Below are 106,407 nucleotides of genomic sequence, written 5' to 3'. Positions count from 1 at the left end.
TGCGCCACGCAGAAAAGGGAAAAAGTGGACGACTTTTACGCCGCCCGCAGCCGGACAATCCCGCCGCTACCGTGGTCTAGTTTTCCACCGCCGTTCTCAAACGGCATGACGGAACGTGGTTCATTTCTGGCTCATGGACGGTCACCGATGGGCGATGCGCTGGGCAGCCGGATCGCCACTTCAAAACCATCGACACGGCCGGTGGCCGGCGATCTGAATTCAATTGTTCCATCCATTGTTTTGACAAATGAAATCGCAATGGCGAGCCCAAGACCGGACCCAGCCGCGCCGGTGCGACCGCGCCTGAAGCGCTTTACGAGGTCGGTCAATTGCTCCGCCGGAATAACCTGACCGCCATTTGCGACAGTTATGACGCCGGCTTCCGATAGAGCGACTGTTACCGGCGTTTCCTCGGCCCCATGGAACAGTGCATTTTCAATGAGATTGCGCAAGACAATTCCAAAAGCATCTACATCGATCCGCCGCATCATGGACAAGCCCTTCGGCGCGTCGAATTGAAGACGCCCCACATAAGCCCGCATGCGCTGAAACTCCTCGACGACCAGCTTGATGATCGGCACGAGATCCGCCTCCACATCGGACATGCCGATCCCGGAATCAGCGCGCGCCATCTGCAGCAGTTTTTCCGTCAGTCGGCTGAGATTGGCGAGCGAAGCCTCAACCTCTCTAGCCCGTGTCTTGACGGGTCCTTCAGACAGTTCGCGAACAAGCCGCTGTGTCTGCGCAAGCGCACCGGCGATCGGCGTGCGCAGTTCGTGGGCGCTGTTGGCGGCAAATTCACGCTCGCTTTCAAGCGCCGCGCGCAGTCGGTCGAGCAGGCGATCGACCGAGCTTTCCATGTCCCGAAGTTCGGCCGGAAGGCCGGCAAGCGCGATCGGTGCGAGATTGCCTCCATCTCGCGTACTGATCTCCTCCCGAAACCGATCGAGTGGCGCGAGCGTACGGCGTACTATCCACCAGATCGCCAGCACACTCAAAGGGACGAGAGGCACCAGTGGCAGGAATAGCGCCCCTGCAGTCTCGGCCATGGCTTCGCGGCGATGGAAGAGCGGATCGGCAACTTGAAGAAAGAGCGAGCCGCTGATAGCTTCGGTTGTCAGAACGCGATGATTGGGAGTGGTAAAATAGCCCGCTTGCAGCGGCACATCGAATGGCTCGGCTGGCGCGTCGTGGGAATGAACGAGCACGCGGCCGCTTTGATCACGAAGCTGATAGGTTAGGTAGCTTTCGCTGCCCGCACTGCTTGCCAATGTTTGGCGTGGCCCGCCGTCTGATGTCTGGGACATCAGATCCTCGACCAGAAGCGGCATCAATCGATCCGATGTTTGCTGCAGAGCGCTGTCGAAAACTTCGTCAAACTCGCCGCGCATGACAAGCGCACCGGCGGCGACGGCAGCGATCCAGAACAACATTGTCGCGACTGTCAGCCCGACAATGAGGCGGCGGGTCATGCTGGAAGGCTTTGCTCTCATGTTGCCAGCCTGTATCCGAGCCCACGCAATGTCGCGATTGCTTCCGGCCCGAGCTTCTTGCGCAGCCGGCTGACATAGACCTCAACCGCATTGCTCTCGATCTCGGCGCCGAACTCGTAAAGGGCGTCTTCGATCGTGGATTTCGAAACGATCGCCCCGGGGCGGCTTGTCAGGGCATCGAGCACGGCCCATTCCCTTGCCGTCAGTTCGACGGTGGCTCCGTTCAGCTTTGCGATCCGCTCGGCGGCAAGGAGCTCGACCGGGCCAATTTTCACTGCAAGGTCGGGACCGATAGCCCCTGCACGCCGTCCGACGGCATGGATGCGCGCCGACAGTTCGCCGAGATCGAAAGGCTTGACGAGATAGTCGTCGGCGCCGGCATTGAGACCGGCGATACGGTCGGTAATCTGGTCGCGTGCGGTTAAGATGATGACTGGAGTTCGATCGGCGCGCGCCCGCATATCACGAAGATGGCCGACGCCTTGGCCGTCAGGCAACTGCAGGTCGAGAAGCACCAGACCGTAGCTGGCGACTTTGGCGAAAGCTCGTGCCTGTTCCAGCGTCTCGGCCCAATCGACGGCATGGCCGTCCGCGGCAATATGATCGCGAACCGCGCCGCCTATCCTTCGATCATCTTCCACCAGCAATATTCGCATGTACGTCCTGTTCGGAGGCGAAATGATCCCAGGCGACGATCCTGACAGCGCGCTGATTATCAAGCTGCTTTCAGCTTGGTGTCAGGTTGATCCGCCAACAAGGCGAAGTCATCCACTGTTTTTGGAGATCGCATGAAAACCGCCGCAGCCGCCACATTGGTCGCCGGCATGACCTTGCCAGCATTCGCGGACGCCGCGTGCGACGTCCCCGTCGCTGAATCGCTACCGCGCGAAGCGAGACCTACCTCGATGAAAATGAACCTGAGCTGGCTCCATACTTGCCTGCTGCTGGCCCCTCTCGTCGGTGCCGTCTGCCTGATGGCGATCGCGTCCGGCTCGGTCGTGGCGCACGCACCCAGAGCGTTGTCCAGCCACGCATCAGCGGGCCAGCATCGTTTTGCCGCTGAACACATCGGCCGGCAGCGTCACCTTTGACGATCTCGAACAGCGCCGGCACATGACCATGACGCATTCACCACCGCTTGACCGAGGCTTTGCAGAGCGGCTTCTGCCGCTCCGGTCGCTGTTGCTCACCTATCCAACCATACTGGCCGCTTGCGCGCTGGCGATCTTCGTCGCGACCCGGCTTGGGCTCTCGATTTATAGCAGTCGCGAAATCGGCCTGTCGGACATGCCTTTCGTGCTTGTCCGTGGTCTCTGGTTCGATCTCGTTACACTGGGGGCTCTGCTGTCGCCGTTCCTTCTAGTGAACGCCGTTCTCCCGGATCGGCTTCGTCGCAGTCGGATATTTGCCTGGCTCAGCAGGGTAACTGTATGGCTCGTGGTCGCTCTTCTGCTATTTTCGGCGGTTGGAGAGTTCCTGTTCTGGGAAGAGTTCTCGGTCAGGTACAATTTTATCGCGGTCGACTACCTCGTCTATACGCAGGAAGTCATTGCCAACATTTTCGAGTCCTATCCCGTGACGCCCCTGCTTATTTCGATAGCCGGGACGGCGGCTGTGATCGTTTGGTGCCTTCGTCACTGGTTCCGCGCCGCCGAGACGATGCCCTACAGCGCGCGTACACGTCTCACGCTGCTAGCGCTCGCTGTTGTCGGGCCGATGCTGTCGCTTGTAGCCGGTATCGACCAGATGCGGGGATCGGGCAACGCCTATGCGGACGAACTCTCCGGCAACGGCTTGTTCAGCCTCGTGTCAGCATTCTTCCTGAATGAGCTGGACTACGACCGGTTCTACGCGACGCTACCGGACGAACAGGCTACCGAGATTCTTGCTGGCCTCGGCATGCCGCGCGCCACCCCAAAACCGGCCGATTCTGATGGCCAGCACGAGGCCGAATTTCCCGCATATCTGACACGCAGGCCTAAGAATGTGGTCTTGATCACGGTAGAGAGCCTTTCGGCCGAATTTCTCGGCAGTTACGGCAATGCGAAGGGACTGACCCCCAACCTCGACCGCATCGCCTCACAGGGGCTGGTGTTCGACCGCCTCTTTGCTACCGGCACGCGCACGGTGCGCGGTCTCGAAGCAACATCGCTCGGGACACCACCGGTGCCAGGTCAGGCGATCGTGCGGCGACCCAAGAGCGACCACCTGACGACGCTCGGCGAAATCCTCCATCATGCGGGGTTCGCGACAACATTCGTCTACGGCGGCAACGCCTACTTCGACAACATGGCGGCCTATTTTGGTGGCAACGACTACACGGTTCTGGACCGCGGCGATTTTCCGGTCGAAACGGTCGCTTTCGAGAACGCGTGGGGAGCGGCCGACGAAAGCCTGTTCGACAATGCGGCGAAACGGCTCGACGATCACACAGCGGATGGCACGCCATTCTTCATGCATATCATGACGTCGTCGAACCATCGCCCGTACACCTATCCCGACGGACGCATCGATATTGCCTCGCCGGGAGGGCGCGATGGAGCGGTCAAATACACCGACTACGCGATCGGCCACTTTCTTGAGACGGCATCGACTAGGCCGTGGTTCGCCGACACGCTTTTTATGATCACGGCCGACCACTGCGCATCGGTGGCGGGCAAGACCGAGCTCCCCATCGGCAGCTACCTGATCCCGATGATCTTCTACGCACCGGGTATCGTAAAACCGGGACGCATCACGGCGATAACGAGCCAGATCGACATCCCGCCGACACTCCTTCGCGTACTTGATGCGCCGGGAGAGGAGATGTTTTTCGGTCGCGCCATCACCGGCGGGACGCCGATCGACGAACGAGCCTTCGTCAGCAATTATCAGTCACTTGGTTATCTGAAGAACGGCCTGTTGACCGTGCTGCGCCCGAAGGGCCTGGTGGAAAGCTTCGCAATTGATCCCGCCACTTTGGCTTCACGGCCGGCGCCCATCGATAAGCGTCTGCGCGACGAAGCCATCGCCTACTACCAGACGGCGTCACGCAGTTTCAAAACGGGAGCCTTGCGTGCGGCGTGGCCAGAAGGAGACGTCCGCGCCAAAACGGAGATCGAGCAGTGAACGAGGTAGCACCAGCCGGACTCGGCGGCCGAAAGTCCGTGGCGATGGTTTCAAGCCACCCCTACCAGACGACCCGCAATCCGCTCCATTTTCGGCGGCACCGGCTTCTTCGAACTCATAGACAAGGCCAGAAATCTGGCACGATCCCGGTACTATTTCGTGCGTTCTCAACGGATATCTCAAACGTCGCCCTGTAAGATCGAGGATTCCAATTATGCAAAGACATCAACGTGGCTATTCCGGTTTGCAGATATCGCTGCACTGGATCTTGGCAGCGCTCGTGCTGTTCCAGTTAATCTTCGGCGAGAGCATGACAGCGGTCGTCGACGCCGCGGAGGACGGTCTGCAAGCGAGCAGGGCCGACCTCGCACTCGGCTCGGCGCATTACTGGATCGGAATCGCAATCCTCGTGTTAGTCGGCTTACGCATCATACTTCGATTGACGAGCGGCGTGCCCCGGCCAGCCGACAGTGGGCCGGCATGGATGAGCGCGGCTGCTCGTGCTTCGCATATTCTGTTCTATATTCTTCTGGCGGCGACACCGATTCTGGGACTTCTGGCGTACTATGTTGGCGACCCCTTCGGCGAAATCCACTCGCTCGCCAAGCCTGTGTTCACCTTGCTCATCGTGCTCCACGCAGCGGCTGCCCTGCTCCATCACTTCTGGCTTAAGGACGATACGTTGAAGCGGATTTTCATACCCGGTGTCTAGCGGCGGACGATAAACCGCCTACGCCAGATCTCTTCGAATGCGGCGGGACACCGAACCTGCACATTCAGGGATCTCGTTATCTGCGTTGATCGCCCCGGCATGCGATTGAGTGGATCGGCCCGCCGACACATCCCCCTCGGTTTGCGCCACAGTTTTGGCATCATCTCATCTCTCCCAATCAGCTTGTCCGCGCGCCGCAATGATCCAGGGCGGATGATCCGGTTGCTATCGTACTCGGCCTATTTGCGATCCGGTTCGACAAAAAACTCCAGGCCGACCAGCCGCTCGAGGAGAATGACCAGCAGCAGCGTCATCACGACGAGCACCGTCGAAATCGCGGCAACCACCGGCGTCCCGCTCTCCTGGATAAAGGAGTAGGTCTCGACAGGCAGGGTTGTTATGAACGGGCCGACGAGAAACATGGTCACCGTCACCTCATCGAAGGACAGGATGAAGCTGAACAGCAGCGCGGTGATGATCCCCGGGCGCACCAGCGGCAGGGTCACGTGCCGGAACGTATACCAGTTCCGTGCTCCCATGCTCATGGACGCCTCTTCCATTTCCCTGTCCAGCTTGCGCAGGCTCACGGAAATGGGCCGGTAGGCATACGGCAAGGTGATGATGCAGTGGACGAGAAGCAGCCCGGCAAAAGTGCCGTAGCCGCCGATCATCATCAAGAGCGACAGCATGGCGACGCCCAGTGCTGCGTGCGGAAAAAGAAGCGGCGTCATCACCGCGACTTCGAAGTAGCGCGTGAAGGCAGTCTGACGACGCGAGACGGCCAGCACAGCGAGGAAGGCCACCGTGGTACTCAATAAGGCGCCGGCGATCGCCAACCCCAGGCTCACCACCAGAGCGCGCAGCCAGCGTGCATCCGTCAGGAACTCCTGGTACCAGCGTAGCGACAGTTCACCTGGCGGGAATTGGATGTAGCCGTCATGGCTGAAGGACGCCGCAGCGACGATAATAATCGGCGCGGGCATGAACAGCAGGACCGCCCAGATGCCGATCGTATCCCATCTCTGCTTCAGCATCGCCTAGCTCCCCTTCTGATCCATGAAGCGCGACAGCTTGCGTTCGAGTGCCTGCAACGGGAGCACAACGGCCAGTCCGGCGAGCAGGAGAAGGAAGGCAAGCATGGAGGCTTTCGGGAAATTGAAGGTCTGGATGACCTCCTGATACATTTGTGTTCCCATCATCCTGTCGCGTACGCCGCCAAGCAGAATCGGCGTCACGATGGCACCGGTCGACATGAGATAGACGAGCATCGTTCCCGTGATGATCCCCGGAACGGTCAAAGGCAGGGTGACACGAAAGAAAGTCTGGTAGCTGCGCGCGCCCAGACTGGCGCTCGCTTCCTCCAGACGGCGGTCGAGATGCAGCATGACCGACAGGATGGAGATGATCATGAACGGGATCAGAATGTGGACCAGTCCGATGACGACACCCGTGGTGTTGAACATCATCCGTACCGGCCGTTCGATAAGCCCGGCCCAGGCAAGAAACTCGTTGATCAGGCCTTTGGGACCGAGGATGACCATCCAGCCGTAAGTGCGAACAACAATCGATACCAACCACGGCAGGATGATGAGTATCATCAGGTGGCTGCGGTTGCCCTTGTAGCGCCACATCGCGTAGGCGATCGGATATCCAATCACGACGCACAGCGCGGCTACCAGCAGCGACACGCGAATTGTCCTGAACAGGATGTCCCGGTAGTCGGCACGGGAAAAGAAGTCGGTATAGAGCGCCAGGCTCAGCCGGCCCTCATCGACGAAAGACGAGGCGATGAGCTGCACCACGCTCACGCCAAACAGGCCAAGCAACAAAACAGCGGGCGCTAGCAGCAACAACCTGCCCCACGCCTCGCGTCCGGGGCCGCGCATCTTCTGCCTGAACGCCAAATCCGTTGAAGACATCCGCCCTCCTCCCGAGCCGACCGGCCCAATCCATTTCAAAGACGCAGGAAACGCTTTGCGTTCTCGTACAGCCATTTGCGCTTTACCGTTTCGTCCAGCGGCAGGGCGTTGATTTCGTCCACGCACCATTCGACCGGCATAAGCGGAAACGAGGAGCCGAAAATGATGCGGTCCTGCAGTATGGATTTGCCGTAGGCCAAGAGCCCCTCATAGCCCGAACCCGGCGTGTTGAGATATTTGGGTCGTACCGCAACCAGGCCGATATGGACGTTGGCATGGCGCCAGGCGACACCGATCAGCTCATGGACCCACGGGAAGCCGGGCGGCCCGGCGCAGACGCGAAGCTCGGGAAAATGCACCATGACCTCGTCCAGCAGCGCCGGCCGGCCATACTCCATGAGTGTGGAGGTGGCGAAGTTGATCGACGTGTGGAGATTGACCGGAATGTCGAGCTCGATGCACTTGGCATAGAGCGGATACATACGCGGATCGTTGATCGCCAGCTTGTGCTCGAAACACTGTAGATTAAGGCCCTTGAGCCCGAGATCGCGCACGGCATGCTCAAGCTCCCGGACCGCGGCTATCCCCTTGTGCGGATCGACACCCGCAAAGCCGATGAAACGCTCTCCCTGCTTGCGGCAGAAGGCAGCGACGTCCTCGTTGGAAATCTTCCAGCCGAAGGTCGATTCGAGATCGCGCGCTTTGACCACGACATGCTGCGCGCCCGCGGCGTCATAGGCCGACAGATAATCTTCGAGCGTCGCCGGACGGGACTGTGCCGCCTTCTCACTGGCGCCATACACCGTTCTGTACCGTTGCAGATGACCTGTCGCGGTTTGCGTGAATTCGGGAACCGGCGGCCGGCTTGCGTAGTCGATGATCATTGCGGGTTTCCTTCAACGGCAAGAGCCGGCCAGCGGTCCGCCCAGGGCGAAAGCGCCTCGATCGCAGCAGCGATCGACAAAAGAAGCGGTTCGGAATGCCACGGTCCGACGATCTGCAGTCCGACGGGCAGGCCCGCGCCGGAAAAACCGCATGGCACCGAGATGGCGGGGTTGCCGGACGGATTGAACGGGATTGTGTAGCAATACCAGGTTTCACGAAGTGGACCGAGCGTATTGCCGTCGAGCACCAGCGGCTCGTTGGAGCGTTGCTCGATGTCGAGCGAAGGTACGGAGACCGTCGGCGTGACAAGGACATCGGCATCCGCGAAAAGCGATTGCATGCTGCGGTAGTGCCGCGTGCGATCGGCGATGGCATGGGCGACTTCCTCACCGCTGAATGCGCGCCCCTGCTCCAGCCCTTCGACAAGGGCCGGATCCATGCTGTCGCGCCATCGATCAAGCAGATGGCCGAACCGGGCGGCCTGATAGGCGCGCATCAGCTTCAAGGCGGCAGCAAGGTTCCAGTCCCCGATGGGATCGTCGCCCCTAACCTCGGCACCTTCGCCCGCAAGGCGCGCCACCATACTGGCGCACAGCCGTTCGACCTCCGGGTCGAGATAGCTGTTTTGCGTCCTTGGAAGATAGCGGATGCGAAGTCCCTTCAGGACATTGATCGGATCGGACGGCAGATTTACGGGCCCGGCATTGCCCGCCAGAGACCAGGGGTCACGCGGGTCGGGCCCGTGCATGACGGAGTACAACAGGGCCGTCTCCGACACCGAGCGCGCCATCGCGCCAATGCAGGTCAGCGAGCCGAAGAGATCGGAATTGGTCTCGTGCGGCACCGCGCCGATAGTTGGCTTCAATCCGACGATGCCACAGCAAGATGCCGGGATGCGGCCAGAGCCTGCACCGTCCGTTGAGACAGCAAGCGGCGAAAAGCCCATAGCCGCGCTGACAGCCGCGCCGCCGCTGGAACCGCCGGGGCTCTTCGACACATCCCAGGGATTGCGCGTGTAGCCGTAGGCGGGGCTGTCCGTCAAAACCTTGTGCCCGAGCTCCGGCGTCGTCGTCTTGCCAATAATGATGGCTCCCGCCGCCCGCAGTCGCGCCACCGCTTCCGCATCCTCGGCGGGAACATTGTCGGCAAATGCGTGCGAGCCGAAGGCCGTGACCATGCCTCTCGTCGCCACGAGGTCCTTTACCGATACGGGAACCCCGTGCAGCGATCCCACTGCGGCTCCCGACGCGAGCGCATTGTCCGCCGCATCGGCAGCCTTCAACGCCCCTTCTGCATCCAGCAGTGCGAACGCATTGACCTGGCCATCCAGTGCCTGGATGCGCGTCAAGAAGGCCTCGACGACATCACGGGAGGACACTTCCCGGGCGCGAATTCGCGATGCAAGTTCACCCGCCGGAAGGCGCCATATGCTGGTCATTGCGGTCTCTCCTTCAGCGCCACACCTTGTCGACGCGATCGAACGAACCCGTTCGAAGATCTTCCCTGGCCTTGATGAGTTCTCCCTTGGCAATTTTCTCCGATGGCGTTCGGGGAAGACTCTCGACGATCTCGTAATAACGCGGCACCTTGAACGCGGCGAGGTTGGCGGCACAATGCGCGATCGCGGCCTCCACAACCGCGTCGGCCTTGTCCTGGGGAACGGCCGGGACGATGTAGGCTTTCACCTCCTGACCGCGAAGATCGTCCGGAACGCCCACCACGGCGGCATCGAGAACGCCCGGCCCGTCGCGCAAAACCGCCTCGACCTCTCTCGCGGCAACGTTTTCGCCCGCACGCCGCACCATGTCCTTCTTGCGGCCGACGATGTAGAAAAAGCCCTTTTCATCCTGCCGGAAAAGATCGCCGGTGCGGAACCACTCGCCGAAGAAGCTCTCCTTGTTGGCCTCGGGCTTCTTGTAATAGCCCTGCATGATGCCGAGGCCCCGGACCACCAGTTCGCCCTCTTCCCCTCGCGCGACGTCGATACCCTCATCATCGACGATCCGGCACTCGCGAAACGGCGCGGGAAGGCCACATGAGCCAGAGCCGACCATCTCCGTGTGTTCAAGCGGCATATAAAGCGTCGGTCCGACTTCGGTCATGCCGAAGGCCTCCATAGCAGGCAGATTGAACCGGCGACGGAGATCGGCATGAATCTGCTTTCGCACCCCATAGATGTTGGCGCGACGCACGACCAGTTCGCCGTCCTGCGGTGATGGCGGCTGCTTGTAGGCGATCTCGGGAAACAGGCAAAAATGGATCCTGTGCTCGCGAAGCCAGCCCGCGAAGCGGCTGGAGCTTTGCCTGTTCGCCACGAACAGCGTCGCGCGCTGGTGAAAGGCCAGCAGCATCAGCCATTGAGGATCGAGATAGAAGAAGGGGGTTGACGCGAACACGCGCTCATAGCGGCGGCCGTCACGCAAACCGTTGACGAAACTTGCCATCACCCAATAGCGGTGCGTGAGCATGCAGCCCTTGGGAAAGCCGGTGGTGCCGGATGTGTACTGGATATTCATCAGGTCGTCCGGATCGACCTCGTAGTCGAGCGAGACGGCGATAGACTGGCCAGCCCCCAAATCGCTCCAGGAGCGATATGTTTCGGCCGCGCCGACGACGGCAATCCTGTCGGCCGTGACCTTGATCTCGCCAAATGAGGAAAGGTGCCCGGCCAGAGCAGCGTGGTCGGCGTGAACGATCAGGAATTCGGCTTCGGAGTCCGTGACCACGTAATGAAGCTCGCGCGCCGTATAGCGCGTGTTGACCGGCGCCATCACCGCCCCGATCCGGGCAAGCGCCAGCCATATGATCGGCATCTCAGGGATATTGGGAAGCATGACGGCTACATGCGTTCCGCGCGTCACACCCCAGCTCAGCAAGGTATTGACCGCCTGCCCGACCTTTTCGACCAGTTCGGAATAGGTCAGCGTTTCTCCCAACTCGAAGAAATTCAGCGCGTCACGCCCGCCCGCCTCCGCCGCCGCCTGATCGAGAAGAGCGCCGATGTTTCTTGGGAGCTGCGCCCCCTCAAGCGCGTCCCGCCGACCTTGCGGGTTCATTCGGGAAAGCGCGTCGATAAATGTTTCAACAGGCAAAGGGGCATCAATAACAGGGGACATCGTCGCGCTGTTCCTCAATCTGGGTAGGGTTCTGGTCTTGATAGACGGCCGCGCCACGTCGCCATGGCGCGGCAAGCCGTTATTCGACAGCGCCGATGAGCTGTTCGAGCATGTTGATGCGATCGCGTTCCTGTTCGGCGATGTACTGCCAGTCGGGCTGATAAACGCGTTCCATCAGCTCCTTGAACGTCATGCCCATCTGTTCTTCAGCCTCTGGAGGGAGGACCGCGTTGGAGTTGAGCGGAAGGTAGCCACCCAGGATCGAGCCGCGAAGCTGGGGTTCGGCCCTAGACACGAAGTCCAGAAACTTCTTCGTGTCCTCCAGCCGCTTCGCCCCTTTCGGAACGACCAGCATGTACGGGATCATCAAAACGCCTTCCTTCGGCGCGACCATGGTGACGTTTTCAGCGCCTTGCTGGCGCAGGTGCCAGACCCGGCCGGAATAATATGGCCCGGCGGCTATTTCGCCGCGCGTCAGAAGATTGTTCATATGCGCGATCGAGCTGTAGGTCGTCAGCGTGTTGGCGGCCACCTTCTTCAGCAGTTCGAGGCCCGGCTCCGGGTTGCGCTCGTCGCCACCCATCGCCTTGGCCATGATCGGCAGATCATAGGATGACAGATAGATCGGGCGCGTGATCGCCAGAAGATCACGCCATTTCTCGTCGCCGAGATTGCTCCACGAACTGAACTCTTCCGGCTTGGCGAGGTCGGTGTTGACCGCGATTCCGTAATACATGAAATACGGGCTGACGCCTGCCAGCTTCCCGTCTTCGCTGCGCATCAGATAGTCGGGATTGGTTTCTGCGGCAGTGGGAATATCGGCGGGATCGAACAACTCGATCATGCCGTCCTTCAGCAGGTTGGCACCCTGCGGATAGGTCACCATGACCGCATGATATTGCGGGTCGCCTGCCTGTGTGCGCAATTGTGCTTCCGGCGTGGGCACCGGCACGATACGCACGTCGAGACCCGTTTCCTCCTTGAAGGGTTTTGCGAAGGCTTCCTCCCACACGGCTTCAACACCGCCACCCCATGTTGCGATGAGCAACTCTTCCGACGCAGCGGGGCCGATACCTGTAGCCAGCGCGAGAAACGAAACCCCGGCAATGCATTTTGCTTTCAGTAATTTCGGCATATCTTCCTCTCCCATTGTTAAGCATCGTTGCGATGTAGCGGCTGCATCTGCGGCCTGCTCGCAGAGATTCAGGCAAGCGGGACCAGCGCCATGCTGTCGTCGCTCCAGCCGACATAGACGTCCTGGCCGGTTTCGAATTGCTGCGTTCCAACCTGGGTGTTGGGCGTCAGGACGATGAGTTCGCCAATCGTCGGCGCCTCTTTCAGTGTGACCACGTAACGCGTGTTGGCGCCGACGTAGGAACACTCCGTAACCAGGCCTGGAAGCGCAGTTGCACCCGCGGTTTCGTGCGCAATGGAAACGTGTTCGGGGCGCACCGAAATGCCGACCCGCTCGCCCGCGCTCAGGGAATAAGGGGTTCGCAACCGCGCCTCCCGGCAAAGTTCCGGGATCGAAACCTGCAAACCGCCATCGAACGCCGAAGCCACACTTCCCTCGAAAAAATTCGTATCGCCCACGAACCGGGCGACAAAAGGCGTCATCGGGCTTGCGTAGATCGCCTGTGGCTCCCCCAGTTGCTCGACCTTCCCGTTATTCATCACGGCGATGCGGTCCGACATCGCCAGCGCTTCCTCCTGATCGTGCGTGACAAAAATGAAGGTCGTGCCGATGCGTCTCTGGATCTGCTTGAGTTCCTGCTGCATTTGCCGTCTCAGCTTGAGATCCAGGGCACTCAGAGGCTCATCCAGAAGCAGGACCTCCGGCCGGATTACAATCGCCCGCGCAAGCGCGACGCGCTGCTTCTGGCCTCCGCTGAGTTCATGAATCTTGCGGCTTTCGAACCCCTGGAGTCCGACGAGTTGCAGTGCCTCGTCCACACGCCTGACGATTTCCGCTTTGTCGACAGATCGAACCCGCAGCCCGTAGGCGACGTTTTCACCGACCGAGATGTGGGGAAACAGGGCGAGGTTCTGGAACACCATCCCTATGGGGCGGGCATAAGGAGGCCGCTCGTTGACACGAGAGCCAGCAATGCGGATTTCGCCAGATGTCGGCCTCTCGAAGCCGGCAATCATGCGCAGCAGTGTTGTCTTGCCGCATCCGCTGGGACCGAGAAGCGAGAGAAACTCCCCGCGCCGGACCGTGAACGAGACGCCGTCCACAGCCCGAAATCCTCCGAATGTTTTGTGAACATTCTCGATTTCAAGCGCAAAGCTTATATCTCCGCCCGACGATCTCAACAGCACTCCTCCCGCTGCATGGCCCTGAATTCGGTTCATAATCTGCCCTCAAAGCCACTTTCATCCAACAGAACACGCCGCAAGGGTGCCTGCAAATTTCAAGTGAGCGTATCTTCATAATCAAAAGTAATGTTAGATGCGACCTGACACTCGGGGACCCAGTCATGCCGATCACCCATCGTCAACTCGAAGCGTTTCGCATGTTCATGGAAACGGGCAGCGTTACCGCCGCGGCTGAAAGAATGCGGGTCACACAACCTGCGGTCAGCAAGATTCTCGCCGGCCTGGAGATGGACCTGAAACTGCAGCTTTTCATCCGCGAGAAGAAGCGGCTGGTACCAACCGACGAGGCCGAGCTTCTTCACCAGGAGGTTCTGCGCATTATGTCGTCGCTGGCCGAGGTCGAGAATTTCGCCGACGATCTGCGCAACCTGCGCGCCGGCGAGCTACGCATCGCGACGGCCGCCTCGGTCGGGCAAACGCTGATCGCCGATACGATCGCGCATTTCTCCGCTCAGCACCCCAAGACCCGAATGCTCTTCTACATCACCAGCGGCGTTGGCCATTCGGTGATGACCCAACAGGTGGATATCGGCTTTTCGTTCCTGAGGTTCCAGCACCCCCTCCTCCACACGCAGCCACTCTTCTATTCCCGCGCGGTGTGCATCGTTCCCGCCGGTCACCGTCTTGCGGAGAAGGAAGTGGTGAGCCCGGAAGACCTGAGGGATGAGCAGTTCATCTCCTTCATGCGTGACAGCCGGATGCGGCACATCATCGACGCGCTGTTTGAAAGCAGGGGCGTGGCACGCCAGACGCAATACGATGTCTATTCCTCCGGAGAGGCCTGCGCTCTCGTCGAGCGGGGCGTGGGCGTGAGCATCGTCGAGCCGCTCGGGGTTGCCTACCGGCAGCCACCCGGCATTGCCGTTTGCAGACTGGAGCCGGCCATCCACTTCACGTTCAACATGCTGCTGCCGCGGTTCAAAAAGGCATCGCAGCTCACAAACCAGTTTGTCGCTGACCTGAAGGGACGCATCGTGCAGTTCGGTGCCCTTGAGGATCCAAGAGGACTGCGCGAAATCAAACTCGCGGAAGACACCGAAAAGTAGCGCTTACGATTGACGGGGACCACAAGCGGCCGAAAAGCCAACTCATCGCTGGGTACGCTCGCCCTTGCGCGGACCGCCGCAGGCTGCCAGATCGAGTATCTTCACCAACCCCTGGCCTTTCACCAACGGCGGATCAACGACCGCAGCTGGGTTCCGGCAATTCTTCTTTTAGGAGCACCTGCTCAGACCGAATGACTTGCACGGTGCCGACTGGAGAACCGTCAATACGGACTGTGCGGGAAGTTTGTCTTCGCCTCCGCCCGCCGCACTGGACGCATGAAAATGCGAACGCAATCCAAGGCGGTCGGGCAACGCTCCCATGTGCGCCTCAAGTCCCTCACAAAACGGGGATCACAATGATCACGGGCTTCAGCCGCCATCTTGAGCCCGGTGGCGGCACCCCGCATCAATCGGTTTGTTGACCGTCAAATCCTCTTTTGCTCATGGACCCAAAGTCGCTGGTTCCGCGTTTTAGAAACTCGGATCTGGGCGCATGAGGAAATGATGGCCGGACTTCTTGCGAGCTACGAGGCTCCATTTGCCCTCGGGCTTGTTTTTTTGCTCTTTGTCATGTTCGTCTGGGAGAAGTATCCGGCCAACGTCACCGCATCCGCCGGCGCTGCCCTTTTCCTCGTCCTCGGCTTTGTGCCAACTGATAAGGCAATGGCGGTATTCTCCAATTCCGCACCTTTGACAATTGGTGCCATGTTCGTTCTCACCGGTGCCCTGGTGCGCACAGGCGTGCTGGAGAACGTCGCCGGAATGGTGCTCGACCGCTCCAAGAAGTACCCCAGGCTGGCGCTGGGTGTATTTTTGCTGGCCGCGCTCGCGGCCTCGGCCTTCATGAACAATACGCCCGTCGTTCTGGTGTTGATCCCGATCGTCATCCGTCTGGCCGCTGCGCTCGACATTGCATCAACACGGCTTCTGATACCCATATCATATGCGGCCATTCTCGGCGGAACGCTGACTTTGATCGGCACGTCGACCAATCTTCTGGTCGATGGCGTTGCCCGCGAACAGGGACTGGCGTCTTTCTCGATCTTTGAGATCACACCCGTCGGACTTGTCGCCGCCGCGACGGGCATTGTTACCATGCTTGTGCTCGGCAAATTCCTGTTGCCGGACCGACGAGAAGAAAATGGGGACCTGTTCGCCGATGGCGACGGCGAATTTCTCTCGGAGGTTACGATCCTGGCTGACGGCGACTACACCCAAAAGCGGATGGAGGAGATTGCCGACTTCAACCAGCCGGGTGTCCGCATTACGGGTGTCCGCACCGACGGCAACGTGGTGCGGAAGAATTTGCAAGACATTGTCCTTAAAAAGGGCGATTCCCTCATAGTCGTCGCCAAGTCGCAAGAGCTGTTGACGCTAAACGAGCGCGAAGGCCTACGGGTAGGGCAACGTCGCGGCGCGGCGGGCGACGGCGAGCGGATTGCTGTGGAGGCTGTGGTCGCACCCGGCCGGATGAGCCAAGGCACGCCCCTTTCAAGCCTGACGCTGGGTCGTCGCTTCGGCGTGCGGGTTCTGGGCGTCCACCGTCATAAGCATGTCGCCGGTCCCGATCTTGGCACTACGCGACTGCGGCCCGCGGACAAGCTGTTGCTCGAAGGCACGCCTGAAGCACTCGACGAGCTTTCAGACCAGAGCGAGCTCGTCTCCGTCACCCGCTCGACGGCACGCGCGTTCCGACGCACCAAGGCTCCTTTGGCGCTGCTGGCACTCGGTCTGGTCGTCGTCCTGGCAGCGTTCAATGTAATGGATATCGGGATTCTTGCGATGATCGCAGTAGCCGCTATTCTCGTGCTGCGCTGCATCGATGAAGACGAGGCATGGGGCTCGATCGACGGCGGGATCCTTATCCTCATTTTCGCAATGCTGATCGTCGGCCAAGGCCTGCAGGAGACCGGTGCCGTGATGCTTGTCGTCGAGACGGTCACGCCCCTCATGTCGATGGTCTCACCTTTCGTCGCCCTGCTCATTGTCTATGCGCTCGCCTCAACGTTGACCGAATGTGTGACGAACAACGCAGTCGCGGTCATCTTTACGCCGATCGTAATTGGGCTTGGCCAACAAACGGGGATCGAGCCAAGGGCGCTCGTAGTAGCCGTCATGTTTGGCGCAAGCGCGAGCTTTGCGACGCCCATTGGCTATCAGACCAACACGCTTGTCTACGGCGCGGGCAATTACAGGTTCAGCGACTTCGTGAAGATCGGACTACCAATGAACATCGTCGTTGGACTGGCGTCATGTTACGCGATCTATCTTTACTATGGTATGTAAGGCCGCACGCCGCCCGGATAAGTCCATCGCGCCCGGCTTCGACCAAGCTTCCTGATATACCCGGCGTGGCTTCGGCTTTCGATGAGAAGCTGAAATGTCCTCAGCCGAAGGACAGCTTGGTCAGTCCTCAAGTCGGAAGCGGGTGGGCCGCTTCCGGTTCCTGCCCCGGGCCTGCATTAAATGCGCGCGAGCCAGCTTGCGACCACCAACGCCGTGACCGTTGCATCCTCAATATGCGGGCAGTGGCCCGAGCCGGATATTTCCACATAGTCGGAACGTCCAGGCAGCTTCGATAAGGCTTGCATCTCCGAGGCCGTGCGCGTCCTGTCGCGCGAACCTCTCAGCAGCAGAAGCGGGATTGCAGGAAAACGCGAAACCTCTCCCGACAGATCATGTTTGCGGATTGCCGCCAGCATGCCGGCGAAAGTCTCTGCGTTCACACGACCGGCATCGCGGATCAGAGGCTCCAGGTCGATATGTTGGGGTTCCGAAAACCAGCTTTCGACGATCGTGCGTACAGTTTGACCAGCGGGTGGTGCACTTAGGTCACCCACGATTGAACCTATCGAAATTTCACCCTGTGACTGGCCGAGACCGCTGTCCATGACAACCATCCCGTTGAGCACTTCCCCGTGGTCGCGAAGCATGGTGAGTGCGATGCCGCCTCCCATCGAGTGGCCAACGACAACCAGCTTCCCCGAAGCTGTGCGAAGCTGAGAGACGAGAGTCGCCAGCCGCTCCGCCATCTCCCCGTAGTCGTCCCATGGCTCGTCCGGCGCAAGCCCGAAACCGGGCAGGTCGACGGCTACACTCGTCCACGATGGGGCATGGACACCCAATGCCTTCTGGAACGGTTCCCAGGAGGCCGCCGACAACATCGCGCCATGCACCAGCAAGGCGACATGCCGACCCTGACCGTAACGGCGCACGCGAAAGCCGGCGAGTATTTGCTCAACGGCCGCCGGAGACATCGAGCAATGCGCCAGTGACGTAGGACGCCGCATCACTCGCCAGCCAGAGGATCGAGGCTGCGACCTCTTGCGGATCCCCGGCGCGTTTCATGGGAATGTTCGGCGCCACCCTTTCCAGCCTGTCCACTAGGCCGGCGCGGGCATGGATCTCAGTATCGATGAGGCCGGGCCGCACCGCGTTGACGCGGATGCCCTCGTGGGCAACCTCACGAGCGAGACCGATAGCAAGCGTGTCGGTCGCACCTTTGCTGGCAGCGTAATGCACCCACTCGCCTGCCCCGCCGAGGGCTGCCGCGCGTGAGGAGACGATGACGATCGCACCTCCCGGCCCGCCTCGCTCCGTGGACATGGCCCGTACCCCTGCCCGTGCGACCAGGAAAGCGCCGAGAATGTTGGTGTCGAACACATTTCTCAGGTCTGCCACAGTCGCATCGGCCAGCCGACCCACCCTCCCGCTTATGCCCGCGTTGACCACGACCGCACTCGGGGCGCCAAACATCGCGTCGGCTGCGGCGAAAAGTTCTGCCACCCCGCTCTCGTCCGTCATGTCCGCCTTTACGGCGGTAGCCCGCCCGCCCGCCGCTTCGATTGCAGCCGCGACACGATCGGCAGCGTCTTGGTCCGAAGCGAAGGAAAAACACACATCATAGCCTGCCGCAGCGCCTGCTATGGCGGTAGCCGCCCCTATGCCACGGCTGCCGCCACTGATCACCAGTCCCTTGCGCGCCTCAGTCATCAATGCGTTCTCCCCTTTCGTCACCAAATACCGCCGTCTGGTCAGCCCCGAGCGCCGCGTGGCGGAAAGATCGTTTCGTCCCGCTGTCGTCCAGCTGGCGCAGCACATGCCCCGGAACGGCGATCTGCCGGCCCGACGGCAAGGTGACTGGCTGCACGTCACCACGGGCGCGAAAATAGGGATCGCGCGAAATGCTCAGTCCGTCGTGAACAGGTGCAACTTCCAAGCCCGACGCCCGTAGCGCCTCGCCAGCTTCATGGGCGCTTCTGGCCGCGCCCCACGCACGCAGGGCGGAGAGCGGGTCGCCCTCCTCGCCCACAAGCTTGCCCAAGCGCTGACGCGCTTCATCATCGACTATAACGGAAAGTTCCGTCCCGTCCGCGCAAGATACGCCAACCAGATGTGTCCCATCATCCGCTGCCCCCCATCCGTAAGGGTTGTTGGTCCCGTTGCGAAGCGGCACCCTGCCTTCCTCTGCCAGCATCGCCGACTGGAGTTCGACCATTCGGTGCAACGGTTCGTAGAGCGCGATATCGATCTGCGCACCCTCTGCGCCGTTGCAATCGCGCGCCCACAATGCCGTTGCCGCCCCCAGCAGGCCGAAGAGGCTGGCGGACGCGTCGGCAAGGCTGAAGCCCACATGCAGCGGAATGTCGTCGGGGTCACCCGTCAGCGGCACGATCCCACTGAAGGCTTCGGCGATCTTCCCGAACCCGGGAACGGCCGCCATCGGTCCAGTCTGGCCGAACCCTGAGATGCTGACCATCACCAGCTCCGGATTGACCTGACGCAGGTCCCGCCAGCCGATCCCCAGCCGATCGAGCGCGCCGGGGCGGTTGTTCTCGATCAGTACGTCGGCATCACGGAGGAGTGTCAGCAGCCGCTCCCTATCATCCGCGTCCTTCAGATCGAGGGTCACGCATTGCTTGTCGCGTACGCCGACGCCCCACCACACAGACAGCCCATCGACCTCAAGTCCGAGTTGGCGTCCCGCATCGCCGCCGTCCGGCCGCTCGATCTTCACGATGTCAGCGCCGAAATCGGCCAGAAGGCTGCCGCAGAGGGGTCCGGCGATGACGTTGCCGAGTTCGACGACCCGCAAGCCTTCGAACGGAAGGCCGTATCCGGTAGGTTGGTCTGCGCTCATTGCGTGGTGACGCCGTTGCGGCGGCCCTCTTCCACCACCTCCCGCGCGAGCGGAAGCATGGCGTAGTCCACCATCGAGCCCCGATAGCTGACGGCTGCATCGCCACGCGCGAATGCGTCTTCCATTGCCGCAATCATTCCTGCGAAGTAGCGAATCTCGTCTTCCGTGGGCCGGAAAACCTTTTGCGCGATCGCGACATGACTCGGATGGATCAGCACCGCACCAGTAAAGCCCAGGCTCTTGGCCCGCTTTACGAGCATTTCGACCGCCGCATGGTCGTCGAGCTTCGTTCCGATGATGCTGGCCATTGGATACACCGCACCGCCGGCCCGGCTGTCCAGCACCATCTTGGAGGCGAGATAAAGCTGTTCAGTCCCCTCCAGCGACGGGCTGAACCCTACAGCACGCGCAACGTCGCCTGAGATCGGACCGCCGGTGACGCCGATTATACCGCGACAGCGGTTGCTCGCCGCAGCGAGATCGCGCGCGGCCCACAGCCCTTCAGCCGTTTCCGGTAGTGGCATGATCGCGACCTGCCCGTGCGGCAGCCCCGCGCGTCCTTCCTCGTAGCCGAGAAGCCGGTCAAGCGCCCTGATTTCCTCGACCGTGCGTGACTTCGGCGGCATGATGCCAGCAAGGCCATCGCACACGATCGCCGAAACATCTTCAGCACCGGTTTCCGACATGGCATTGATGCGTACGAAGGCGGGAATGCCTTTCTCCTTCATAAGGCCGATCATGTCGCGAGCCATTGCCCGTCCCTCGACCTTCAGCTCCAGCGGAAGCGCGTCCTCCAGGTCGATCACCACCGAATCTGGTGCGAAGCGATCGACCCGTTCTGCCCAGTCGCGCTTGTGCGCCGGGATGAAGAGCATGGTACGAAGTGGCCACATGGTTCAGCTTTCCTCTCGCGTCTTGGATTGTGAAGATCGTTCGCTCTCGCGCGCGGCGGCCACGAACTCCCAGCAGAGCAGCGCGGTAATCGCTGCTGCCGCGACGGCCACATACCCGAGAAAGTGCAGGGGCCGGATGAAGTGGAGGTTGGTACGGGCGGCCGTCCAGTAGAGGATGACGCACACGGCCACCGTTCCCACCCAGACGATCATATTGCGGGTTGAGCGCTTCATTGCGAACTCTCCGAAGATGCAGGTTGGGTACCACCCAAATCTCGCACGGCCTCGCTCGCGCCAGAGGTTTTTGCCCGCCGCCAAAGAACCGCAACTATTGCAACGGCGATTGCCAGCCCCGCCAGTTCGGTGACCCGGCTGCTCCAGATCATCATCAACGCCGCCACTGCCAAAAGTGCCCTCTCGTAATGTCGGGCGGTCACGAGGAACCAGCCTTCTATGGCGATCGCCAGCAGGAAGACTCCGCAAGCGGCGGTCGCCGTCGCGATCAGGATCTGCGGCCATGCGCCGTCAAGCAGGAGCGACGTGTCGTAGATGAAGCAGAACGGAACGATGAACCCGGCCATCGCCAGTTTGAAGGCTTGATAGCCGGTCCGGTTGAGATCCGCCTTCGCGATGCTTGCTGCCGCGTAGGCAGCTAAAGCTACCGGCGGTGTCACGTTGGCGAGGATACCAAAGTAGAATGCGAAGAGATGGCTGGCGAGTTCCGGGGCCCCCATCTGCACAAGGCCCGGCACGACCAGCACCGCGACCGTCAGGTAGACCGCCGGCGTCGGCAGACCCATGCCTAGAACCAGGGCAATGATGGCCGTCAGCACCAGTGCGACGGGAAGAACTCCGTTTGACGTCTGAACCACAAAATCCGCAAGCAGATTACCCGCCCCAGACACCCACACCGTCCCCATCAGGATGCCTGCACCGGCGACCGCCACCGCAACTGCGAGGTTGTTCGCGATGCCGTCCACGACCGACTCGACATATGAAACCATTGTCACGCGGGTACTGGCGCGCAGGAGTGAAAGCACAAGCAACGCACCCAGCCCGATCAGGGCCGATCGCTGCGGCGACATGCCGAAGAAGAACGGCGCAACAAGCGCGGCGATCGCAAGCAGGAAATGACCACCGCTGAGCAGAACCGGCCACAGGCGCGGCAGAGCACCCTCAACCTGGCTTAGTTTGTTGCGATGCGCGCGTAATCCGATCTGCGCGAAGATGGCGAAGAAGTAGAGCCCGGCAGGGATGATCGCCGCGATGACGATGTCCCAGTAATTTCGGCCGAGAAATCCCGCCATTAGGAATGCGGCCGAGCCGAGGATTGGCGGCATGATCTGGGCCCCGGAGGAGGCGACGGCCTCCACCGCACCGGCATATTCCGGACGGAAACCGGAGCGCTTCATCAGCGGGATGGTAAAGCTGCCAGTGCCCGCCACGTTGCCGACTACCGAGCCCGAGGCAGTGCCCAGCATGGCGCTCGACGCCACCGCAACATGGGCCGGTCCGCCGGGCCTTCGCCCCATGATGGCCAGCGAAAGATCCTGGAAGAACAAGACCGCGTTGGTGCGGACCAACATGGCTCCGAAGATCAGAAAGATCATAAGATAGGTGGCGGCCACCGCGGTGGTGGGGCCGAATATACCCTGGTCCTGCATGAACAGGATTTCCACCAATGTACGCCAGTTGACGTTCGGCGCGCTGAAGGCGCCGGGGAAATACTCTCCGAACAGGGCCTGTACGATGAAGAGCACAATGATCGCGATCATCGGCCAGCCGAGATAGCGCCGCGTGGCTTCCAGCACCGCCACGAGGTAAGTGACGCCGAAAAACATATCCGCGCCGTTGGGGAATCCGATCCTGCGCGCAAAGCTGGTATAGTCGCCGAAGACATAGATCATTCCGGCAAACATCAGCCCCATCAGGACCACATCCGGCAGAAGGCCTGCGATACCGCGTGCCTGCCAGTGCCGGCCGGTTGCCGACTTCGCAAGCAAGGCGAGCGAAATGGAAGCAAACACGAAGGCTATTCTCTGCAGATAGCCAGTGATGGTGCCGAAGGCCGCGGTGTAGATCAGCAGGATGGCAATCGACAGGCTGAAGAACATGATCGTCACGGCCAGCGCCCGCTGAAGCGGTGTTCCCGCGACAATCACAGTTCGCAGTGGCGCCGTGACCGCGTCGTCGCTCGCAAGCGCGGCCACCTTGTCCGGCACTTCATCCGTGGTAGACGAAGACATGCGCAGTCCTCCCTTTCGTGAAGGCGCGGCGGACACCAGCCCGCCACGCCGTCACGTTTACGTCAGGGTGTGTCGTTGCCTGCGGCGATGTAGTTGATATCGATCCCAGCCTCCTCAAAGCAGCGCTTCGCACCGGGATGGAGTGGGATGAACACCGTTGCAGCCGCGCGCGGCGCCATCGTCTCGGCGCCGGCCCAGCCTGGCACCACATCGCCCCAAACCTTGGCGCCGTCGCCTACATAGAGCTGCTTGCACAGCTCGTAGACCGTCTCTTCCGGCACATCCTTATGCACGATGTAACCGATCGAAAGCTGGATGCCGCTGACCTCTTCCTTCTGCCAGTCATAGGTTTGGGCGGGCATGTCGTTGCGCGAGAAAGTCGGATAGTTCTCCATCAAGGCGTTGAGCACCGGTTCGTCCATCGTGACGAGCCGTGGCGAGTTGTTGGCTGCGAACTGAGTGATGATCGGCGCCGGATGGTCGCCAGTGAAGAAGACCGCGTCCAGCTGGCCATCGCCCATCATTTCGAACTGCTGGTTCCAGTCGCCGGTCATCACCAGCCCGCCGTTCGCGGCGATCTTATCGTAGGAAAGATCAACGCCGCCGAGCGCCACCTCCACCATCGTCGCGGTCAAGCTGTCGGCGGGACCGACGCCGATGCGCTTGTTGGCGAGATCCGCCCAGCTCTTGATGTCGCTGTCTTCGGTGGTGACGAAAGTCGGGCTCGCCGAGGGCCGCTTGAGGAAGCCAAGATAGCCGCCAAGATAGCGCATGTCGCGCATCTTATCCCGGCCCTCGAAAGTCCGCGTTCCGGTCCACGCATCAAGAACGTTTTCACCGACGCCGTGGCCGAACTGAGCCTCGCCGGTCTGAACACGCGGCGGCGCGGCGGCTGCCGTGCCCGGCAGCCTACGGATCTGAACCGTATCTTCCGGGAAAGTCCGCTTCAGCGCTTCCTCCAGCACCGTGAAGGCCAGGTCGCTCGTCGATCCGGCCGACCCTCGACCAATGATGACGAACGATTTCGTTTCGGCATGCACCGGTGCCAGTGTCACAAAGCTCGCCGCGGCGACGACCGCGGACATGACCAGTGTTCTTATCCTCATTGCACTTTCCTCCCTAGTTGATCCTGTGTGTCAGCCCTGTTTGACGGCTCCCGTCTCCAGCAGCGCCTGTGCTTCCTCCGGCTCGAAACCGATCGCCTCCAACACGGCATTGCTATGCTCACCGATACGCGGCGCATTACGCGGCACCGATTGGTCGCGACTTACGTGACGTGGCGTGATCGCCGGCATGCGTCGCCCATCCACCGCAACGACATTGGCGCGGGCGACAACCTGCGGATGTTCCTCAATGTCTCCGGCGTCGTGGACGGGGCCGACAACCACGTCACACTCCCTCGCCATGCGGAGCACGTCCGCAGCAGGGCGTGCGCCAATCCAGGTTGCAATCTCCGCGTCCAGAGCGTCCATATTCTCGCGCCTTGCAGCGGGGGTGGAGAAACGGGGGTCCTGCGCGAGTGCCGGCCCTCCGATCATTGCCAGGAAGCGCGCCGCAACCGGCTGCGTCGCAGCCGAGACCGTGATCAGGCGTCCGTCGCTGGTCTTGAAAATGTTTCCGATGTTGGAGTTCATCGGAAAGCGGTTGCCATTGCGGCGTTCGGCCCGGTCGAGGCCCGAGGCGATGGCAACCTGCCACTCGTTCATTCGCATCAACGCCTCATGCAACCCAAAGCGTAGTGGGCGTGGGGTACGATCCGCCAGTTTGGCAGCGCGCAGCTCGGCGAGAGCTGCCGAGAGCGCAAGCGTGCCGGCACAGTAGTCTGCGAGCGGCAGTTCGGGCGCGACGCCGAAACCGTCTGCGGCGCCCGTCAGCGCCATGACGCCCGACGCGGCCGCGGCGAATTCGCTGCGCGTGCTCCAGGGCCACAAATCGCGACGGTCCGCGCCCGTTGCATGCAGGCAAACGTCGAGCAGCTGCGGCCCCGTTCGGTCTGACAGACAATGGGCGAATGCCCACTCGTCGCGAAACAGGATGCCACTCCGCCCTTCCAGTCGGCTGAGGATGGCGGCGAATTCAGGCTTATGCTCATCGAGGCAAAGCGACAGCTTTCCGCGGCCCAGCGCGGCCCACCAGTGTGCCTGCACAGATTCCGGACCCAACCGGCGCAGCGGCGATCCTTCGGCGGGCTCGCATACGATGACCGTCGCGCCGTGGTCTGCAGCCAGCGCCGCCGCAAAAGCGGCCGCGGGCGTAGCGGTGATCTCGACAACGATAAGGCCGGCCAGTGGACGCGCAACATCGGCGCGGACAGCTTCTTGAGGCACCGTATGCACTTCCTCCCGATCGCATAAAGTGTGTGTGGCAACACTCTGGCGATAGGAAAGACTTGTCAAACGAGGACATCTCATCAATAGATTGGGATAAATGATCAATGTGACGCTTAGTCAGCTGGAAACGTTTATCGCCGTGGCCGAGCGGCAAGGGTTTCACGCTGCCGCTCGGCACCTCCACCTTTCTCAATCCGCGGTGAGTCTACGCGTGAGCCTTCTGGAGCAGAGGCTCGGGTTGCGCCTTTTCGAGCGCACCACGCGAAGCGTATCGCTCACGCCGGAAGGGGAACGCCTGCTCAACACCGCACGCCACACGCTGCACGATATCGAGCAGCTCATTTTTCAGCTTTCTGATGAAGGTGCCCTCAACAGGGGGCGCTTCCGCATGGCTGCACTTCCGTCCACCGCGGCGACGATCGTGCCGGTCGCTCTTGCCGGGTTCCACGAACGCCATCCAAATATTCAGATCCATGTGATCGATACGGTTGCGGATAGGGCGGTCTCGGCCGTTCTTACAGGTGATGTCGAGTTTGCATTGACGACCGGGGTGCAGCAGCCGCCCGGCCTCGTCTTCGAGCAACTGTTTACCGACGAATGCCTCGTCGTTGTCCCTCACGACCATCCATTCGCGAAGGATAGCTCGGTCGACATTACGCGGCTGGCCGATGTGCCGTTGCTGTTGCCGGTTGTCGGCTCGGCGTTCCGCGCGGAGATCGATATTGCTTTCGCGACAGCCGGCCTGAAGCCGGTGGCCGAACGCGAGGCGATCAACCTCGCGACCTTGATGGCCTATGCCGAGGTCGGGATGGGTATCACCTTCGTTCCCTCGATGATGAGCCATCGGCTCGATCTGTCGCGCTGCCGCGCACTGCGCCTTGCGCCGGCCCCGCTGATGCGCGACTTCGGGATTCTGAAGAGGGAGGGACGCCCGCTTGCGCCAGCGGCATCCGCCTTCGCGACGTTTCTGAAAACGATGATGAACTCGTCCTGATCGCACGATCGGAGCGCGTCGCCTGAAGTGCGCTGCCTCGGGAGTTAGCCTGGTGCACCGCTGGACGAAGTGGCATCCATCTATGACAACGAGGGGGCGTCAATGAGAAGGGGGATAGAGGCAACCCAGAGTTGGACAGCCCGACCTGATGTCTTGGCACCGGCCGCACACTTGCTGAACCAGATCGGAGATGTATCGGCTTCGGCTCGGCTCGCACCTACCTTTCGCGCATCTTCAGCAAGACGGGCACCAATCAACACAGCCAGCTTGTTGCCTTGCTCAAGTCGACGCAGCCGATGCTTTCGTAGGCACATCGGACGGCACAAAACGCGAAGACATGCAGTGCACATTGTCCTGCAGAACGAAAATCAGAATGCCTTGTGTCAAACGGTTATGGCTCTTCGTCCAGGAATTCATTTCCGATCAAAGCTGCTATGAAGGGCGCTGATTGATTCCCGACACTGAAGACGATGCCCGCCGACGCCCTCGAAATCCTCAAGACTGTTTACGGTTACGATGCTTTCAGGGGGCTGCAGGCGCGTATTGTCGAGCATGTCATAGACGGCGGGAACGCCTTCGTGCTGATGCCGACGGGCGGGGGAAAGTCGCTCTGCTACCAGATCCCCGCGATCGTCCGGCCCGGCATGGGCCTCGTCGTCTCGCCGCTGCTGGCGTTGATGGCCGATCAGGTCGCGGCCTTGCGGCAGGCGGGCGTGAGGGCCGCGGCACTCAATTCGGACCTGCCCGCCGACGAACGCAGCGCATTGTGGCGCGACATCCACGATGGCGCCCTGGACCTGCTTTACGTGGCACCCGAAACGCTGCTGCGCACGGACGTACTGAGGCGGCTCGAACAGGTACACCTGTCGCTGATCGCCATCGACGAGGCGCATTGCCTGTCGCAATGGGGACACGACTTCCGCCCCTCCTACCGCCAGCTCGACGCGCTTGTCCGGCAGTTCCCCGACACGACGCGCATGGCGCTGACGGCGACGGCCGACGAACCGACGCGCGCCGAAATCCTCTCTCATCTGGACATCGCGGAAGCCGACGCCTTCATCGCCGGCTTCGACCGTCCCAACATCCGCTACGCTATCGAAGAGAAGGACAGTCCCCGCGCGCAGCTGAAGGACTTCCTCAAACGCCATGAAGGCGAGAGCGGCATCGTCTACTGCCTGTCAAAGCGCAAGACCGATGAAACCGCAATCTGGCTGCGCGATCAGGGTTACGACGCCCTCTCCTATCACGCAGGCATGGACAAGGCGGCGCGCGAGGCCAACCAGACGCGGTTCCAGCATGGCGATGCGGTGATCATGGTCGCCACCATCGCCTTCGGCATGGGCATCGACAAGCCGGACGTGCGTTTTGTCGCCCATCTCGATCTGCCGGGCAGCATCGAGGCCTATTACCAGGAGACGGGCCGCGCCGGGCGCGACGGCCTGCCGGCCGATGCTCTCATGCTTTATGGCTATGAGGACATCGCGCTGCGCAGCCGGTTCATCGAGGAATCGGACGCGCCCGATCCGCGAAAGCGCATGGAGCGTCAGAAGCTGGATGCGCTGCTCGGGCTGGCAGAGACTGCCGGCTGCCGCCGGCAGGCGCTTCTGTCCTATTTCGGCGACACGGGCGAGCCGTGCGGCAATTGCGACACCTGCGCCGATCCACCAAAGCTTTTCGACGGCACCGTCGCCGCGCAGAAGGCGCTATCCTGCATCTACCGCACCGGCGAACGTTTCGGTCAGGCCTATATCGTCGACGTGCTGCTTGGGGTGGATAACGATCGCATCACTCAGTTCGGACACGACCGGATTTCCACATTCGGCATCGGCACGGAGCACGATAACCGCACCTGGCGGGCGATCGTGCGCCAGTTGATCGCTCTGCGCCTGGTTGACGTCGATCTCGCCGGCCATGGTGGGCTATCGATTGCGCAGGCAGGCCGCGACTTCCTGCGGGAGAAATCAGCCCTCATGCTGCGTGTGCCCGCGCCGCCGCGCGCCCGACGCGGCAAGGTATCGCGCATGACGGCGCAGGCGGCCGTATCCGAGGGCGATCGCGACCTGTTCGAGGCGCTCCGACAGAAGCGTACGGAAATGGCCCGCGCGCAGAACGTACCGCCCTACGTGATCTTCCATGACAAGACCCTGATCGAAATCGCGGCTGCGAAGCCTTCGTCCCGCGCCGAAATGGCGAACGTGCCGGGCGTCGGCGAGGCCAAGCTCGATCGCTACGGTCCGGCTTTCCTGACCGTAATTGCCCAGCACGCGTGAAGGAGCTTCGGCGCTCTTCCACATGAAACTCCCAACACCAGACTGCCTCCGCGCGGATATAGTCCGCACGGAGGCAACAGCGTGCCTTCAAGCAGCTATTCGCCGCTGCAGGCTCCGGGGAAACGCACGCAATAGGTCTCGCCCAGTTCCGGATCGGCATTGAGCACCGCATGGGTGATCGCACGCGCATAGACATCGGCCGCTACTGAAAGGATGTCGCGGAACTGCGATGCCTCGACGAAATTCGACTGCGCGACCGTCGACGGATCGTCGCCGAGCGTCACGGCAAACACGGTGTCGCCGTCGCTGGTCGAGTGCGCCGGACGAATGGCCCGGGCCATTCCGTCATTGGCGACGATGGCAAGCCGCTCGGTCTGGCCAGCCGTGAGCGGCGCGCTCGTGGCAACCACGCCGATCGTCGTGTTCTCGCCGGGGCGGATCAGTTCCATGTCCTTCGGCGACGTCGAACAGCCCTGCGGCGGCACCTTGATGTCACCAAACTCGTCGTCGAGCTCGAGCCACAGCGTGTAGAGTTCGCAATTGGCATTGACGTTGTAGACGCGCCCGGCCGGGTTGACGACGACCAGTGCGCCGACGACGGTGCCGTCTGCCATCACGGCGCTGGCAGTGCCGAGGCCGCTTTTCATGCCGGCTGCGCGCGCGCCCGTGCCCGCCCCGACGCTGCCCTGCTCAACAGGGCCGTCCTTGGCGTTGCTGGCGGCAACGTAGCCGTCCTCGCATGGCTTGTCGCCGCGTCCGGGAGGGGCATCGACATCGCTGCGTCCGAGATCGAAGATGATCGCCCCGGGCACATGCGCCCGCCCGCCATAGGTCCATCCCTTTTCGTCGAGGAACTTGACCACGCCGCAGGCCGTGTCGAGGCCGTAGATGCTGCCCCCGCTCAACGTGAGGCCGTGCATGACGACACGTTGAGCGTCCTGATGCTGAGCGGTCAGAAGCGCGGCCAGGCGCGTGCCCGGAGCACCGCCGCTTGGCGACATGCCCATCAGTGCGCCTTCCGGAAAGAGCAGCGCCGTGGTGCCAGTCTGCGCATCCTTGCGGGTGCTGTGCCCGACGAGAATGCCCGGCACGTCCGTGATGGCGTTATTGGGGCCTGTCTTCAGGTCCACAACCGGAATGGGTGCCTGTGCGTGGGCAAGGCCGGCCGCTAGCATCCCGCCCGCGACGAGCGCCGATTTGAGGGTGATTTTAAACGACATTCTTGTCCTCCTTTGTCGTTGAAACCCGCCGGCGAAGCCTCGCCGAACCTACGTGAAGAGCGCTTCGGCCTCCGTCGCCACCTGCAACAAGGCAACGTCGCGATACCAGGGCGCGCAGATATGCAGCCCGAGCGGCAGGCCGGAAGCCGTCTTGCCGCAGGGAATGGTGATGGCCGGATGGCCGGAGAGGTTTTGCGGAAATGTGAATGGATACCACGCGCCGCGTATCGTCCCGCAATCGACGCCGTCGATCTCGATGTCGCCGCTCGGGTCGACGTCGATCGGCAGGGGCGGCGCGGTCAACGTCGGCGACACCAGTATGTCGAAGCGCTCGAACAGCGCCTGAAGCTCGCGAAACAGCCGCGTGCGCGCAGAGTTGGCATTGGAGAGCTCCACGGCGGAATAGCCCTCGCCGAGCGTGATCGTATCGATCAGGGTTTGACTAACCAGTTCGTCTCGGCCCTGGAGCAGTGGACCGGTGCGTGCCGCAAGGCCAACGCGCAGGATGGTGAGGAACACAGGCTCATACGACTTGAAGTCGATGACGGCTTCATCCACCAGCGCGCCGGCGTCTTCCAGCTTCTTTACCGCCGCAGCGGTGATTGCCGCGGTCTCGCGCGCGACCCGCGCGCCGCCCTCCGCGATGTAGCCGATGCGCAGGCCGGAAAGCGACGCGCCGCCCTTATGCAGCAGCTTTTCCGCCTGCCCGTAGGTGTCGTGAAAATCCGGCCCGCAAATCGCGCTGAACATCAACGCAACATCGTCAACCGTGCGCGCCATCGGCCCGACATAGGAGTTGGCGCCGAACAGGTCCGGCAGTTGCAGGTGGGGGATCGTGCCAAGCGACGGCTTGAAGCCGACGACGCCGCAGCAGGCCGCCGGAATGCGGCTTGATCCCCCGCCGTCGGTGCCAAGCGACAGCGGCCCCATGCCCGTGGCGACCGCGACGGCCGACCCGGAACTCGACGCGCCGGGCGTCACTTTCGGGTCGATCGGATTGAGCGTGCGGCCGAACAGCGGAGAGGTCGCCGCCTGCAGATGGCCGAATTCCGGCGTGGTCGTCTTGCCGACGAGAATCGCGCCCGCAGCCTTCGAGCGCGCGACGGAAACGGCATCGGCGGTTGGTACGTTGTCTTCGAACAGCCGCGAGCCCATCGTCGTGCGCACGCCGGCGGTGTTGAGCAGGTCCTTGACCGAATAGGGCACACCGTGCAGCGGCGGCAGCTCGCCACCCGTCATGACCTTGTCCTCCGCCAACCGGGCCTGCGCCCGCGCTTCCTCATGCGTCACCGTGATGAACGCATTCAGATCCCTGCGGTCGTCGATGCGCTGGAGCACGGCGTCGACCAGCTCCACCGGCGAAACCTCCTTTGCCCGCACGGCGGACGCCATCTGCGTTGCGGTGAGGTCGGCGAGGTGAGACATAGGCGTTCTCCGATAATCGATCGTTTCGGGTGTGGTGCGTCCTTCGAGGCTCGCTGCGCTCCCACCTCAGGATGAGGGAGGTTGGCGCTCTCTTCCCTCATCCTGAGGTGCGACCCTGAGCTTGTCGAAGGGGAGCCTCGAAAGACACACAATCTCTCCTGCCATCAGATCATCCAGCGCCCGCCATCAATCAGCAGGCTCTGACCCGTGATGAACCGGGCTTCGTCGCTGGCGAGAAACGCAACAGCGGCGGCAACATCCTCCGGCTCGCCGACGATGCCGGCGGGCGTATCGGCCTTGATGCGGTCGATGACATCTTTCGGCATGGTGTCGTGCGCGCGGGTGCGGATCGCGCCGGGCGCAACCGCGTTGACCGTAACGCCGAACGGCGCCAGCTCGCGTGCCAGCGAGCGGGTGAAACCGATCAGCCCCATCTTGGCCGACGCGTAGTCGACCAGCCCGGCATCGCCCACAAAGGCTGCGTCGCTCGACATGTTGACGATGCGCCCGCCGCGTTCGCGCATGGCCGGCGCGACGAGGCGCGACATGCGCATGGCGCTGAACAGCGAGATTTCGAGCACGAAGCGCCAAACCTCTTCGCGGGATTCGTGAAAGTGCGCGCTGCGCGCCCGCCCGCTCTGGCCGACATTGTTGACGAGCACGTCTATCGGACCGAGCTCGCCGGTCACCTGCGCGTGAAACGCTTCAAGCGTCCCGAGATCGGTGCAGTCACCCTCGATTGCAAACAGCCGCGCGGCCATGTCGTCGGCAAGCTGCGCCTTGAGTGGACCGGCATCGAGATCGAGCACGGCGACCTTCGCGCCTTCGGCAAGCAGCCGCTCGGCAATCCCCGCGCCGATGCCACCGCCACCGCCGGTCACGATGGCGACCTTGTCGGTGAAGCGGGTGGACATCTGCATGTCGGCTCGTCCTCAGTGAAATGTTCGGCCGCCGTCGACCGCGAGCGCTACGCCGGTGACGTAGGAAGCTTCGGCACTCGACAGGAAGGCTATGCCAGCGGCGATTTCGTCTGGATCGGCGATGCGGGCCAGTGCATATCGGGCGCGCACGGCATCGAGCTGCGCGTCTCCCGTCTCGCCTTCCGCGATGGAAGAGCGGAACAGCGGCGTCTCGACAGCACCCGGGCACACGGCGTTGACACGGATACCGGCCTCGGCCAGCTCCATTGCCAGCGACTTGGAAAACATCTGCAATCCCGCCTTGGAGGCCGAATAGGCGCTGCGGAACTTCAACGGTTGCAGCCCGGCGCCGGAGGAGACGTTGACGATCGTGCCGCCGCCGGCCACTCTGAGGAAGGGCACTGCCGCCCTGCACACTTTCATCGGCCCGGTGAGGTTCACGGCGATCAGCCGCTCCCATGCCGCGTCGGTCATGTCTTCGAGGCTGGACTGGAGGTCGACGCCGGCGGAATTCACGACGCCGTCGAGCCCGCCCATTCTTGCCGCGGCCTCGGCTATTGCCGTCTCGACCGAAGCCGTATCGGTCACATCGGCGTTGAGCGCCACAAATCCGGGCTCCAGTTCCGCGAGCGCGGCTTCGTCCATGTCCAGACACGCGACCTGCGCGCCGCCTGCCAGGAAACGTGAGGCAGCGGCCTTGCCGATGCCTTTGGCCCCGCCGGTGACGAGCATGCGGCGTCCAGTGAAGTCGGCTGTCATGCTGCCGCTCCGGTGAGACGTGGCCGCATGTCCTCGACCATCTCGTCGCAGCGCCCCATCCAGACGTCGCCATGCTCGAGCGCGTGCTTGATGAGTCCCTCGAGAACGCCGATGCGCGACGGCTGGCCGATCATCTCGGGATGCATGCCGACCATCATCATGCGCTTCTCGGCGTAGAGCACGTCGAACTCGGCCTTCCACGCTTCCAGAACCGCCGACGGCGCCTGCATCGTGCGGCCCGGCAGAACGATCGAATACTGGAAGAAGGGCGCGTCATCGAGCACCCACCGGAAAGGCAGCTCGACGAGCTTCGTCTGCTTGCCATCGACCGAATGGATGTAGGGTGAGTCGTCGTCGAAGAAGTTGGACGAATAATCAAAGCCGTAGTCCAGCATGAGCTGCATGGAGATGTCGCTGAGTTCGGCAGCGGGCGACCGCCACCCGCGCGGGGCGCGGCCCGAAACGCGCTTGATCGTCTCGAAGCCCTTCTCCATCTCCTCGCGCTCCTGTTCGTGCGTGAGGTTGAGGATCCATGAATGGGTGTAGCTGTGATGCGCCAGTTCGTGCCCGGCTTCGAGAATGCGCTCGATGAGTTCGGGGCGCTGATCGATGATGATCCCGGGAATAAAGAAGGTCGTCTTGAGGCCGTAGCGGGCCAGAAGATTGAGCACGCGATCGGTGCCGACCTTCCAGCCATAGGCGCCTTGCGACATCAGGATGGGACGCTTGGCGTAGTCGGGGTCGCGCGCCGTCCACATCGTCTCGGCATCGAGGTCGAAGGTCAGGAAGAGGGGAAAGCCGTTGCTGGTAAGATGCATGTAGGTGTCCGTCAGACGAAGCGGTGGAAGCCGGTCCAGCGCTCGGCGGCAAGCAGCACGATCGCCGTTGCGATGATGAGGAGCGTGGACACTGCGGCCACGCTCGGGTTCACGCCCATCTCCACCGAGGTGAAGATGAGGATGGGTAATGTGGTGTCGCGCGGACCGGCCAGGAAGATCGTCACCGGGACGTTCTCCATCGACGTGACGAAGGAGAACAGCGCGCCGGCGACCAGGCCGGGTTTGATCAGCGGCAGCGTCACCAGCCGGAATGTCGTGAAACCGTTGGCGCCCAGCACGCGCGCCGCCTCCTCCACCGCAAGGTCGATGCCCGACAGACTCGCAAGCGCCGACCGCACGATATAAGGCACGGTGATGACGACATGCGCGATCAGCAGCACCCAGAAGCTGCCACGCATGCCGACAAGCGTGAAATATTGCAGAAGCGCGACGCCGATCACCACCGACGGGATGATGAGCGGCGCCATCAGCAGCGAGGTCAGGGCTTCCGAGCCCGGCACCAGCTTGCGGAAGATTGCGTAGGACGCAGCCACTCCGAGGACCAGCGAGATGGTCGTGGAGCCTACCGCCAGAATCAGGCTGTTCTTGATGGCGTCGATATAGGTGCGATCGGTCAGCACCGCCTCGAACCATTTCAGCGTCCAGCCCTGCGGCGGGATCGTCAGATAGGACGTCTCGCTGAAAGAGGCGAGCATCACAACAATGACCGGGATCTGCAGGAACAGGACGACCAGCAGCGCCACGCTCGATATGGTCAGTCCGGGCCGTTGCTCGTTCATGCCAGCCCCGCCCAGCGTTTGGTCATCCGGCTGGAAATCCAGATGATGAATATGGTGGCGATCGCCAGCGCGAAGGACAGCGCCGAACCGCTCGGCCAGTCGAGCAGCAGCATGAACTCGTCATAGATCAGCGTCGCCATGACCTGGTAGGTCGGCCCGCCAAGCATACGCGGTGTGACCAGCGCGCTGATGGTCAGCACGAAGACGAGGATCGAGCCCGAGATGATGCCCGGGGCAGTCAGCGGCAACGTCACCGCACGGAAGATGTGGAACCGGCTGGAACCCAGCGTCGCGGCCGCGGATTCGACGTCTCGTGGCACGTTCTGCAAGGCGGCGACGAGCATCAGCACCATGAACGGCAGGTAGATGTGCGTAAGTCCGATCATCAGCCCGGTCATGTTGAACATCAGCCGCAGCGGACGCTCGATCAGCCCGATGTCGATCAGCAGGTTGTTGACGACACCGCGATTGGTCAGCAGCACGATCCAGCCGAACGAACGCACGACGAGATTGAGCATCAGCGGAAAGATCACCAGCAGCGTCAGCGGCAATCGCCAGCGTGGATTGCCGCGCACGATCAGGTAGGCGACCGGATAGCCAAGCAGGAGACAGGACAGCGTGACCGCGATCCCGAGGCCGATCGTGCGCAGCACGACCTCGCGATAGAACTCGTCGGCGCCGATGCGCACGAAGTTCTGCAGCGTCCAAACGTCGGTCGCGATGCCCTCGCCGGGCCGGTATTCCTGAAAGCTGGTCGGCACCAGCAGCAGCAATGGCACGACGAAAGCCGCCAGCAGCACGAACAGCAGCGGTGACAGCAGCAGCGCCCCGGTTCGCAGTGACTTCATGCGCCGGTCCCGCTGCGAAGAATGATCGTGTCCTGCGGCCGGATAGTCAGAAAGACTTCCCTGCCCTGCTCGAGATTGGCACCCTCGCCGGACGAAGCCACTTCGACCACGACTTCAAAGCGATTGCCGAGCCGGACGACGTATTGCACCTGCGCGCCGGAAAAGGAACGCAGGACGATGGTGCCGGGGAGGCCTGTTCCCTTTCCATCCGGGGAAGCAGAAAGCGTCACCGCTTCCTGCCGGATGAAGACGTCGACCGGCGTCCCGTCGTCAAGCGAGGCGGCGCCGCTCGATTGCAGCACAAGCCCGTCGCCGAGATCGACCGCGCCGTCCTTCACCGTGCCGGCAAGGCGGTTCGGCTTCCCGATGAAGCTCGCCACGAAGGCGGTCGCCGGACGGTGGTAGATTTCTTCCGGCGTATCGAACTGCTGGATGACCCCGTCGTTCATGACGCAGACACGGTCCGACAGCGACAGCGCCTCGGCCTGATCGTGCGTAACGAACAGCGTGGTGATGTTTAGGTCGCGCTGGAGCCGCTTCAACTCGATCTGCATCTCGTCACGCAGCTTGGCGTCGAGATTGGAGAGCGGTTCGTCGAAAAGCAGAACGCTCGGTCGCGGTGCGATGGCCCGCGCCATGGCAACACGCTGCTGCTGGCCGCCGGACAACTGGCGAGGATAGCGATCGCCATAGCCTTCGAGGCGCACGAGCGCGAGCGCTTCCCGCACCCTTTCATCGAGTGCGGCCCCGCTCTCGCCCTTGCGGCGCAGGCCGAACGCCACGTTCTCGAACACGGTCATGTGCGGGAAAAGCGCATAGGACTGGAACACAAGCCCCACATTGCGCTTGTTGGGAGGCAGGCGCGTGATGTCACGCCCGCCGACGGTTATCGCGCCATCGCTCGGCTCGATGAGGCCGGCAACCATGCGAAGGATGGTCGTCTTTCCGCAGCCGGACGGCCCCAGTAGCGAGACGAACTCACCTTCCGCGATTTCCAGCGACACGTCCTTGACCACGGCAACCTTGCCGTAGCGCTTAGCCAGATGCCGCAGGGAAACGTTGCTCATTTGACCTCACAGATAGCCCGGACGGACGCCGACCGTAAAAGCCTGGCGCCATCAGGCGATGCAATGCCCCGTCGGCCGGCGGCGCGATGCCGCCGGCTGGGAGTTGGTTCGGACGGTACGCCTAGCGCAGAACCTCGCGCTGCCAGCGACGGGTCCACTCAGGCAAACGCTTGGCCATGTCGTTGGGATCGAGGAACAGCATCTTGTCCAGCGCCTCGCCCGTCGGAACGATCGCCGACACCTCGTCCGACAAGGTCACGTTCTTGTTGACCGAACCGATGAATTGGACCTCCGAAAAGCACTTCTGGTTGTCCGCATCGAGAACGGTGTCGATGAATTTGTGCGCGAGATCCTCCTGGGCGGTACCCTTGGGGATCGAAATGGTCGGGCGGATGCCGACGGCGCCCTCGGCGGGATAGGCCGCGGCAAGCGGCAGGCCATTCTTTGCTGCGACACCGGCGCGGTCGGGATACCAGACGGCAATGTCGATCTCGCCGCGCTCGAACAGAGCGACGACCTGATCGGCCTGCGAGTACAGCAGCACGGAAGATTTCGCCAGCGGCTTCACCTTCTCGATGCCGGGCGTGATGTCGTCGAGCGTGCCGCCTTCCATCTGATTTAGTGCGGCGAGGAACTGCCAGCCAGTCGTGCCGGAAATGTCGCCGATGGTAACGCGCCCCTCGTATTTGGGGTCGAACAGGTCGTTCCATGAGGTCGGCGGCGTAGTCACCGTATCCTTGTTGTAGATGATGGTGGTCGCGCCGAGCATGGCGGCAACATAGGCATCGTCGGCGCCCCAGGCACCGTCGATGATTTCCGGCGCATTGCTCAGCTTCGAGCGGTCGAGCTGCACCAGAAGGCCTTCATTGGCCATCTGCACCGCAAAGGCGTCGTCGGCGAAGACGACATCCATGTCGGACTGTCCCGCTGTGGCACGCACGGCTGCCGCGTGCTGTGAAGAGCTGCCGAGCTTGAGGATCACGTCCGCCCCGGTGGCGGCCTTGAAGGGCTCGATGTAGCAGGCCGTGACGTTGTCGGCGAACGAGCCGCCGAACGAGCCGAGCACGAGTTCGTCGGCCGCGGCAACGCCGGGCGCGGACGCAAGGGCGAGACTGGCCGTTGCGGCTGCAAGCAAGGATTTCTTGATCATGTGATGGCTCCCATTGTGACGCGGTTTAGGCCTCTTCCCTTTCCGCATCGTTCGAGAAGCGTAACATCGCAGATATTATCTTTCAAGAAAGATATATTGAAGGTAAATTATCTTTTGCCAAGGTTGGCCGGCCTGCGGTAGCGATTCCGCAGAGCATGGAACTCCACAGCCAAGCGCCTCGAGGAGGACGGGTTTTGAACACGGCCGAGATACGATACTGGGAGCTCGACCGCGTCGGTCGCGGCATGGAAAGCTGGAAGCGGGAACGGCCCGACATCGACTGCAGCGGCAAGGCCGTGGTCGGACGGATCCTCCATCTGCACGATATCATTCTTCGGGCAGTGGACAGGGTGCTGGCGCAGCACGGGCTCAAATATCCCACCTATGCGGTGCTGGCGACGATCCGGGTTTCGGGCCATCCCTATCGCATGTCACCGGGCGAGCTGCTGTCCACTTTGCTCCTGTCCTCCGGCGGCCTGTCGAACCTGCTGCGTCGCATGGAGAAGGATGGCCTGATCCGGCGCATGGCGGACAAGCGCGACGGGCGCGGCGTCATCGTGGAACTGACCGAAGCGGGCATTGCCGCCGCCGATGCCAGCATGGCCGATCATGCAGCCGTGGAGCGCGAACTCTGCGCGTGCCTGCCGCCCGAACTGCATGAAACGATCGCGCGAGGGCTGGGAACCATGATCGCCGTCGCCGAGCGCTAGTTACGGGTCCCGTTGAGGCAAATCACTCGCGGAAAATCTTCTCCATCGATTTTCCCTTTGCCAGCTCGTCGATCAGCTTGTCCATGTAGCGGATCTCCTGCATCAGAGGCTCTTCGATATTCTCGACGCGGACACCGCAAACGACGCCCTTGATCGATCTTCGCGACGGATTCGGCCGGGGCGCTTCAGCGATGAAGGCTTCGAAGTCCGTTTGCCTTTCGAGCTGGGATTCCAGCCCTTCCTGGGTGTAGCCGGTCAGCCAGCGGATGACCTCGTCGACTTCCGCTTTCGTGCGCCCCTTCTTCTCGACCTTCGCGACATAGTGCGGATATACGCTGGCGAAACTCATCGTGTAGATTCGCGGTTTCGTCATTGTGCGGCCTCCATCCGGCATCAGCGCCCCGCACATACTAGCTCAGCCCGATGATCAATTGCAGGCTAAGGCTGTTATGCGCTCAACGGCTCCACCTCGGGCCATGCAGATGCGTTTGCAGCGTATTGCCCTGAGAGCCGTTCCTCCGTGGCGATTGCAGGCAGACGCGGGACGGCGGAAAGCAGTCGGCGCGTATAGGGGTCCCGCGGCGCGCGGAGAACATCGTCCGTGCGGCCCGTTTCCATGATCCGTCCGGCATGCATGACGGCGATGCGGTGGCTGACGCGTTCGACCACGGCGATGTCGTGGCTTATGAACAGGAACGAGAGCCCTTCGCGCTGCTGCAGGTCAAGCATCAGGTCCGTCACCTGCCGCGCGATCGAAACGTCCAGCGCCGACACGGCCTCATCGGCGATGATCAGCTTGGGCCGCACCGAGAGCGCGCGCGCGATTGCCAGCCTCTGGCGCTGACCTCCCGAGAACTGATGCGGGAAGCGGTCGACACAATCGGCTTCCAGCCCGACCTTTTCGACGAGGCTGACGGCGAGGTCGCGAACCTCGCGGCCAGAAACGAGGCCGTGGATACGCGCCGGCTCGGTAACCGCCTCGCGCACCGCCATGCGGGGATTGAGCGACGCATAAGGGTCCTGGAACACCATCTGCGCGTCGCGTCGCGCCGTCATGAGCCGATCGCCTGAAAGTGCCATCCAGTCGCGACCTCCAATCTCGACGCTTCCCCGGTCCGGCTCCACCAGTCGGAGTATCGAGCGCGCCAGGGTCGATTTCCCGCACCCCGATTCACCCACCAGACCGAGCGTTTCGCCCCTGCCGACGGACAGCGAAACACCGTCGACGATCGTGCGGCGCGATGCCTTCGACGCAAACCCGCCAGTCCCGAAGCTGGTGCTCAGGTTCTCGACCCGCAGCACGGTTTCGCCTTCATCGGGGGCTTCCGGACCACCCGCTCCGAGCCTCGGCGTTGCCGCCAGCAATGCCTTGGAATAGTCGGCGAAAGGCCTGCTGAAGAAACGCTCGACGGAAGCCTTCTCTACCAATGCGCCCTTACGCATCACGACGATCCGGTCTGCGATCTCGCCCACCACGCCCATATCGTGCGTGATGAAGAGCACGGCCATGCCGGTTTCCGCCTGCAGCGAACCGATAAGCTGGAGAATTTCGGCCTGCGTGGTCACGTCGAGCGCCGTGGTCGGTTCGTCGGCGATCAGCAGTTGCGGTCGGCAGGCCAGCGCCATCGCGATCATCACCCGCTGCCGCAGGCCACCGGACAGCTCGTGCGGGAACTGACCAAGCCGTCGCTTCGGCTCGGGTATGCACACGCGCTCGAAGGCCTGCTCTGCCTCTTCCAGCGCATGTGCCCGCGACAGCCCGCGATGGCGCATGATGGCTTCAGCAACCTGTCCCCCCACCCGCATCACCGGATTGAGCGAGGTCATGGGCTCCTGGAAGACCATGGCGATGCGGTTGCCGCGCACCCGCCGCATCTGCGCATCGCTGGCCTTCGCCAGATCGGACGGCGCATCCACGCCGAACAGCATGCTCCCACCGGCGATGCGGCCTCCCTCACGTTCGATCAACCGCATGATCGCCAGTGCCGTGGCCGACTTGCCGGAACCCGACTCGCCAACGATGACGACAGTCTCGCCGGCCTCGACATCGAAGCTCAGGCGCTCCACGGCGACATGCGAGCCGAACGCGATGGACAGGTCGCGGACCGACAGGAGCACGCTCATGCCGTTTCGCCCTCCATGCGCGCAGCCACTTCGGCGATCTTATGAAAGGGCGGTACCGGCGGAGTCCACCGCGTCGCGGCAGGCCGGAAGGAGAAGTTCACCGGGTCGCGCCCCTCGACACGCCAGGTAACGGTGTCGCCGAGCTCAATGAGACCCATCGCGCCTGCAGGCTCGCCATTGGTGGTGAAGCTCTCGGTCAGCGACTGCTGCGTGAGATGCACCGTGCCGTCGACCGGTGTGATCGTGTTCCAGTGTACATGGCCCGAGATGCACACGACAGGATGGCGCGCCTGCGCGATCATGGCGCGCGCCCGGTCGGCCTGCGGGTAGGTCGAGACCGTCGCGTTGTTCTCGAAATAGTAGTTGCCGAACTGCGAGTGGCCCGAGACGGGCACGTGGCTCGCGATCAGCATGGGACGGTCGGCATTGCGCACCGTGCGCGACAGCCACAGAAGATCGGCCTCCGGCAGATGGAAGGAGCCATGGTTACCACCCCGGCGGATGAGCGTGTCCGCGCGCCACAGAACGATGCGCCAGCCACCGATGTCGATCGTATGGTGGCCGAGCGCCTGTCCCAGGATGCGCTCATTGTCCTCGACGGACAGGTGGTCGCGATCGTGATTGCCGTTGATGTGGCAGATGGGCGCCTCAACCGCGCGGAACGCTTCGGCGACTTCCGCCTCGAGTTCGAGATCGCGGTCGTGCGCAATGTCGGAGATGCGGTCGCCGAGATCGATGACGAGATCCGGCCGCGCATCGTTGGAAAAGCGCGCGAAGTCGGTCATCAGGTCGAGCGCGCAGTCGCCGCGCTTGGTGAGCGATGGGGCGCCGTGATGAATGTCGGCGACGAGCGCGATGCGCACGGACATGGTCAGCTCCTTGGGCAAGATGAAGGTGATTCCGGCGGGTGCATCGCACCCGCCGGAAGTGACGTTTCAGGGTCAGTTGCTGGCGAACTCAATCGAACCGGCGCGGAAGTCGAGCACGTAGGGGATATGCCCCGGCTTGGGCGCCCATTCGAGATCGGTGCGCATGGCCCAGCTCTCATAGGGACGGTAGAGCGGCAGGAACGGCGCGTCCGCCTTGATGCGCTCCATCAGCTCGGCATAGGCCTGCTTGCGCGCCTCGATGTCGGTCGAGAAGCGGAACCGCTCCCAGATTTCGGCATACTCGGCATCGGTGTTGAAACGCCCTTCCGATTCCGAGGGACCGTTGGGTGCCCACATCACGCCGAACGACCCGAACGGATCGGCGAAATACATCGGGTTGGACCAGGAACGCACCATCATCGCGGGCGAGCCGCCGGTCCATTCCTCGATCACGTTGACCCGGCCTTTGACGCCGACATTGGCCCACATCTCCATGATTGCCTGGGCGGCAAGGAGACCATTCGTATAGTAGGTTGACTGGCTGTCGTAGACGATCTCCTCGCCATTGTAGCCGGCTTCGGCGAGCAGTTCCTTCGCCCGCTCGGGATTGTATTCGAAGGTCTCCAGTTCCGGCATGTAGAGTTCGCCGAACTCCTCCATCGTGTGCGAGGCTGGCACGACGGCCTTGCCGAGCCACAGCGCCTCGTTGAGCGCGTCGCGATCGATCGCCATGCTCAGCGCCTGGCGAATGCGGGCATCCTTCATGACCTCGTGGTTCTGGTTCATGATCATGACGTGGAAGAGCGCGGTCGCGGAGCCAACGGCTTTCATGGTCGGCTCGGCTTCGATGAGCGAAAGCTGGTCGGGCGCGATGTTGGTCGCCAGGTCGATCTCGCCGGTGCGCAGTGCCGTGATCCGCGAGGCGGTCTCGGGAATACGGCGCACGGTTGCGCGTTCGAGCAGGGCCGCCTCGCCCCAGAACTCGCCGAAACGCTCGTAAACGATGCGCTCGTTTGGGACGAACTCGGCAATCTTGTAAGGGCCGGTGCCGACGGGCGCGAGCGAGAAGGCCTCGAAGTCGCTGTCTTCTGCGACATCAGGATCACCGGTCAACGCCATCGTGTACGCGGCCGGAATGATCATGCCTTGCTGCAGGTTGATCAGCGTCTCCCAAAGCGGCTCCTCACGCTTGGCGTAAATGCGGATCGTGTAGTCGTCGACCTTCTCGGCGCGCTCGAAGTTGCCGAGACGGTCGCGGGCGCGGACCTGATAGGGCGGGAACGTCGCCTGGTACATGCGGTTGAGCGAAAAGACGACATCGTCGGCCGTCATCGGGTCGCCATTGTGGAAGAGGACGTCCTTGCGCAGCTTGAGCTCCATGACGGTCGGCTCGAGGAGCGTCCATTTGGTGGCAAGCGCAGGACGCCACTCTACTTCGCGCTTGTTGTAGTCGCGGTCGATAAGCACGTCGAAGGCGTTGTAGTAGAACTGCGAGCCGACATTGGAATGGTCGCGGCCCGGATCGAGATAGGGCGCAACATTTGCGGCGCCAACCGTGATTTCCTGGGCTAGTGCAGGCGTGGCGACGAGCATTGCGAGCGCCGTGGTCTGAAGAAGTCGTTTCATGGCTTTGAAGCCTCCGTAAGGGTGTTGAGCCAGATGTCTTGCGGACCGGCGATCCCGGCCTCTCTTTATGAATTTGAGGTCAGCGCGCCCTCAGGCGCACGTCGGCGCGGTCGCGCAGCCAGTCGCCGAGGATCTGCACGGCAAAGGTGACGAGCAGGATCGCGAGCGCCGGCACGATCACCACCCAAGGCGCCGTCGGCATGTAGTCGCGGCCGAAGCCGACCATCGAGCCTAGGGTCGCCGTTGGCGGCTGCACCCCGAGACCGAGGAACGAGAGCGTGGATTCCAGAAGCACGATGTTGGAGAAGGAGAGCGTGAACTGGACGACCAGCGGCGAGACCACGTTCGGCAGGACATGCCGGGTGGCGATCCGGAAGTTCGATGCGCCGGCCGCCCGCGCGGCCTCGACGAACGGCATCGCCTTCAGCTTCTTCACCTCGCCGCGCACGATCCGGGCATATTGCTCCCAGCCGTAAACGCCCAGCACGCACACCATGACGGTGAGGCTGGAGCCGAAGATGGCGAGGAACAGCAGCGCGATCAGCGTGAACGGGATGGCGATCTGCGCATCGACGGCGCCCATGACGATGTCTTCGAACAGCCCCCCGCGAAGACCGGACAGAAGGCCGAGCAGCCCGCCGAGCAGCAGCCCGATGATCGACCCCAGCAGCGCAAGCGACAGCGTCAGCCGCAGGCCGTAGAGCGTCCGCGAAAGGATGTCCCGTCCAAGCTCGTCGGTGCCGAGAAGGAAGCCGTCCCGGTACCGCTCGAAACCGATCGGCGGCGACAGCCGTGACAGGAGGCTCTGGTCAAGCGGTCCGTGTGGCGCGATCAGCGGGGCCGCGATCGCCGCCGCCAGCAGCGCGAACGCGGTGACGATCGCTACGCGCTGAACGGCATCGGCGGACTGCCAGAGCGAGAGCGCACTTGCGACCAGCGAGGGCTTGTCGTCGAGACCGGAACGCAACGAAATGTCGGCCATGGCTCAGGCCTCCCCGAGACGGATGCGCGGATCGGCCCAGGTGTAGGCGAGGTCGACCACTGCGTTGATGATGAGGACCGCGATGGAAACGGCGATGACGCCGAACTGAAGCACCGGGTAGTCGCGCTGGATCGCCGAGCGCACCAGCAGTTCACCGATACCCGGCCATGCGAAGATCGATTCCACGACCACCGAGCCCGCCGCCGCGAGGCTCGCCACCTGCAGCCCGATCACGGACAGGATGGTGATGGAGGCGTTGCGCAGGCCGTGCCGCAGGATGACCTCGGTCTCCGCTAGCCCCTTGGCGCGGGCGGTGCGGATGAAATCCTGGCCGAGCACATCGAGCATGGCGTTGCGCGTGAACCGCGTCAGCCCGGCGATGAGCAGTCCCGACATAGCGATCGTCGGCATCAGGAAGTGCGCCCAGGTGCCGTTGCCGACAACCGGCAGCCAGTTCAGCCAGTAGGAGAAGACCAGGATCATGAAGACCGCGAGGACGAAGTTCGGGACGGCGTAGAACAGGAAGGCGAGCGTCATGACGGCGCTGCCCGCCCACGACTTGCGCCAGACCGCCGCCACGATGCCGAGCGGTATCGCCAGCGCCAGCGTCAGCGCCGTGCTCGCTAGAAGGAGCTGTAGTGACGGCCATATGCGCTCGGCGATCACTACAGAGACGGGCCGCCGCTCGACGAAGGACAATCCGAACTCGCCGTCGAAGAACGAGCCCATGAAGGCGAGGTATTGTTCGAGGATCGAGCGGTCGAGCCCGTAATAGGTGACGAGAAGATCGCGATCGGCCTGGGTGAGCCCCTGCCCGGCTATGTAGTTGATCGGGTCGCCGGAAAGCCTGGTGGCCGCAAACGCCAGCGTGACGATTGCCAGAAAGGTGATGGCGATCTTGAGGCCGGCCCGCGTCATGTATTTCAGCATGACACGCTCTCCCTGCCGTTGAGATGGGAGGCGATGCTGACCTTTGGCGCGATTGCGGAATGCAGGATGCGCAGGAAGTCGATGCCAGCCGCGCGCGCGGCCACACCGTCGGTAGCGTCGTTGTCGCCAACGAAGAGAGCCCGGCGACGATCGGCGCCGCTGCGTTCGAGCGCGATCTCGATCAGGTCCGCGGCCGGCTTTCCGACGGACTTTATTTGCAACGGGCCGGTACAGGCTTCGATGGCGGCAACCAGCGCGCCGGTCTCCGGCACCGGCCGGCCATGGGCCGTCGGGTGCGTCAGGTCGAGATTGGTCGCCCTGAGTTCTGCGCCGTCGACGAGATGCGAAGCGATTTCCTCGGCAAGCTGCAGACTGAATCGCGAATCCCGGCCAAGAAGCAGGACCTCCGGCACGCCACCGCTGTTTGCAATGCCGAGACTTGTCGCGAGCGACCGCAGCGGTGCGTCGGCATAGACAAGTGCTGCCTTCGCCTGCGGATCGTCGGCGAGCCTGCGAACCGACTCTTCGCCGGCCAGCAGTATCCGGTCCGCATCCACGCTGATGCCAAGCTCATCGAGGCGGGCGGCAAGCGTCCCGGCCGTATCGGAAGAATTGTTGGAGACGATCCACAGCCGGTCGCCGGAGGCATCGACGAACGCTCGCGCGCCCTCGTGCACGTGGCGGCCGGAGATCAGGCACCCGTCGAGATCGCACAACACGATCGATCGTGCCGCGACGTCGATTTCGGCAAAACTCCTGACTGTCTCCACATGGCGCATCGTTGGTCCTCGTCGCTTGTTCATGCGAGCGGGACCATGTGGGCAGCGTGTGACACGCCCGTAACAAACCAAGGCTAGACCTTGCGAAATCGAAGGTTTCACCTTGAGGACAGCGATGTCGCTTACACTTGCGCGCATCAGAGCGATCAACGCCGTTGCGCAGAACGGCTCCTATGCCGCTGCGGCACGCCAGCTTGGCGTCTCCCAGCCAACGGTTTCGCAGCATATCCGCGAAGCGGAAGCACTCTATTCGGTCAGGCTCTTCATGCGCCGCGGCGGCGCGCTGCATCCCACGCCGCTCTGCACGCAGCTCTGCGACATTGCCGAACGCATGGCGGAAAGCGAACGGGAGGCCGAACGCATCATGACCCGTCATGCCACGCTGAAGGACGGCCGCATCACCATCGGCCTCGGCAATTCCATGCCCGGCATGGCCGTTATCGCGCTGTTTCGGCAACGCCATCCCGGTGTCGACATCGCGGTCGAGACCGGCTCGCACGAACGCATCATCAAGGCGGTGCTGTCTCGCAGCGTCGACGTCGGCGTGCTGCCGGACATCCCGCGCGATGGACGGTTTCGCGCACAGGCCCTTGTCAGCCAGGAGGTCGTCGCGATGCTTCACGCCAGCCATCCGCTCGCGTCGCGCAAGCAATTGACCTGCGCCGAGCTGATGCGCCAGCCGCTGATCTTCCGCGCTCGCGGTTCTTCAACCCAACGCGTGGTCGATCGCGCGTTCGCGCACGCAGGTCTCATGCCGAAACCGCTTCTGGTGCTGGATGCCCGCGATGCGGCCTACGAGGCGGTCGCCAACAATATCGGCATCGGCTTCATATGGCGCCACGGAACCGGCCGGCACGATGCCGTCAAGCGCGTGCCGGTCGCCGAGATGAACACGCGCTATAATGAAGTTGCCTTTGCGCTGGCCGGGGAAACATCCGTCGTGACGGACGCATTCCTGGCGGTCGGCGCAGACTACGGCAGGATGCAGGAAGGGATGGCATAGCGGCCGGGTGGCCGCTCTCGCGACAGACTGAGACGCCCCACGTTTGCTCCCCGCTTCGGTTGACCCAAAACATATGGTCATACATACTATTGATCATTTGATTGGGAAAGCGGAGGAGCGTCGCCCCATGATGAAGTTTCTGGACGGCGTAAAGGTTGTCGAGATCGGCCACATTCTCATGGCCCCCTACGCCACCCAGTTCCTGGGTGATTTCGGCGCCGACGTCGTCAAGGTCGAGTCGCTTGAAGGCGATTATTACCGGAATCTCGGCCTCGGCCGGAAGCGGGGCATGACCGCGCAATGGATGTCGGTCAACCGCAACAAGCGCAGCATTTCGCTGGACCTCAAGGACCCCGAGGCGCGCGAGACCCTCAATGCCCTTCTGAAGGACGCCGACATCGTCGTCCACAACATGCGGGTCAAGGCGATCGAGCGGCTTGGGCTCGGTTACCAAGCCGTCAAGGCGATCAACCCGAAGGTCGTCTACTGTGCGGCGATCGGTTTCGGACAGGACGGGCCTTATGCCGATTTTCCTGCTTTCGACGACATTATCCAGGCCTATTCCGGCCTTGCCGCGGTCAACGGCGTCGGCTCCGGCAAGCCCACCTTCCTGCCGATCGCGATTGCCGACAAGGTCGTTGCGCTAATGCTCGGACAGGCCATGCTGGCCGGGCTCCACCGCCAGCGCGCCACCGGCAAGGGCTGCTATATAGAGACGCCTATGTTCGAGGCTGCCGTCACCGTGGTGCTGAACCAGCATCTCAACGGCCACACCTTCGTCCCGCCCGAAGCCGGTCTCGGCTACAAGCGCGTCATGAGCCCCTATCGTCAGCCGGCACCGACGCAGGACGGCTACATCGTCCATGGCGTCTACAAATACGAGCACTGGCAGCGCTTCCTCGCGGAAACCGGAAGGCAGGACGTGCTCGACGGCCCGTTGATGGCCGACCAGCATGCGATGGCCAACAACATTGCAGGCCTGTACGAAATCGCTTCGAACGAAATCCTGCCGACCCGCACGACTGCCGAATGGCGCGAGTTCTTCGACCGGCTCGACATTCCTTGCGCACCGGTTTTGCAGATGGAGGATCTGGAGCAAGACCCGCACCTCAGGGCCGTGAAGCTTTTCGAGGAATACGACCACCCGTCGCAGGGGCGCTTGCGCCGGACCCGCGCGCCCTTCTCGGTTCGTGACGTCGATGTCGGCTCGGACCGCCATCCGCCGGAGATCGGGGAGCATACGCTGGAGGTCCTCCGCGAAGTCGGGCTGTCTGACGAGCAGATCGCAACGCTACAGGCGCGCGGCGTTGTCCGTACCTTCTCGGATGAAGAAAAGCCAGCAGCCCGAAAGGCCGGATGGTGATGGCAACCGCACCGGACAGCCAGATATCGGTCGAACGCGACGGCCACGTCGGCGTCGTGACCTTCTCACGTCCGCCCCAGAACTATTTCGACGGCGCATCGGTCGAAGGGCTGCTTTCCGCCTTTCGCGAACTCGAGGCCGACCGGCAATGCCGGGCCATCGTGCTTCGGGCCGAAGGCAAGACCTTCTGCGCCGGCGCGCAGTTCGGTAGTGACGGTAACGGTGTCGATGCCGACGTGGCGATGCGCATCTACCGCAGCGCCATCGCGCTTTTCGAAGTGTCGAAGCCGGTCATTGCCGCCGTGCAGGGCCCGGCGATCGGCGGCGGTCTCGGCGTCGCGCTTGTGGCGGATTTCCGGGTTGCCAGCGACACGGCATGGTTCTCCGCGAATTTCGCACGGCTGGGCGTTCATTCCGGCTTCGGCATCAGCGCGACGTTGCCGCGGGTCGTCGGCCTTCAGGCCGCATCGTTGATGCTGCAGACCGGCCGCCGGCTCTCCGCCGAGGAAGCGAACCGCATCGGTCTTGTCGAAAAGGTGGTTCCGCAGGCCGCGCTCGACGACGAGGCAATAGCGCTTGCCGGCGAGATCGCGTCAGGTGCGCCGATAGCCGTGCAATCCATGCGGCAGACATTGCTTGGGGATCGTGCGACTCTCGTGCGTCAGGCGATCGAGCGCGAGATTGCCGAACAGCGCATTCACTTCCAGACTGACGATTTCCGTGAAGGCATCAAGGCCGCGCACGAGCGCCGGCCGCCGGTCTTCACGGGTCGTTGAAACGGAGGGGCAGGCGATGACCAGAGGCAGTGCTTTCAGCCAGGACGACGGCATCCCGCTTTACATCAAGCTCGCCAGCCTGTTTCGCGACATGATCGGACAGGGCGAGTGGGCCGTCGGCGCGCAGATCCCGCCGCTTCCCGCGCTGCAGGACGCCTACGGCGTGGCGCGAGCGACCATCCGGCAGGCGATCGGCATCCTGCAGGACGAGGGTTACCTGTCGAGCCAGCGCGGGCGAGGCACCTATGTTCTCAAGGCGCCACCCGTGCGTAGCGCCAATCCGCAGGCCCCCGGGCACGACCAGCTCAATCTCGATCCGCGGTTCTCCATCAGGATCATCGGCCACGCGGAATGTACCCGCAACCACGGCCCGGCGCGCTTCATTCCCGAGGCCGAAGGCCCACTGGTAAACGCCCGCAAGCTGCATCTCTTCGAGGAGATGCCGTATTCGATCGTCGATTTCATCATGCCGCGCCGCTACTTCGAGATGATCCCCGAAGGGCTCGATCGCACGCGCCTCTATGCGCAGCTCGTCCGCGACCACACAGGTCTCAGCCATCTGGTGGGCGACCAGGTGATGACCGTCAACCTCGCCGGCCACGAGGTGGCGAAGCTTCTGGAGATACCGCTCGCGACGCCGACCGTGCAGCTCGACTCGACGCTGACAGAGACGGGAGCGGCCACCCCGGTGATGGCGCACCGCAGCGTGATCCGCAGCGATCTCTTCCTGCTACGCCGACGCATCGCCAACGTCTTCGAGCGCGCGGCGGACGACTGGCGTCCGACTGTGCGCCCCGACAACTGAAGGAACCACGGAGACAGGCAATGGACTTCGCCCTAAGCGAGGAGCAGCGCGCGATACAGGAAGCGGTGCGACGCATCTGCGAGCCGTACGACGACGGCTACTGGCTCGACCGTGACCGCGACGGCCGGTTCCCGCACGAGTTCGCAGCGGCGGTCGCCCGCAACGGCTGGTTCGGCATCACGACTCCGGAGGCTTATGGCGGGGCGGGCCTCGGCATCACGGAGGCCGCGATCGTGATGAAGGAAATCGGCCGGCTGGGGCTGGCCGCGACCTCATCGGTCCACATCAACATTTTCGGGCTCCAGCCGGTGGTCGGCTTCGGCACGGAGGAGCAGAAGCAGCGCATGCTGCCGCCGCTGATCGCCGGCGAGGAGCGTGCCTGTTTCGGCGTGACGGAGCCTGACGCGGGGCTCGACACCACGCATATCACCACCTTCGCCAGACGGGCCGACAATGGCTATGTCGTCAACGGGCGCAAGGTCTGGACTTCCACCGCGCAGCACGCCGACCGTATCCTTCTGGTGACACGCACGACGGCGCTCGCGGACTGCGCCAGGCCGACGGACGGCATGACCGTCTTCTACACGCGCTTCGACCGCGACCGGATCGAGGTGCGCGAGATCGAGAAGATGGCCCGCAAGGCGGTCGATTCCAACGCCATCTTCATCGACGGCCTCGAAGTTCCCGAGGAAGACCGTATCGGCAAGGACGGCGATGGCTTTCGCGTGCTGCTGCATGGTCTCAACGCCGAGCGCATCGTCGCCGCCGCAAGCGCGATCGGCGCAGGACAGGCCGTGCTGGAAAAGGCCGCGGCCTATGCCGGAGAGCGCAACGTGTTCGGCCGGCCGATCGGCATGAACCAGGCCATCCAGCATCCGCTTGCCGACATATGGATGCGGCTACAGGCGGCGGAACTCATGCTGTTCAAGGCGGCACACCTCTACGACAGCGGCCAACCCTGCGGGCTGGAAGCCAACAGCGCCAAATATCTCGCCAGCCAGGCGTCGTTCGACGCAGCGTTCCGCGCGGTGCGAACCCATGGCGGCTTCGGCTTCGCCAGGGAATACCACGTCGAGCGTTATTTCCGTGAAAGCATCCTAAACTTCATCGCACCCGTGAGCGAGGAACTCATCCTCTGCCACGTTGCGGAGAAGGCTCTCGGCCTGCCGAAATCCTACTGACCCACGTCGCGGGTGCCGAACACCCTGGCGTTGTCCTCGCCGAGCGAGGGCGCGTCCTTCCTGTAGGCAGGCCTTTCGCCATCGAATGAGATCGGCATGCCGACGAGGCTGAGATCGATGCCGGGCGACTTCTGAAGGATGCCGAGCGCGTCCGTCTGCGGATGCGCCAGCACTTCGTCGACGGTGTGGATCGGCGCGCAGGGTACGCCGGCCGTCTCGAGCTTCTCAGCAAGGTCTTCCTTCGTCGTGCCCGCCGCAATCTCGGCCACCATCGGCAGCAGAATCGCGCGGTTGCGGCTGCGATCCTCATTGGTCACGAAGCGCGGATCCGTACCCCACTCCGGATGACCGAGAACCTGCGCCAGCCGCGCGAAAAGCCGGTCGTTGCCGGCTGCGATCACCAGCAGCCCGGTCAATGTTTCGAACGCCTGGTAAGGCACCAGCAGAGGATGTCCCGTCCCGTGACGCACGGGCAGTCCGCCGCCCGTCATGTATGTGACCATGTGGAACCCGCACCACAGCAACGCGGTCTCGAACAGCGACGTGTTGACGACGCAGCCCTTGCCGGTCGTCCCCCTGCGGAACAGCGCCGCCAGCGCACCAATCGCCGCCCACATGCCGGTACCGAGATCGACCACTGACGCACCGATCCGCGCAGCCGGCCCGTCCGGGTGGCCGTTGGCGCTGATGAGCCCGGAAAACGCCTGCATCAGCGGTTCGTAGCCGGGGCGGTTCTTCATGGGGCCGAGATGACCGAAGGCACCCATGTCGCAATAGATCAGGCGCGGGTGCCGTGCCGTCGTTTCCTCCGGCCCCAGACCCATCTTCTCCATCACGCCCGGCCGCAGATTGTGGACCAGTATGTCGCTGTCGGCCAGCAGGCCGTCGAGTTTCCGCCTGTCTTCGGCTTGCGAGAGATCGAGCACCACGGACAGCTTGTTGCGGTTCATCGCGTGAAACGCGGCCGACGCATCGGCTGAGACGGGCGGCCCCCAGCGGCGCGCGTCGTCGCCACCATCCGGCTTCTCGACCTTGACCACGGTAGCCCCGAGATCGGCAAGTATTTCGCCGGCAAAAGGACCGGCGAGATTCTGGCCAAGCTCGATGACCTTCACACCTTCCAGCATTAGCGCCATCATCACATTCTCCCCGGGAGCCAGAGCGAAATCGCGGGGAACGCGATCAGCAGGGCAAGCACGATCAGCTCGACCAGCACGAACGGCCACACACCACGAAAGACCTTGCCGACGGTAACCTTTGTCGTGCTCGCGACGACGAAGACATTGATGCCCATCGGGGGCGTGATGAGCCCGATCTCGGCCGCCTTCACGAAGAGAATACCAAGCCAGACGGGCTCATAACCAAGACCGGCGAGCAACGGGAACGTCAGCGGCAGGGTCAGGACGAGGATCGCCAACTGATCCAGAAAGAAACCGAGGACCAACAGCATGAGCAGAACGCACAGCAGCACCACGAAGGGAGGCACGTCGGCGGCCTGGATCGCCATCAGCAGGTTCTGCGTCACGCCGGTCAGCGTCAGGAAAATGCCGAACACCGCCGAGCATGCGATGATGGCAAGGATCATCGCGGAGTTGCGCGTGGCCGCCGACAGGGCATGCAGGAAATCGCTCCATCCCATGCGGCGCATGACGATGGCGATGACCAGCGCCGCGAGCGCGCCCACCGCTCCGACTTCCGTCGGCGTGATGGCGCCGGAATAGATCGCCGCGATCATCGACCCCATCAACAGCAGGATCGGCCAGACGGTCTTGAGCCCAAAGATCCTCTCGCGCATCGAAACCGGCTCGGCCGCAGTCGGAGCCGCATCTGGATTGCGTCTGACGATGAACGCGATCGTCAGCGCGTAGCTGGCGGCGGTCAGCGCCCCCGGCAACAGGCCGGCCATCAGCAACGCACCCACGGACGTTTCCGTGAAGACGCCGAAGAGGACAAGGCCGATGGAGGGCGGGATCATGATGGCGAGCGTGCCGATCACGGCCAGCGCGCCGGTCGAAAAGCTGTCGTTGTAACCGTAGCGACGCATCTCTGGATGGGCGGCTGCGGCAAGGGTGCCGGCGGCAGCCGTGCTCGATCCCGAGACGGCCGAAAGCATGACACCTCCCGCAACCGCGGCATAGGCGATACCGCCGCGCATATGACCGAGCCATTTGTGCGAGGCCGCGAACAGGTCGCGCGTGAAACGGCCAGCCGTCAGGAACTCCGCCATCAATACGAACATCGGCAGCGTCGACAGCGTGTAGCTTGTCACGTGCTCGTAGGGTGCGGTCTTGATAACGCCGATCAGCGGATAGATGCCACCTGTCAGGTAAAGCCCCAGCGCACCGGTGGTCAGCATTGTGAAGGCGACCGGCATGCCCGCGAGCAACAGCACGAAAAGAAGCAGGGTCATTCCGACGGCAACGGAAACCATCACTCGTCTCCCTCAAGGTCGGAGCGCGGGAAGACGATCTCGACGGCGAGCCGCAACGCAAGCAATCCGCAACCGAGAGGAACCCATACATAGCTCCAGTAGAGCGGGAACTGGATGACGCCGAAGCTGGTGTCCCGGTCTATGAATTTCGACACGGCCTCGATGCCAGAATGCCAGGCAAGAAAGCCGAAGATGCCGGCGGCGATCAGCGCGTTCACACGTTCGACCGGGTTGCCCGGAATGCGAGCCAGCCAGGGCTTCAGCACGTCGAGCCGGATGTGGCCGCCACTCGCATATGTCGCCGGCAAGCCCAGAAATGTGAGGATGACCATCAGGTACAGCGTCGTGAACTCGAAGCTGCCCTGCAGAGGACGATTGAAGAGATAGCGTCCGAGCGCATCGACGCTGATCGACAACATCATGACGAAGATCGCCAACTGCGCGATCGCCATGAAAATCCGATCGAAGAAAGACAGCGCGCGCTCCAGCGGTCTGGGCATGGCATGCTCCGGAGGTAGGGCGCTCCCGGAGTACTCGTCCGGGAGCGTCGATCTCGATTATTCCTGGAGGTATGAGCGATAGGCGTCGAGGGTCGCCTGGCCGGGCAGTCCGCGCCCTTCCATCTGCTTCACCCATTCGGCCTCGACCGATTGCAGCTTCTCGGTAAACTGGGCCTGCGTTTCGGGCGACAGCTCGATCAGTTTGATGCCGAGCTCTTCCAGCTTATCGTATGCGGACCCGGTCTGCTCCTTGAACCCGGCGGCCATCGTTTCGCCGATCTCGGTGGCAACCTCGGAAACCACCTTCCGGGCGTCTTCCGGAAGGCCCTGCCATACGTCCTCGTTCACCAGGGCCGCGAAGGCCACGGTGCCGAGGCTCGCATTGGTCGTGATGGAGGAAAGCACCTCCTCGATCTTATAGGCAAAGAGGCTCGGCGGATTGTAGTTCGCGCCATCGACGGTGCCACGCTCCAGGGCGAGGTAGAGGTCGGAGGCTGGCACACGCACCGGCACGGCTCCGAGCGAACTGGCGATGAGTTCGCCGGTCGCGCCGGCGGCACGCATCTTCACACCCTCAAGCTCGCTGACATCGTTGAGCTCGGTCTTCTTAGCGAACATCGCCTGGTAGGGCGGCGTCACCATGGTGAAGAGCGGACGCACGCCGTTACGCAGATATTCGCTTTCCAGGAGTTCGTTCTGGGCCAGCTTGGTGAAAGCGATGGAACCGGCAACGGAATCGGTGAAGAGCCCTGGCAGTTCGACGGCGCTGGTCAGCGGCATGCGATCACTGACATAGACGACGCCGACCATGGCGATGTCGGTGACACGGTTGCGCACCGCGTCCAGCAACCCGGCGGCTTTTGCAAGCTGCTCGGCCGGATAGAGCTGAACCTCAATGCGGCCCGCGCTGCGCTCCTCGACCATCTGCTTGAACGGCTGCGCCGAAAGCTTCGAGCCGGCATGAGTCAGCGGAAACTGATCCGCATATTTCAGGACGATCTTTTCCTGCGCGTAGAGCGCGGTCGATGCAAGCGAGGCGGCCAGCGCGATGCCGGCCACTTTAAGGGCATTGGTGATCTTCATGCTTTCCTCCATCAGAATTTTTCTGGTTCTTGGTGCTGGCAACGTTCACGCCGAATCGGCCTGCCAGCGGAAGCGCGGCGGCTTTCCGTCGAGGAAGCGCTGAGTCGCTTCCTTGTGATAAGCCGTCTCAAGACAGGCTGCCTGGGCGAGGCTCTCTGCTTCCACCGTCTGCCGCAGGTCGAGCCCGTAGCTCTGGTTGAGAAGGTTCTTCGACAGGGCGAATGCCGTTGAGGACGCCTCGACGAAACTCTTCGCCATAGTCGTTGCGGTCTCCATCAGCCGGTCTTCTGCGACGACTCGCGAAACGATGCCCAGCGCCAACGCCTCCTCCGCATCGACTTCCCGTGCGCTGAGGATGAGTTCCCTTGCCCGTCCCATCCCGACCCGTCGCGGTAGCGAGTGGTGGAGCGCAAAATCCGGCACCAACCCGATGCGCGCGAACGATGCGCAGAACCGCGCCCGCGGCGTCGCCACGACGAAATCAGCCGCGGCAGCCAGGCCAAAGCCCGCGCCGTAGGCAGGACCGTCGACAGCCGCGATCAACGGCTTTTCAAGAGAAAGGAGCGCGAGCACGGTTTCACCGGTCTGGCGCATGCGCTCGTGCGCATCCTCGATGCCGGGCTTCCTGTCGCGCATCGACGTGATGTCGCCGCCCGCGCAGAAGCTGCCTCCGGATCCGGTTAAGACACAGGCGCGGATGGCAGCGTCGCGAACCAGTCGATCGACGGCTTCGCGCAGCTCGGCGCGCATGGTCATGTCGATGGCGTTGCGGCGCTCGGGTCGCTTCAGCGTCAGCGTTGCCACGCCACCGTCGACATCAAGCGCAATCGTTTCGAAACCTGCCACGCTGGATCGCTCCTCCCGATTGATCGCGCGCTAAAGTACGTAATAGTGTACTATAGAACTATCTGGGTGCAAGCGGTCATTCGAGTGCATCGCTCCAGCCCGCGAGAACGCCACCCTTTTCCAGCCATGCCGACGGCACCTCGACGGGCAGGTCGAGGAACATCTGCGCGTAGGTCTTGGCCTGCGGGTCATAGCGCAGCGAGGCGGTGCCGCCGCCGCCCAGCACGTTCTCCAGCAGGAAATTGAGCGCGTGGAACCCGGGCATCACGTAGCGGTGCACCGGACCTTCCAGATAATGCGCGAAGAACTGCGCCATGCGCTCCTCGGTGACCTGCTCCGCGATCACCGAAAAGAACTGCGGACGGCGCGCGATCACTCCGATATTGGCGTGGTTGCCCTTGTCGCCGCTGCGACCCCAGGCCAAGGCGCGCAGAGGAACCGTTGCGGTCGGCCCGCTTGCGGCTTCCGACTGGGGAGCGGGATGTGCAGCGGGCGCATCGGCGCTCTGGCCTGGCATTGCAGGCAGCTGCGTCGCTTCTTCGCCCCGGTGGATCGTCACCGGCACCTTGTCTTTCGGCCAGAGGAAGGAATGGACACGCAGGACCGGCGTCGGCTTCGGGCGACCATGAAGCACCCCGGTCAGCCCCTGCGCCATGGCGACGCCCGGATGGGCGAACTCACGCGCGAAGATCTCCAGCGCCTTCATGTCTTCGTGCTTGAGGCCGATCTTGACGATCACTTCGCGCGCCTCGGAAGCGCGCGCATTCGCGCCGTAAGTGTCTTCCGCGCCGATCACCTCAATGGAGACCTCCCGGTAGGGAGCGAACCCCTTGGCTGCCATCAGCCGTCCGGTCCGCTCCACAAGGGCTTCCGCTGTCCGGCGACCTTTCCTGCCGGCCTGCCAGCCGGCGACCATGTAGGTCGTGACGACACGGAAACCGTCGACATAAGTGCCGCAGACCTTGTAGTCCGGCCCTGGCGCCCTGCCCTTCGCGTTCGACACGCGCACGCGATCTTCTGCCACCTGTTCGAGCGTCACCTCGGAGAAGTCGCAGACGACGTCGGGCAGATGATAGGATTGCGGGTCGCCGATCTCGTAGACGATCTGCTCCGCCACGGTGCCGGTCGTCACCTTGCCCCCGGTACCCGCGGCCTTGGTCACGACGAAGCTGCCGTCCTTCGCACATTCGACGATGGGAAAGCCCATGTCGCTCCAGCCGTCGGCGACGTCCTGCCAATCGGTGAACAGCCCGCCGGTTGCCTGCGCGCCGCACTCGATGACGTGGCCGGCAAGGCTGCCGGCCGAGAGGTAGTCGTAATCATCGGCCTGCCAGCCGAACTCGTGGATCAGCGGCCCCAGCACCATCGCCGAATCCACCACGCGGCCGGTGATGACCACGTCGGCGCCTTTTGCCAGCGCTTCCGCAATCGCACCGGCGCCGAGATAGGCGTTCATCGAAGCGAATGCCTTCGGCAGCGGCGCGCCGGAAAACATCTCCGACGGCTGCGCATCCTGGATGTCCTGTGCGAAGGGCGTCAGGTCGTCCCCGGTGACGACCGCAACGTCGAATTCGAGCCCCGCTTCAGCGGCTGCCGCCAGAAAGGCATCGCGGCAGGCAAGCGGGTTCATGCCGCCGCTGTTTGTTATCAGCTTGATGCCCTGACGCTTGATCTCCGGCAGGAGCGGTTTCACAGACGCGAGCCAGTCGGGAATGTAGCCGCCATCGGGTGCCTTGCCCTTGGCACGGGCGAGCAGCGCCATGGTGACCTCGGCGAGGTAGTCGCCGACCAGATAGTCGACATTGCCCTTCTCCACGAGCTGCCTTGCGCCGAGGATGGTGTCGCCCCACGCGGCCGCCGCCCCGCCGATACGTACGATCTTTTCTTCAGTCATTTTGTCTCGCTCCCGCGGTTCAGACGGCCCAGCGCGGCTTGCGCTTTTCGAGGAAAGACGCGACACCCTCGCGGCCCTCCTCACCCAACAGGCACGAAGCGAAGCCCTCCGCCGCGCGGTCCAGCATCTCGTCGCGCGTCAGGTGCGGCGCCGCCAGAACGAGTTGCTTGGTTGCTGCATTCGCCCCCGGCGCGCACAGGCGCACGCTCTTGCGCAGCCCCGCCTCGAGCGCGGCGAAATCTTCTCCGGTCGACACCACAGCATCGGCGATGCCCAGAGCAAGCGCCTCGTTGCCGTCGAAGCGCGCTGCCGTCAGCATGATCCGTCGTGCCTTGGCGAGCCCGATCCGCTGGACGATGAGCGGCGCGATCTGCGCCGGCGGGATGCCTAGCATCGTTTCGGTCAGCGCGAATTTCGCGTCGGCGGTGACGGCAACGAAATCGCCAGCGCAGACCAGCCCGAGCCCGCCAGCCATCGCCGCCCCCTCGACGAGCATCACCGTCACCTGCGGCAGTTCGTTGATCGCATGGAAAAGTTCGCCGGCACGGCGGCTGAACGCTGCGACGTCGGCCTGGCTCTGCCCGCCTTCGGTGATGGCACGAAAGCCTTTCAGGTCGCCGCCGGCGCAAAACGTGCCGCCCTTGCCGCGAAAGGTCACGCCACGAATATCGCGGTTATCGGCGAGCGAGCGGGCCACCGCATGCAGCTCTTCGGCCATCTCGTTGGACAGCGCATTGCGCGCTTCCGGCCGGTTCAGCCATACGGTCAGCCAGCCGTCTTCCTGTTCCAGCAGAAGGGTTTCGGTTTGCGGTAGCGCGGACATCGGTTTCCTCCCGAGGATATGCAGGTTGCCATTACGATACAGAACGAACGTTCTGTTTGTCTAGATGGCAGCGTTGCGTTTATAGATTTGCCGATGACCACGCCTGACGCCGCCTCCGACAGACCGGAACCACCCATCGCCTCGCGCAAGGAACAGCAGGCGATCGTTGCCCGCGATCGTATCGTGCGCGCCGTCATCGACTGCCTCGACGAGCATGGCTACGCGGAAACCAGCATCAACCGCATTCAGGAGCGCGCCGGAATTTCGCGGGGCGCGTTGACTCATCACTTCCCAAGCAAGGAAGAGTTGATGGTCGTCACCGCCGAGCGGCTGTTGCAGCCGACGCTAGTGCCGCCACGCAAAGGCCCGCGACAGTTCGACAGCGCAGAGCAGCGGATTTCGGCCGTCGAGGCGGACATCGTCTGGATGTGGGAAAGGCTCGTCGACACGCGCGAAGGCCGCGCCCTGCTTGAAATCCTCGTCGCAACCCGCACGGACGTCGCACTCAAGGGCCGCATCTCGGAGACGTTCGTCCGCTGGAACCGCGCGATCAACGATTCGCTGGCCGCCAACTACATGCTCCACGGTCTTGCCGAGGAGGAACAGCGCGAGCTCTGGACGATGTGCCGCGTCTTCCTGCGCGGCCTAAACACCCAGAGCCAGTTCGAGCCCGATCACCACGCACGCAGCGCGCTCGTGCGCAGCTTCGCCAGGATGATCGCCATGCGGTTCGTCTGACCGCGCCGACGACAGGTGCTCAATCGGCGGTGAAGCGGTCAAGCGCGTTACGGGTGATCTGCTCGGTGAAGGCGTCGCTGCGGGTCAGCCCCATGATCCATTCGCAGCTACCCGCCGTCAGCACTTCGCCCTTGCCGCGTTTCATGCCCACGACCATGCCCGATCCGTACTGGAACTTGCGCCGCGCGACTGGCGTCTCGTCGGCTGCGAGTTCGGCAAGACCGTTCAGATCGCTGTCCCGGACGTAGTAGCGCACGCCCTCGCCCTCATGCTCGTATTCGAAGAGTACGGCGGGGCTCATGGCGAGGATATCGATCTCATCCGGCACACCGGGCGCTTCGACCGGATAGGGAAGACCCTGCTTGAAGGTATAGTCGAGCCCGTCGACCTCATAACCGAATATGCCGGCCTCGGCGCCGAAGACATCGGCATAGCGCAGGTCTGTGCCGGCGAACGCCCAGTGCTCCGGTCGGTAGACGGTAAACCCGCGCGACCCGCGCGGCGCGAAACCGCCCCAGCTTCCATACATGCCATGGCAGCCATTGACGCCCACCGTGGACGCGCCCGGCCAGTTGACGCCACCGCTTTCCCACGAGGCTGTCAGCAGATGCTTGCGCTCAGGATCGTCACGCACCGGATCCATGGCAGGCGCCTTGAACTTCCAGCAATGCTGCTGGCGCCCGTCGTCCTCCAGCCTGATCTGCCACAGGAAATTGCCGCCGAAGCGCGAAAAGCCGCCGCCGCGCTCGACGAAATCCTCCACTGCCTTGCGCATGTCCCAAGACCAGTACTCGTCATGGCCGACGGTCACGAGACAGGAATAGTCGTCGAGGATCTCGGGACGGTAATGCAGGTCGGTCTGGGTTATGATGTCGAAATCGTAGCCTTCGCGCTCGGCCCAAACGGCAAAATGCCGGTCGAACTGCGCCCACCCCGCAGCCGCGTAATATTGCCCCCAGCCGCCGGAATAGCCCCATTCCTTGGATGGAAAACGCGGCGCGTCGTTCATGTCGGGAAGCGGCGCGACGGTGATGCGGGCCGCTCCCTTAGGCAGCCATATCATGCCTCGGGTCCACGGCCTCTGGAGCGAGAGGATCGGCGACCCCTCGTTCTTGTTCGGCCCCCATGTGCCGAAATAATGGTTGGCGCCGCCCCAGTCGTTGTAGGCCGTCCACGTGCCCGTCGCGAGCATGAACAGGATTTTCCCCTTGCGGGTTTGTGCCGTTGGTCGCACCACGACGAAATGATGCTGGACGAAGCGCTCGCCGTCCTTGCGCATGCAGGTGGAGACCACGCGGTAGAAGCCCGAACGCTGGTCGCGGGGTATCTCCCAGCGGTGAAGCACCGGCCAGTCGCAGCCGTCCATATAGGCGGTCTCGGAGGTCTTGGTAAAACTGCCGGGCAGTCCGAAGGCCTCGTGCACCATCTCCGGCCGGAAGCCGTCGCGATAGATCTGGATCGACCATTCGTCCGCCGTCGTGGACCCGTGAAACTCGACCGTTTCGCCGGGGTCGTACGACATCCGGCCAGTGTAGACGAACACCTCTGCCAGGTCCGGATCCTCGCGCGGAAACTGGAAACGGTAGTCGGACAGGAAATGCTCGTCCGCGTAGCCCTTGCGTACAGCCCATGGCCGCACGGCATGCGGTCCGATTTCGGGAAATTTGAACGGCTGTCTGCTCATGATTGGTCGATGGCTCCTAGTTCAGCGCAAGGGTGGGTGGACTTGGTCGTGAGGCGGCTTCCTGAGAGAAGGGCCCGCCCTCCATCTCGGAGAGCCGGCGCAGCAGGTTGCGCCCACCCTCGATGAGATCGAGCCGGACGGCCATGCGCAGCGCGTAGGCCTCGCGCTTCTTCAGCGCCTGCAGGATCGCGACATGCTGATGAACATCCGGGTAGAAAGGCCGCGCATCGGGATAGAGTTCGGAGAGCATCGGCCCGACACGCATCCACAGACGCTCGAGCATCTGCAACAGCGTCGGCATGCGCGCATGTTCGAACATCGTGAAATGGAATGCACGGTTCGCTTCGAGCGCGGTACGCCAGTCGCGGCGCGCCTCGGCCTCGACAAGCATGTCGTGCAGTCCCTCGAGCCGCGCGAGGTCGGCAGGGCGCATGTGTGACATCGCCCGCTCCGCCGCCATCGGCTCCAGCTCGAGCCGTATGTCGCGAATGTCGACATAGTCTGCGAGCGAAAGCCGCTGGACCCGGATGTAGAAGCGCGGCTTGATCTCGACGGCGCCGTCGCGCGCCAGTTGCACGAGCGCCTCGCGCACCGGGGTTTCCGACGTGCCCATGCTGCGGGCCAGATCGCGAACCTTCAGGCGCTGATGCGGCAGGAGTTCCGCTCGCATGAGCGAGAGACGAAGCCGGCTATAGACCTCCTCGGCAAGCAAGGCCGCACCCTCCTTGGAAAATCGGCTCGCGACTAGCTTCAACCGACCTGCCATGAACGCAGCGGGTCAGTTTATCGGATATATCAGGCACCGCAAAATCCCGCATGTCAAGCGGCAGCCAGCACTCATAATGATATGTAATTCGATAAACTTCGCGTTGGACGCCCCCAGCTTCGCGCGAAGCGCCTTCAACCAAGAAACCCGGAAAGGCCTGAATCTGGCCAATTTTGTTTGATTTCGCCTGACGTTCGGATCAGCATCGCGTATTTTTCGATTCCGCAGTTTAATAACACCTATCTGCCACCTTGCCTGTCGATAATAGGAAGATAATCAAATTACTTGAGCTTTCTGATATATCGTGTACCGTCTGCATATGGAGCGGCCAACCGCTCCCATTGACACGCACGATGATACGGAGCTTGCCGATGGCCCAGGAAGCCTTGCCGCAGACGAATGGCGCCTCCATCGATATTCGCGCCCTCGAGAAGCGGTTCGGCAACGTGCGCGCGGTGGATGACGTCTCGCTGACGATTGAAGCGGGGGAGTTCGTTGCGCTGCTCGGGCCCAGCGGCTCCGGCAAATCGACCGTCCTGATGAGCATCGCCGGCTTCGAAAGGCCGACAGCCGGGAAGATCATCATCGACGGCGTCGATTGCACCACCCTTCCGCCCAACAAGCGGAATATCGGCATGGTATTCCAGCACTACACGCTCTTTCCGCATCTCAGCGTTGCCGACAATGTCGCCTTTCCGCTGAAGATGCGGGGCATTTCCCGGTCGGAGCGGCGGCGCCAGGCCGAGGCAGCGCTCGAGACGGTGCGCCTCGCAGGCTATGGCGATCGCATGCCCAAGGAGCTTTCGGGCGGCCAGCAGCAGCGTGTCGCGCTCGCCCGAGCGATCGTCTATCGCCCGCGGGTGCTGTTGATGGACGAGCCTCTGTCCGCGCTCGACAAGAACCTGCGTGAAGAAATGCAGCTCGAGATCAAGCGGCTGCATTCCGAACTGGGTCTGACCGTGGTGTTCGTCACCCACGATCAGGGCGAGGCGCTGACCATGGCCGACAGGATCGCCATCCTCAAGGCCGGCAAGCTGCAACAGGTTTCGCCCGCGCGTGAACTCTACGAGCGGCCCTCAAACCTGTTTGCCGCCGGCTTCATCGGTGAGATGAACATGTTGCCTGTCGAATGGGACGGCAAACGCGCGCGGCTCGTGCAGGGCGAGGAAATCGTCTTGCCCGATCAGGCGGCCATCGATCCGGTCGCCCCCGGCCGCGCGGTTCTCGCGGTGAGGCCGGAGCGTCTGTCCTACGCCCTCGCCGGCACCGCAGGCACCTGGGCGGCAACGGTCCGCGATGTTGTCTACGCAGGCGCCGGCACGCTGCTGATAACGAGCCTGGCCGACGGCACGGAAGTGCGCCTTCGCATACCGAGCGCCGGTCAGGAACCGGTCAGCCCCGGCGATGCCATCGGCCTGACCTGCCCGCCCGAGGCAATGCTGCTGTATCCGCAGGAGAGTGCCTGATGGCGGCGCCCGGCTTCCTCGAGGCGGACGGCCGCAACATGTCGCGCGCCACGGTGCTGATGCTGATGGCGCCGTTCTTCGCGCTGGTCATCTTCGCATTTCTCTACCCGCTGGCGAACCTGCTTTCGATCTCAGTCCTTGAGCCGCAGCCGACGCTCGAGCATTACCAGCGCGTAGCCGAAAATCCCGTCTATGCCCGCGTGCTTTTCCGCACCTTGCAGATCGCGCTGCTGGTAAGCCTGCTGTCTCTTGCACTGTCGCTTCCCGTTGCCGTGCTCATGGCAAACTCGCGCGGCCCGAAGGCGATCTTTCTGACAGCCTGCATCCTGCTGCCGTTCTGGTCCTCTGTGCTGGTGCGGACTGCCGCATGGGCGATCCTGCTGCAGCGTAACGGCATCATCAATCAGACGCTCCAGTTCATCGGCATCACCGACGAACCCGTTCGGCTGCTCTACACGCAGGGCGCGGTGGTGGTCGCCATGACCCATGTGCTCATGCCGTTCATGGTGCTGCCGATCTACGGCGCGCTCAGGAACATCCCTGCCGACTATTCACGCGCGGCAGCGATCTGCGGCGCGGGGCCGCTGCGCACCTTCTGGGAGGTGACGCTGCCGCTCGCCATGCCGGGCATCATCGGCGGCTTCATACTCGTCTTCCTTACCGCGCTTGGCTACTTCATCACGCCGGCGCTGCTCGGCTCCCCGCAGGAGATGATGATCGCCACGCTGATCTCGCAGCAGATGCGCGAAAATCTCGACTGGCCTTTCGCCGCCGCGCTCGTCGGCGTGCTGACGCTGATCGTCACCGTCATCACCCTCGCTTTCAGCAAGGTCTTCCGCTTCGAACGGATGCTGGGAGGCCGCGTATGAACGCCCGCTCCCTCATCTTGAACGCGTATGTCTATGCGGTCCTGATCTTCATACTGCTGCCCATCGTCATCATCCTGCCGATGTCGGTCAGCGAATCCAACTATCTCGCCTTCCCGCCGGAAGGCTTCACGCTGCGCTGGTTCGAGGACTATTTCCACGACCGCCGCTGGATGGAGGCGACTTGGTTCAGCATCAGGATCGCGACCTTGACCGCGATCGCCACGGCGGTGATCGGCACGATGGCGACCTATGCGCTGGTTCGTGGTGCCGGCCGCATGGGAACGCTCTTCCAGACCCTGCTGATCGGCCCAATCGTCGTGCCCCATATAGCGCTAGCCGTCGCACTCTACCTGTTCTTCCAGAACACTGGACTATCCGGCACCACGCTTGGCTACGTCATGGCGCACTCGCTGATCGCCATGCCGTTCACCGTATTCACGGTGGCGGCCGCCCTGTCGAGCATTGACCCTGCGCTTGAGGATGCCGCCATGAGCTGCGGCGCCTCGCGCTTCACTGCGTTTCGTCTCATCACCTTGCCGATGATCCTGCCCAACGTGGTCTCGGGCGGCCTCTTCGCCTTCATCATCTCGTTCGACGAGCCGGTGATCGCGTTCTTTCTCGCCGGCATCCGCGACAAGACACTGCCGCGCATGATGTTCGACGACATCGAACAGAACCTGACGCCGGTGATCCCCGCGATCGCGGTCCTTCTGACACTTCTCTCCATCGCCGTGCTGATCGGCGCCGGCATGCTCAAGCGCATGGCCGACCGGCGCGGCGCTGGCGGATGAATCCTGAAGCATACAGGGGAACTCAGCAAAGGAGGCTGAAATGAAAATGAGGAACCATATCAAGGCGATGCTTGGTGCGACGCTGCTGCTCGGGGCAGCAGCACCGACGATGGCCGACGAGGTCGTCATCGCCACCACGGGCGGGCTCATGCGCAACATGCTGGAAGAGCATATGTACCTTCCCTTCCAAGAGGCGACCGGCACCGAGGTCATCCCGTTCGACATCGAGGTGCCGGACCAGTGGGCACGCGCCGAAGGCATGGTGCGCAGCGGCAACATCGAATTCGACATCGTCACCGCCACCGGTCCCGATCTTGTCGACAAGGCCGACATCCTGCTCGACATCCCCTGCGCGGACATGTCGAAAGTTGTCGAATTTGCACTCGAAGGCGCCTGCGAGGCCAAGGGCGTTGCCCGCACGACCGGCGGCATGGTTCTGACCTACAATGCCGAAGTGTTCGCCGACGAAGCGCCGAAGAACTGGGCGGATTTCTGGGACGTGGAGCGCTTCCCCGGACCGCGCGGCCTTCCAGACACCGGCGATCGCGACTGGTGGGTGCCTGCCGTGGCGCTGCTGGCCGACGGTGTCGCCAAGGAAGAGCTCTTTCCGCTCGACCTCGACCGCGCCTATGCGAAGCTGGACGAAATCCGCCCGCACATCGCCGTCTGGTGGAAAACCGGCAATCAGGTGCAGCAGATCATGCGCGACAATGAAGTCGTCATGACGATGTCCTATTCCGGACGCTCGCTGGCGACGATCAAGGATGGCGCTCCCTTCGCGATGGCTTGGGATGGCGCGCTGCGCGATACCGGCTATTTCGCGATCCTGAAGGATTCACCCAATCCAGAGGGCGCACTGGCCTTCATCGACTTCTTCTACGGCAACTCCGAAGGCCATCCGGAATTCATCCGCAATGTCGGCTATGCAACGTCGTCGACGGCGGGCCTCGCCCAGTTGCCGGAAGACGAACAGAAACTGTTCGCCACGTACCCGGCAAACTACGAGGTTCTCGTGAAGCCCGATTTCGAATGGATCGGCGCGAACCGCGACATGCTGCGCGAGCGCTGGACGGCGTGGCTGACGCAGTAAGGCCGCATCCCTCCCAGACTGGCGGCCGGCGTAATGCCGGCCGTCTCTTTTTTGGGCAGTTGCTTCAGTCGGCCAATGCGAGGAAGCGCGCCACCAGAAGTGGCTGCGGCTGCATCATCGCCAGCCCCGGCACCGTGCGGCAGCCGATCCTTCCGGCAGCGGCCAGCATCGGCGTGATCGCCGGAGTCATGATGACCTCCGCGACCGTGCTGGAAGACCTGAGGAGGCTAGACGACACGGGCATCGCGTCCCCTTCGTGCATGCCAAGAGACGTCGCATTGACCACGAGGTCGAAGGCTTTGTCCGGCAGGTCGGCCTCGTCGGCATGGACGTGAATATCGGCTTGCGGGTTTCGCTCGCGGATCGCATCGGCAACTTGCCTGGCACGCTCCATGTTTCGATTGAGGAGGTGGATCGGCCCTGCCCCTGCTCCAGCGAGCGCGAAGGCTATCGCTCGACCTACGCCACCGGCTCCAGCCTGCAGAACGGACTTGCCCCGGACTTCAACCTGATGTTCGGCCAGCCCCGCCAGGAAGCCTTCACCGTCTATATTGTGCCCGATCAGTCTTCCGTCGGCGTTGCGGCGCACGAAGTTGACCGCACCGATATCGCGCGCCGCGTCGGTTAATTCGTCAACGAGTTCCAACGCGGCAATCTTGTGGGGGATGGTGACGCCAAAGCCGACGATGTTGTCGATCCGGCGGATCATGTCCAGCATGCCGACAAGATCGCCGGGCTTGATCGACAGTGGCGACACGGCCACGTCGAGCTTCATGTCCGCAAAGGCACGATTGAGCACGTCCGACCCGACGATGTGGTCAACCGCATCGGCCAGGATGAACATGATCCGGGTTTTGCCGGTGATCTTCATCGGCTTCGTCTCAGCGTGGCATGGCGGCCGCGCCATAGGTTCCGTAGCGGGAATGTACATCCCTGAGTTCCTGCTCGTCGAGAAGCACCGGCTCCCCGATCTGGCAGGCAAGGATGTACTGCCTTGCCAGCGTTTCCAGCTTCACGGTCAGGTCGAGCGCATGCTGGAGGCTGCGGCCCATCGCGATCATGCCGTGGTTGGCCAGAAGACAGGCCAGATGCCCATCGATCGCCTCAAGCGCGACATCGGCCAGCCCCGGCGAACCAAAAGGCTGGTAGCGCGAGCAAGGGATCTCGTTGCCGCCGAAGCTCGCGATCATGTAGTGGAATGGCGGGATGGGCTTGCGCAGGCAGCTCAGCGCCACGCAGCAATCGGCGTGGGTATGCACCACCGCTTCCGCCTCCGGCCGGGTACGAAGAATCCCCGTGTGGAACCGCCATTCGCTGGAGGGCTTGCCAGCCCCGCGCACCACACCATCCAGCGAAATGTGCACGATCTCGTCAGCCGTCAGCCAGTTGCTGCGCCCCCCCGTCGGCGTGATCAGCGCGCCGTCGCCGAACCGCACGCTGACATTGCCGGCGCTGCCGTGGTTGAGGCCCTTGTCCTCCAGAAAACGGACCGCCTCCACAATGGCTTCGCGCGCGCTTTTTTCGTCGGGCTGCATGAGCTTCTCCTGGATGATATATCATAAGATATTCGAATTATCGTTCGCCGACAATCTTGATCGGGCAAATCAGCGCTATAACATTTCGCTCCTTGCTGGTAGAAATTCGAATTGACTATCATTTTGGAGGCTGTCGGCGATGCTCGGCATTGTGGCGGATGATTTCACCGGCGGACTGATGATTGCCGGCTACATAGAAGGTGCCGGCATCGCCTGCCCGGTGCTCTTCGACAAAAGTGAGTTGAACGCCATCGAGCCGGCGGGAGTCGTCGTCGTCGCTACCCGAACGCGCCTCATCCCCGCGGCGGAAGCCGTTGCGGAGGTTGACGATATTGCCGGACGCCTTGACGCAGCCGGATGCGACAAGGTCGCTTACAAGGTGTGCGCCAGCTTCGATTCCACGGACGACGGCAATATCGGCCCGGTTGCCGACCTGCTTGCCCGGCGCTATGGCCAGTCGCCATTGCTGCTCAGCGCCGGCTTCCCGCGCTTCGGCTCGACCGTCCACCAGGGCTATCTGTTCTACCGCAACCGGCTCGTCTCCGAATCCATCAAGCGCTTCGATCCGCTGACACCGATGACGGACCCTGACCTCGTGCGCGTGCTTTCACGGCAGACCAGCGCGAAGGTCGGCCTGCTGCCGCATGCCGTGCTGCACGCAGGTTACGATGCTGCCCAAGCTGCAATCGGGGCGCTTTCGGGCGACGGCGTGGATTACATCATGGTCGACTGCTCGGATGATTCCGACGCGCGGCTGAGCGCGCGGCTCGCCGCGCCGATGCGAACCACGGTCGGCAGCGATGCCCACATCATAGCGGTCGCGCAAGCCGTCGCGGAAAAGTCCGCTGCCGGAGCTACCCCTGTCCCCGCCCATGCCGATGGGCCGGCGGCCGTGCTGGTCGGCAGTGTCGGCCCGGTTGCAATGGCTCAACTTGGGGCTTTCGCGGCGCGGTATCCGGTCCTCACCCTCGACCTTCTCGACGAACGGCCTGAAGAAGCCATCATCGACGAAGCGCTACGCTGGGCAGGCACACACATGGGAGATGCTCCCTTCGCCGTCACCACCGCCGACGAAACAGAAGCCGTGGAGCGGGCGCAGAAAGCTCATGGCACGCTGCAGGCCGCGCGCAAGGCCGAGCGTTTGCTGGCAGGCATTGCCAGGGGTGTGGTGGATAGGGGCGTGCGCCGGCTGGTGGTTGCAGGCGGAGAGACCTCCGGATCGGTGGTCGAGGCACTGGGCGTGCGCCGGGTGCGCGCGCTGCCGGAATCGGAACTGGGAACCGGGTTCTGCATCGTGGAAACGCCGCTGCACCTGTCGCTCTTCCTCAAACCGGGTAAACTCGGCGCCGACGACGTACTTCTGCGTGCCGTTGACGCGATGCATGCATAGCCCGCAAGAAAAATGGAGCCCGCCGGTTTGACAGACGCCCAAGCGCCCCGCCCGGACTTCTCGCCGTCTCGCCCGATGCGCAAGCGTGGCGTCGAGCGCTACAACATTTTGCTGGACGCAACCGAGAGGCTGCTGGCCGACAGCAGCGACGAGGACATTTCGCTGGCGCAAATCGCCGACGCCGCCGAGGTGCCGCTCGCCTCCGTCTATCACTTCTTCCCGAATCGCAACGCCGCCTTCGTCGCGCTGGCCCTGCGTTTCAACGAGGAGATCTACCAGACTTCCATAACGCCGCTCACCGACCCCGAACCCCAGACGTGGCAGGAGCTGCTGCACATGATCCATGCCCGCGCTGCCGCGTTCCAGAACGGCAGGCCGGCAGCCTTGCGGCTGTTCCTTGGTGCCGGCGTCAGCGTGGCCGTCCGCAACGCCGATCTGTCCGGCAACGCCCGCATCGCCCGCAGCCGCGAACGCTTCTTCGAAGCCTATTTCCACATACCCTTCATTCCCGATTTCGTCGAAAGGCTCGAGGTCGCCGGCGCCAGCATGGACGGCATCTGGGCGCTTTCCTACGGCCGGCATGGCCACGTCACGGAACACTATCGCCAGGAAGCGACTGCCGGCGCCATCGATTATCTGCGCCGTTTCCTGCCGGAATTCCTGCCGCGCAAGCCGCTGACGCAGAAGGCGCTGGAGCGTATATTCATCCCCATCGAGCACATGGCGGCAAACCCCTTCGCGCGTTGAAGCGCGTCAGCCGGTCAGCGGAAAGTGGCACGCGGCACTGGTGCCGCCAGCCTTGGGGGTGAGCGCGGGCTCGCGCTCGGCGCAGAGTGATTGCGCACGCGGGCAGCGCATGCGGAAGCGGCAACCTGACGGCGGCGAAGCCGGGCTTGGAACATCCCCCTCCAGCACCTGGCGCGCGCGGGCGCGTTCCTTCTGCGGGTCCGCCAGCGGCACGGCCGACAAAAGTGCGCGCGTATAGGGGTGGCTCGGCGCGTCGTAGAGAGCGTCGCGGTGGCCGATCTCCATCACCTTGCCGAGATACATCACCGCCACCCGGTCGCACAGATGATGCACGACCGACAGGTCGTGGGCGATGAACAGGTAGGAGAGCCCGAACTGGTCCTGAAGGTCCTTGAGCAGATTGAGCACGCCGGCCTGGATGGACACGTCGAGCGCTGACACAGGTTCGTCGAGGATGATGAGCTCGGGTTTCAGCGCGAGCGCGCGCGCGATGCCGATGCGCTGCCGCTGCCCGCCGGAAAACTCGTGCGGATAGCGGTCCGCGTGTCCGGGGTCGAGCTTCACCAGGCTGAGCAGTTCGTCCACGCGCGTACGTTTCTGCGCGGCCGACATGCCGACAAGGCGCAGCGGCTCGGCAATGATGTCGCGCGTGGTCATGCGCGGATGAAGCGATGCATGCGGGTCCTGAAAGACGAACTGGATGCGCGCCCGCAGCGGCCGCATATCCCGCTGATCGAGTGTGGCCAGATCGACGCCACCGAACTGGATTTCGCCTGAAGTGGGTTTCAGCAGCCGCGAAACGCAGCGCGCCAGCGTTGACTTTCCACAACCGGACTCGCCGACAAGACCCAGCGTCTCGCCGCGCATGATGTCGAAGCTGACATCCGAGACGGCGCGCACTGCGCCCGTCGGACGGCTGAACAGCCCGCCTCGAACGGGAAATTCCTTGACCAGATTGCGAACGGACAGCAGCGGCGCGCGCTCAGCGTCCGTCAGCCCGTCATGGCCGTGTGCGACGGGATCAAGCATCGGCGCCGCTCAACTGCATGAGCGCGGTCGAAACCAGCTCTTCCGCACGGTGGCAGGCGACCGTCACCGCCCCCACCTCCCGCAAGGCCGGACGCTCGGTGCGACACTGTTCCACCGCATGGGCGCACCGCGGATGAAAGGAGCATCCGGTTGGCCGCGCGCTGATCGGCGGCGGCGAACCGGGAATGGCGGTGAGCCTGTCCACCCGCGTGCCGGCTTGCGGCAGGCTTGCAAGCAGCCCTGCGGTGTAAGGATGGTGCGGCGCTGCAAACACGTCATCCACCGAGCCACGCTCCACCACCCGCCCCGAATACATGATCGACAGGCTGCGCGCGGCGCCCGCCACCACGCCGAGATCATGCGTGACCAGAACGATGCCCACGCCCTTGTCGCGCCGCAGCCGTTCCAGCAGTTCCATGATCTGCGCCTGGATGGTGACGTCCAGCGCAGTGGTCGGCTCGTCGGCGATCAGCAGGTCTGGTTCGTTGGCCATCGCCATCGCAATCACGGCGCGCTGGCGCATGCCGCCGGAGAACTCGTGGGGGTATTGGGTGGCTCTCCGTTCGGGTATCGGGATTGCGACCAGCCGCAGCAGCTCGACAGCCTGCTCGCGCGCCTGTGTCCGCCCGACCTGCGGCTTGTGGATGCGGATCGCCTCGGCGATCTGGTCGCCGACCGTCAGCAACGGGTTCAGCGCCGTCATCGGATCCTGAAAGATGTAGCCGATGCGGGCGCCGCGTATCCTGCGCATCTGGCGATCACTCAGCCCGACAAGTTCCCGCCCGTCGAGCCTGATGGAGCCAGAAAGCCGCGCGCCCGGCGACAGCAGGCCCATCACGGCCAGCATGGTTACGCTTTTGCCCGAGCCGGATTCGCCGACGACGCCGTGCAGCTCGCCCGCGTTGACCGTAAGGTCGACGCCGCTGACCGCCTCCAGCGCTTCGCCGTGGCGACCCGCGAAGGCAACGCTGAGATCGCGTATCTCAAGAAGCGGCGCGGTCATTTCGACCTCGGGTCGAGAAAATCGCGCAACCCGTCGCCAAGGAAGTTGAAGCCCAGCACGATGGAAAGGATGGCAATGCCCGGCCCGGCCGCGATCCACCAACGGTAGAAATGCAGCGCGCCGTCCGAGATCATCTGGCCCCATTCCGGCGTCGGCGGCACCGCCCCGAGGCCGATGAACGACAGGCTGGCGGCCAGCAGCACCACCTGGCCGAAATCCATGGTCGCGTTGACGATGATCGGGCTCCAGCAAAGCGGCAGGATGTGTTTTGTCAGTACGCGCGGCCTGGTGGCCCCGGCCGCTATCGCGGCCTCGACATGCTCGCGCTCTCGAACCGACAGCACCTGCGCGCGCATCAACCTTGCGTAAATCGGCCACCAGACGATGACCATGGCGATCGCGGCGTTGCCGAGGCCAGGCCCCAGTGCGGCCGTCACCGCCATGGCAAGCAGGATCGGCGGGAACGATAGCGTCACGTCGACCAGCCGCATGATGATGCTGTCGACGAGGCCGCCCACGAACCCGGCGATCGCCCCAAGCGTTCCGCCGATCAGCACGGCGCAGAAGATCACCAGCGCGGCGATCGGCAAGGAATGGCGCACACCGTAGAGCGTGCGCGTCAGCACGTCGCGTCCCAGCGCGTCGGTCCCCAGCCAGTGCGAGGCGTTTGGCGGCTGGAAGCGCCCACCCGCAAGCATGGTCGGATCGTAGGGCGTCCATAGCGGGATGGTTATGCCCACGACGACCCACAACAAGACGATGATCCCGCCGAAGACGACCGGAAGCGTCGCCCAGTGCGGCAGGATCGCCCGCCGCCCTGCGTTGCGCGTCACGGCGGCGCTCATGAACTCTCCTGCTGCGAGAGTTTCACCCGCGGATCCACCAGTGCATAGGCAATGTCGGTCAAAAGGTTGGAAATGAGGAAGGCGGCCCCGCCGACGATGGTCACACCGACGATCGCCGGATGGTCGAGGCCCCGCGCGGCGGCCACCGCATAGGAACCGATGCCCGGCCAGGAGAAGATCGTTTCGGTCAGGATCGCGCCGGTGATCAGATAGGCGAAGGAGAAGCCGAGGATCGTCAGCGTCGGCAGCATGGCGTTGCGCAGCGCATGATGGATCAGCACCCGAAGCGGGCCAGCCCCCTTGGCGCGCGCCGCAAGGATGTATTCCTGGCTGAGAACGTCGAGCATCGAGGCGCGCACCATCCGCGACACGATACCGGTCACGGTCCAGCCGAGCACGCTGGCAGGCAGCACGAGGTGCAGGAGCACGCTGCGGAATCCGGCCCAGTCGCCGGCCAGCAGCGCGTCGACGGTGTAGAAGCCGGTGACGAAAGGCGGAGCGACGGCTCGCGTGTCGATACGTCCCGGCCCCGGCAGCCAGCCGAGCTGGACCGAGAAGATGAAAAGGACGAGCAGACCGGACCAGAAGACCGGCGCCGACGCGCCGACGAGGGCGAAGAGCCTGGCGATATTGTCGATCGGCCCGTCGCGGAAGCGCGCCGCCAGAACGCCCAGCACGACACCGAATATCGTGCCGAGAAACATCGCTGCGATCACCAGTTCCAGCGTCGCGGGCAGGCGCACCATCAGGTCCTGCGCAACCGGCTGGCGGGTGCGGAAGGAGGTGCCCATGTCGCCGGTCACGAGGTTGCCGAGGTAGATGAGGTAGCGCTCGGGCAGCGAGCGATCGAGGCCCCACCGCTCCCGCGCGGCCTCGACCACCGCAGGATTGTTCATCTGCCGTTCGCCGATGATCGATGTCAGGGGATCGGCGGCGGTGAAGTAGGTGAGCAGGAAGGCGACCGTTATCACCCCCAGCAGAAGCAGGGGCATCGCGATGAGACGCCTGACGATATATGTCGTCATCCCGATGCCCCTTTGCAGGCCGTGCGTTTACTTGCGGCCGATCTCTGCCAGCGGCAGGTTGCAGCACGCGCTGTAGCGTACGCCTTCGATCTCGCTGCGGTAAGCCAGAATGAGGTTGGGGCTTACCACCGGCACGATGATGCGGTCCTTGATCATCTCCAGCGCGATCTCGCTATAGAGCCGGTTCATCTCGTCTCCGGAGGCAGCGAGCGCCTGCTGGAAAAGGTCTACCTCACTCTTGTTGACGAGATCGACCTTGCCCTGTCCGCTGGCGTTCCGCTCCCAGTAGGTGTCGGGCAGCATGCCGAAGAACTGCACATACTGGGCCGAACCGTAATAGTCAGGGGCGTAGAATCTGGCACTGAACGGAATGCCCGGATTGGCGATCTGCTCACGCCATACGGCCGAAGCTACCGGCTGGATGTTGATCTTCACATTGATGCGCGCGAGATCCTGCTGGATCTTCTGCATCAGCAAAGTCAGATCGACACCGTAGACGTTGAGGGAAGCGACCGTAATGTCGAGCGTAAAGCCGTCCTCAAGCCCCTTCGAGGCGAGGATTTCGCGCGCCTTGTCGAGGTTTTCCTCCGGCATCGGCAGGCCTTCGGTCCCCGGGAAGCCGTTGGGGATCGGCGAAGCCTGCAGCTCGCCCTCGCCGCCGACGGTGAAGTCGATCGCGCCCTGGTAGTCGATCGCGTAGGCGAGCGCCTGCCGCACCTCCAGATCGAGCATGTCGCCGCCCTCGGCACCCGGCGAGAACATCACATAGATGAAGTTGTAGGACGGCACGGTCTCGATCGTGATGTCGGGCGAATTGATCGTTGAAGCGGTATCCGGATCGACCTGCATGGCAATGTCGGCGCCGCCGCTCTGCAGCATCTGTGCCTGGGACACGGCATCGGCGACGTGATCGATGACGATCTCGCCGATCGGCGGCGCATCCCCCCAGTAATTCTCGTTCACGCGAAAGCGCAATTCGTCGTCCGGCCGGTAAGTGTCGAGCACATAGGGGCCGCTGCCGGCCGAGTTTGCCAGGAACCAGGTCTCCGCCTGGTCCGCCGAAGAGGCGTCTTCACCCGCGGTCGCGCCGTTTTCGGATGCAACGTCGCTATTGATGATGCCGACATAAGGCGCGGCCAGAATGCCGATGAACTCCGAGTTCGGGCTTTCCATGTTGACGATGACGGTCTTCTCATCCGGCGTCTCGATGGACGCCACCCCGTTCATCATGAAGGATGGATCGGCCTGCAGGTTCTTGAGCCGCTCGAAGGTCCATTTGACGTCCTTCGCCTCGACCGGGCTGCCATCGGAAAACACCGCTTCCGGATCGAGCTTGAAGGTGAACTGCGTCTGGTCCTCATTGGAGGTCCATTCCGTCGCGAGAAGCGGCTCGACCGAGCGATCGTCGGCGGCCAGCTTCACGAGCCCCTGATATGTGGAGCTCAGATATATCTGACACGTGTCACAGAAGGCCCGGTGCGGGTCGAGCGAGTTGATCTCGAGATTGCGCGCGATGACGAGCGGCTGGTCCTGCGCGGCAGCCGGCCCGGACAGGATGGCGGCGGCGCCGGCACCTGCAAGCAGAAGTGTGCGTATTCCGGTTCTCATGACAGTCTCCCATTGTTTTTGGTCGTTAGGGTCCCGCTGACCTGTCTTTTTTCTTCTTCGGGACCCGCCAGTGCCTAGTTGATCTTCTGCAAAAGCTCCCTTGCGACCGCCGTCACACCGTCGGCATCGAGCCTGTAATGCGCATAGAGCGCGGCCGGCGGCCCGATCAGCGAGAACTCGTCGAGTATCCCGTGCCTGCGGAAGGGAATCCGCTCTTCGTCGACCAGCACCTCTGCGACGGCCGAACCGAGCCCTCCGATGATATTGTGCTCTTCCACCGTCAGGATCGCGCGTGTGTCGCGCGCCGCTGCCCGAATGGCCTCTTCATCGAGCGGCTTGATCGTATGCATATCGATGACCCGTACGCTGACACCGTCTGCGGCCAGGCGGTCGGCCGCTGCGAGCGAAGCATGGACCTGAGAACCGGTCGTGACGATCGTCAGGTCGCTGCCCTCGCGCAGCTTCGTAGCCTTGCCGAAAGCGAAATCCGCGGGCACGTCCTGATAGACCTCTGCGTCGCGGCCACGGCCGAGGCGGATATACATCGCGCCCGGATGATCCACCGACGCGCGCAATATCGCGCGCAACTGGTTGGCATCAGCCGCGCAGACCACTGTCAGGTCGGCCACGCTGCGCATCATGCCGAGGTCTTCGGTGGAGTGGTGGCTGGTACCGTAGAACCCCATCGAGATGCCCGAATGGTGTCCGATGATCCGCACCGGCATGCGCGGATAGGCACAATCCGTCTTGATCGCCTCGGCGCCCAGGATTGCCGCGAACGATGCAAATGTCGCGACATAGGGCACGAGCCCGCAGGAGGCCATGCCGGCTGCGGCGGTGATCATGTTGCGCTCCGCAATGCCGAAATCGATGAAGCGATGCGGATGGCGGTTGGCGAAGTCGCGCGTGCGGCTCGAGTTGGCGAGATCGGCGGTGGCGACGACGATACGCGGGTCGGTCTCTGCCAGGTCCGCCAGTTCGTCGCCAAGAATGAATGCCGGCATCGACTTTGCCGGCGTGCCGCGCACGGACTTTTCGTCCTTCAACCGAAGCTCGTTGTCGTCGCCGCGAAAGAGTGTGCTCTGGTCCTGTCCTGCCGCGCCCATCATGCCTTCTCCGTTTCGAGAGGCTGGAGCCCGGCCTCGATCTCCGACCAGGCATCGTCGTAGTCGGCGCCGACGAGGTTGCCGACGTGCCAGTCGAGCGACAGCTCCATGTATTTCACACCGCGTCCTTTGATCGTATCGGCGATGATCATCTGCGGCTTGCCCTCCCCCGCCGGCTTCAGCGCGCCGAGCGTTTCGAGGATCGTCGGCAGGTCGTGCCCGTCGATGCGCGTGACCTCCCAGCCGAACGAGCGGAAACGGTCATCCAACGGCTCGACGGACATGACCTTTTCCGTCGGCCCGTCGATCGAAAGCTGGTTGCGGTCGACGATGCCGACGAGCCCCTGTAGCTTGAAATGGCCCGCGGCCATCGCCGCTTCCCAGATCTGCCCCTCGTTGAGCTCACCATCGCCAAGCATGCAATAGGTGCGGTAGTCGCGGCCCGCGACCCTGCCCGCGAGCGCCATTCCCAGCGCAACCGAAAGGCCGTGCCCCAGCGAACCGGACGAAAAGTCGATGCCGGGAATCTTCTTCATGTCCGGATGATCGCCGAACGCACTGCCCAGCCGGGTGAAATCATCGAGCTTGGAGGGCGGATAAAAGCCGAGATCGGCCAGCACCGGATAGAGACCGATGGCTGCATGCCCCTTGCTCAGCACGAAGCGGTCGCGATCCTCCCATTTCGGGTTGGTCGGATCGATACGCAGATGCGCGTAATACAGCGCGGAGAAAAGCTCGGCCGCCGAGAACGTGCTGGAATAGTGCCCCGCCCCGGCGATACGCGTCAGGCGAAGCGTTTCAAGCCGGATGAATTTGGCTCGATCCGCAAGATGGGCCACCGAGAAATTCCGGCGGTCGGCATGGTGCGACTGGGCGTTCACGGCAATACACCTCCATAAGATACATGATATATCTAACGCAAGTCCGGTCAACCAGCTTTCGCTGCCAACTCCTCGTGAACGTGCGCAACGGCCTTGAATGCCTCCTCGGTGATCTCCAGCGTCTCATCGATGATCTCGCTGGTGTGGGCCGCCGACAGGAACATCGTGTGCGTCGGATGGAAGTAGACGCCGCGATTGAGCGCTTCGACGCAGAACCGGCTGCCGAGACTGCGATCCTCGTCGCCCTCGAACAGGAAAACCGGCATCTGCGCCGGCCCGCTCTGCCGCAGCGCCAGGCCGTATTTCCGTGCCTGTGCCTGCAGCCCCGCACGAAGGCGCTCGCCCGACGCGCTCATCAGGCCAACCGCATCCGTGTTCCGCAGTTTGGTGATCGTGGCGATCGAGGCCGCCATCGAAACGCCCGCTGTCCAGAATGAGCCAGTCGTGAAAATCGACCTCGCGCCTTCGCGGAAGCGATCATTGCCGGTAACCGCGGCAAGCGCGCGGCCATTGGCGATAGCCTTGCTCCATGCCGAGAGATCGGGCTTCACGCCGACCAGCTCCCAGCTACCGCCCATGTCGAGCCGGAAACCCGCGCGCACGTCATCCACGATCAGCGCGGCGTCGGCCTCGTCCGCGACCCTGCGCGCGGCATGCGCGAATGCGCGCTCGGGCAGCACGTGGTCCTTGCCGAGGTCGTGCTTGAAGGCGGATACGATGATGGCCGCGAGATCGCCTTTTACCGATCCCGCCGCCTCCTCCAAGCTGGCCGCGTCGTTATAGTCGTAATAGACCAGATGGGCGCGATCCTCTTCGGTGACGCCTGCAACCGAGGGCGTGCACCATGGAATCGCCCCGTGATAGGCGCCGCGCGCCACCAACACCTTGCGCCGTCCGGTTCCGGCCCGGGCAATCGTCACGCAGGCCGTTGTGGCGTCCGTGCCGTTCTTCGAGAACATCGCCCAGTCGGCATGCGCGACCGTATCGACCATGAGTTCGGCGAGTTCGACCAGCCGCGGTGTCGGCCCATTGAGCCCGTCGCCCTGCGCCCGCTGGCGCGCCGCGGCTTCCTCGACATCGGGATCGCCATAGCCGAGGATCATCGGCCCCCAGGCGCACATGTAGTCGATATAGCTGCGGCCATCCGCGTCCCAGATGCGGCAGCCTTCGCTGCGCGAAAAGTATTGCGGATAGCCGACCGGCACACGGGTGGCATTCTGGTGCCCCCACATCCCGCCGGGGATGACCTTGGCCGCGCGCGCCCTGAGTGCCGCATCGATAGATTGCTGATCCATGTTTCCTGCCCGCATCGCATTGCTCATTAACTTGATATATCATGTATCTCATTATGACAAGCGTTCGCCGTGATGACTCGACCAAGATGCTGGACCTGCCAAAACCCCCAATGGTAGGTACGATGGAATGCGGGCGTTCCGCGCTGGAGTTTGACGATTACATGCAAGGCCCACCGGACATTCAGTCGAAGAGCCTCTCCGCTCAGATATACGCCCAATTGAAGTATCAGCTCATGGCCGCGCGCCTCCAGCCAGGTGACCGGTTGAAGATACGGGACATGGCGCAGAGCCTTGGAACAAGCGAGACGCCGGTGCGCGAGGCGCTGCTTCAGCTAGTGCGCGACGGCGCGCTGGAAATGAAGCCGGGTTACTACATTCGCGTGCGCCGGCTGACCTTGCGCGAATACCTGGAACTCCGCGAGATCAGGCTGCTTCTCGAGCCCCACGCGGCATTAAAGGCCCTGCCGAACGTGGACGATGCCTTCATCGCCGAACTCGAACAGATTCATGAGACCTTGATCCGAGCCGAACTGGAGAAGGACTATCCAACCGCGCTGCTGGCCAACTACGAGTTCCACTTCTCTGTCTATCGCAGATCGGAAATGCCTCAGCTCATAGACATTCTCGAACGGCTGTGGGTCCAGATCGGACCGCTGCTCAACTTCCTCTACCCGTTCGGCCACCCGAGCTACGACGGACCACACCAGCATCTGAATGTGATTGCCGCGTTGCGGAACCGGGATGCGGACGCACTGGCCGATGCATTCCGCGACGACCTGATCGAAGGTGGCCGCAGCTTCCTGAAATACCTCGAAAGCATCGAGCCCGAAAAACAACCCTGAGGCCGATGGGCAAACAGGTCGATTGAAACCCGTACCGCTCTCTGGCATTGCGTCATCCGCTACCGCGCGTGGACGCACGACATGCGGTGGAGGGGATAAAGCATCATGAATGAAGCCGCATATATCGACTGGATCGGCGTCGATTGGGGCACCACCAACCTGCGAGCCTGGGCCATGCGGGGCAGCGAAGTCGTGGCCACTGCCGCCGCCTCGATCGGTATGGCGAGCCTCACGCGCGACGGGTTCGAGCCGGCGCTGCTGAATGTCATTGAAAAATGGCTCGCCGCGAGCAGAATGACACCGTTGCCCGTCATTGCCTGCGGCATGGTCGGCGCCCGCCAGGGATGGCAGGAGGCACCATACGTCGCCGTGCCCTGCGCGCCCTTGGTGCGCGACGCGATGATCCCCGCGACCTGCAAGGACAGCCGCATCACCGTCACGATCATCCACGGACTGAGCCAGGCGAACCCGGCAGATGTGATGCGTGGCGAAGAAACTCAGATCGCCGGCCTTCTCGCCATGGACCCGGATTTCGAGGGCCTGGCCTGCCTGCCAGGAACGCACAACAAGTGGGCATTCATCCGCGGCGGAGAGATCGAACGCTTTCGCACATTCATGACGGGCGAACTGTTCGACATAATCGCAAGGCAATCGGTCCTGCGTCACGCGTTGGGCGACGCCTCGGCGTTCGACGATGAAGCTTTCGACGCGGCCGTGCTACAGGCAGCCGCAGACCCAGCGGCACTTTCAGCCGCCCTGTTTTCGATCCGCGCCGCATCGCTGCTCGACGGAATCGCACCGGATGTCGCTCGCGCCCGCCTGTCCGGGCTGCTGATCGGACTTGAGATTGCCGCGCTCGGCGACGAAGTTCGCACCGCCAGGCCGGCCATCGTCGGTTCGCACACGCTATCCAGCCTTTATGAACGCGCTATCCGGCTCAACGGCGGCGATGCGCAGCGGCTGGACGGCGATGGTCTGGCGCGCGCAGGCCTGCAAATGGCTCATGACCTCATGATTGTGGAGAAGACGAATTGACCTTGCCGCTGATCGCTATCCTGCGGGGCATCCTGCCCGAAGAAGCCCGCGACGTTGCCGAGGTGCTGATCGGCGCCGGCATCACGCGCATTGAGGTGCCACTCAATTCGCCCGATGCGCTGCGTTCGATCAACACCATGTCGAAAGCCTTCTCCGCAGTCGCGGAAATCGGGGCGGGAACCGTGCTGACGCTCGACGAGGTACAGTCCGTCGCCGATGCAGGGGCCAGCTTCGTGGTCTCGCCCAACTGCGAGCCAGCAATCATAGAGCGCACCCGCGCACTGGGCCTTGGCTCCTTTCCCGGCGTGTTCACGGCGAGCGAATGCTTCTCGGCCCTGAGATCCGGAGCGACCGCTTTGAAGATTTTTCCGGCCAATGTCATGCGGCCCGAGGGGCTTTCCGCCTTGCGTGCGGTGCTGCCTGCAGGCGCCGAAATGTACCCCGTCGGAGGCATTGGCCCAGACGACTTCGCAGCCTGGCGGCGAGCGGGAGCCACCGGCTTCGGCCTCGGCTCCTCGCTGTTCAAGCCCGGCTTCTCGTTGGACCGCATCGCCGACGAGGCTGCGCGCAGCGTAGCGGCATGGCAATCGTCGGCTGATCCGACCTGAGCGTGCAAACGCGGCTTTCAACCGTTCCGACGAAAGGATTGATATGACCGATCGTGTGGACTTCCTGCTGCTGTCCGATCTTCACGTCTCGCACCGGCCTTTGGCGGAAGCAGGCTTGTTGACCGACACGAGCCGGACGCTTGAAGAGGTTGTTGCCTGTGTCGACAAATTTGCGAAGAAGCCGGCGTTCATCGTCATCGCCGGCGACCTCACCAACCATGGCGAGCCTGATGCCTATCGCAAGCTGGGCAAATTGCTGGAACCCCTGTCGCTACCGATGGTCATGGCGCTCGGCAATCACGATACGCGGCCGGGCTTCCGGTCCGTCATGCTCGCACAACCGGGTGACCCGGATGCGCCCTACTTCCACGACACGGTCATCGCCGGCGTGCATGTGATTGTACTCGATTCCAGCATTCCCGGCCGCATTTCGGGAGCGCTGGGCGACGAACAGTTCGCGTTTCTTGAAGCCGCGCTGAAGCGCGAACCGGACATCCCGAAGGTAGTCGTGTGCCACCATCCGCCACATCTCCAAGACGGCGACGCCGGCTGGCACAGCCTCGATGCCGTAAGCAGTGCCCGGCTTGCGGAAATCGTGGGCGGCGGTCGGGTCGCCGCAATACTGTCAGGCCACGTGCATCATGACAGCGTGATACACTGGCATGGCGTTCCAGTCGTCATCGGCACCGGCCTCCATAACGCTGTCGACACGACCTACATTGCCGGCCTGCGTGTTGTTGATGGCGCCGGTTTCACGATCTGCACCCTGAGACCGAGCGGACTTGCAGCAACCTTCGTCCCTCTCGCGCGCAGCCGGGCCGAACTGGCGATCCACGATCTGGCGATGCTGGATGCCATGGACCGCGCGGGCGGTCACCGCTGACTACGTGGCAGGCACGACCTGAACCGTGCCCTCCCAGGCACCTTCGGCAACCAGCGAGAACACCACCTCACGACACAGTGCCTCAACCGCTTGCACCGCATGTGGCGCCGGCTTGTCGCCGGGACGTGCCAGATGAACCTCCCGCTGCACGACCGGGTTGACGATTGACCAGCGACGAAGGCGTTTCGCTTCCAGTTCGGCTGCAACGGCATGCAGCGGCAGAATCGAAAAGCCGACCCCGCGCTCGACGAGGAGCTTGATGGCCGCATAGGAATCGACATCGATTTCGCTGTTGAGTGAAGCGTTGCGCGACAATGCGAGGCGCTCCAGCATCTCACGCAGTCCATGCGCGCGGCCGGGCAGTATCAACGGCAGCTCGATCGCGTTTCCGAAGTCGATCGACGATCCATGCGGCCGCGCCGGACCTGATCTGGAGCCGGCCGGACCAAGAAGGCAAAGCTCCTCCACGCACAGACATTCCGACGCAAGCCTCCGGTCGACCGCGGGAATGTACAGGATCGCGAGGTCCACATGGCCGGCGCGCAGCCAGTCCAGTACGAAGCCGCTCATCGCCTCTGCGATCCGCAGCTTGATTCCGGGGTATCGTTGCCGAACGGCCAGGATAAGCGGCACCGCCAGCTTCTGGCTGATCGTGCCTGGAATGCCGATATGCACCTCGCCCCGCGGCTCGGCGGCGTGCCCGCGCACCTCTGCCTCCGCCGTGGCGACTTGCTCGATCACCAGCCGTGCATTGCGCAGCAAGGTCGTCCCCGCCTCCGTCGGCATCACGCCCTGTGCGCTCCGCAAGAGCAATTGCATGCCAAGGTCCGCCTCCATGTTGCGGACATGGGCACTGAGGGCCGGCTGCGCGATGTTCAGAACCTGCGCCGCTCGCGAGAACGACCCTTGTTCCACGATCGCCACGAAATAGCGCAACTGTCTCAGGTCCAACGCCACCTCCGATAAGAGTCCGTCTCAAGCACGCATCCTTGCGACGGCCGGAGCGAAAACTTTCAAGCGTTTTCATCGTCGCAGATATAACATTATCCTATAGACACCGACGCAAAACCCTATTTCCCTTCTGTGGTCCTGCTATTCATGCTTGGGAGCTGCATGAGGAAAAACATATGACAGTGCCAGCGCCGTCCCAGATCACCCAGCGCTTGGCTGCATTCGCAGCGGCTCTGCATTATGACGCGCTGCCACCGGAGGTCCCCTTGCGGGCCAGCGATCTGGTGACCGATCTGGTTGGCAGCATCGTACGTGCCGGCGCGGAATCAAATTCCACCCCCGCACTCCTGGCCATGGCGGCCCGTCTCAGCATCGACGGTCCCGGCGAGATCACCGTGTTCGGTTTCAACCGTCGCTACACGCCCGCTACCGCGGCCCTTTTCAACGGCATGCTCGGCCATTCGCTCGACTTCGACGACACGCATTCCGACAGTTCCACCCATCCGAGTGCACCGGTCGTTCCCGCAGCCCTTGCTGCTGCGGAGATGACTGGCTGCAGCGGGCGGGAAGCGCTCAGCGGCATCGTAGCCGGCTATGAGGTGATGATACGCATCGGCAACGCGCTCGATCCGACCGCGCATTACGCGCGCGGCTTCCACCCGACTGCGACGGCCGGCGTCTTTGGCGCGGCGGCGGCAGCCGGGCGCATCTTCGGCCTCGACGCGCAACAGATCGCCTCGGCATTTGGGGTGGCGGCAAGCCAGGCCGCCGGCTCGCTTCAGTTCCTCGTCAACGGCGCCTGGAACAAGCGTTTCCAGGTTGGGGCAGCCGCCATGAACGGGCTGATCGCCGCGTCACTCGCGCGCGAAGGGTTTCTCGGCGCAGCCGACGCGATCGAGGGCAAGCACGGCCTGTTGGTCGGTTACACCGACGGCGCCGATCCCGAACGCGCCGTTGCCGGACTGGGCTCCGTCTGGGAGACGATGAACATCGGGCTCAAGCCTTACCCGACATGCCGCTACACGCATGCCGCTATCGACGGGCTCGTGGCACTGCGCACAGAACTTGGCCTCACGACGGAACAGGTGAAATCCGTCACGGTAGGCCTCCATCGAAACGGCATAACATTGACCGGAACACCCCTGGAAGAAAAGCGCAGGGTGCGCGGCATCGTCGAAGGTCAGTTCTCCATGCCGTTTGCGGCCGCCGTGGCGCTGACGTTGGGCCGTTTCGGCTGGGACGACTACGCGTTGCTGGCCAAGCCCGAAATCGACGCGCTTTGCGACCGGGTCGACGTCATCCGCGACGAAAGCCTCGAGGGCCTGCGCCACCCGTTCGGTGCGACGCTTGAGGTTACGACACCGCAAGGAACCATTAGCCGCCGCATCCCCGATCCGTCCGGTGAACCGGATACCTTCCCGTCGCCCGAGGCGCGGGCCGCCAAGTTCATGACCCTTACGCGACCGGTGCTGAACGATGACGCAGCGATGCTGCATGAACGACTCTCGCGTCTGGCCGACATGCCGACGCTGCGAGAGCTAGGAGGACAAGCAAACATATGAACAGCGCCGCAACCGAATACCGTGAAATCCGCGAAGAGGTCGCCAAGCTCTGCGCGGAGTTTCCCGGCGAATACTGGCAGAAGCTCGATCGTGAGCACGCTTATCCGAGCGAATTCGTCCAGGCACTCACGCAAGCGGGCTATCTCGCAGCGCTGATTCCCGAGGAATATGGCGGCGCTGGGCTGCCGCTGTCGGGGGCCGCTGCGATCCTGGAAGAAATCCAGCGTGCCGGCGGCAATGGCGGCGCATGCCACGCGCAGATGTATATCATGGGTGCGATCCTGCGGCACGGCTCGGAAGAGCAGAAGCGGGAATACCTGCCACGCATCGCCAGCGGCGAACTGCGCCTGCAGGCCTTCGGCGTCACCGAGCCGACCAGCGGCACCGACACCACGTCACTGCGCACGACGGCGCGACGCGAAGGCGACGAATATGTCATCAACGGCCAGAAGATCTGGACCTCCCGCGCGGAACATTCCGACCTCATGCTGCTTCTGGCACGCACCACCCCGCGCGACCAGGTGGCCAAGAAGACTGACGGGCTTTCGGTGTTCATCCTCGACATGAACGAGGCGAAGACCGCAGGCCTGACGATCCGCCCAATCCGCACCATGATGAACCACGCGACGACCGAGGTGTTTTTCGAGAATGTGCGCGTGCCTGCCCGCAACCTCGTCGGCGAGGAGGGCAAGGGGTTCCGCTATATCCTGTCGGGCATGAACGCGGAGCGCATCCTGATCGGCGCCGAGTGCATCGGCGATGCCAAGTGGTTCATCGACAAGGCCCGCGGCTACGCCTGCGAGCGCGTCGTCTTCGGCCGGCCTATCGGCCAGAACCAGGGCATCCAGTTCCCGATCGCCAGGGCACATGCCCAGATGCGCGCCGCCGAACTGATGGTCCACCACGCGGCCCAGCTCTATGAGGCCGGCGAACAATGCGGAGAGGAAGCCAACATCGCCAAGATGCTCGCCGCCGAGGCGTCCTGGGCGGCCGCCGAAGCATGCGTGCAGACCTATGGCGGCTTCGGTTTCGCGGAGGAGTACGACGTGGAGCGCAAGTTCCGCGAAACGCGCCTCTATCAGGTGGCGCCGATCTCGACCAATCTGATCCTGAGTTACATTGCCGAGCATGTTCTCGGCATGCCACGGTCGTATTGATGGGCACCGACGACATCGACATCGAACATCTGCGCGGCTGGATCGGCAGGCAGCGGACGCTCGAAGACACGATCACGCCGCGTCTCGCCGCCAGTCTCGCCGCCATCCTCGATGAGAGAGTGGATTTCACCGAGGGCGCGCCGGCGCCCACCGGCATCCACTGGTGCCTATGCCCCGACATCGCGCCGATGTCGGGGCTGGGCCCGGATGGCCATCCCGCGCGCGGTGACTTCCTGCCGCCGGTTCCCTTTCCCCGCCGCATGTGGGCGGGCGGCGAGCTTCGGTTCAGCAGCGAGTTCCGCGTATGTGACCGCGTGACGCGCATCTCGCGCATCGACGATGTCTCGGTGAAGCACGGACGCTCCGGTTCGCTCTGTTTCGTGCAGGTCTCGCACCGATACGAAACGCCGCGCGGACCCGCGTTGAGCGAGCGCCACGACATCGTCTATCGCCAGATGGAAAGCGCGCCAGCTGCATCGAAGGCGCCCGCACCGCAGACGCGAGAGGCTGCCCGCCGCATCAGCGTCTCGGCCGATCCGGTGCTGTTGATGCGCTACTCGGCGGCAACCTTCAACGGCCACCGCATCCACTACGATCGCGACTATTGCGCAAACGTGGAAGGTTACCCGGGGTTGATTGTGCATGGCCCGTTGCAGGCGACCCTGCTCCTCAATCTGTCAAGGCAGGAGAATGGTGGTGCCTATCCCGCCAGCTTCGCGTTCCGAGGCGTATCGCCGCTCTTCGACGGCCAATCTTTCACCGTCAACGCAGGCCGTGGCGCCCCGCTCGAGCTGTGGGTCGCGGATGCTTCCGGCAAGACCACCATGACGGCGACCGCGACGCTTTCGTCCGATGCCGGCGAACAGCCAACGGTGCCAGCATGACCGCTCTGGAGGGTAAGCTCGTCATTACCATCGAACAGGCGGTGGCAGCCCCTTTCTGTACCTCGCGGTTGGCCGACGCGGGCGCTCGCGTCATCAAGGTCGAGCGCCCCGAAGGCGATTTCGCACGCGGCTACGACAAGGCCGCCAACGGTTTGTCGAGCTATTTCGTCTGGCTCAACCGTGGCAAGGAATCGGTGGTCCTCGACCTTAAGGACGCTGGCGATCGTGAGCTGCTCCTGCGCATGATCGAGCGGGCCGACGTACTTGTCCAGAACCTGAAGCCCGGCTCTCTCGATCGCATGGGGCTGGGTCCACAAGCGCTGCTCGCACGAAACCCTGGGCTGGTCTGCTGCTCGATCAGTGGCTACGGCGACACAGGTCCGTATTCCGGACGCAAGGCCTACGACCTTCTCATCCAGGCCGACAGCGGTCTGTGCAGCATTACCGGCGGGCCGGAATCAGCGGCGCGCGTTGGCATCTCGCTGGTTGACATCGCGACCGGCGCAACCGCTCATGCCGCAATCCTGGAGGCCCTGCTTCAGCGGGATCGTACCGGCAGGGGGGTGGACATCCGAATTTCGATGTTCGACGTCATCGCCGACTGGCTTGCGGTGCCGTTCCTGCACGCACGCGCCGGCACGCCACCGCAGCGCATCGGGCTCGCCCACCCATCGATATCGCCCTACGGCGTATTCAGCACCCGCGACGGGCGAGAAGTCCTCGTGTCGATCCAGAACGACCGCGAATGGGCGATCTTCGCGCGCGACGTGCTTGCGCGCCCCGACATGGCGGCCGATCCGGACTTTTCCACAAACAATGGACGGGTCCAGAACCGCGCGGCAGTCGATGCGGCGGTAGCCAAGCGTTTCGCGGCACTGGATCACGATGAGGCGGTCAGATTGCTCGTCGAGACGGACACTGCCTTTGCCGACGTCAACGGCATCGGCGATCTCCTGACCCACCCACACCTGACCCAGACGGACATCGACACCGAAACCGGGCCGCAGACAGTTCCCGCGCCGGCGGCGGTCAGGGATGGTGAGCGCCATGTCGCCCGTCGCGTGCCCGGCCTTGGTGCCGACAGCATGGCAATCCGGCAGGAATTCGCGCCTGCACCTCACCGCTGAACCGCAGTTAGGAGCAGGCCACCGATCTCGCTACCAGTCCGATCACCTCGGTGATCTCCTCGTCGAGCGACCGGCGTATCATGCTTGTCGAGAATTCGGAGGTCGTCGCCGAAACGTCGCTCATAATCGACGGGCAAGGGCCACTGGGAAACCACGTCTATATATTGCAACAGTCCAACGAGGCTGCCAAGGGTATGCAGTGGATAGCGATCACGCACGATGCGCAGGGAAGACCGCTCGGCGGACAGGTGAGAGCCGTTGACAGGCTGCGCGCCGATAACGCTTTTCTTCTCCGGGTGCAGAAACATATGCACCCGGGAACCACGATGATCCTGACCGAAGCGCCGCTTCATCCCGATACGCGTTCGGCAAAGGACTTCGTCATCATGTCCTAGGTCCGGACCGGCCGCAGCATTCGATACGAAGTTGAGGTAGGCGCGGTTCGAGGCGGCAACAAACGCTTATATATCAGCCGCCGTAGACGACGGCCTCCGGTATCTCGTAGCGTTCCGAACCATTGATGCGGATGAGGTAAAGGTCGGAAATCTTCTCGAACGAGATCTGCATTCCCGCATCGGTGATCTCAGGCCTGCCATCGACAAACTCGACATAGCGTTCGCCACCTGCTGGCAGCTCGATCCACACTGCCGCGTTGCCGTTGCCTCCGCGCGTAACGCGGAAAGCGCAGTTCGGGGTCGGTTGCCCGGCCACGGGTGAGCAGGGAATCTGTCCAGTGGCTTGAGAATTGATACCGTTGTTTGGCTCGGCACCCGCTTCCACGAGGTAGCGGCCGCTCACCCAACCGGTCAGCGCCTGCCCCGAAGCGGCTTCAATCCGGCACCAGCGGGCTGTTCCAGCCATCTCGCAGCCGAGATTGCGGACACGGTCACCATTGGCCAGCGCACCCACGACACGGTTCGATGTACCCGCCCCCGAACGCACGTTCAGTGTGTCGCCGGCGGGAACGCCCTTGACCTGCCAGAAATCCGGACCTCCAGCCAGCCCGTCAGCGTAGTCGGGTGAAGGTGCCGTGGCCTTTCCGCCGGTAATGGCGACGGAGAGCGTATAGTCTGCCGTCTCGTCACGCCGCGCCGCGTTGCGCATCAGGTAGACGCGGATACGATAATCGGCGTCGTCGGGGAGAACGCCGGTATAGTCGTTGCCTTCCGTGGATCCGACATAGATTGCCGTGGGATCGCTTCCCTGCAGAAGGTTGAAGTAACTCGACAGGTTCGACGTCTTCAGCGAAATCTCGATCGTCTGACCCGCCCGCGCATCGATCAGATAGTCGACGATCTCGTAGCCGCGGATCGATCCCCTGATATCGGCCCCTGATCGCCCGGGCTGGAACGACACACGTTCTTCGCGGACATCTTGCGCAATTGCAGGCAGCGAAAGAAGCATCGCCGCCACCAGGATGAGAAGACTGGATATGGTTCTCACGGGAATACTCCACTTCGCCTGTAGAGGCGGTGATCTTTATCTGCCGCAATCGTTTCGGCTGGCTGCGTCAACGCTCTGATAGCGTCCGTCGCCCGTCACGACCTGCGCACACACACCGGTGCCCGCATTCCACCAGTAGGCAGTCAAACCGGCCGTGCGCGCCAGAGCGTAGCCGCGCGCCATGAGCTGCATCTCGCCACTAGAGCCACGCGCACCGACGAGGTCGGCGATATCTGTCGGCACGCCAACCACATCAGCCGTTGTTGATGCCCCACACTCCGAAGCGCTCACGCTGCGAATACTCTGGTAGCGCCCCTGCCCAGTGACAACGGCGGCACATGTGCCGCTGCCGGCATTCCACCAGTACGCGGTCAGACCGGCCGTGCGCGCCAGAGTGTAGCCGCGCGCCATAAGCTGCGTCTCGCCCCCGGCCGCACGCGCATCGACAAGATCAGCAATATCCGAAGGCACGCCCGGAGCGGACGAAACGATGGGCGAGTTCATAGGTTGGGGGTCGGTCTGGCATCCCGCTATCGCAAGCGTGACAGCGGAAAGAACGAGGATTCTCTTCATGATACTTCCTCCACTCCCCCCACATGAACACTTTACGTTGAAAGACTGAAAACAGCAAAGATGACGTCGCCTTATTTTCGATATTGAAGAATTTTTGCTTGGCAACAGCCGTCGCCCTAACGGCGATCGATAAGTCCTGCGGGAAACGCCACCTGCCAAAGCATCGCCACAGCCCACGCCAGAGGCCAGCGAGATGGCAGCTTCAGGTCATCTGGCCGGCTCGACCAACGTCACAGCGTCTTCAGATACTCCACCAGTTCCCAGCGCTGCTGCTCGCTCAGCGCATCGGTGCCATAATCATGGCCGGAATTGTAGTTGCCTGGAACGGGCGAACCGTCGCCTCCATAGACTTTGAACTCGAACGTCTCGACCACCTCTCCATCGCTGCGCACGAGCAGCTCGGCCGGTTGTGTCGAGAAGCCCACCTTAGTCGGATCGAAGACGCGGCTGCCGACATGGAAGGATGCGGGGCGATTGCCAGGCCCTGGTGCAGCAAGCGTCTCGCCGGCGGGCACGACGACCCGCAGCGGCGACGGCAGCAGCAGGTCATAGAGCGTCGGCACCGAGCCGTTGTGCAGATAGGGCGCAGTAGCCCAGATGCCGTTGAGCGGCCGTGCCTTGTAGGCGAGGATGCTCTCGTCTCCCGGCAGGCCGGCGTCCTGCGAAGTCAGACAGGCCTGCGCAATCTCCTTCTTTACGGGATCGGTCACGCCGGGAAGATAGTCGAAGCCAGCGCCCGATTCACGGGATTCCGGGGATCCGCCACGACGGAAGATGTCGTCGAACAGGCTTCCGACCAGCTCGTCGGAGCGTCCGATGACGGCGCCCACGGCAGCGTTCGTGAGCATGTCGCGGGTGAAATCCTCACTGTCGATCCTGTCGCCTTTGACGACGAACGGACGGCGGCCTTCGAATTTGCCGGCATTCGACCAGTGCAGAAACGTATTGCACGCCAGGAATATGTCGGTCCCGCCCTCCCTGATCGGCTGCATCGGAACCTTGATCGGAGTGGTTAGGTCGTCGGAGGCAAGATCGGCGTGGCATCTGGCGCACTGGGTCTCGAAAAGTGCGCGACCGCGCTCCGCGCTATCCCAGTCGATCGGTGGCAGCACATCCTCCGGCCAGCGTGGCGACTGCAGACGGGCAAGCTGTTGTTCCAGATCCACCATCCTCTCGACGCGCAGGCTGGATTTGTAGCCGAGCAAGGTCGTCATCCAGCGCGGACTGATTTCGATATGGGCAAACACGCCGATCACCTCGGAGGTGTTGCGCACCAGCGCGCCGATGTCCGTGTTCTTGCCGAAAAGCGGAATGTTCAGGATGTTGCGCGCGATCCCGTTCCACTGGATCTTGTCCTGCTGCGCGGTATTCCAGATGTGCGGATAGCTTGCCGGCGCATCTGAGGCGAGCGGTCCCGACATGGGTGCACCGCCACCCACGGCAGCCACCTTGTTGAGGATATGACCCTGTGCGTCGAGGCGACCGTAACCATAGCGCAGGTCGGTATGGTTGGCATCGATCAACCGTGTCTGCCAGGCGATCTGTTCGACGAGTTGGGCGCGAAGCGCGACGCGTGACGGCACGCTGAGCTCGGCACCGAGCACGGAGCGCGCGAAGCGGTCGAACTTGGCCTCGTCCGCCGCGGTGGATTCGAGTGCGGCCAGGATACGCTCCAGAAAGCTCTGGAAATCGGCAAGCGTCGGCGCACCTTCGATGCGGATGCGCGAGCCGTCATACTCTATGTCGTTGGTATGGCATGCCGAACACGTCATTCCGAGCCATGGCTTGCGCATCAGGAAACCGTTGCAGGTTTCCGGGAAAGTTTCGCACATGATGTCGGCGCGGTTCGAATTCTCCTCGTCGACCACGAAGCCGATCGGCAGGCCGTGCGGGTTGGCCGCGCTCGCCTGTGCCGGCAGATAACCCAGCGCTCGCATGTTCTCGTCGGCGAAGAACGGACTTTCCCGCCCCGCCTCCTCCAACGCCAGCGCCCAGCTCAGAGGAAGCAACCGTGAGCCCTGGCTGGTTCTGTACCACTTTGTGCGATCGCGCTCGCTCCAGCCTTGATCCAGACAGACGAGACCGGCGGCGCAGGTTTCTTGTGCCTGCGCCGCCATTTCGATCTTGCCGCCACCAAGCCCACTCGCCAGAAAGGCGACGGCAAAGATCGTCAGCCCCCGCCAGTTATTGATCCACTGCCTGCTGCCCGTCATTTGCCTGCTCCCCCGCATTGACGACATGGTCTGCAAGAAACGCGTTGATCAACCCGGCGCGAACCGCCCGGTTCGATCCATTGTAGCGGCCCACGATCGACCGCCCCCAATGATGAAGACCCGCAACCTCGCCGGCGGCGTTGAAAACCGGAGAACCAGACGAACCGCCTAGCGTGTCGCACAGATGGGCAAAGTCGGTCTGGCCCGAGCGGCCGGGCGAAACCGCCTCGAACACAGCGCAACCCACTTCCGAAATCTGCTTGGCCTCGCCCAGCGGATGCTGCAGGACGAAAAGCTGCTGGTCCGCCGATACATCCTCGTCGGCGAGTGCCAGCGTGCCCCAGCGCAGCCCCGGCTTCTCCGCGATCCTCAGCACCGCAATATCCAGCGGAACGTCGACGGCCAACACCGATTGGCAATCGTACTGCTCAAGGCCGGGCGTCTGGCCGATATTGTTGTAGACGAAGCCGAATATGACCTTGGTGGCCAGGCATGTCGGCTGATCAGCCACGCAGTGCTCGTTGGTCACCAGCACGTCGTCGCCGATGAGGAACCCCGAACAGACCTCGCGAATTTGCCGCCCGCCTTCGGTCTTGATCATCGAGAGTTTCGCCACCGCGCCCTGCACGCGATCGACAACCGGCAGGAACTGCCCTTCGTAGCGGTAGAGATGCTCGCGCTCGTCCTCGCCGATGATCGATTCCAGCACCGGCCCACGCTTGTCGAAGCTCACGGCGTCGATGGTAAAGGCGAGCGTGCCGCCCCGATTGCCATAGACCGAAACGCCCAGCGACTGTCCCCATCCGATATTCGTCCAGATCGCGTCGACACCGGCCAGTGTCTCATTGGTCAGCTTCTGGACGACCTCACCGTTGCGGTTGACGATCTCGATCTCGAAATACTCGTCCGGATCAAAACTGATGTCGGAAAAATGAAGCTGCATAAGCGCGGCGCCCGCGCGCAGGAAGGATTGCGCCCACTGTGCGGGGCCGGTGGTGCCGCCGCCGCTCTCGTCCGGAGGCGGCGGGAAGGATGCGGCAATCTGTTCCACGACACCCTCGGTATGCGGAACTGAAAGCGGCGGCGGCTCCTCTTGCGCCAACGCTGGGCCGAGCGTGGCGAAGGTGAAACAGATGGCGACGAGCAGGCGCATTCGTCTTCGTCCTCAGCGCGAGGCCAACATCAGGTCGTGGACATCGGCAAGTTTGAACCTGGCGACGGCATCCGCCTCCTGGTCCCCGCAATTTTCAAGCGTTGCGGGCAGGAACCGGAATTCCCGCTGCAGATGATCCGGTTCGATCTGGTAAGCGCGGCGCAGGAACTCATGTCCGCGCACATGCATCATCAGGTGCCAGTCCTCGCGTTCGTTGTAGAACACTCGCCGCAGGTCCGGCTCGCTTAGATAAAAATGGCCACCCGATTCGACGTCGGAAGCGACAATGTCGCCAACGGTGACGAAGCCCCTGAACTCGCCGCGCATCTTGCAGCCGTTGTTCAGTTCGAGGAAGTCGACGTCGAAATCCATCGCCCGCCGCATATCGATCATCGTTGCCTTCGAGGCCTCCAGCAGCTTGCTGTCGAGAACCGCCGTCGTCATGATCCGTTGATAGATATCCTCAATGCCAGTCTTTCCGCGCCGGATCAGGTGGCCAATTGCGGCCGACACCAGAGGTGCAGCCTGGGAGGTTCCGGAAAGGGGACCAATCATTCCCCCGTCCACCGACGAGACCAGATTTGCGCCGATAGCGCCGATGTCGTGGTAGCGGGAGCCGTAGTTGCTATCCTTGAGAATCTTGAGCTTGTTGTTGTCGTCCAGGTCGAGGCCGATCACTGAAATGACGTTGCTGCTCTCGATGCATGCGGGGCTGACGCTGCATCCGCTCGTCTCATCATGATTGCCGGCGGCCGCGACGAAGATCGTATTCGGCAGCCTGACGATCGCATCCTCGATCGGCCTGCTGTCAGCCTTATTCCAGGCAATGCTCATGTTGACGACCTTGACGTCCCACCACGGCAGAAGCTGCACAACCTCTTCCAGTGCCTCCATGCCGATCTGGTTTGCCTGCGAGAGGCCGATTGGGACGTGGTATATGGTGATCGGTGGTTCGCCGGCGGCAGCGGGCGTCTGGATGTTCCCGCCGAGGGTCAACAGGTCGACGAGCAATCCCAGCGTATGGGTGCCATGGCTCTTCTCGACAAGAGGCGTGCTGTTGAGCAAACCGCAAGCCGGACCGGCGTCAGTCGCACCACCGGCAGCGGCAACAATTTGCGCCGGCCGTTCAACGTCTTCGAGTTCCTGCGTTTCGAAGTTCCAGCGCTTGAGCGCCACGCCCTGGCCGAATGTGCAGTGCGTCAACTCAGCTGCGGCATCTATATGCGCGACCTTCACGGGCGATAGGTTTTCGCCTTCCCGCCACGGCCGGCTCGGCTTGCCGTTCTCGTCCACGAACCCCATCGGTCTGAACCGCTTGGCGTTCGTCTCGAAAAACGATTGCAGCCTCAGTTTCTGGTCAACAAGTACGTTATTGGATAAATCCTGGATAACGCGCGAGAACTCACCTTTCGACGCCGCTCCGGTGCCTACCCTCGCTTCCACGACCGGGACCGCAACCATTTTCACCGGGGATTCGCTCGCGCCCAGCTCCTTCAACGCGGATGGGCTTGCTACTTTGGCAAACCGCTCCACGTCCACGTTGCTGTCGTAGACATACTGGTAGATCGCAGGCGTTTCCTGGGTCCAGCCTCCCGAGATTTCGTTGTCCTTGCAGAGCTCATGCTGCGGGCCAGTGCGCCGACACCACAGAGCGGAAAGATCGGACGTCTCGACGACTTCGACATCGGACCGCCCAGCTGTCAGTTCGGCCGTGTTCCGGACACCAACCTTGTAGGACAGCTCAAGCGAAACGTCCGGCAGGTTGAGCGTGCGTCCTGGCCAGGCGCGCGTCCAGTCGCTGCCACCCTTGCGGTCGGCCCGGCAGATATCGGGATTGAGATCGCACAGCATGGCATCGACGCTGAGCGGCATCCTGTTTTTCAACCAGTGCGGCCACACGCCGTTGCGGATCATCACATCGGTCGGCGTTTCGCCCTTTTCGATGCTCACCTGTTTGGTCGTCAACGCGCCGTTGGTCTGCAACGTCACATAAAGATCGCCGAGTTCGGCCTGAACATCGTCGCGGTTGAGTACTTCCGAGCGCCAAAGGAATTTTTCAGGGCCGTCCTGGGTAAAGACCGCGTCCTGGGCACCGGCGCTGCCAGCCGGCGCAATCGCCAAGGCGGCGAAACACATCCATTTATGCAGCTTGCTGAACCTAGCCATATCAGGCCCTCCGATCCGAAGCCTATTTCGTGTGCACCTGCTCCTCATCACCCGTATGGGGGACGGTCTGGTCGACAAACATCCGCGGGTTGAATTCCGTCGCCAGCCGGATCAATTGCGTCCGGTTCTGCGACATCGTCTTGGCCAGCACAGTCTTGACCTGGCTGCTGACAGTCTCCAGCGAGCGGTCGCGCCGCTCGGATATCTGCGCGTTGGTAAGTCCTTCGGCCAGCATCGACAGGATCGCTTCCTCCGACTTCGTCAGCGAAAACGCCTGCGCCAGGAAGCTGGTATCGATGTTGTAGGTCTGGCTTGTATCCAGGCTGAAAAGGGCGAACCCGCTGAAAGCCCTCTCGCCCAGCATATCCGGCATGAACAGCGGGGTGACTTCCAAGCACAGCGCCATGCCTTCCTGCTCAAGCGGATGCAGGATGGCCTCCTTGCGCGGTCGGGCCCCGAACTTGCCGTGATTGCCCGCACTTGCGAAGAGGTTGCTGAGTTCCAGCCTGACGCTCTCGTTGCGGGCTACCAGACGCTTCGTGTGATCGACCCGGAAAGCGCCGACCTCGTCGAGTTGCCGCTCGAACTCCTTGTTGGCCATCACCACCTCGCCCGAAGCAGTGACGATGCAGATACCGATCCTCAAGAGATCGAAGACGTCGAGTATGGCGTGGCGCGCCGTGAACTGCCGGCTCGTATGGCGCCCGACATTGAGAGCCTTGGCTATATGCGGCATCACCGCGTGAAGTGCGCGCAGTCGATCGCCGCTTGGCGGGCCGGCGCGTTGGGAAAACTGCACCGCGAAGCGATCCGAATAATAGTGGTCCTTGTTCAAAAGCGCGCCGGCACGGTGGTGGATCCCGTAGCTCGCCATGGTCTGCGCATTGGCGTGCTGCATCAGCTCCTGCCGCGAGGGGGCAAGAACCGTGTCGGGCACGAGTTCCACCTGGTCTCCACTCCGCGAAAACGCCGCAAACGTAGCCTGATCGCGCAACTCTTCTTCATTGTGCGCCTTCAGATAGGCTTCGATGAGCGGGCGTTCATAGTTCGTGGTGTGATAGGTGGCGCCAACACGTGGCCCTTCGCGCGGTGACGTGTCGATATCGAATATGAATGCGCCGCGGGCATCTGCCAGCTTGGCTATGCGATCCAGCACCTCCGGCCAGCGGTCTGGCTCGACGGCAGCATCGTAGATTGACAGTATTACGCGATCGACACCCTGATTGTCTTGCATGGCGCTCCCAATCAGCAAGCGACAACTTTAGCAAACACGCTAATTCATGCAAAGAGATGCGATCCATCTCTCATATCCGACAATCTCCATTTGTTGGATCGCTACTGCTTTGGAAGGATCCCATACTCCTTCTGCAGTAGGTCAGCGGGTTTTATGAAGCAGTTTCACTATCGCCCGAAGCACGACCTGAGCTCGGAGAGATGAGCTGCAAAGCCGATGCACCCCTTCTCAGCCCAGACCCAAGCCTACCCAAGGGCCTGTGCGACATCGGCGATGATGTCGTCGATATGTTCTATGCCGACCGAGAAGCGGACCAGTCCATCGACGATTCCCATCGCCTCGCGTTCCTGCGAAGGAATGTCGAGGAAAGCCATGGTGCCAGGGAGCTGCGTCGTGGTGCGCAAGCCGCCGAGGCTGGCGGCGAAACAGCATAGCTGCAGCCGCTTGAGCACCTGGACGCCATACTCTTCGTTCTCCACCTGGAACGAGAGCATGGCGCCGAAATTGCGCAACTGCGCCTTGGCGTTCTCGTGATTGGGATGCGATTCAAGACCCGGATAGAAGACCCGCTTCACCTTGGGGTGGGTTTCCAGATAGCGTGCCAGCGCTGCTGCGTTGGCGCATTGCTTTTCCACTCGCAGGGCGAGCGTCTGCGCGCCACGCAGCAGAAGCCAGGCATTGAAAGGCGACAACGCGCCGCCCAGCTTGTTCAGCGTGTTCCACCGGACATCTTCCAGCCAGTCCGCAGGCAGCAGATCCGATCGCTGGGTGATGACGCCGCCAACGGCATCGTTATGCCCGCCGATGAACTTGGTGGCGCTTTCGACAACCACGTCGACGCCGAACGCGTGAGGCTGGCAGACTGCTGGGCTTGCGAAGGTGTTGTCGCACACAACCACGATGCCGCGCTGATGCGCCAGCTCCACGAGCGCCTTCATCGGCGGCACCTTCATGGTCGGGTTCGCCAGCGCCTCGAAGTAGAGCACCTTCGTACGGTCGTTGAAGGCGCGCTCGACCTGGACCGGATCCGTCGTATCCACGAAGCTGACGGTAATGCCGAAATCGCCAATGCGGTGATCGAAGAATTCGTGGGTGCTGGAATAGGTGGTAATGTCCGTGACGATGTGGTCGCCGGCCTTCAGGATGCCAAACAGCGCGTGGGATATGGCTGCCATGCCCGAGGCTGTTGCGAGGCAACCGTCAGCACCGGTGAGGCGCGCAACATGCTCCTCGAATTTGTATTCGGTCGGGTTGCCGCAGCGGCTGTAGATATTTACTTCCTTGCGGGCCCCGGCGACGATCTGGTCGTAGATATCGCCGCCGTACTGGAAATTGGCCGACATATAGATCGGATAGCTGATCGACTGCGACTCGGGTTCCGGCTCGTAGAAGACCGCCTGGCTGGCGAAGTCGAGCTTTTTGGACGACATGACATGCTCCTTCTGGAGCGCGGCAGGAGCTACAGATCAGCTCGCCACGCCTTGAGTGCTGGTTTCCATGCAAGACGCGGCGCGAAGACCCGTTCGGGCTTCGGTCGGCGTGCAAGTTTGTGTTGCATTGGCAAAGGTCAAAGCACGCGCGAAAGAAATTCCGCCGTGCGAGGCGATTTGGGATTGGCGATCATCTCGCGCGGATCACCACGCTCGACCACGACACCTTCGTCCATGAAAAGCAGCTGGTCGCCCACCTCGCGCGCGAAGCCAATCTCGTGCGTGACGACGACCATCGTCATGCCTGTCTGGGCCAGATCCCGCATGACCTGCAGCACTTCGCCCACCAGTTCGGGATCGAGAGCCGATGTCGGCTCGTCGAAGAGCAGGACCTTTGGCTTCATCGCCATGGCGCGCGCGATCGCCACGCGCTGCTGCTGCCCGCCGGACAATTCGCGAGGATAGCTATCGACCTTGTCGATGAGCCCGACGCGCTCGAGCAGTCTCAAGGCATCCTGGCGAGCTTCGGCGGCCGGCGTTCGGCGCACGCGCATCGGCGCCTCGACGATGTTTTCCAGAACGGTCATGTGCGAGAACAGATTGAAATTCTGGAACAGCATGCCGATCTCGGCGCGCTGCTTGCACAGATCGACATCCTTCAACTCATAGAGCTTGTCCTGGCGAAGTTCGTAGCCAACGAATTCGCCGTCGACCAGCAGGATGCCGCCGGTCAGTTTTTCAAGATGGTTGATGCAACGCAGGAACGTGCTTTTTCCCGATCCCGACGGGCCGATGATGCAGGCCACGGTCCCGGTGGGCACGACGATGTCGACACCCTTGAGCACTTCGAGCGGGCCGAAGGACTTTCGAACGCTGCGCGCGAAAACCATTGCGTCTTCCGGCGCGCCGAAACGGCTGCGGGGATCTATCGTCATGATGTCGCTCCGCGTAGCCCGATGGCATTTCGCAGGATCCTGCCCACCGAGAAACCTGTTCCGTCGCTGCGCCCGAAATGGCTTTCGAGCATGTATTGCCCGACCGACATGATGCTGACGACCGTCAGGTACCAGAACGCGACGACGATCAGCAGCGGGATGGTCTCGAACGTGCGCGCGTAGATGGCTTGCGCCGAATAGAACAGGTCGTCGACCGCGATGAACGTGACCAGCGACGTCATCTTGAGCAAATTGATGGCTTCGTTGCCTGTTGGCGGCACGACGAACCGCATGGCCTGCGGCAGGACGATGCGCTTGAGGATCATGCGGTAGGGCATGCCCAGCGCGCTCGCTGCCTCGGACTGGCCGGGCGGCACGGACTTGATGCCTGCACGGATGATCTCGGCCATGTAGCCGGCTTCGCATAGCGCCAACGCCACGACGGCCGAGAAGAACGGCGTCATGAAATCGTTCGTGCGGATGGAGAAGACTGTGCCGACAAACGGCAAGGTGAGAGAAAATTCGCGCACCAGAAGCGCAAGGTTGAACCAGAAAATCAGCTGGATCAGCGCCGGAACGCCCCGGAAGAACCAGACATAGGCGCTCGCGAAAGCCCGCAGGATGGGGCTGCGTGATACCCGCATGATCGCGACAATTGTTCCGACGACGATCGCCAGGGCCATGATGATGACCGTGAGGATCAGGGTATTGCCAAGCCCGCGCATGATCTGGGGGTGAAACAGATAACGCCCGGCCGTATCCCAGGCAAACGCCGGATTCTGGACGAATGCCTGAACGATGAAGAACGCCACCAGCAAGGTGACGGCCGTGCCTATCCAGATGCCGTACTGCCGCCTTGGGACGACTATGAGATCGTCAGCCGCCGGGGCGGCTGACGAGTTGGCATCCGGATGTCTCGACGTATCCATGCTCTCTCCCTGAGGATGGCGGCGCGGCCAGGGCTCAGTCGCTACGAAGCTGCGACATGTCGTTGACGAAATACGGTTCCTTGATCGCGTAGGCGCCCATTCCGTATTTGTCGAGAATGGCCTGGTAGCTGCCGTTCTTGAACATCTCCGAGAGCGCGCCGACCATCATGTCGGCGGTTTCCTTGTCGTCCTTGGCAATCGCCATTCCCAAGGGCGCCACTTCGTAAAGCGTCGGCAGGACGACGAGCTGGCCGTTGCTGGTCACCTCGAAGTAGCTCGATGCTGTGGCATCGTCGAGCCGAGCGTCGATGCGGTCGGACAGGACCGCCTGGACCATGTCAGTGGAGTTGTTGAACACGGATTTCTCGAGGGCTGGCTGTCCCTTGTCGGTGCACTCCTTGCTGAGCGTGTCAGCGAGAAAGTCCGAGCCGCTGCCGACCGAAACGCCGATGCGCTTGCCGCAAAGTGGCGTATCGCCGGTAAAGCTGTCCCTTTTCTCGGGGCTAGTGGAGGCGGCGATGCCTGCCTTGAGGAACATGACGAAATCGACCTGCTGGAGGCGCTCGGGGTTCGCCGAGAATGTTTCCCACGCGATGCTGAAGCGGCCAGCGGCGATGCCCGGGATCATGGACGGGAACGGTGTGCGCTGGATATCGAGCTCGACGCCCATCGTCTTGGCAGTCTGCTCTGCCATTTCGACGATGATGCCGGCCTGCTTGCCGTCAGCGTCCAGATACTCGAACGGCGCATAGTCCAGCGTGTTCGCAATGATAAGCGTTCCGCTTTCCTTGACTTCAGACGACGGGGTGACCTGGGCGAAAGCCGAGGAGGCAACCGTTGCTGCCAGCGCGAAGAGTGCTGATCCCAATGCGTATTTCTTCATGTTCTCCTCCAGTGTTGTTCTGTCGCTTCAGGCCGCGCCTTCAGCGGCAAGCTTCTTGCGGTAGTGATAGTTCTTGTCGATGCGTTCCATCAGGTATTCGCCATACTCTATGGGCGCATATTTCGGCTGTTCGCCCGCGGGCACGCAAACGGGCAACGCCTCGATTATCGCTTCCATCGACGGGTCGAAGAAGAAAGGCTGCGAATATCGTTCGCGGCCCGAACGGTTGATGACGCGATGCGGCGTGGAGACGAAAACGTCGTTGGACCAGCGCGCAAGGATGTCGCCGACATTCATCACGAACGAGTTTGGAATGGGAGGCGCGGGCACCCAGTCGCCGTTCTTGTTCTTCACCTCAAGACCGCCGACGTCGTCCTGCGCCAGCAGCGTGATGAAGCCGTAGTCGGTATGTGGAGCCGATCCAAAAAGCCCCTCCTCTGCAGGCTGTGTCGGATAATGCAGGAGGCGCAGGAACGTGGTGGGCTCGTCGAAATGGCGGTCGAGACTGTGGGCCGGCAGGCCGAGCGCCGTCGAGATCGCACCGACCATCTTGCGCGACAGAACGGTCATCTCATCGACATAACGCTCGATGGTCTGGCGGAAGTCCGGCAGCTTCGCCTCGTCCGGCCACTGGTTCGGGCCCTGCAGAGGCCGTCCTGCCTGGGCGCGAGGATCGTCTGCATCGACTTCGTGCATGAAAAAGATCGACTCGCTCTGGTTGGGCTTGCTGATCGTGGCAACCGAGGAGGTGACGATGGTCGAGCCGGCGAACGGCAGGTATCCGCGAAAATTCTTGTCGATCTTGAGTGCCAGCTTGTCCTCTTCGGGCAGGGCGAAGAACGCCCGGCTGGCTTCGCGTACGGCCTCGATATTCGCCTGGGCGATGGGGTGGCCGACGACATAGAGAAACCCGATGTTCTCGAGATAGCCCCGCAGCGTGTTCGCCACCGCGTCGATGGCGTCCTGATCGTCGCCATAGAGCGCCGAAACATCAAGGACGGGGATATTGGAGAAATCGCCGCGGGCGTTGGCGTTCATGTCTGTCTCCTACCTTGAACATAAAATACAGTACTGTATTTCTACACATCGGAAACCGCTCGGCAAGACCCCTTGTCGGCACTGTGGAGGAAAGAGGTTCGCATGCCACCTCGCAAGATTATCATCGACACCGACCCCGGTCAGGATGACGCGTTCGCAATCCTGTTCGCGCTCGGGTCTCCCGCGGAACTTGAGGTGGTCGGCATAACGACTGTCGGCGGCAACGTGCCGCTGCCACTGACGACGCTTAATGCGCTGAAGGTCATCGAGCTGGCCGGGCGGCCGGACATACCGGTTTATGCCGGTTGCCCAGCGCCGATGGTGCGGAAGCTCGTTACAGCCGAATATGTCCACGGCGAAACCGGCCTCGACGGTGCGGATCTGCCGGAGCCGCGGATTGCCGCGCAGTCCGAGCATGCCGTCAATTTTCTTGCGCGGACAATCATGGACGCGCCAGAAAAGGCGCTGACCGTATGCACGCTCGGGCCGATGACTAATCTGGCCATGGCCATGGCCATGGAACCGCGCATCGTTCCTCGCTTGCGCGAAGTGGTGCTGATGGGAGGCGGCTTCTTCGAGGGCGGGAATGCGACACCTGCGGCAGAGTTCAACATCTTTGTCGACCCGCATGCCGCGCATAAGGTCTTTCATTCCGGCGTGCCGGTGACCATGGCCTCCATCGATTGCACCTATTCGGCACAGATGACGCCCCAATGGCTCGACAGGTTGCGCGCGACGGGCAAGCGCGCCGCGATCGAGGCTGCGAACCTGGCGGACTTTTTCCGGCAGTATGGCTCACACAAGTTCCCGACCGACGCGCGCCCGATCCACGACGCGTGCGTGACCGGCTATCTGCTGGCGCCGGAAATCTACGAGCAGCGAGACTGTCACGTCACCGTCGATATCGTCTCGCCGGAGACGATCGGCATGACCGTCGTCGACTGGTGGCACGTCACCGGCCGCCCAAAAAATTGCAAAGTGCTTCGGCGTATCGACCCACCACCCTTTTTCGAGTTGATGCTGGAGCGCATCTCAGCCCTGGACTGATCGTTCCGGGATGACTTGGCCGCCGAGTTTCTTTAAGCCTCCCGCAAATCGGCTGAGTATCGCTCGGCTGCAAGATTCGCGTTGAGGGAGACGCAGGCGCTTTTGAAGACCGACTCGCGAACGACCAAAAGAAGCCCCTCGCAAGCGCGCCGGCAAACGCTGACCCGGGACGCCTGGGTTGCCGCGGCGCGCAAGGTTCTGGAGAAGCGTGGCATTGCCGAGGTGAAGATCGATCGCCTGGCGCAGCGCTTCAAGGTAACGCGCGGCAGTTTCTATTTCCATTTCTCCAGCCGCAAGGATCTCCACGACGCCTTGATCGAGGAATGGCGGCGCAACAATTGCGCGCCTTTCGAGGCCTTGCGCGGTGCCGAGATCACAGATGGGTTCTCGTTCTTCTCCACCATCGTGCATGTCTGGGTGGACGAGAAGCCGTTCAGCCCGCTGCTGGATCTGGCGATACGCGACTGGGCGCGCACCTCGCGCTCGCTCCATGGCGAGGTCTCCGACATGGACGACCTTCGGCTCGAACTGCTGCAACGCTCCTTTGCAGCCATGGGCTACGACGAGGACGAGAGCCTGGTCCGGGCGCGCATCACCTATTTCCACCAGATCGGCCAGTACGCGATTGCCTTCAAGGAAGACCCGGCCCGCCGGCGCGCTTTGCAGCCGCTATTCGGCCAGGTATTGGTGGGCCCGCTGGTGATCCATCCAGACGGTGAGGGGTGATCTTTGCGATAGCCGACTATCAGCTGCAAGGGGGCTTGTCCGCTCGCGGCTTTCGGATACCGCGCCGGTGGTCTGCCACCTCGCGCCATCGTCTCGCGCAGATCGGACCGAATAGTGGTTCACACGTGATGCTCGCGGACGCGCCTATGCCAAAAAGACGGCGCTGTTGATAATCCCCACCTGTACGTAGGCGAAGTGGCCATTCAGAAGCCGCCTTGTACCCGCCAGCCTTTCTCAACATCGTTCAACGGAGACTGCGGGTCGATTGCCTATCGGAACGCCGAGAAACTTGTCTTCTGACATCCGTCGTTTTGCCCCTTTTTGGATAGAGCCAAGACGCCAGGCCAAACGCAAAAAACCCGCCGTGAGGCGGGCGTTTCGACAGAAGATCAAAGAGAAATTGGTTGCGGGGGCAGGATTTGAACCTGCGACCTTCAGGTTATGAGCCTGACGAGCTACCGGGCTGCTCCACCCCGCGTCACCATATGCCGTAAGCATTTGCTTACGAAAATTCCGCTCTGCAAACGAAAAGGGCCGTAGCCGGCCCCAAGGCCACCCGAGCGGCGGCAAACGTAAAGAGAAACTGGCGAACATGCGCTTTGCAGACCTGGCAGCGACCTACTCTCCCGCGTCTTGAGACGAAGTACCATCAGCGCTGGAGCGTTTCACGGCCGAGTTCGGAATGGGATCGGGTGCAGCCGCTCCGCCATAACCACCAGGTCGGCAAAGAGCATGTTCAATTCGAGAAGCTGTGCTTTGTTCTGTCCCATAAAATGGGCATGAGCAATGCGAACAATCAAGCCGATCGAGTTATTAGTACCGGTAAGCTTCACACATTACTGCGCTTCCACACCCGGCCTATCAACGTGGTCGTCTACCACGACTCTCAGGGAATACTCGTTTTCAGGTCGGTTTCCCGCTTAGATGCCTTCAGCGGTTATCCGTTCCGTATATAGCTACCCTGCTATGCGGCTGGCGCCACAACAGGTCCACCAGAGATACGTCCATCCCGGTCCTCTCGTACTAGGGACAGATCCTGTCAATATTCCTACACCCACGGCAGATAGGGACCGAACTGTCTCACGACGTTCTGAACCCAACTCACGTACCGCTTTAAATGGCGAACAGCCATACCCTTGGGACCTGCTCCAGCCCCAGGATGCGATGAGTCGACATCGAGGTGCCAAACAACCCCGTCGATATGGACTCTTGGGGGTCATCAGCCTGTTATCCCCGGCGTACCTTTTATCCGTTGAGCGATGGCCCTTCCACGCGGGACCACCGGATCACTATGACCGACTTTCGTCTCTGCTCGACTTGTCAGTCTCGCAGTCAGGCAGGCTTATGCCATTGCACTCAGCGAACGATTTCCGACCGTTCTGAGCCCACCATCGCGCGCCTCCGTTACTCTTTAGGAGGCGACCGCCCCAGTCAAACTACCCACCATACACTGTCCCGGACCCGGATGACGGGCCGCGGTTAGACATCCATGTAGATAAGGGTGGTATTTCAAGGGTGACTCCACAAAGGCTGGCGCCCCTGCTTCAAAGTCTACCACCTATCCTACACATGCCGACACGAATGCCAGTGTAAAGCTATAGTAAAGGTGCACGGGGTCTTTCCGTCTAACCGCAGGAACCCCGCATCTTCACGGGGAATTCAATTTCACTGAGTCTCTGCTGGAGACAGCGGGGAAGTCGTTACGCCATTCGTGCAGGTCGGAACTTACCCGACAAGGAATTTCGCTACCTTAGGACCGTTATAGTTACGGCCGCCGTTTACCGGGGCTTCGATTCAAAGCTTGCACCTCTCCTCTTAACCTTCCGGCACCGGGCAGGCGTCAGACCCTATACGTCGTCTTGCGACTTCGCAGAGCCCTGTGTTTTTGATAAACAGTCGCTACCCCCTGGTCTGTGCCACCCCCATACGGTTGCCCGCATAAGGGTCACGCTTATCCCGAAGTTACGCGTGCAATTTGCCGAGTTCCTTCAGCAGAGTTCTCTCAAGCGCCTTGGTATTCTCTACCAGTCCACCTGTGTCGGTTTCGGGTACGGTCTATACGCGGGAGCTATTTCCTGGAACCGCTTCACTGCCCAACCAATCCAGTAAGGATGGACAATACACGCGATCCGTCACTACCCGCAGGCCCACGAATATTAACGTGGTTCCCATCGACTACGCCTTTCGGCCTCGCCTTAGGGGCCGGCTAACCCTGCTCAGATTAACTTTAAGCAGGAACCCTTGGACTTTCGGCGAGGGGGTCTCTCACCCCCTTTATCGTTACTCATGTCAGCATTCGCACTTCTGATATCTCCACCGGTCCTCACGGATCCGGCTTCGCAGACTTACAGAACGCTCCGCTACCGCTTGCAGCAAGCTGCAAACCCAAAGCTTCGGTGTATGGCTTTAGCCCCGTTACATTTTCGGCGCAAAGACCCTTAATTAGACCAGTGAGCTGTTACGCTTTCTTTAAATGATGGCTGCTTCTAAGCCAACATCCTGGTTGTTTTGGGATCCTCACATCCTTTCCCACTTAGCCATAACTTGGGGACCTTAGCTGTTGGTCAGGGTTGTTTCCCTCTCCACGACGGACGTTAGCACCCGCCGTGTGTCTGCCGACTAGTACTCCTCGGTATTCGGAGTTTGGTTAGGTTTGGTAATCCGGTGAGGACCCCTAGCCCATCCAGTGCTCTACCCCCGAGGGTATTCGGTCGACGCTCTACCTAAATAGATTTCGCGGAGAACCAGCTATTTCCGAGTTTGATTGGCCTTTCACCCCTAGCCACAAGTCATCCCGATCTATTGCAACAGATATGGGTTCGGCCCTCCAGTAAGTGTTACCTTACCTTCAGCCTGCTCATGGCTAGATCACTCGGTTTCGGGTCTAATGCAACGAACTGGACGCCCTATTAAGACTCGCTTTCGCTACGCCTTCACCTACCGGCTTAAGCTTGCTCGTTACACTAAGTCGCTGACCCATTATACAAAAGGTACGTGGTCACCATTTCAGGCTCCCACTGTTTGTAGGCAATCGGTTTCAGGTACTATTTCACTCCCCTTGTCGGGGTGCTTTTCACCTTTCCCTCACGGTACTAGTTCGCTATCGGTCATGCACGAGTACTTAGGCTTGGAGGGTGGTCCCCCCACGTTCAGACAGGATTTCACGTGTCCCGCCTTACTCGAGGACTTACATTCGCATTACGTGTACGGGGCTATCACCCACTATGGCCCTACTTTCCAGAAGGTTCCACTTGTCTCATGTAAGTCACTGGCCTGGTCCGCGTTCGCTCGCCACTACTTGCGGAGTCTCGGTTGATGTCCTTTCCTACGGGTACTTAGATGTTTCAGTTCCCCGCGTTCGCCACTTAACCCTATGTATTCAGGTTAAGTTACCTAATAACGATACTTGGAAACCACAGCGGCAGATTGCTCTGCCGCTCTGATTTTCCAAGTATCT

At 62.5% G+C, this 106,407-nt stretch carries 95 protein-coding genes, 1 tRNA gene, 2 rRNA genes and 1 pseudogene (1 of these 99 only partly in view); 32 read left to right on the top strand and 67 right to left on the bottom strand.

The window, feature by feature from the left end:
* Positions 1-131: 131 nt before the first annotated feature.
* Entirely contained in the window at positions 132-1,472 is a 1,341-nt protein-coding gene (locus tag V1479_RS16790; RefSeq protein ID WP_368803939.1) for a sensor histidine kinase, read from the bottom strand.
* 17 nt (positions 1,473-1,489) lie between these two features.
* Positions 1,490-2,149, bottom strand: a complete 660-nt coding sequence (locus tag V1479_RS16785; RefSeq protein WP_368803938.1) for a response regulator transcription factor — start codon at positions 2,147-2,149, stop codon at positions 1,490-1,492.
* 132 nt (positions 2,150-2,281) lie between these two features.
* Between V1479_RS16785 and V1479_RS16780 the strand changes: the two genes are divergently transcribed.
* The 3 genes from V1479_RS16780 (at position 2,282) to V1479_RS16770 (ending at position 5,313) form a co-directional block, all read left to right on the top strand.
* Positions 2,282-2,584, top strand: coding sequence for a hypothetical protein (locus tag V1479_RS16780; protein WP_368803937.1), 303 nt, complete (start codon positions 2,282-2,284; stop codon positions 2,582-2,584).
* Positions 2,547-4,601 (top strand): LTA synthase family protein, encoded by a 2,055-nt coding sequence (locus V1479_RS16775; protein WP_368803936.1) that lies wholly within the window; start codon positions 2,547-2,549, stop codon positions 4,599-4,601. Before V1479_RS16780 ends, V1479_RS16775 begins: the two co-directional genes overlap by 38 nt.
* A 214-nt stretch (positions 4,602-4,815) precedes the next feature.
* Positions 4,816-5,313: a cytochrome b gene (locus tag V1479_RS16770; protein ID WP_368803935.1), complete on the top strand. Its 498-nt coding sequence runs from the start codon at positions 4,816-4,818 to the stop codon at positions 5,311-5,313.
* A gap of 239 nt (positions 5,314-5,552) precedes the next feature.
* Here the strand turns inward: V1479_RS16770 and V1479_RS16765 are convergent, their stop codons facing one another.
* The 7 genes from V1479_RS16765 to V1479_RS16735 form a co-directional block, all read right to left on the bottom strand.
* Positions 5,553-6,347, bottom strand: coding sequence for an ABC transporter permease (locus V1479_RS16765; RefSeq protein WP_368803934.1), 795 nt, complete (start codon positions 6,345-6,347; stop codon positions 5,553-5,555).
* A gap of 3 nt (positions 6,348-6,350) precedes the next feature.
* Positions 6,351-7,232, bottom strand: a complete 882-nt coding sequence (locus V1479_RS16760; RefSeq protein WP_368803933.1) for an ABC transporter permease — start codon at positions 7,230-7,232, stop codon at positions 6,351-6,353.
* A gap of 35 nt (positions 7,233-7,267) precedes the next feature.
* Positions 7,268-8,116 carry an amidohydrolase family protein gene (locus tag V1479_RS16755; protein ID WP_368803932.1) on the bottom strand — a complete coding sequence of 283 codons (849 nt, stop codon included), beginning with the start codon at positions 8,114-8,116 and terminating at the stop codon, positions 7,268-7,270.
* Positions 8,113-9,555: an amidase gene (locus V1479_RS16750; RefSeq protein WP_368803931.1), complete on the bottom strand. Its 1,443-nt coding sequence runs from the start codon at positions 9,553-9,555 to the stop codon at positions 8,113-8,115. The genes V1479_RS16755 and V1479_RS16750 overlap by 4 nt, the downstream gene beginning before the upstream one ends.
* Before the next feature lie 13 nt (positions 9,556-9,568).
* Positions 9,569-11,173, bottom strand: coding sequence for a class I adenylate-forming enzyme family protein (locus V1479_RS16745; protein ID WP_368803930.1), 1,605 nt, complete (start codon positions 11,171-11,173; stop codon positions 9,569-9,571).
* Between the two features lie 139 nt (positions 11,174-11,312).
* Positions 11,313-12,368, bottom strand: coding sequence for an extracellular solute-binding protein (locus V1479_RS16740; protein WP_368803929.1), 1,056 nt, complete (start codon positions 12,366-12,368; stop codon positions 11,313-11,315).
* Positions 12,369-12,436: 68 nt separating this feature from the next.
* Positions 12,437-13,588 (bottom strand): ABC transporter ATP-binding protein, encoded by a 1,152-nt coding sequence (locus tag V1479_RS16735; RefSeq protein WP_173194749.1) that lies wholly within the window; start codon positions 13,586-13,588, stop codon positions 12,437-12,439.
* 125 nt (positions 13,589-13,713) lie between these two features.
* On the opposite strand from V1479_RS16735, the pseudogene V1479_RS16730 reads away from it, so the two are divergent.
* The 3 genes and pseudogenes from V1479_RS16730 to V1479_RS16720 all read left to right on the top strand — a co-directional run.
* Positions 13,714-13,845, top strand: a pseudogene (locus V1479_RS16730) (helix-turn-helix domain-containing protein); the annotation flags it as partial.
* 87 nt (positions 13,846-13,932) lie between these two features.
* Positions 13,933-14,658 carry a LysR substrate-binding domain-containing protein gene (locus V1479_RS16725; protein ID WP_368803954.1) on the top strand — a complete coding sequence of 242 codons (726 nt, stop codon included), beginning with the start codon at positions 13,933-13,935 and terminating at the stop codon, positions 14,656-14,658.
* Between the two features lie 504 nt (positions 14,659-15,162).
* The gene (locus V1479_RS16720) at positions 15,163-16,944 is read left to right on the top strand and encodes an SLC13 family permease (RefSeq protein WP_368803928.1); all 1,782 of its coding nucleotides are present in this window, start codon (positions 15,163-15,165) and stop codon (positions 16,942-16,944) included.
* Positions 16,945-17,120: 176 nt separating this feature from the next.
* Here the strand turns inward: V1479_RS16720 and V1479_RS16715 are convergent, their stop codons facing one another.
* From V1479_RS16715 to V1479_RS16680, 8 genes are all read right to left on the bottom strand, one after another.
* Complete coding sequence (locus V1479_RS16715) at positions 17,121-17,915, bottom strand: alpha/beta fold hydrolase (protein ID WP_368803927.1); 795 nt, start codon at positions 17,913-17,915, stop codon at positions 17,121-17,123.
* Entirely contained in the window at positions 17,896-18,651 is a 756-nt protein-coding gene (locus V1479_RS16710) for an SDR family oxidoreductase (RefSeq protein WP_368803926.1), read from the bottom strand. Before V1479_RS16710 ends, V1479_RS16715 begins: the two co-directional genes overlap by 20 nt.
* Entirely contained in the window at positions 18,644-19,798 is a 1,155-nt protein-coding gene (locus tag V1479_RS16705; RefSeq protein WP_368803925.1) for a CaiB/BaiF CoA transferase family protein, read from the bottom strand. Before V1479_RS16705 ends, V1479_RS16710 begins: the two co-directional genes overlap by 8 nt.
* On the bottom strand, positions 19,795-20,691 hold the full coding sequence (locus tag V1479_RS16700; RefSeq protein WP_368803924.1) for an HpcH/HpaI aldolase/citrate lyase family protein: 897 nt from the start codon (positions 20,689-20,691) through the stop codon (positions 19,795-19,797). The genes V1479_RS16705 and V1479_RS16700 overlap by 4 nt, the downstream gene beginning before the upstream one ends.
* Positions 20,692-20,694: 3 nt before the next feature.
* Entirely contained in the window at positions 20,695-20,925 is a 231-nt protein-coding gene (locus tag V1479_RS16695; RefSeq protein ID WP_368803923.1) for a hypothetical protein, read from the bottom strand.
* Entirely contained in the window at positions 20,922-22,937 is a 2,016-nt protein-coding gene (locus V1479_RS16690; protein ID WP_368803922.1) for a TRAP transporter permease, read from the bottom strand. Before V1479_RS16690 ends, V1479_RS16695 begins: the two co-directional genes overlap by 4 nt.
* Before the next feature lie 62 nt (positions 22,938-22,999).
* A complete protein-coding gene (locus V1479_RS16685; RefSeq protein ID WP_368803921.1) occupies positions 23,000-24,043 on the bottom strand; it encodes a TAXI family TRAP transporter solute-binding subunit in 1,044 nt (347 codons plus the stop codon).
* Positions 24,044-24,073: 30 nt separating this feature from the next.
* The gene (locus V1479_RS16680; protein WP_368803920.1) at positions 24,074-25,264 is read right to left on the bottom strand and encodes a CoA transferase; all 1,191 of its coding nucleotides are present in this window, start codon (positions 25,262-25,264) and stop codon (positions 24,074-24,076) included.
* A gap of 100 nt (positions 25,265-25,364) precedes the next feature.
* Between V1479_RS16680 and V1479_RS16675 the strand changes: the two genes are divergently transcribed.
* On the top strand, positions 25,365-26,261 hold the full coding sequence (locus tag V1479_RS16675) for a LysR family transcriptional regulator (protein ID WP_173194761.1): 897 nt from the start codon (positions 25,365-25,367) through the stop codon (positions 26,259-26,261).
* 470 nt (positions 26,262-26,731) lie between these two features.
* Positions 26,732-28,531 carry a DNA helicase RecQ gene (gene recQ, locus V1479_RS16670; RefSeq protein ID WP_368803919.1) on the top strand — a complete coding sequence of 600 codons (1,800 nt, stop codon included), beginning with the start codon at positions 26,732-26,734 and terminating at the stop codon, positions 28,529-28,531.
* 95 nt (positions 28,532-28,626) lie between these two features.
* Here the strand turns inward: recQ and V1479_RS16665 are convergent, their stop codons facing one another.
* From V1479_RS16665 to V1479_RS16625, 9 genes are all read right to left on the bottom strand, one after another.
* Positions 28,627-29,751, bottom strand: a complete 1,125-nt coding sequence (locus V1479_RS16665; RefSeq protein ID WP_368803918.1) for a P1 family peptidase — start codon at positions 29,749-29,751, stop codon at positions 28,627-28,629.
* A 48-nt stretch (positions 29,752-29,799) separates the two neighbouring features.
* A complete protein-coding gene (locus V1479_RS16660; protein WP_368803916.1) occupies positions 29,800-31,176 on the bottom strand; it encodes an amidase in 1,377 nt (458 codons plus the stop codon).
* A 164-nt stretch (positions 31,177-31,340) separates the two neighbouring features.
* The gene (locus tag V1479_RS16655; protein ID WP_368803915.1) at positions 31,341-32,096 is read right to left on the bottom strand and encodes an SDR family NAD(P)-dependent oxidoreductase; all 756 of its coding nucleotides are present in this window, start codon (positions 32,094-32,096) and stop codon (positions 31,341-31,343) included.
* 12 nt (positions 32,097-32,108) lie between these two features.
* A complete protein-coding gene (locus V1479_RS16650) occupies positions 32,109-32,855 on the bottom strand; it encodes an SDR family NAD(P)-dependent oxidoreductase (RefSeq protein ID WP_368803914.1) in 747 nt (248 codons plus the stop codon).
* Positions 32,852-33,673 carry a polysaccharide deacetylase family protein gene (locus V1479_RS16645; RefSeq protein WP_368803913.1) on the bottom strand — a complete coding sequence of 274 codons (822 nt, stop codon included), beginning with the start codon at positions 33,671-33,673 and terminating at the stop codon, positions 32,852-32,854. Before V1479_RS16645 ends, V1479_RS16650 begins: the two co-directional genes overlap by 4 nt.
* 11 nt (positions 33,674-33,684) lie before the next feature.
* Positions 33,685-34,473, bottom strand: coding sequence for an ABC transporter permease (locus V1479_RS16640; RefSeq protein ID WP_039710423.1), 789 nt, complete (start codon positions 34,471-34,473; stop codon positions 33,685-33,687).
* Positions 34,470-35,321 carry an ABC transporter permease gene (locus V1479_RS16635; protein WP_039710424.1) on the bottom strand — a complete coding sequence of 284 codons (852 nt, stop codon included), beginning with the start codon at positions 35,319-35,321 and terminating at the stop codon, positions 34,470-34,472. The genes V1479_RS16640 and V1479_RS16635 overlap by 4 nt, the downstream gene beginning before the upstream one ends.
* Positions 35,318-36,388 (bottom strand): ABC transporter ATP-binding protein, encoded by a 1,071-nt coding sequence (locus V1479_RS16630; protein WP_173194769.1) that lies wholly within the window; start codon positions 36,386-36,388, stop codon positions 35,318-35,320. Before V1479_RS16630 ends, V1479_RS16635 begins: the two co-directional genes overlap by 4 nt.
* 121 nt (positions 36,389-36,509) lie before the next feature.
* Complete coding sequence (locus tag V1479_RS16625) at positions 36,510-37,538, bottom strand: ABC transporter substrate-binding protein (protein WP_368803911.1); 1,029 nt, start codon at positions 37,536-37,538, stop codon at positions 36,510-36,512.
* Positions 37,539-37,732: 194 nt separating this feature from the next.
* On the opposite strand from V1479_RS16625, the gene V1479_RS16620 reads away from it, so the two are divergent.
* Entirely contained in the window at positions 37,733-38,248 is a 516-nt protein-coding gene (locus V1479_RS16620; protein ID WP_368803909.1) for a MarR family winged helix-turn-helix transcriptional regulator, read from the top strand.
* A 22-nt stretch (positions 38,249-38,270) separates the two neighbouring features.
* Here the strand turns inward: V1479_RS16620 and V1479_RS16615 are convergent, their stop codons facing one another.
* The 7 genes from V1479_RS16615 to V1479_RS16585 all read right to left on the bottom strand — a co-directional run bounded on the left by V1479_RS16615 (position 38,271) and on the right by V1479_RS16585 (position 45,558).
* A complete protein-coding gene (locus V1479_RS16615) occupies positions 38,271-38,621 on the bottom strand; it encodes a DUF2200 domain-containing protein (RefSeq protein ID WP_368803908.1) in 351 nt (116 codons plus the stop codon).
* Positions 38,622-38,695: 74 nt separating this feature from the next.
* Positions 38,696-40,372: an ABC transporter ATP-binding protein gene (locus V1479_RS16610; RefSeq protein ID WP_368803907.1), complete on the bottom strand. Its 1,677-nt coding sequence runs from the start codon at positions 40,370-40,372 to the stop codon at positions 38,696-38,698.
* Positions 40,369-41,241, bottom strand: a complete 873-nt coding sequence (locus V1479_RS16605) for a metallophosphoesterase family protein (protein WP_368803906.1) — start codon at positions 41,239-41,241, stop codon at positions 40,369-40,371. The genes V1479_RS16610 and V1479_RS16605 overlap by 4 nt, the downstream gene beginning before the upstream one ends.
* Before the next feature lie 72 nt (positions 41,242-41,313).
* The gene (locus V1479_RS16600; protein ID WP_368803905.1) at positions 41,314-42,867 is read right to left on the bottom strand and encodes an ABC transporter substrate-binding protein; all 1,554 of its coding nucleotides are present in this window, start codon (positions 42,865-42,867) and stop codon (positions 41,314-41,316) included.
* 79 nt (positions 42,868-42,946) lie between these two features.
* Complete coding sequence (locus V1479_RS16595; protein WP_368803903.1) at positions 42,947-43,849, bottom strand: ABC transporter permease; 903 nt, start codon at positions 43,847-43,849, stop codon at positions 42,947-42,949.
* A gap of 3 nt (positions 43,850-43,852) precedes the next feature.
* On the bottom strand, positions 43,853-44,779 hold the full coding sequence (locus V1479_RS16590) for an ABC transporter permease (RefSeq protein ID WP_368803902.1): 927 nt from the start codon (positions 44,777-44,779) through the stop codon (positions 43,853-43,855).
* The gene (locus tag V1479_RS16585) at positions 44,773-45,558 is read right to left on the bottom strand and encodes an HAD-IIA family hydrolase (RefSeq protein WP_368803900.1); all 786 of its coding nucleotides are present in this window, start codon (positions 45,556-45,558) and stop codon (positions 44,773-44,775) included. Before V1479_RS16585 ends, V1479_RS16590 begins: the two co-directional genes overlap by 7 nt.
* Positions 45,559-45,673: 115 nt before the next feature.
* Between V1479_RS16585 and V1479_RS16580 the strand changes: the two genes are divergently transcribed.
* From V1479_RS16580 to V1479_RS16560, 5 genes are all read left to right on the top strand, one after another.
* A complete protein-coding gene (locus V1479_RS16580; RefSeq protein WP_368803899.1) occupies positions 45,674-46,561 on the top strand; it encodes a LysR family transcriptional regulator in 888 nt (295 codons plus the stop codon).
* Between the two features lie 127 nt (positions 46,562-46,688).
* On the top strand, positions 46,689-47,924 hold the full coding sequence (locus V1479_RS16575) for a CaiB/BaiF CoA transferase family protein (protein WP_368803898.1): 1,236 nt from the start codon (positions 46,689-46,691) through the stop codon (positions 47,922-47,924).
* Positions 47,924-48,700 (top strand): enoyl-CoA hydratase/isomerase family protein, encoded by a 777-nt coding sequence (locus tag V1479_RS16570; protein WP_368803897.1) that lies wholly within the window; start codon positions 47,924-47,926, stop codon positions 48,698-48,700. Before V1479_RS16575 ends, V1479_RS16570 begins: the two co-directional genes overlap by 1 nt.
* Positions 48,701-48,716: 16 nt before the next feature.
* Positions 48,717-49,505 (top strand): GntR family transcriptional regulator, encoded by a 789-nt coding sequence (locus tag V1479_RS16565; RefSeq protein ID WP_173194780.1) that lies wholly within the window; start codon positions 48,717-48,719, stop codon positions 49,503-49,505.
* 20 nt (positions 49,506-49,525) lie between these two features.
* A complete protein-coding gene (locus tag V1479_RS16560) occupies positions 49,526-50,686 on the top strand; it encodes an acyl-CoA dehydrogenase family protein (protein WP_368803895.1) in 1,161 nt (386 codons plus the stop codon).
* Here V1479_RS16560 and V1479_RS16555 read toward each other — a convergent pair.
* The 7 genes from V1479_RS16555 to V1479_RS16525 all read right to left on the bottom strand — a co-directional run bounded on the left by V1479_RS16555 (position 50,680) and on the right by V1479_RS16525 (position 58,263).
* Positions 50,680-51,825 (bottom strand): CaiB/BaiF CoA transferase family protein, encoded by a 1,146-nt coding sequence (locus tag V1479_RS16555; RefSeq protein ID WP_368803894.1) that lies wholly within the window; start codon positions 51,823-51,825, stop codon positions 50,680-50,682. The genes V1479_RS16560 and V1479_RS16555 overlap by 7 nt on opposite strands.
* Positions 51,825-53,117 (bottom strand): TRAP transporter large permease, encoded by a 1,293-nt coding sequence (locus V1479_RS16550; RefSeq protein ID WP_368803893.1) that lies wholly within the window; start codon positions 53,115-53,117, stop codon positions 51,825-51,827. The genes V1479_RS16555 and V1479_RS16550 overlap by 1 nt, the downstream gene beginning before the upstream one ends.
* Positions 53,117-53,617: a TRAP transporter small permease gene (locus tag V1479_RS16545; protein WP_368803892.1), complete on the bottom strand. Its 501-nt coding sequence runs from the start codon at positions 53,615-53,617 to the stop codon at positions 53,117-53,119. The genes V1479_RS16550 and V1479_RS16545 overlap by 1 nt, the downstream gene beginning before the upstream one ends.
* 57 nt (positions 53,618-53,674) lie before the next feature.
* The gene (locus V1479_RS16540) at positions 53,675-54,700 is read right to left on the bottom strand and encodes a TRAP transporter substrate-binding protein (protein ID WP_368803890.1); all 1,026 of its coding nucleotides are present in this window, start codon (positions 54,698-54,700) and stop codon (positions 53,675-53,677) included.
* Positions 54,701-54,745: 45 nt separating this feature from the next.
* On the bottom strand, positions 54,746-55,546 hold the full coding sequence (locus V1479_RS16535; RefSeq protein ID WP_368803889.1) for an enoyl-CoA hydratase/isomerase family protein: 801 nt from the start codon (positions 55,544-55,546) through the stop codon (positions 54,746-54,748).
* Between the two features lie 76 nt (positions 55,547-55,622).
* The gene (locus V1479_RS16530) at positions 55,623-57,440 is read right to left on the bottom strand and encodes an acyclic terpene utilization AtuA family protein (RefSeq protein ID WP_368803888.1); all 1,818 of its coding nucleotides are present in this window, start codon (positions 57,438-57,440) and stop codon (positions 55,623-55,625) included.
* 19 nt (positions 57,441-57,459) lie between these two features.
* Complete coding sequence (locus V1479_RS16525) at positions 57,460-58,263, bottom strand: enoyl-CoA hydratase/isomerase family protein (protein ID WP_368803887.1); 804 nt, start codon at positions 58,261-58,263, stop codon at positions 57,460-57,462.
* Positions 58,264-58,356: 93 nt separating this feature from the next.
* Between V1479_RS16525 and V1479_RS16520 the strand changes: the two genes are divergently transcribed.
* A complete protein-coding gene (locus V1479_RS16520) occupies positions 58,357-59,001 on the top strand; it encodes a TetR/AcrR family transcriptional regulator (protein ID WP_368803886.1) in 645 nt (214 codons plus the stop codon).
* 19 nt (positions 59,002-59,020) lie between these two features.
* Here the strand turns inward: V1479_RS16520 and V1479_RS16515 are convergent, their stop codons facing one another.
* Positions 59,021-60,685, bottom strand: a complete 1,665-nt coding sequence (locus V1479_RS16515; RefSeq protein ID WP_368803884.1) for a N,N-dimethylformamidase beta subunit family domain-containing protein — start codon at positions 60,683-60,685, stop codon at positions 59,021-59,023.
* Between the two features lie 16 nt (positions 60,686-60,701).
* Entirely contained in the window at positions 60,702-61,397 is a 696-nt protein-coding gene (locus tag V1479_RS16510; RefSeq protein ID WP_368803883.1) for a GntR family transcriptional regulator, read from the bottom strand.
* 425 nt (positions 61,398-61,822) lie between these two features.
* Between V1479_RS16510 and V1479_RS16505 the strand changes: the two genes are divergently transcribed.
* The 4 genes from V1479_RS16505 to V1479_RS16490 are packed head-to-tail and all read left to right on the top strand — an operon-like array spanning position 61,823 to position 65,667.
* Positions 61,823-62,917 (top strand): ABC transporter ATP-binding protein, encoded by a 1,095-nt coding sequence (locus V1479_RS16505; protein WP_368803882.1) that lies wholly within the window; start codon positions 61,823-61,825, stop codon positions 62,915-62,917.
* Between the two features lie 38 nt (positions 62,918-62,955).
* Positions 62,956-63,786 (top strand): ABC transporter permease, encoded by an 831-nt coding sequence (locus V1479_RS16500; protein WP_376769225.1) that lies wholly within the window; start codon positions 62,956-62,958, stop codon positions 63,784-63,786.
* Complete coding sequence (locus tag V1479_RS16495) at positions 63,783-64,577, top strand: ABC transporter permease (protein ID WP_368803879.1); 795 nt, start codon at positions 63,783-63,785, stop codon at positions 64,575-64,577. The genes V1479_RS16500 and V1479_RS16495 overlap by 4 nt, the downstream gene beginning before the upstream one ends.
* 46 nt (positions 64,578-64,623) lie before the next feature.
* Positions 64,624-65,667 (top strand): extracellular solute-binding protein, encoded by a 1,044-nt coding sequence (locus V1479_RS16490; RefSeq protein WP_368803953.1) that lies wholly within the window; start codon positions 64,624-64,626, stop codon positions 65,665-65,667.
* Positions 65,668-65,731: 64 nt separating this feature from the next.
* On the opposite strand, the gene V1479_RS16485 is transcribed toward V1479_RS16490, so the two are convergent.
* Together V1479_RS16485 and V1479_RS16480 are read right to left on the bottom strand one after the other, a co-directional pair.
* Positions 65,732-66,538, bottom strand: coding sequence for a shikimate dehydrogenase family protein (locus tag V1479_RS16485; RefSeq protein ID WP_368803878.1), 807 nt, complete (start codon positions 66,536-66,538; stop codon positions 65,732-65,734).
* Positions 66,539-66,548: 10 nt separating this feature from the next.
* On the bottom strand, positions 66,549-67,202 hold the full coding sequence (locus V1479_RS16480; protein WP_368803877.1) for a class II aldolase/adducin family protein: 654 nt from the start codon (positions 67,200-67,202) through the stop codon (positions 66,549-66,551).
* 139 nt (positions 67,203-67,341) lie between these two features.
* Between V1479_RS16480 and V1479_RS16475 the strand changes: the two genes are divergently transcribed.
* Together V1479_RS16475 and V1479_RS16470 are read left to right on the top strand one after the other, a co-directional pair.
* Positions 67,342-68,592 carry a four-carbon acid sugar kinase family protein gene (locus V1479_RS16475; protein ID WP_368803876.1) on the top strand — a complete coding sequence of 417 codons (1,251 nt, stop codon included), beginning with the start codon at positions 67,342-67,344 and terminating at the stop codon, positions 68,590-68,592.
* 27 nt (positions 68,593-68,619) lie between these two features.
* The gene (locus V1479_RS16470) at positions 68,620-69,339 is read left to right on the top strand and encodes a TetR/AcrR family transcriptional regulator (RefSeq protein WP_368803875.1); all 720 of its coding nucleotides are present in this window, start codon (positions 68,620-68,622) and stop codon (positions 69,337-69,339) included.
* A gap of 6 nt (positions 69,340-69,345) precedes the next feature.
* Here V1479_RS16470 and V1479_RS16465 read toward each other — a convergent pair whose 3' ends face one another.
* The 8 genes from V1479_RS16465 to V1479_RS16430 all read right to left on the bottom strand — a co-directional run bounded on the left by V1479_RS16465 (position 69,346) and on the right by V1479_RS16430 (position 78,146).
* Positions 69,346-70,368 (bottom strand): ABC transporter ATP-binding protein, encoded by a 1,023-nt coding sequence (locus tag V1479_RS16465; RefSeq protein ID WP_368803873.1) that lies wholly within the window; start codon positions 70,366-70,368, stop codon positions 69,346-69,348.
* Complete coding sequence (locus tag V1479_RS16460) at positions 70,361-71,371, bottom strand: ABC transporter ATP-binding protein (protein WP_368803872.1); 1,011 nt, start codon at positions 71,369-71,371, stop codon at positions 70,361-70,363. The genes V1479_RS16465 and V1479_RS16460 overlap by 8 nt, the downstream gene beginning before the upstream one ends.
* Positions 71,368-72,216 carry an ABC transporter permease gene (locus V1479_RS16455; protein WP_368803871.1) on the bottom strand — a complete coding sequence of 283 codons (849 nt, stop codon included), beginning with the start codon at positions 72,214-72,216 and terminating at the stop codon, positions 71,368-71,370. Before V1479_RS16455 ends, V1479_RS16460 begins: the two co-directional genes overlap by 4 nt.
* Positions 72,213-73,241: an ABC transporter permease gene (locus V1479_RS16450; RefSeq protein ID WP_368803870.1), complete on the bottom strand. Its 1,029-nt coding sequence runs from the start codon at positions 73,239-73,241 to the stop codon at positions 72,213-72,215. The genes V1479_RS16455 and V1479_RS16450 overlap by 4 nt, the downstream gene beginning before the upstream one ends.
* A 27-nt stretch (positions 73,242-73,268) precedes the next feature.
* The gene (locus tag V1479_RS16445; protein ID WP_368803869.1) at positions 73,269-74,849 is read right to left on the bottom strand and encodes an ABC transporter substrate-binding protein; all 1,581 of its coding nucleotides are present in this window, start codon (positions 74,847-74,849) and stop codon (positions 73,269-73,271) included.
* Between the two features lie 74 nt (positions 74,850-74,923).
* On the bottom strand, positions 74,924-75,958 hold the full coding sequence (locus V1479_RS16440) for a transketolase family protein (RefSeq protein ID WP_368803867.1): 1,035 nt from the start codon (positions 75,956-75,958) through the stop codon (positions 74,924-74,926).
* Entirely contained in the window at positions 75,955-76,836 is an 882-nt protein-coding gene (locus V1479_RS16435; protein ID WP_368803865.1) for a transketolase, read from the bottom strand. Before V1479_RS16435 ends, V1479_RS16440 begins: the two co-directional genes overlap by 4 nt.
* Positions 76,837-76,883: 47 nt before the next feature.
* Positions 76,884-78,146, bottom strand: a complete 1,263-nt coding sequence (locus V1479_RS16430; protein WP_438620607.1) for an aminotransferase class III-fold pyridoxal phosphate-dependent enzyme — start codon at positions 78,144-78,146, stop codon at positions 76,884-76,886.
* Positions 78,147-78,217: 71 nt separating this feature from the next.
* Between V1479_RS16430 and V1479_RS16425 the strand changes: the two genes are divergently transcribed.
* The 4 genes from V1479_RS16425 to V1479_RS16410 all read left to right on the top strand — a co-directional run bounded on the left by V1479_RS16425 (position 78,218) and on the right by V1479_RS16410 (position 81,499).
* Complete coding sequence (locus V1479_RS16425) at positions 78,218-78,973, top strand: GntR family transcriptional regulator (RefSeq protein WP_368803862.1); 756 nt, start codon at positions 78,218-78,220, stop codon at positions 78,971-78,973.
* A 105-nt stretch (positions 78,974-79,078) separates the two neighbouring features.
* Complete coding sequence (locus V1479_RS16420) at positions 79,079-80,008, top strand: 2-dehydro-3-deoxygalactonokinase (protein ID WP_368803861.1); 930 nt, start codon at positions 79,079-79,081, stop codon at positions 80,006-80,008.
* Positions 80,005-80,616 carry a 2-dehydro-3-deoxy-6-phosphogalactonate aldolase gene (locus V1479_RS16415; protein ID WP_368803860.1) on the top strand — a complete coding sequence of 204 codons (612 nt, stop codon included), beginning with the start codon at positions 80,005-80,007 and terminating at the stop codon, positions 80,614-80,616. Before V1479_RS16420 ends, V1479_RS16415 begins: the two co-directional genes overlap by 4 nt.
* A gap of 43 nt (positions 80,617-80,659) precedes the next feature.
* Entirely contained in the window at positions 80,660-81,499 is an 840-nt protein-coding gene (locus V1479_RS16410) for a metallophosphoesterase (RefSeq protein ID WP_368803859.1), read from the top strand.
* Here the strand turns inward: V1479_RS16410 and V1479_RS16405 are convergent, their stop codons facing one another.
* Entirely contained in the window at positions 81,500-82,450 is a 951-nt protein-coding gene (locus tag V1479_RS16405; RefSeq protein ID WP_173194804.1) for a LysR family transcriptional regulator, read from the bottom strand.
* A 176-nt stretch (positions 82,451-82,626) separates the two neighbouring features.
* Between V1479_RS16405 and V1479_RS16400 the strand changes: the two genes are divergently transcribed.
* The 5 genes from V1479_RS16400 (at position 82,627) to V1479_RS16380 (ending at position 87,575) form a co-directional block, all read left to right on the top strand.
* Positions 82,627-84,012, top strand: a complete 1,386-nt coding sequence (locus V1479_RS16400) for an MmgE/PrpD family protein (protein WP_368803858.1) — start codon at positions 82,627-82,629, stop codon at positions 84,010-84,012.
* Positions 84,009-85,169, top strand: coding sequence for an acyl-CoA dehydrogenase family protein (locus V1479_RS16395; protein ID WP_368803857.1), 1,161 nt, complete (start codon positions 84,009-84,011; stop codon positions 85,167-85,169). The genes V1479_RS16400 and V1479_RS16395 overlap by 4 nt, the downstream gene beginning before the upstream one ends.
* Positions 85,169-86,053, top strand: a complete 885-nt coding sequence (locus V1479_RS16390) for an HTD2 family dehydratase (RefSeq protein WP_368803856.1) — start codon at positions 85,169-85,171, stop codon at positions 86,051-86,053. Before V1479_RS16395 ends, V1479_RS16390 begins: the two co-directional genes overlap by 1 nt.
* Positions 86,050-87,180: a CaiB/BaiF CoA transferase family protein gene (locus V1479_RS16385; protein WP_368803855.1), complete on the top strand. Its 1,131-nt coding sequence runs from the start codon at positions 86,050-86,052 to the stop codon at positions 87,178-87,180. The genes V1479_RS16390 and V1479_RS16385 overlap by 4 nt, the downstream gene beginning before the upstream one ends.
* An 80-nt stretch (positions 87,181-87,260) precedes the next feature.
* The gene (locus tag V1479_RS16380; RefSeq protein ID WP_368803853.1) at positions 87,261-87,575 is read left to right on the top strand and encodes a hypothetical protein; all 315 of its coding nucleotides are present in this window, start codon (positions 87,261-87,263) and stop codon (positions 87,573-87,575) included.
* A gap of 73 nt (positions 87,576-87,648) precedes the next feature.
* Here V1479_RS16380 and V1479_RS16375 read toward each other — a convergent pair whose 3' ends face one another.
* The 11 genes from V1479_RS16375 to V1479_RS16325 form a co-directional block, all read right to left on the bottom strand.
* Positions 87,649-88,623, bottom strand: coding sequence for an SH3 domain-containing protein (locus V1479_RS16375; RefSeq protein WP_368803851.1), 975 nt, complete (start codon positions 88,621-88,623; stop codon positions 87,649-87,651).
* Positions 88,624-88,659: 36 nt separating this feature from the next.
* Positions 88,660-89,196 carry a hypothetical protein gene (locus tag V1479_RS16370; protein ID WP_368803850.1) on the bottom strand — a complete coding sequence of 179 codons (537 nt, stop codon included), beginning with the start codon at positions 89,194-89,196 and terminating at the stop codon, positions 88,660-88,662.
* A 230-nt stretch (positions 89,197-89,426) separates the two neighbouring features.
* Positions 89,427-91,409, bottom strand: coding sequence for a di-heme-cytochrome C peroxidase (locus V1479_RS16365; RefSeq protein ID WP_368803849.1), 1,983 nt, complete (start codon positions 91,407-91,409; stop codon positions 89,427-89,429).
* A complete protein-coding gene (locus V1479_RS16360) occupies positions 91,381-92,562 on the bottom strand; it encodes a trypsin-like serine peptidase (protein ID WP_368803847.1) in 1,182 nt (393 codons plus the stop codon). Before V1479_RS16360 ends, V1479_RS16365 begins: the two co-directional genes overlap by 29 nt.
* 12 nt (positions 92,563-92,574) lie before the next feature.
* Entirely contained in the window at positions 92,575-94,728 is a 2,154-nt protein-coding gene (locus V1479_RS16355) for a S8 family peptidase (RefSeq protein ID WP_368803846.1), read from the bottom strand.
* A 22-nt stretch (positions 94,729-94,750) separates the two neighbouring features.
* Positions 94,751-95,962 (bottom strand): helix-turn-helix transcriptional regulator, encoded by a 1,212-nt coding sequence (locus V1479_RS16350; RefSeq protein WP_368803845.1) that lies wholly within the window; start codon positions 95,960-95,962, stop codon positions 94,751-94,753.
* 245 nt (positions 95,963-96,207) lie between these two features.
* Positions 96,208-97,392 carry a trans-sulfuration enzyme family protein gene (locus V1479_RS16345; protein ID WP_368803844.1) on the bottom strand — a complete coding sequence of 395 codons (1,185 nt, stop codon included), beginning with the start codon at positions 97,390-97,392 and terminating at the stop codon, positions 96,208-96,210.
* Between the two features lie 137 nt (positions 97,393-97,529).
* The gene (locus tag V1479_RS16340) at positions 97,530-98,327 is read right to left on the bottom strand and encodes an amino acid ABC transporter ATP-binding protein (protein WP_438620605.1); all 798 of its coding nucleotides are present in this window, start codon (positions 98,325-98,327) and stop codon (positions 97,530-97,532) included.
* A complete protein-coding gene (locus tag V1479_RS16335; RefSeq protein ID WP_173194818.1) occupies positions 98,324-99,256 on the bottom strand; it encodes an amino acid ABC transporter permease in 933 nt (310 codons plus the stop codon). The genes V1479_RS16340 and V1479_RS16335 overlap by 4 nt, the downstream gene beginning before the upstream one ends.
* Before the next feature lie 34 nt (positions 99,257-99,290).
* Positions 99,291-100,139 carry an ABC transporter substrate-binding protein gene (locus tag V1479_RS16330; RefSeq protein WP_368803843.1) on the bottom strand — a complete coding sequence of 283 codons (849 nt, stop codon included), beginning with the start codon at positions 100,137-100,139 and terminating at the stop codon, positions 99,291-99,293.
* A gap of 27 nt (positions 100,140-100,166) precedes the next feature.
* Positions 100,167-101,177 carry an isopenicillin N synthase family dioxygenase gene (locus tag V1479_RS16325; protein ID WP_368803842.1) on the bottom strand — a complete coding sequence of 337 codons (1,011 nt, stop codon included), beginning with the start codon at positions 101,175-101,177 and terminating at the stop codon, positions 100,167-100,169.
* A gap of 102 nt (positions 101,178-101,279) precedes the next feature.
* On the opposite strand from V1479_RS16325, the gene V1479_RS16320 reads away from it, so the two are divergent.
* Entirely contained in the window at positions 101,280-102,224 is a 945-nt protein-coding gene (locus V1479_RS16320; RefSeq protein WP_368803841.1) for a nucleoside hydrolase, read from the top strand.
* A gap of 102 nt (positions 102,225-102,326) precedes the next feature.
* Complete coding sequence (locus V1479_RS16315; protein ID WP_368803840.1) at positions 102,327-102,950, top strand: TetR/AcrR family transcriptional regulator; 624 nt, start codon at positions 102,327-102,329, stop codon at positions 102,948-102,950.
* Positions 102,951-103,351: 401 nt separating this feature from the next.
* Here V1479_RS16315 and V1479_RS16310 read toward each other — a convergent pair.
* From V1479_RS16310 to V1479_RS16300, 3 genes are all read right to left on the bottom strand, one after another.
* Positions 103,352-103,428 (bottom strand) — tRNA-Met (locus V1479_RS16310).
* 127 nt (positions 103,429-103,555) lie between these two features.
* Positions 103,556-103,670: ribosomal RNA gene (rrf, locus tag V1479_RS16305) — 5S ribosomal RNA — on the bottom strand.
* A gap of 72 nt (positions 103,671-103,742) precedes the next feature.
* Positions 103,743-106,407 (bottom strand): 23S ribosomal RNA (locus tag V1479_RS16300) (it continues 135 nt past the right edge of the window).

This window comes from Neoaquamicrobium sediminum, from assembly GCF_040970315.1.
Lineage (GTDB): Bacteria > Pseudomonadota > Alphaproteobacteria > Rhizobiales > Rhizobiaceae > Aerobium > Aerobium sediminum.
This window is presented reverse-complemented; position numbering and strand designations above follow the sequence as displayed.

Bases quoted from the DNA above. Each gene is read 5' to 3' on its own strand.
- V1479_RS16790 (WP_368803939.1), bottom strand. From the start codon at position 1,472: ATGACCCGCCGCCTCATTGTCGGGCTGACAGTCGCGACAATGTTGTTC.
- V1479_RS16785 (WP_368803938.1), bottom strand. From the start codon at position 2,149: ATGCGAATATTGCTGGTGGAAGATGATCGAAGGATAGGCGGCGCGGTT.
- V1479_RS16780 (WP_368803937.1), top strand. From the start codon at position 2,282: ATGAAAACCGCCGCAGCCGCCACATTGGTCGCCGGCATGACCTTGCCA.
- V1479_RS16770 (WP_368803935.1), top strand. From the start codon at position 4,816: ATGCAAAGACATCAACGTGGCTATTCCGGTTTGCAGATATCGCTGCAC.
- V1479_RS16765 (WP_368803934.1), bottom strand. From the start codon at position 6,347: ATGCTGAAGCAGAGATGGGATACGATCGGCATCTGGGCGGTCCTGCTG.
- V1479_RS16760 (WP_368803933.1), bottom strand. From the start codon at position 7,232: ATGTCTTCAACGGATTTGGCGTTCAGGCAGAAGATGCGCGGCCCCGGA.
- V1479_RS16755 (WP_368803932.1), bottom strand. From the start codon at position 8,116: ATGATCATCGACTACGCAAGCCGGCCGCCGGTTCCCGAATTCACGCAA.
- V1479_RS16750 (WP_368803931.1), bottom strand. From the start codon at position 9,555: ATGACCAGCATATGGCGCCTTCCGGCGGGTGAACTTGCATCGCGAATT.
- V1479_RS16745 (WP_368803930.1), bottom strand. From the start codon at position 11,173: ATGAACCCGCAAGGTCGGCGGGACGCGCTTGAGGGGGCGCAGCTCCCA.
- V1479_RS16740 (WP_368803929.1), bottom strand. From the start codon at position 12,368: ATGCCGAAATTACTGAAAGCAAAATGCATTGCCGGGGTTTCGTTTCTC.
- V1479_RS16735 (WP_173194749.1), bottom strand. From the start codon at position 13,588: ATGAACCGAATTCAGGGCCATGCAGCGGGAGGAGTGCTGTTGAGATCG.
- V1479_RS16725 (WP_368803954.1), top strand. From the start codon at position 13,933: ATGTCGTCGCTGGCCGAGGTCGAGAATTTCGCCGACGATCTGCGCAAC.
- V1479_RS16720 (WP_368803928.1), top strand. From the start codon at position 15,163: ATGGCCGGACTTCTTGCGAGCTACGAGGCTCCATTTGCCCTCGGGCTT.
- V1479_RS16715 (WP_368803927.1), bottom strand. From the start codon at position 17,915: ATGTCTCCGGCGGCCGTTGAGCAAATACTCGCCGGCTTTCGCGTGCGC.
- V1479_RS16710 (WP_368803926.1), bottom strand. From the start codon at position 18,651: ATGACTGAGGCGCGCAAGGGACTGGTGATCAGTGGCGGCAGCCGTGGC.
- V1479_RS16705 (WP_368803925.1), bottom strand. From the start codon at position 19,798: ATGAGCGCAGACCAACCTACCGGATACGGCCTTCCGTTCGAAGGCTTG.
- V1479_RS16700 (WP_368803924.1), bottom strand. From the start codon at position 20,691: ATGTGGCCACTTCGTACCATGCTCTTCATCCCGGCGCACAAGCGCGAC.
- V1479_RS16695 (WP_368803923.1), bottom strand. From the start codon at position 20,925: ATGAAGCGCTCAACCCGCAATATGATCGTCTGGGTGGGAACGGTGGCC.
- V1479_RS16690 (WP_368803922.1), bottom strand. From the start codon at position 22,937: ATGTCTTCGTCTACCACGGATGAAGTGCCGGACAAGGTGGCCGCGCTT.
- V1479_RS16685 (WP_368803921.1), bottom strand. From the start codon at position 24,043: ATGAGGATAAGAACACTGGTCATGTCCGCGGTCGTCGCCGCGGCGAGC.
- V1479_RS16675 (WP_173194761.1), top strand. From the start codon at position 25,365: ATGATCAATGTGACGCTTAGTCAGCTGGAAACGTTTATCGCCGTGGCC.
- recQ (WP_368803919.1), top strand. From the start codon at position 26,732: ATGCCCGCCGACGCCCTCGAAATCCTCAAGACTGTTTACGGTTACGAT.
- V1479_RS16665 (WP_368803918.1), bottom strand. From the start codon at position 29,751: ATGTCGTTTAAAATCACCCTCAAATCGGCGCTCGTCGCGGGCGGGATG.
- V1479_RS16660 (WP_368803916.1), bottom strand. From the start codon at position 31,176: ATGTCTCACCTCGCCGACCTCACCGCAACGCAGATGGCGTCCGCCGTG.
- V1479_RS16655 (WP_368803915.1), bottom strand. From the start codon at position 32,096: ATGCAGATGTCCACCCGCTTCACCGACAAGGTCGCCATCGTGACCGGC.
- V1479_RS16650 (WP_368803914.1), bottom strand. From the start codon at position 32,855: ATGACAGCCGACTTCACTGGACGCCGCATGCTCGTCACCGGCGGGGCC.
- V1479_RS16645 (WP_368803913.1), bottom strand. From the start codon at position 33,673: ATGCATCTTACCAGCAACGGCTTTCCCCTCTTCCTGACCTTCGACCTC.
- V1479_RS16640 (WP_039710423.1), bottom strand. From the start codon at position 34,473: ATGAACGAGCAACGGCCCGGACTGACCATATCGAGCGTGGCGCTGCTG.
- V1479_RS16635 (WP_039710424.1), bottom strand. From the start codon at position 35,321: ATGAAGTCACTGCGAACCGGGGCGCTGCTGCTGTCACCGCTGCTGTTC.
- V1479_RS16630 (WP_173194769.1), bottom strand. From the start codon at position 36,388: ATGAGCAACGTTTCCCTGCGGCATCTGGCTAAGCGCTACGGCAAGGTT.
- V1479_RS16625 (WP_368803911.1), bottom strand. From the start codon at position 37,538: ATGATCAAGAAATCCTTGCTTGCAGCCGCAACGGCCAGTCTCGCCCTT.
- V1479_RS16615 (WP_368803908.1), bottom strand. From the start codon at position 38,621: ATGACGAAACCGCGAATCTACACGATGAGTTTCGCCAGCGTATATCCG.
- V1479_RS16610 (WP_368803907.1), bottom strand. From the start codon at position 40,372: ATGAGCGTGCTCCTGTCGGTCCGCGACCTGTCCATCGCGTTCGGCTCG.
- V1479_RS16605 (WP_368803906.1), bottom strand. From the start codon at position 41,241: ATGTCCGTGCGCATCGCGCTCGTCGCCGACATTCATCACGGCGCCCCA.
- V1479_RS16600 (WP_368803905.1), bottom strand. From the start codon at position 42,867: ATGAAACGACTTCTTCAGACCACGGCGCTCGCAATGCTCGTCGCCACG.
- V1479_RS16595 (WP_368803903.1), bottom strand. From the start codon at position 43,849: ATGGCCGACATTTCGTTGCGTTCCGGTCTCGACGACAAGCCCTCGCTG.
- V1479_RS16590 (WP_368803902.1), bottom strand. From the start codon at position 44,779: ATGCTGAAATACATGACGCGGGCCGGCCTCAAGATCGCCATCACCTTT.
- V1479_RS16585 (WP_368803900.1), bottom strand. From the start codon at position 45,558: ATGCGCCATGTGGAGACAGTCAGGAGTTTTGCCGAAATCGACGTCGCG.
- V1479_RS16580 (WP_368803899.1), top strand. From the start codon at position 45,674: ATGTCGCTTACACTTGCGCGCATCAGAGCGATCAACGCCGTTGCGCAG.
- V1479_RS16575 (WP_368803898.1), top strand. From the start codon at position 46,689: ATGATGAAGTTTCTGGACGGCGTAAAGGTTGTCGAGATCGGCCACATT.
- V1479_RS16570 (WP_368803897.1), top strand. From the start codon at position 47,924: ATGGCAACCGCACCGGACAGCCAGATATCGGTCGAACGCGACGGCCAC.
- V1479_RS16565 (WP_173194780.1), top strand. From the start codon at position 48,717: ATGACCAGAGGCAGTGCTTTCAGCCAGGACGACGGCATCCCGCTTTAC.
- V1479_RS16560 (WP_368803895.1), top strand. From the start codon at position 49,526: ATGGACTTCGCCCTAAGCGAGGAGCAGCGCGCGATACAGGAAGCGGTG.
- V1479_RS16555 (WP_368803894.1), bottom strand. From the start codon at position 51,825: ATGATGGCGCTAATGCTGGAAGGTGTGAAGGTCATCGAGCTTGGCCAG.
- V1479_RS16550 (WP_368803893.1), bottom strand. From the start codon at position 53,117: ATGGTTTCCGTTGCCGTCGGAATGACCCTGCTTCTTTTCGTGCTGTTG.
- V1479_RS16545 (WP_368803892.1), bottom strand. From the start codon at position 53,617: ATGCCCAGACCGCTGGAGCGCGCGCTGTCTTTCTTCGATCGGATTTTC.
- V1479_RS16540 (WP_368803890.1), bottom strand. From the start codon at position 54,700: ATGAAGATCACCAATGCCCTTAAAGTGGCCGGCATCGCGCTGGCCGCC.
- V1479_RS16530 (WP_368803888.1), bottom strand. From the start codon at position 57,440: ATGACTGAAGAAAAGATCGTACGTATCGGCGGGGCGGCGGCCGCGTGG.
- V1479_RS16525 (WP_368803887.1), bottom strand. From the start codon at position 58,263: ATGTCCGCGCTACCGCAAACCGAAACCCTTCTGCTGGAACAGGAAGAC.
- V1479_RS16520 (WP_368803886.1), top strand. From the start codon at position 58,357: ATGACCACGCCTGACGCCGCCTCCGACAGACCGGAACCACCCATCGCC.
- V1479_RS16515 (WP_368803884.1), bottom strand. From the start codon at position 60,685: ATGAGCAGACAGCCGTTCAAATTTCCCGAAATCGGACCGCATGCCGTG.
- V1479_RS16505 (WP_368803882.1), top strand. From the start codon at position 61,823: ATGGCCCAGGAAGCCTTGCCGCAGACGAATGGCGCCTCCATCGATATT.
- V1479_RS16500 (WP_376769225.1), top strand. From the start codon at position 62,956: ATGTCGCGCGCCACGGTGCTGATGCTGATGGCGCCGTTCTTCGCGCTG.
- V1479_RS16495 (WP_368803879.1), top strand. From the start codon at position 63,783: ATGAACGCCCGCTCCCTCATCTTGAACGCGTATGTCTATGCGGTCCTG.
- V1479_RS16490 (WP_368803953.1), top strand. From the start codon at position 64,624: ATGAGGAACCATATCAAGGCGATGCTTGGTGCGACGCTGCTGCTCGGG.
- V1479_RS16485 (WP_368803878.1), bottom strand. From the start codon at position 66,538: ATGAAGATCACCGGCAAAACCCGGATCATGTTCATCCTGGCCGATGCG.
- V1479_RS16480 (WP_368803877.1), bottom strand. From the start codon at position 67,202: ATGCAGCCCGACGAAAAAAGCGCGCGCGAAGCCATTGTGGAGGCGGTC.
- V1479_RS16475 (WP_368803876.1), top strand. From the start codon at position 67,342: ATGCTCGGCATTGTGGCGGATGATTTCACCGGCGGACTGATGATTGCC.
- V1479_RS16465 (WP_368803873.1), bottom strand. From the start codon at position 70,368: ATGCTTGATCCCGTCGCACACGGCCATGACGGGCTGACGGACGCTGAG.
- V1479_RS16460 (WP_368803872.1), bottom strand. From the start codon at position 71,371: ATGACCGCGCCGCTTCTTGAGATACGCGATCTCAGCGTTGCCTTCGCG.
- V1479_RS16455 (WP_368803871.1), bottom strand. From the start codon at position 72,216: ATGAGCGCCGCCGTGACGCGCAACGCAGGGCGGCGGGCGATCCTGCCG.
- V1479_RS16450 (WP_368803870.1), bottom strand. From the start codon at position 73,241: ATGACGACATATATCGTCAGGCGTCTCATCGCGATGCCCCTGCTTCTG.
- V1479_RS16445 (WP_368803869.1), bottom strand. From the start codon at position 74,849: ATGAGAACCGGAATACGCACACTTCTGCTTGCAGGTGCCGGCGCCGCC.
- V1479_RS16440 (WP_368803867.1), bottom strand. From the start codon at position 75,958: ATGATGGGCGCGGCAGGACAGGACCAGAGCACACTCTTTCGCGGCGAC.
- V1479_RS16430 (WP_438620607.1), bottom strand. From the start codon at position 78,146: ATGCGGGCAGGAAACATGGATCAGCAATCTATCGATGCGGCACTCAGG.
- V1479_RS16425 (WP_368803862.1), top strand. From the start codon at position 78,218: ATGCTGGACCTGCCAAAACCCCCAATGGTAGGTACGATGGAATGCGGG.
- V1479_RS16420 (WP_368803861.1), top strand. From the start codon at position 79,079: ATGAATGAAGCCGCATATATCGACTGGATCGGCGTCGATTGGGGCACC.
- V1479_RS16410 (WP_368803859.1), top strand. From the start codon at position 80,660: ATGACCGATCGTGTGGACTTCCTGCTGCTGTCCGATCTTCACGTCTCG.
- V1479_RS16400 (WP_368803858.1), top strand. From the start codon at position 82,627: ATGACAGTGCCAGCGCCGTCCCAGATCACCCAGCGCTTGGCTGCATTC.
- V1479_RS16395 (WP_368803857.1), top strand. From the start codon at position 84,009: ATGAACAGCGCCGCAACCGAATACCGTGAAATCCGCGAAGAGGTCGCC.
- V1479_RS16390 (WP_368803856.1), top strand. From the start codon at position 85,169: ATGGGCACCGACGACATCGACATCGAACATCTGCGCGGCTGGATCGGC.
- V1479_RS16385 (WP_368803855.1), top strand. From the start codon at position 86,050: ATGACCGCTCTGGAGGGTAAGCTCGTCATTACCATCGAACAGGCGGTG.
- V1479_RS16380 (WP_368803853.1), top strand. From the start codon at position 87,261: ATGCTTGTCGAGAATTCGGAGGTCGTCGCCGAAACGTCGCTCATAATC.
- V1479_RS16370 (WP_368803850.1), bottom strand. From the start codon at position 89,196: ATGAAGAGAATCCTCGTTCTTTCCGCTGTCACGCTTGCGATAGCGGGA.
- V1479_RS16365 (WP_368803849.1), bottom strand. From the start codon at position 91,409: ATGACGGGCAGCAGGCAGTGGATCAATAACTGGCGGGGGCTGACGATC.
- V1479_RS16360 (WP_368803847.1), bottom strand. From the start codon at position 92,562: ATGCGCCTGCTCGTCGCCATCTGTTTCACCTTCGCCACGCTCGGCCCA.
- V1479_RS16355 (WP_368803846.1), bottom strand. From the start codon at position 94,728: ATGGCTAGGTTCAGCAAGCTGCATAAATGGATGTGTTTCGCCGCCTTG.
- V1479_RS16350 (WP_368803845.1), bottom strand. From the start codon at position 95,962: ATGCAAGACAATCAGGGTGTCGATCGCGTAATACTGTCAATCTACGAT.
- V1479_RS16345 (WP_368803844.1), bottom strand. From the start codon at position 97,392: ATGTCGTCCAAAAAGCTCGACTTCGCCAGCCAGGCGGTCTTCTACGAG.
- V1479_RS16340 (WP_438620605.1), bottom strand. From the start codon at position 98,327: ATGACGATAGATCCCCGCAGCCGTTTCGGCGCGCCGGAAGACGCAATG.
- V1479_RS16335 (WP_173194818.1), bottom strand. From the start codon at position 99,256: ATGGATACGTCGAGACATCCGGATGCCAACTCGTCAGCCGCCCCGGCG.
- V1479_RS16330 (WP_368803843.1), bottom strand. From the start codon at position 100,139: ATGAAGAAATACGCATTGGGATCAGCACTCTTCGCGCTGGCAGCAACG.
- V1479_RS16325 (WP_368803842.1), bottom strand. From the start codon at position 101,177: ATGAACGCCAACGCCCGCGGCGATTTCTCCAATATCCCCGTCCTTGAT.
- V1479_RS16320 (WP_368803841.1), top strand. From the start codon at position 101,280: ATGCCACCTCGCAAGATTATCATCGACACCGACCCCGGTCAGGATGAC.